Origin of the sequence: Vibrio marinisediminis (genome assembly GCF_014050145.1) — a bacterium.
Classification (GTDB): domain Bacteria; phylum Pseudomonadota; class Gammaproteobacteria; order Enterobacterales; family Vibrionaceae; genus Vibrio; species Vibrio marinisediminis.
Genome location: NZ_JACFYF010000009.1, coordinates 1 through 115343 on the forward strand (window position 1 = coordinate 1; position 115343 = coordinate 115343).

The window sequence follows — 115343 nt, forward strand, 5'->3', positions numbered from 1 at the left end:
ATTTTCGCTTGGTAATATTAGGACATTTTCGCTTTGTTATAACAAGCTCAGTGCGCATTATGTATATTATGTTAAATGCTGCGCTTTCAAATACAAGTTCCTATTGTATAGTCACTCTTCTCTATCATCAGCGCGTGCTCTCACTTAACATAACCGATTTACCATAAAATACTTAATAATCATATTTACTATCTGACGATATTAATTTGATTATTAAGAAACACTATGTAGTTTTGTTTAAAACATTACTTACGTTAGATCTATTTTGCAGTTAACTCTATGGTGTAGGTTTGCTTTGTTTTTTTATTTTCTAACGTCATTGAATGTATGTTTTGTGCGGCTAATTTCCATAGTTGATTACTCTCACTGGTTGCCTCACTACCTTGAAGAATCCAATTCATTTCCGATGTGCGAATCTCTAACATTTTTCCATTAATTGTTGCTGTGAACTGGCTCCCATTAACGTCAAAGTTACATTCTGTTTGACCTACGCAATTAACTCTAACCACCTCATTGTAAGTCATCGTTCTCCAAAAAAACGCCACGATCAGCAGTGTTAACATGATGATTATTTGAACAAAACGTCCTTTCGTTAGCTTTTGTGCTGCCATAATACTGTGTTCTCCGTGCAACAAACTTCAAAGTTTTTAAATAAAAAACCAAATCCAGACCAAGAGTAAGGTTACCTCCCTGTCATTGAAATGTTAAATGACGTATTATTTGACACTGAAAATGCCACTTTTATTAAAAATCGCCAAGATTATTTAACCGTAATAATAGGTCAAGTATTTCAAAGGAGTTTTGGGTGGCATTACGACATGAGTCGTGTTGGAAGTAAAGTGTAGTAATTAGAATTGGAAGCATGCATATATGAGCCAAGAAAAGCAGCTTGAACAAAACTACAACTATACAGTCGTCCGTCAATTTACTTTGGTGACAATCCTCTGGGGTATTGTCGGGATGGCAGTTGGTGTTTTGATCGCCGCTCAATTAGTATGGCCACAGTTAAACTTTGATACACCGTGGCTGACGTATAGTCGATTACGTCCCCTGCATACTAATGCGGTTATTTTTGCGTTTGGTACCAGTGCTCTGTTCGCAACATCCTATTATGTTGTGCAGCGTACTTGTCAGACGCGTTTATTTGGTGGCCCTTTAGTGGCATTTACATTCTGGGGCTGGCAAGCGATTATTTTAGCCGCAGCCATTACTTTACCTTTGGGTTTAACCTCCGGTAAAGAATACGCAGAATTAGAATGGCCAATCGATATCGCAATCGCTGTGGTATGGGTTTCTTACGCTGTCGTGTTCTTCGGGACATTGATTAAACGTAATACCTCCCATATTTATGTGGCGAACTGGTTCTTCGGTGCGTTTATTATCACCGTTGCCGTTCTTCATATCGTAAACAGTATGGCGATTCCTGTAAGTGCTGGTAAGTCTTATTCGATTTATTCCGGTGCCGTCGATGCCATGGTTCAGTGGTGGTACGGGCACAATGCGGTAGGTTTCCTTTTAACAGCCGGTTTCCTTGGTATGATGTACTACTTTGTACCTAAGCAAGCCGAGCGCCCTGTTTATTCTTACCGTCTATCTATCGTCCACTTCTGGGCGCTAGTTTCTCTATATATTTGGGCTGGTCCTCACCACCTACATTACACCGCTCTACCTGACTGGACACAGTCATTGGGTATGGTGATGTCGCTGGTACTGTTTGCACCATCTTGGGGTGGTATGATCAACGGTATCATGACCTTATCAGGTGCGTGGCACAAACTACGTTATGACCCTATTTTGCGTTTCTTAATCGTATCCCTATCTTTCTACGGCATGTCGACCTTTGAAGGTCCAATGATGTCGATTAAGACGGTTAACGCGCTTTCGCACTACACAGATTGGACTATCGGTCACGTTCACTCTGGTGCATTAGGTTGGGTTGCAATGGTTTCAATCGGTTCTGTGTACCACCTAGTCCCTCGCCTATTCGGTCAAGAGCGTATGTACTCTGTTGGTATGATCAATGCGCACTTCTGGCTAGCAACTATTGGTACTGTTCTGTACATCGTTGCTATGTGGATTTCAGGTGTAATGCAGGGTCTGATGTGGCGTGCAGTTAACTCTGACGGTACGTTAACTTACAGTTTTGTTGAATCAGTTCAGGCGTCTTATCCGTTCTACACCGTACGATTCATTGGTGGATTTATTTTCCTAAGCGGTATGTTCCTAATGGCGTACAACACATACAAGACAATCAATGCACCGAAACATAGCCTAAAAGCTATTGAACAACCGGCATAAGGAGATTTAAGAATGAGTTCAAATTCTAACAATCGCCATGAGATTGTCGAACGTAACGTCGGTTTACTTGCGATTTGTATTGTGTTTGCTATCAGTTTGGGAGCATTAGTAGAGATTACTCCGCTTATCTTCCAGAAGCAGACAACAGAGCCAGTAGAAAACTTACGTCCGTACACGGCGTTAGAAATGGAAGGTCGCGATGTTTACATCCGCGAAGGTTGTAATACATGTCATAGCCAAATGATCCGCCCATTCCGTTCTGAAACTGAGCGTTATGGTCACTACTCCGTAGCTGGTGAGAGTGTTTGGGAGCATCCATTCTTGTGGGGTTCTAAGCGTACAGGTCCTGATCTAGCACGTGTTGGTGGTCGTTATTCAGATGAATGGCACCGCGTACACTTAATTGATCCTCGTGAGCTAGTACCAGAATCAAACATGCCTGGGTTCCCATGGCTGGCTGAAAACGTTCTTGATGGCAAAGATACACAGAAGAAACTCGAACTGTTCCGTAATCAGTTTGGTGTTCCTTACACTGATGACCAAATTGCAAATGCGGCTAAAGATGTAGAAGGTAAGACAGAGATGGATGCCATCATTGCCTACCTACAATCACTTGGTCATGCAATGAAGTAAGGAGCAGATTATGGATATCGGTACTATTCACAGTATTTGGACCATAGTACTTTTTGTGAGCTTTATAGGTGTAGTTTGGTGGGCATACGGCAAGAGCCGTAAAGCTCGCTTTGATGAAGCTGCTAACCTTGTTTTCGCTGATGAAGAGCAAACGCCCACGAAAGATCAAGGAGTGACCAAATAATGACGACGTTTTGGAGTCTTTGGATAATCATTATCACGGTCGGCACTTTGCTTGGCTGTGCAGCTATTCTCTACTGGTGCCTAAGTGACAAAATGGGTGTAGAGGACGGCGCTGACATGGGGCACGAATACGATGGTATTCGTGAACTCAACAACCCACTACCAAAATGGTGGACTTACCTTTTTGTTAGTACATTCGTTTTTGCCGCAATTTACCTAGCGCTTTACCCAGGTTTAGGTAACTTCAAAGGTTTGTTAGGTTGGCAAAGTTCGAACCAAACGGTTCAAACTCTTGCAGAATCTAAACAAGCGATTGAAGGTGCGCAGCAAAATAAACAATTGGACCAATACGCAAAAGAGCTAGATGATGCTGACACCTACTTTGGTGAAGCATTCCGTCGTTTAGCCTACGTTGATGGTACGGATGAGCTAAAAGCGATTCCTGACATCGCCCAAGATCCTGAAGCGGTAAAAGTAGGCCAGCGTCTATTTATACAAAACTGTTCTCAGTGTCATGGTTCCGACGCACGTGGTCAAACCGGCTTCCCTAACCTAGCCGATAACGCTTGGTTATACGGCGGTGAACCACAAGCTATCGTGACCACTATAATGCAAGGTCGTATCGGTCAAATGCCAGGTTGGCAAGCTGCTCTTGGCGAGCAAGGCGTGAAAGAAGTGGTTACCTATACACTTAGCCTTTCAGGTCGTTCGGTGAACGCGAAAGAAGCTGAAGCCGGTAAAGCACGATTTGTTGTTTGTGCCGCTTGTCATGGAACGGACGGTAAAGGTAACCCTGCCGTTGGTGCGCCAGATTTAACTGATCAAACTTGGTTATTTGGTGGCAGCCGTGCAGCCGTTACTGAAACAGTAACAAATGGTCGTTCTGGTGTGATGCCTGCGTGGAAAGATATTCTGGGCGAAGACAAAGTTCAGCTTGTATCTGCGTATGTATGGAGCCTAAGTAACTCCGATAAATAGTAACATTTCTAAAACAGCCCCTTTCTAAGGGGCTGTCATTTCGTTAAATTATTCCTACTTTCATTTTCATTTGAGAACTTTTTTATGGTAAAGCCTTGGTATAAGCAGTTTTGGCCGTGGTTTCTAATCGCTCTTCCATTAACGGTTGTAGTGGCGGCATTCATAACCTTGTCTATTTCTATCGAGAACTCCCCATCCTTAGTCACCGAGGATTACTACAAAAAAGGTAAAGGGATTAATATTGATATATCAAAAGTCAACGCAGCTAATGAGCTAAAGTTAAAAGCTAGTGTTATCTCAGATGGCGCAGATATCATTATTCAGTTTGATAAAGGGAACATGCCACATTTCCCTGCTCTTTCAGCCATGTTTGCTCATCGAACACTAGCCGACCAAGATTTTAGCCAATTGATCACGTCAGATGCATTAGGTAACTATCGAATTAAACTAGAGAACTCTATTGAAGGTCCATGGTTTATTGAACTCACCCCACACGACAAATCTTGGCTTATCCAAGGTCGCGTTAATTTCCCTTCTGAGTCAGCTACTGTATTAATGGACTAAAAGTATTATGTGCAAAGCGTGTTATCACTGTGGTGAAGATGTACCAGTCAACACGGACTTTAAAGTAGAAATTCTTGGTGAATTACGAGAGATGTGCTGCCCCGGTTGTGAAACCGTGGCGCAGACCATTATCGACAGTGGTCTTGTTTCTTATTACCAGTATCGCACCGCTCCGGCAGAAAAAGCAGATCTTGTACCAGAACAGCTACAAGCACTCATCCACTATGACAACGAAGAAGTGCAAAATGAATTTGTGCGCAATAGTGATGAACTCTCTGAAGTTACATTGTCACTAGACGGTATTTCTTGTGCTGCTTGTGCCTGGCTAATTGAAAAGCAGCTATCCCACACCTCAGGGGTTGTGCAAATTCGCGTAAACACCACAACCAATCGCGCCTTACTCTCTTGGAACAATACCAAAACCAAACTTAGCGACCTTCTTGCGGCTATCCATCGCCTTGGCTATAAAGCCGCCCCATTTGAAGCAGACCAACAAGAAGCCGCTTATCATCAAGCCATGAAGCAATACTTATATCGGTTAGGTATTGCTGGCTTGGCAACCATGCAAGTAATGATGCTGGCGGTAGCTCTTTACCTAGAGGTATTTGGCGATCTTGATGTCGAATTTAGAAATTACTTTCGTTGGGTAAGTTTAATCTTCGCAACTCCAGTTATGCTCTACTCTGCTCTGCCTTTTTATATCAACGCTTGGCGCAGTATACGTAGTCGCACTCTTGGTATGGATGTTCCAGTTTCTATTGCAATGATATTCGCTTACGTAGCCAGTGTTATTGCAACGGTTACCGAGCAAGGTGAAGTATTTTTTGAATCGATTTCAATGTTCGCATTCTTTCTCTTGGTCGGGCGATTTTTGGAAATGCGCGCAAGGCGCAAAGCCGCTGCAGCAAGTGGCAACCTCCTCAAGCTTATCCCTTCAATGGCAACAACTATTGATGGTGAACAGATACCAGTAAAAACCCTAAAAATTGGTGATCAAGTTCGAGTACTGCCAGGGGAACATATTCCAGCAGATGGCATCATTATAGATGGGCGAATTCATATTGATGAATCAATGCTGACCGGCGAATCAGTGCCTGTTGTGAAACAAATCGGCGACTCGATTTTCGCTGGTACCTTAAATGGTGAGGAGTCGTTTGTACTAGAAGTTCGCTCGTCAAAAGCGGACTCAATGATCTCTAACATTGTTCGTTTACAGGACGAAGCACAGCTATCTAAGCCTAAAATCGCGGAAATTGCCGATGTTGTCGCGCGCTACTTTGTTGCAGTGATTTTAATTATTGCCGCAGGTACTTGGTTTTATTGGCAACAGAACCAGCCAGAAGATGCGTTTTGGATCATGCTCGCTGTTTTGGTGGCGACCTGCCCTTGTGCATTGTCTCTCGCAACACCGACGGCATTAACCTGCGCCACATCTCGAATGGGTAATTTTGGTATTTTGTTGCGTAAGAGCCATGTATTCGAAACCTTATGCAAAGTAAACCATCTAATCGTCGACAAAACAGGTACGCTGACCCATGGTGACATTGAAATTAGTGATGTTGCTTTACATGGTTCGCTTGATAAACAGCAAGCTCTTGAGATTGCCGCCGCGCTGGAATCTCATGCTAACCATCCATTAGCACGTGCATTTCGTCCTTTTCTCAACCCACAACTGGTTGTAGACAGTATCGAGAATGTAATTGGCTCAGGGATCTCTGGTCTCTATAGCGGTCAGACGGTTAAAATTGGCAGTGCAAACTTTGTACTTTCTGACAAGCGAGCCCAAAGTACCAATGCCATCTATCTATCATTAAACGGCGAGCATGTTGCCACATTTACTTATCAAGACCCTATTCGTAAAGAGTCCAAGCAATTTATTGAGCAATTTCGTGCAGCGGGCATCCGAGTTACGCTACTCACCGGAGATTCTGAACAAAATGCTCAGCTCGTCGCTAAGCAAATCGGAATTGACGACGTTATCTTCGATGCAAAACCGCAAGATAAATTAGACTACCTCAAATCAGGCGGTAAAAATGACATCACGATGATGATTGGTGATGGAATCAACGATGCACCGACTCTAGCAGGGGCACACTTGTCGATCGCGATGGGGGGTGGTACTGACGTTGCTAAGGCATCGGCAGACATGGTGTTACTGGGTGATAATCTAGACCGTATTCTAAAAGCACGTGAGCTAGCTCTTAAAACTCGTCGAATAATTGCAGAAAACCTCGCATGGTCACTAGGGTATAATTTATTAATCCTACCGTTAGCCGTCGCTGGTTTAGTGGCTCCCTACTTTGCGGTAGTGGGAATGTCAGCAAGTTCGATCATTGTCGTTTCGAACTCACTTAGATTGCTCAAAGAACAAGGTCAATAACCATGGAAAGCCTGTATATTCTTATCCCAATCGCGATATTGTTGGTCTGCGTTGCCGTCGCAATTTTTCTATGGGCAGTGAAAAGCGAACAATTTGAAGACCTCGAGCGTCAAGGGCACAACATCTTGTTTGACGAAGATGAACAGGACAAAGACCATAAATGAGTGCAGATTTTATCGCCGCCTTTTTCATTGGGCTGGTTGGGGCTGGTCATTGCGTTGGGATGTGCGGTGGAATCGCCTCTTTATTATCGATGGGACAAACTCGCCCTTCAGCACTTATCCCTCTATATTATAATCTTGGTCGCATTTTTAGTTATGCACTGATCGGCGGCTTGATCGGCGGTGCCGTTTCAAGCGTTGCAGACGTCGCAAATTTGAACCAAAGTTTTGCCTGGTTACGCCTAGTTGCTGCGCTCTTTATGGTTCTTCTGGCGTGCTATATTGGCAAATGGTGGCAAGGTTTATTAGTGATTGAAAAACTCGGTCAGAAGCTTTGGAAATACATTTCGCCAATGGGTAGAAACCTCCTTCCTTTAACCAATCCCTTACAAGCTGTTCCCTTTGGTTTTATATGGGGCTGGTTACCTTGCGGGCTTGTCTATTCAACTCTGACTTGGGCTGTCGTCTCAGGAAGCAGTGTTAATGGTGCTATGATCATGGCGAGTTTTGGCTTGGGCACATTGCCAGCAATGGTTGCCGTTGGCTACGGATCTCAGCATTTACACAAGTTGCAACAATCACCCGTTTTTCGAAATATTGGCGCCCTCGCAATATTGGCTTATGGTATTTATACCGCCTACGGTTCTATTAATTTACTAATGATAAGTTGATAGATTACTGTTTTTAAGCACCTTTTTTCACTACCTTTTATAGTTTAGCGGTGGTAAAATATTGATGTATATCAAATAGTGAAAGGTTGTTATGATTTCTGAAAAGCCTGCAAAACGCATTCAGTCGGGTGGTTGTGCTATACATTGTCAAGATTGTAGTATTAGCCAGCTTTGCATTCCATTTACATTAAATGAATCAGAGCTTGATCAACTTGACCAAATCATTGAGCGTAAAAAGCCAATTCAAAAAGGCCAAGAGCTATTTAAGGCTGGTGATGAGTTGAAGTCGCTATATGCGATTCGATCAGGTACGATCAAGAGCTATACCATTACCGAACAAGGTGATGAGCAGATTACAGCGTTCCACTTAGCGGGCGATTTGGTGGGCTTTGATGCTATTACAGATGATAGCCACCCTAGCTTCGCTCAAGCGCTTGAAACTTCAATGGTTTGTGAGATTCCTTACGAAATCTTAGACGATCTATCAGGTAAAATGCCTAAGCTTCGTCAACAAATCATGCGTCTAATGAGTAATGAGATTAAAGGCGATCAAGAGATGATCTTGTTGCTTTCAAAGAAAAATGCAGAAGAACGCCTAGCCGCATTTCTATACAACCTTTCAACGCGTTTTTCTCAGCGTGGTTTTAGCCCTCGTGAGTTCCGTCTAACCATGACTCGTGGTGATATTGGTAACTACTTAGGCTTAACCGTTGAAACGATTAGTCGATTACTTGGTCGTTTCCAAAAATCGGAAATTCTAAGTGTAAAAGGCAAATACATCACCATCATTGATCATGATGCATTGATGCAACTCGCTGGTGTTTCAACAGAATCTCAATAACTTCAATGATGTAGCTCTTTAATGAGCTACATCATACTTTCCCCCTCTCTATCGCATTTTTTGCTAATAAAACTCATCGAACTAAGCTAAAGTGAACATGTCGGCCCGGTTGACTTAGGTATAAGTCTCCTCTTCACTAAGGAGTTAACTATGAGTATTTATAATAACATCCTAGTCGTTGCCAATATTAATAGCGATGATCAGCCAGCGCTTGCACGCGCTATGCAATTAGCTTCTAAAAGCCGCTCACGCAGCCATGTAACGTTTTTTCTATCAATCTATGACTTCTCCTATGATATGACATCAATGCTCTCTGTCGACGAGAGAAATGCGATGCGTAAAGGTGTCATTCATCAACGTGAACAGTGGATGCGAACTGTAGCTGAGCCCTACATTAACGATTCAATAGAATTCGATGTTGTCGTGGTGTGGCATAACCGCCCTTACGAAGCTGTTATTGCTGAGGTGTATGCAGGTAATCACGATATTGTAATCAAAGGCACACGAAAACATGATGTATTAGAGTCTGTCATTTTTACCCCAACGGATTGGCATTTACTCCGTAAGTGTCCAGCACCTGTTTTGTTGGTTAAAAATTCAGATTGGCCTGAAAACGCAAGTATTTTGGCCTCTGTACATGTGGGTTCTGAAAATGAAACCCATCAAAGCCTTAACGATTCCATGGTTGAGCAACTCAACAGTCTTTCTGAGAGACTGGGGGCAAAACCTTACTTGGTCAATGCTTATCCTGTCACGCCTGCTAATATCACGATTGAGTTACCGGAGTTCGATCCGACAACTTATACCGATGCAGTAAGAGGTCATCACCTAACAGCGATGAAAGCTCTGCGTCAAAAGCATGGTTATGATGATGAACAAACCATCGTTGAGCAAGGCTTGCCGGAAGATATCATTCCAGAATCGGCTCAAAAACTGAATGCGGCAATGGTTATTATTGGCACTACAGGACGCACTGGTTTATCTGCTGTCTTCATTGGTAATACGGCAGAACACGTTATCGATAAAATAAACTGTGATGTGTTGGCTCTCAAGCCAGAGGGTTATATTAGTCCTCTCGATCCTTCTACCGCAATCTAACGCATACCATCCCCTCGATATTAGAGGGGATTTTTTTATCACTAAGATAAAAGCACTAGCATCTGATAGATTTATCCGTATTATACGCCCTTCATACTTTCCTTACGGCGATTCGTGCCATTAAAGTATGAATGTGTTTAAGATTACGATAAGACTGCGGACTAATGACTGAGCAAACTCAAGAGCTAACTAAAGCTCAACAATATAATTTCAACAAACTTCAAAAGCGTATTCGCCGCAACACTGGCCAAGCGATCCAAGATTTCAACATGATTGAAGATGGCGACCGCATTATGGTTTGTTTATCGGGCGGTAAAGACAGCTTTACTATGTTGGAAATACTAACGAGCTTGCAAAAGAGCGCTCCTATTTCTTTTTCGCTTATTGCGGTAAACCTTGACCAAAAACAGCCAGGTTTCCCTGCACACATTCTGCCTGAGTACCTTGAATCATTGGGTGTTGAGTACAAGATTGTAGAAGAAGATACCTACTCGATCGTACAAGATAAAATTCCAGAAGGGAAAACCACTTGTTCGCTATGCTCTCGTTTACGCCGTGGTATTTTGTACCGTACAGCGAAAGAGATTGGCGCAACCAAAATTGCACTTGGTCACCACCGTGATGATATTTTAGAAACCTTGTTCCTGAATATGTTCCATGGCGGTAAAATCAAAGGAATGCCACCTAAACTGGTTTCCGATAACGGTGAGCACGTCGTAATCCGTCCACTGGCGTACTGCCGTGAGAAAGACATTATCAAGTTTGCTGATATGCGTGAATACCCTATCATCCCTTGTAATTTATGCGGTTCTCAGCCAAACCTTCAACGTCAAGCTATCAAGCAAATGTTGAATGATTGGGATAAGCGATTCCCTGGTCGTATCGAAAGCATGTTCCGCGCAATGCAAAACGTAGTACCAAGCCATCTTGCCGACTACGAATTGTTTGATTTCAAATCAATCAACCGTGACTCTGGCGTTATTAACGGCGGTGACATTGGCTTTGATAAAGAAGAAATCCCAGTGCAAAACTTCGTTGATGAAGATATTGTGCAAGAGTTTGATCCAAGCTTGAAGCTTGATGTAACAAACCTATAAGCCAAATTGGAATGATTAAAAAGGGTCGCGATTGCGACCCTTTTGCTATTTGTGGATTGGCACTATTTAGCGCTAGGCAGATATGGCAACACTCGGAGTGTTTCTTGAGGCAACGTCATAAAACCGTTTTCACCAATTTCACTCAAACTCACCTGAACTTTACCATCAACGATCTGTTTTTCACTTCCATTGGAAAACGTCACTTTTGAATTAAGGTTGTTCGCAAATTCTAACGTGACCCCTTCAACAGCAGGTGTAAACCAACTCGCAAACATCCCACCCAATTCTTCAAGAATCGACTGCATTTGCGGCAGCAAAACTTCTACTTGTTGGTAACTGACTTCGCCTACAAATGGTTGTTTGGTCATTACAACCATCGAAAAATCACAACGTTGATCCATTGGTGTATCAACAAACACTAATGGATTCGCTGACTTCAAATTATCATCAAGCGGTACCATGACTTCTTGTGAGTCAGAGATAACAATTTCTTCGTAGTGTTCTTCTTTCTCCATCCATGCTTTTTCAATCTTACACAGCTTTTTTGTATCAGCATTAAGGAAAAAAAGACCTACTTTCACATCCTCATGCCCTTCTTTGGCATTTTGCTTCATATGAGAATAAAGCTTTGAGTAAGTGAACATGTATTCTTGAGCTTGGATTGGCATCGAAACAGCGCTAAAAAGCGCTGCAGATAAGAGTGTGAGCGATACTTTCTTCATTATTTTGATTGTTCGGTATAATTTGTCCAGAACTTGTCATTATGTCTTATCATCGTCTGCAAGTCCTTGACGTAAGCCTCACCGCGTTCAGAATACTTTAGTAATCCGTTGGTTAACGCAACTGCTGCTTGAGTATCAATTAAGCTTTCACCGGCGACTTTACGATCGTAGCGGATCTCACGTAAGTCAAAATAGGCCTTATTACGGTTAACATTCATATAGTAGCGATGAATCGATTCTTGAACAGAAGAGAACTTAGCCACTTCGTGCGCAGCCCCTTCGTTACGTTGTAATGGGACCATTCCGCAGCCTTCGCTATAACACCATTGACCAAAATAGTTATTCGCCTGCTTAGCAAAGCGAGAGGTACCCCAAGCCGACTCGTTCGCCGCTTGCGTCATCACAAGCGCTTCAGGCAATACGTTGACTCGATGAAGCATTTTATCAAGCCATGCTTCGGTTACGCCCTGGGTGGTCAGTTCAACATCGTACAACTTACCTAAGCGTTTGGCATAGGCATTATCTTCACCTGTTAACTTATTCGCTTTAAAGTTTCTACTTATGCGCTCTAAACGAGCTCGTTCTTTTTGAACTCGCTGGTTTTCCAACTCTACACCGGGGCGTAGATAATCAAAGAAGGCTTGCTTCTTTGTAGTCACATTTTCAATGTTGGCAAAATCAGGGGCAGCCCCGACAGCTTGACCAATAAAGGTGATCGAATCGGTCGCGACTTGTTGCTCATTTTGAGCTTGAAATTCAAAACGGTACCAACCAAAAACAGCCACTGCGATAGTGGCTGTTACGGCGAAAACATTCAATTTACGCATTAAACACCTGCGGGTTGTGGTCATCGTCATCTTTCGATTTTTCTGACGCGACAATTTTTAACTTAATACCGAACATATTTCGGTAAATAATACCTTTCACATGAAAGAAGAATGGCAATACAAAGATCAAACCAATACCGTAGAACATCGCACCAGCGATAAACATCAGCATCACCATGATGTATATGCCTGAAAGCACGAAAATCTTCTTATTAACTGCACGTAGCGACAATAGCAACGACTGCATTGGTGGCACTTTTTTCTCACAAATCAGCAAAATTGAATTGCTAAATGCCAGTGATAGATACATCGACAAAAACGGCAGTAACATACCAGCAATGCCTTGTAGCATTAGACTAAACAAAGTCGCTAAAATAACGGGGATTGTATATTGCAAACCCTTACCAATATGACGAGGTTTCGTCGTTAGCCCGGCAGAGTGGCTCATTGCCATTAAACAGATGCCCGCATAGATTGGCGCACTGATCACTTCATAACTAAAATTTGCGATGTATATCGCTTGTACAATTGTTTGGTTGAACGCTTCAGGGTTGGTCAAACCGTCAAAAATAACTGATGGGTCACCAAGCTGTAGTTTGAGCGCAATGTAAAACACACCAAGTTGGACAAACATCAAGATGATGATCGCCGGTGAAAAGGACAAGAAATTCTTGACCGTTTGCGCCCAAGCCTCCCTAAATACGTCCCCTGCTTTTAACTCGTAATTACCGGAGATTGCACGTTCGATACTTCCACCTAAGTTAAAGTCTTTTTCAATATCTTTGTTCATTTTTCAATCCGGTTTAAATTCACGTTTGTTTGCCATCTCACTATCTTTAAAAATACCGCGAATAAGCCTATGGAGGCAAACATAACGGTGTAAGTAAAATTTGCGATGTTGGTCATTATACTTAAAGCCATTCTACACACACATGGATTCTGCGCTTGTCTCTTGCTTTCTTGTTTATTTGATTAATAATTAACCCACATAGTCAAAAGGCATCAAACCTTTAGAGTGAAATTCGCTCATTTCATTTCTTCGTTTAGAAACTTGCAAGTCCCGTAAAAACAGTATGGTAAATAATGTTTACTTTTACCTGCAAAAATTTTTCTATGATGAGGAAAGAAAATGCTTTGAATTCACACTATTGGTGATTATGATGCGCGGCTCTATTTGTGTAACTACGGGTCATTGACGAATTTGAGCTCATAATGACCAATGTGGGAGAAAAACAGACGTTGAACAAACAAACAGCAGAGCAACCAGTTATCCGTCTAACTGGGATTAGTAAGAGTTTCGATGGTAAGGAAATCATCGGTAATCTTAACCTTGATGTGAACCACGGTGAATTTTTAACAATTCTAGGTCCATCAGGTTGTGGTAAAACCACCGTTCTTAGGATGATTGCAGGTTTTGAAACCGCTGATAATGGCAGCATTATCATCGATAATCAAAATGTTACCCAGGTTCCTGCTGAACAAAGGCACGTCAACACTGTATTCCAGAGTTATGCACTATTCCCTCATATGACCGTGTTCGAGAACGTGGCTTTTGGTCTGCGCATGCAGAAAGTGGCGAACGCTGAAATCGAACCGCGTGTAATGGAAGCATTACGCATGGTACGCCTAGAAAAAATGGCACAGCGCAAACCTCACCAACTTTCTGGTGGTCAGCAACAACGTATTGCGATTGCACGTGCGGTAGTAAACAAGCCTAAAGTTCTGCTTCTTGATGAATCATTGTCAGCTCTTGATTACAAACTGCGTAAGCAGATGCAAATCGAGCTGAAACAATTACAGCGTCAATTAGGCATCACTTTCATCTTTGTTACTCATGACCAAGAAGAAGCCCTATCTATGTCTGATCGCATCATTGTTATGCGTGACGGTGTGATCGAGCAAGATGGCTCTCCTCGTGAAATTTACGAAGAACCCAAAAACCTATTCGTTGCTCGCTTCATTGGTGAAATCAACGTGTTCAACACTACTATGCTTGAGCGTATCGATGAAAAGCGTATTCGCGCTGAAATCGAAGGTGTTGAATCTGTTGTTTACTATGAAAACGAAGCTAACCCAGCAGACAAGCTGCAAGTCTTACTTCGCCCTGAAGACCTTCGCATCGAAGAGATCAAAGAGTCTGAACAGCGCGGCATCGTCGGTCACGTTGTTGAGCGTACATATAAAGGTATGACTTTAGATTCGGTTATCGAACTTGAATCAGGCATGCGCGTAATGGTTAGCGAATTCTTCAATGAAGACGATCCTGATGTTGACCACTCTTTGGGTCAAAAGGTTGCTATTACTTGGGTTGAAAGCTGGGAGGTTGTACTAAATGATGAGCAAGAAGTTTAATCTTCAGAATGCTATCATCGCGCTGATCGTAGGTTGGCTAACACTCTTTGTGTTAATCCCTAACCTGATGATCATCGGTACCAGCTTTCTGACTCGTGACGAAGCAAATCTTATCGAAATGACCTTCACTTTCGATAACTACATTCGTTTAATGGACCCTCTGTACGCAAAGGTGTTAATGCACTCTTTCTACATGGCGATCATTGCGACTGTACTGTGTTTGATCCTTGGTTACCCGTTTGCTTATATCGTTGCAAAAATGCCTGAGAAATGGCGCCCTTTCATGCTGTTTTTGGTGATTGTTCCATTTTGGACTAACTCTTTGATTCGTACCTACGGTCTAAAAATCGTATTGGGTACTCAAGGCATCTTAAACAAATCGTTAATCGCAATGGAAATCATCGATAAGCCAATCCGTCTTATGTACACCGAGACCGCTGTAATGATTGGCTTGGTCTACATTTTGCTGCCATTTATGATTCTGCCACTCTACAGTGCGATTGAGAAACTTGATGGAACGTATATCGAAGCTGCAAAAGACCTTGGCGCGAACAAGTTTCAAACCTTCACTAAGGTTATCTTGCCACTGACAATGCCTGGCATCATCGGTGGTTGCTTGTTGGTTCTACTTCCTGCGCTTGGCATGTTCTACATTTCTGATTTATTGGGCGGAGCGAAGAACCTGCTGATCGGTAACGTGATTAAGAGCCAAGTACTGAATGCTCGAGACTGGCCATTTGGTGCTGCAACCAGTATTGCCCTCACCTTTGCCATGGCGGTGATGTTATACGCTTACTACAGAGCGGGTAAATTATTGAATAAGAAAGTGGAGCTAGACTGATGGGACGTACAGTTAGATTTAGCTTTATGGCGCTAGTGTATGCGTTTCTATACTTGCCGATTATCGTACTGATCGTTAACTCATTTAACGCCAATAAATTTGGTATGAAATGGGGCGGATTCACTACTAAGTGGTACGAAACTTTAGTCAACAACGACAGCTTGATGCAAGCTGCGTGGCATTCTTTAAATGTCGCTATGTTCTCGGCTACAGCTGCTACACTTATCGGTAGTTTAACCGCAGTTGCCCTATTCCGTTACTCATTCAAGGGTAAAGGTTTAGTCAACGGTATGCTTTTTGTTGTCATGATGTCTCCTGATATCGTAATGGCGATTTCGCTGCTAGCACTATTCTTAGTGATGGGTGCACAGCTTGGTTTCCTTACCCTATTGGTAGCGCATATCACTTTCTGTCTACCGTTTGTCGTGGTTTCTGTATACAGCCGTTTAAATGGTTTCGACGTGAAAATGTTGGAAGCAGCAAAAGATCTTGGTGCAAGTGAATGGGTGATTCTAAAACAAATCATTCTGCCACTGGCTAAACCTGCTGTTGCAGCGGGTTGGTTGTTAAGCTTTACGTTGTCATTGGACGATGTAATCATCAGCTCTTTTGTTACTGGTCCAACATACGAAATTCTACCATTGAAGATTTACTCAATGGTTAAAGTGGGCATCTCTCCAGAGGTGAATGCCCTTGCGACAGTCATGCTGATCGTTTCTTTAGCGCTTGTAATCACTTCACAGTTGCTTGCAAGAGAGAAAGTGAAGTAGAATCGCGGACTTTTCACGAAACAGAATGGTAACTCACCATTCTGTTTTTCTATAAACGCTTAGAAAATTCTAAGCAACGTTTGGTTTGGAGACTAACGTCAATGAAAAAATGGGCTACTCTATTAGCTGGTAGTGCATGTGCGCTCTCTCTGTTCTCTGGTTCAGTGGCAGCGGACGAAAACAAAGAATTGGTATTTATGAACTGGGGTCCTTACATTAATAGTAATATCCTAGAGCAATTTACCAAAGAGACTGGTATCAAGGTGATCTATTCGACTTACGAGTCGAACGAAACTTTGTATGCCAAGCTAAAGACTCATAACCAAGGTTATGATCTTGTTGTACCTTCTACCTATTTCGTAGCAAAAATGCGCGATGAAGGTATGCTACAAAAGATCGACAAGTCAAAACTGTCTAACTTCGATAACCTTGATACTAACTACCTAGACAAGCCTTTTGATCCAAACAACGACTACTCTATCCCACACGTAGTCGCGATCACTGGTCTAGCCGTTAATACTGACATGTACGATCCAAACGACTTCCAAAGCTGGGCTGACCTATGGAAACCAGAGCTTGAAGGTCAAGTAATGCTAATGGATGATACTCGTGAAGTATTCCACATTGCATTACGTAAGCTAGGTTACTCAGGTAACTCAACCGATCCTAAGCAGATTGATGAAGCTTACGCTGAACTACAAAAGCTAATGCCAAACGTTTTAGTATTCAACTCTGACAACCCTGGCGCGCCTTACATGTCTGGTGAAGTTGGCGTTGGTATGCTTTGGAACGGCTCAGCAGCAGCTGCGCAAAAAGAAGGTCTACCACTTAAACTTGTCTTCCCTAAAGAAGGCGGTATCGGTTGGGTAGATAACTTTGCAATCTCTTCTGGTGCGAAAAACGTAGAAGCGGCTCACAAGATGATCGACTTCCTACTACGTCCAGAAATCGCAGAGCAAATCTCTGGCGACACTGGTTACCTAACGGCAGTTAAAGCGTCTAACGACAAATTCCAAGATGTGGCTCCACTATTCCCATCTCAAGAAGATCTAGACCGCGTTGAGTGGCAAGACTCTGTAGGTGACTTGACTGTGAAGTACGAAGACTACTTCCTAAAGCTTAAAGCAGGTCAATAATCCGCTAGATAGCAATCAAAAAAGGCAGCATTCGCTGCCTTTTTTATTTTTTGGCTGATATAATTGCGCGCTGCTATTTTTCTCATATAGCAATAAACAACTTTTTATACACAATACTACTCAGAGGATATTATCTGGATTGATAATATGCTGATTTAGTAGGATAAAACGGAAATAAAATGAAAAGTAAAATCTATGCAGGCGCATTATGCGCAGCTGGTCTATTCGCTTCTACAGCGATGGCTGCTGATCAAGAACTGTATTTCTACAACTGGTCGGAATACATTCCTAACGAAGTTCTTGAAGACTTTACAAAAGAGACTGGCATCAAAGTAATCTACTCAACGTACGAATCTAACGAAAGTATGTACGCGAAGTTGAAAACTCAAGGTGCTGGCTACGATTTGGTAGTACCGTCTACTTACTTTGTATCTAAGATGCGCAAAGAAGGTATGCTCCAACAGCTAGATAAGTCGAAGCTAACTCATTTTGCAGATCTTGATCCAAATTACCTAAATAAACCTTTTGATCCAAATAACAACTACTCTATCCCATACATCTGGGGTGCGACTGGTATTGGTATCAACTCAGAAATGCTTCCAAAAGATACAGTAAAAAACTGGTCTGATTTTTGGGATAGCAAGTGGGCTGGTCAGCTAATGCTTATGGATGATTCTCGTGAAGTTTTCCACATCGCACTGACAAAGTTGGGTTACTCACCTAACACAACAAACCCAGACGAAATCAAAGCCGCTTACGAAGAGCTTAAAAAGCTGATGCCAAACGTATTAGTATTTAACTCTGACTTCCCTGCTAACCCATACCTTGCTGGCGAAGTATCACTAGGCATGTTGTGGAATGGTTCGGCTTACATGGCACGCCAAGAAGGCGCATCAATCGATATAATTTGGCCAGAAAAAGGCGCTATCTTCTGGATGGACAGCCTAGCAATCCCTTCTGGTGCGAAAAACATCGATGCAGCACACGAGATGATCAACTTCCTTCTTCGTCCTGAAAATGCTGCGAAAATTGCCCTTGAGATTGGTTACCCAACGCCAGTGAAAACTGCGCTTGAACTGTTGCCGAAAGAATTCGCAAACGATCCAAATGTATTCCCTCCACAAGAGGTAATGGACAGCGGCGAATGGCAAGATGAAGTTGGTGAAGCAAGTGTGCTTTACGACGAATACTTCCAAAAGTTAAAAGTAGATAACTAATATCTACTTAAACAACAAAAGCGGCATAATGCCGCTTTTGTTGTTTTGGAAACCAATATCAGGAATACAATTTAAGCTCGTTTTGCATGCTTAGACGCTAAAATTTCTTCAATAAGCTTTGGCACTTCAATACTTGCTTTACCGTATCGCTTCTCTTGAAACTCACTCTCAACCGCACTCGGTTCTAAGTTAATTTCAATCGTATGAGCACCGTGCATTCGTGCGTCATGAACAAAACCCGCCGCAGGGTAAACAACCCCAGAAGTACCGATTGAAACAAACAGATCGGCTTTCTCAATGGCAGCATAAATATCCCCCATCCGGAGGGGCATTTCACCAAACCAAACTATATGTGGTCGCATCTGTGCTGGCATTTGGCAACAATGACACAGTTCACCCGTATGAATATCACCCGAATGTTCAATAACTTGGTTTGATTCGCTACAGCGAGCTTTTAGTAATTCACCATGCATGTGAATGACATTATCACTGCCACCTCTCTCATGAAGATTATCTATGTTCTGCGTAATGATCGTAACCGAGCCATCAAGCTCTTGCTCTAATCGCCCTAGTGCATTGTGCGCGGTATTCGGCTGTATTGATTCATTTTGCAGTTTGCTACGACGTTGATTATAAAAATCCTGCACCAAATCTGGATTGCGTTCGAACCCTTCAGGCGTCGCCACGTCTTCAATGCGGTGATTTTCCCATAGTCCATCTTGGGTACGAAAAGTCTGAATCCCCGACTCTGCCGAGATCCCTGCGCCTGTAAGTACTACAATATTTCTATAAGGGAAATCCATAACTAATCCTTGTTGTTCTTTTACTTAAGCTTAACACTTAAGGAATAACAACAGTAGTAATATGGATTAGACCATGGTCGTAATGGTCGCTATTGAAAGCAATTTTTGAGAGGAAAGGCAATGCTGAGAATATCTCTAGTACTTGTGTTACTGACCACTTTAATGGGGTGTCAGTTAACACGTGTAGAGGGTGAGATAGATGATGTCGAAGTCAAAGTTAGTACCAAAGACAACGATAAACACCACAATGGCGACTATAAGTTCTGCCCTCCAGGACAGGCAAAAAAAGGGAATTGCTAAAAAGTTTAAAAGCGGCTTAGCGCCGCTTTAAGTTATTAATCATCGTTGGTCGAAGATATACGGTGAATGGCTAAGTCCGCTCCGTTAAACTCATCTTCTTCTGATAAACGCAGACCAAATAGTGCATTAATCACACCATAAACAATCAATGCGCCAATGACAGCAATTGAAACCCCAAGCATCGTTCCTAAAATTTGTACCGTTAGGCTCACGCCACCAAGACCACCGAAACCACTTTGGCCAAATATACCAGCGGCAACGCCACCCCAAGCACCGCAAACACCATGCAAAGGCCACACACCCAATACATCATCGATCTTGGTTTTGTTTTGTAAAAAGGTAAATAAGTAAACAAACAACACGCCAGCAATTGCACCTGTTATTAACGCGCCAATAGGATGCATTAAATCAGAACCCGCACAAATCGCGACTAGCCCTGCTAGAGGTCCATTGTGAATGAAACCTGGGTCATTTTTGCCTGCAATTAATGACGCGACAATGCCACCTGCCATCGCCATAAGCGAGTTCATCGCAACCAAACCACTAATACCTTCCAGTGTTTGAGCTGACATGACGTTGAAGCCAAACCAACCGACACAAAGAATCCATGCGCCCAACGCGAGAAATGGAATGTTTGAAGGTACAAAGTTGGTGTGCTTACCGGCACGAATACGCCCTTTTCGCATGCCTAAAAATATCACGGCGACTAACGCTATCCATCCACCAACACCGTGCACCACTACCGACCCTGCAAAATCATGGAACCCCACACCAAACTGGGCTTCAAACCAAGCCTGAATACCAAAGTTGCCATTCCAGATTATCCCCTCAAACACCGGATAAACGAGACCAACTGTAAAAAATGTTGCGATTAAAATTGGATAAAAACGCGCACGTTCAGCAATCCCTCCTGATACGATGGCTGGAATTGCAGCCGCAAATGTCAGTAAGAAAAAGAACTTCACTAGCTCATAACCATTACCTTGCGATAAGGTCTGGGCATCAGCAAAAAAGTTCGCGCCATAAGCGACCCAGTACCCAATGAAAAAGTAGGCAATCGCCGAAATACCAAAGTCAGCCAGTATTTTTACTAGTGCGTTAACCTGATTCTTTTGGCGCACCGTTCCTACTTCTAGAAACGCAAAACCCGCATGCATCAAAAAAACCATAATTGCACCAAGTAATAAAAATAATGTATCGGAACTCTGTGTTAGCGTCTGTACAGCTCCATGTACCTGGCTAGCAGTTACACTCATTGTTTACCCTCCATGTTATACAGTGCACTTATCCTGTGCATCTTTCGTTTTTCTTCACCGAAATGGTGAATTTAAATAATTGACTACTCTCACAGCAATTTGCATTCCAACTACAATACTCTCATTTAAGAATGGATTAACTCATTGTTGTTACTTCATTAATTAGGACAGCGCATATTGTTACTAAGTGACTTTATTTGCTCGAATTGCACTGATTTGGTGATGGTGCACTATGATGAAGCGTTGAGATTGAGCATCTTTATATTAGTAAATACCGCAACTTATTCGAACAGACATAAAAAAAGCCAGTCGCTATTCGCCACTGACTTCAAAGGTTCAAACAATAATAAGGTTATTTGTTATCGGAGCGAACAACCAATTCAACTCGGCGATTTTGCTTTTGTCCCTGCTCATGGAAATTGTTGGCGACGGGTGAAAACTCCCCCATACCTTTTGCGCTTAATTGTCCTTTAGGAATGTGGTGCTGATTAACCAGAGCGTTCACCACCGCTTTTGCACGTCGCTCTGATAGTGAAGTATTGTATTGCTGTGTGCCTTTGTCATCAGTATGCCCAACAACATAAAACAAAGCTTTAGGGTTTCCTTTAAGGTATTCGGTTACCACTTCTAATACTGTGCTGGCCTCTGGCAACATCTCATCACTATCATACTTAAACAACAATCCATCCAACGCAACATACCCATTTTGCTCAATACCGTTAATCAAGCCATCGAGGTCAATCTCAACACGATCATCCACCAACGTTGTTTCTTCTATGATACGGACTTCCGCCCATAACGCGCCTTTATAACCAATTACATAGACTAAACCATGAACGTTACCTTCCGCACGATCCAATGTATACAGGCGATATTTTTGGCTCTTATCATTGCCGTTGTTTACGACGGATTTGATCTTATCGACAAACTTACGTTTATTACCACATTCTATTCCTGAGCATGACGCTTGTAACTCAAACCCCAGCTTTTCGAAAGCCGCTTTATAGTTTGCGTCTACCTCATATTCTGAATAGGTTCGCGGTAATCGATAACCGATAGAGGTTATTTTCCCCTCTCGCTGTTCGACGTTTAGGCTTGCGCCAACGGCAACAGGCGTCTGTTGAAAGCCAAGCTGCTTATATTCCCAGATATAAGCACCGGGTAGGCGTTGGATCATAGGGTGATCACTCGACCCTTTTTGGTCTTTATTCAGACGGTCTTCGTGGGTGATCTGTTTAACTTCAGAATTAAGAAATGCCGGATTAATAGCGACTAAATCCAATGGTTCCTCAATGATTTCCACCACATCGAGTTGGACATTCATTCCATTTTTCCAGTTAGTCGCATAAATAGAGACATAGAGACTCTTTGCGTCACTCGTCAGCTTAGCCGTCACTAACGATGGGTTTCTTTCCGACAAGGTATTTAGTGGACCAACAATTTGCTGCAGTCTATCCCAGTTTCCACACTCTTTTTTATCGCAACGGAACAGCAACTCTGCGCCATGTTTTTCTAGTTGAGAGACGTAATTGTTAATCGCGTGCTCAGGAAGATAACTCGGAGGCAGTTTGTAATTAATTCGACGAACTTTTCCTTTTATAATTTCAGACTTAGGGGTATTGCCAGCCACATCGTTCACCAGCCAATAAGGTGAATAATTTCTTAGTAGTTTCTTCTCTACTTTGGAGTCTGGTAACTGAGTAAATAAGTTGTCGTTGGCGGTTGTTGTGTACGAACACAGCAAACCGATTGAAAAAACCATTGAGCGGCCTAATAAGGCAATCTTCTTCATCCTTGTTCCTTTATTAACTTCCCAATTGATAGCGATACGCGTGATTTTGTACACCTTGACTCGCACTGCTAGCTGTTCATTGCATAAATGACTGTTTTCTAATTATTAATAATATTTTCAATATATGGAGAAACATCTTCCGTATGGCGGTTGGTCACATTCGCTTTCTCCAAAGCGAGAGTGCTCATCTGTTGCATGATTTGATTTATTTGCTGCACATCCGCTTCCGTTAATGTCTGTTTTTCACTGATTTGAACAAACCGTGTTTCTAATACTTTTAATCTTTCATCTATGCTCTCGTTGTCGCTTTCTAACAGCTCACGTTGCTTGTCCCAGTTGCGAAGGTCTTTTAAAGGCATCTCTAAATATTGACTGAAATGCTCATCAACACACTCGTTTACTTGTTGACGATTGTGTTGATGAGAAGTGTGTTGATGTTCAATCTTACAGTTTCGCAGTATGTCGGAAAATTTCTGTGTCAGTTCCAATTCATCAACCATACTCACTTCAGACAAAGAGGCAAACCAACCGGCGTTTTTAAGCCTTTCCACTTCTAAGTCACCATATTTATTAATGGTATCTTTTGCATAGGTTGTCCATGACACACTGGTTACCACAACCCATAAAATCCATCTCATTGCGTCTCTATCCTTGGTCTTAATTTGTAACCAATAAGTATTTGTTATGTTGATAAAAAACACAATCAGACTTAAGCGTGACTTACCTAGCCAACCGACAGATTAGAATGAAATATTCATGTCACTATGATTTAGTTGAAGCAAAAAAAAAGCCAGTCATATAGTGACTGGCTTCAATTAGATCGATGTTTTTACAGGTTTGGACCTGTTGACGGTCGGTGTGGCTTGTGTCGTTTAAGTTGTTGCATACCTTGGAACATACGCATAAACCAAACAAGAATCGCTAAGATAGCAAATACGCCACCAACCACTGGAATTGCGTAAGCAATTTTATCCAGCAGTGTATTATGGAACCAGTAACGTTCGATACCCTCTAATACACCATTGGTTGTTGCTACCGTTACAATAAGCACAACGAAGAATGTGAAGTACAAGAAAAACGTACGAATTATTCCGTAGTAATGCGAGGTAACAACATCATCATCTTCGCCCTTATCCAGACGGTAACCCGCATATATAATTGCGATTACGCCTGAGATAAGGAATGTGAAAGGCGTAAAGCAGCTTAGGATGTACGCAACCCAAATACCATTATGAGGTTTGTTCATCAGCTTTTACTCCTTTTTGCACTGTTTCGCTCGGCTTTGCCTCGCCCATCGCTTCTTTGGCTTTAACTTCTTCATACCACAAGTCGTGGTGTTCTTTCGCCCAAGTCTCGTCAACTTCACCTGTTACCATACCTTCAAGTGCACCTTCCATACCGAATAGACCGATATAGATGTGGAAGATAAAGCCACAAATCAGGATCAATGCTGAGAACATGTGAACTAAGTTAGAGATTTCCATGTCGCGACGGGTTTGACCAAAGATTGGGAAATCAAGGACCAAGCCGCTTACCGCAGCGATAGCACCAAAGCCTATTAGCAACCAGTAAATCGCTTTTTCGCCACCGTTAGAGAAACCCGCAGAAGGATGCGTGCCTTTGTGCTTACCAACCATGCCACCCATTTTCATGAACCAACGAACGTCAGTCATGGTTGGGATAGACTTGCGCCACCACTTGAGCAGAACAAAAGTAAGTAAAACAAAGAACAATGGTCCTACGTAATTGTGGTATTGCTTAGCTAGCATAATCACAAAACCCCAGAACTCACTTGGTACATAAGGCTTTAAGAAATGCTTACCATAAACTAGCATTAAACCGCTGAATGCAAGCGTTAGGAATGTAAACGCCATGCTCCAGTGCAGTGCTCGGTCCCAACGTGACCAACGCTTCAGTTTCTTACCGGTGCGTGGTTTGCTCAGCATTAGCGGACCAACAAATACATACGCCATGATTACCATCGCGATACTACCGAAGATCGCTACTGCACCAGCCGGAGACATCCATTTCTCTTTTAGTACATACCAAGTCTCGCCTGGCGTACTAATCAGAACACCGTGCTCAGGGGACTTAGACGTTGTATAGCCAGACTCACCTTCACGTACTTCTTTCCAGAATTGTGTACCAGCAAGCTGCGCCATCTCTTTCTGTGCAACTGGCGTTGACTCTTGCGCTGCCGCAGGCAGCGAGAAAGCCATCACCAGTGCTGCCAATAATGGCAGCACTGCAAGAGAGAGACGTTTAAACAGATGTGTCATATCTCTCTCCAAACTTAGCTTTTAGTTGCGTCGAAAGAAAGATCTTCACCGTTTGTCCAGCCTGCGTTCTCTGCACCACGTTGAACAACACGTTGACGGAAGATATCAGAAACTTTTTCTGCATCACCCGCTAATAGCGCTTTCGTTGAACATAGAGACGCACACATAGGTAATTTACCTTCCGCGATACGGTTTGCACCGTATTTTTCTTGCTCTTCGATTGAACCTGGTTCGGTGTTAGGACCACCTGCACAGAAAGTACATTTGTCCATTTTACCGCGTTCACCAAACGAAGCTTGTTTAGGGAACTGAGGTGCACCAAATGGACAAGCGAATAGGCAGTAACCACAACCAATACACAGATCTTTATTGTGCAGTACAATGCCATCTTCAGTGTGTTCAAAACAGTCTGCTGGACAAACCGCCATACAAGGCGCGTCTGTACAATGCATACAAGCTACTGAGATTGAGTTTTCACCCGGCTCACCATCGTTAAGAGTAACAACTCGACGACGTTGAATGCCCCATTCAAGTGCCGAATCATTTGCGTTTTTACATGCGGTCACACAACCGTTACATTCGATGCAGCGTTTGGTGTCACATAGAAATTTCATTCGTGCCATTAGTCAGACTCCTTACGCTTTACGAATGTTACATAGGGTTACTTTAGTTTCCTGCATCAACGTAACAGGGTCGTAACCGTAAGTGGTCGCAGTGTTCGCTGCTTCACCGATAACGTATGGATCACTACCTTCAGGGTATTTATGACGAAGATCTTCACCTTCGAACTTACCGCCAAAGTGGAATGGAAGGAATGCCAAGCCAGGTTTCACACGACGAGTCACCATCGCTTTCACCTTGATACGGCCTTTCTCTGCACCTTCAACCCAAACATCATCACCATCTTTAAAGCCAAGGTCATTTGCGTCTTTAGGGTTCACTTCAACAAACATTTCTTGTTGTAGTTCTGCCAACCATGGGTTTGAACGAGTCTCTTCACCACCGCCTTCGTATTCAACTAAGCGACCAGAAGTTAGAATAATTGGGTATTCACCTGACTTATCTTCTTTCTGGATAGATTTGTACATCGTCGGTAAACGGAAAATTGCTTCTTTATCATCCCATGTTGGGTAATCAGCAACGAGGTCACGACGAGGTGTGTACAGTGGTTCACGGTGCAATGGTACGCGGTCTGGGAACGTCCAAACGACTGCACGCGCCTTCGCATTACCAAATGGAATACAACCGTGTTTAATTGCCACACGCTGAATACCACCAGACAAGTCAGTCTTCCAGTTTTTCCCTTCCGCAGCCGCTTTTTCTTCCGCAGTTAGGTCATTCCACCAACCAAGTTGTTTTAGCAGCTTGTCAGTAAACTCTGGGTAACCATCTTGAATTTCACAGCCTTTTGAGTAGCTATCTTCAGCAAGTAGATTGTGACCTTCAAACTCAACACCAAAACGAGTACGGAAGTTACCGCCACCTTCTGCGACAGTTTTCGACGTATCATAAAGAATGTGAGTACCAGGGTGTTTCATCTCTGGTGTACCCCAACATGGCCACGGTAGACCATAGGTTTCACCGTTTGCTGGACCACCTTCCGCTTCTAGCGAAGTTTTGTGGAACGTATGCCAGTTTTGTTGGTGCTCTTTCAAACGCTCAGGGCTTTGACCTGTGTAACCAATTGTCCACATACCCTTGTTGAATTCACGAGTAATGTCTTCAATAACAGGCTGGTTGTTTTCTACTTTAATATTTTTGAACAGTTGATCAGCAATACCTAGTTTTTGTGAAAGTAGGTACATGATCTCGTGGTCAGGTTTTGAATCAAACAGCGGTTGAATAACCTGATCACGCCACTGTAGTGAACGGTTAGATGCCGTTACACTGCCGTGTGTTTCAAACTGAGTGGTTGCAGGTAGTAAGTAAACGCCGTCTGTACGATCATTCATTACCGCAGCAACAGTTGGGTATGGGTCAACAATCACCATCATATCCAACTTCTGCATCGCTTTTTTCATCTCTGGACCACGAGTCTGAGAGTTCACAGCGTGACCCCAGTAGAACATGGCACGGATATTTTCGCGCTGGCGGATCTTATCTTTGTCTTCAAGTACACCATCAACCCAACGAGAAACAGGAATACCTGCACTGTGCATTGGTTTTTGACCGCCGTACTCATTGTTGTCGAAACGTTTTTGAACCCACTCAAAATCTAGGTCCCAAACTTTTGACCAGTGACGCCATGCACCTTCAGAAAGACCGTAGTAACCAGGAAGCGTATCAGATAGAACGCCAAGGTCAGTTGCACCCTGTACGTTATCGTGACCACGGAAAATGTTTGCACCACCGCCCGATTTACCCATGTTACCTAACGCAAGTTCAAGTACACAGTAAGCACGTGTGTTGTTGTTACCAGTAGTATGTTGAGTACCACCCATACACCACACAACACAACCAGGACGGTTTTCAGAAAGAAGTTTCGCCGTTTCATAAACGTCAGCTTCGCTAACGCCGGTAACACGTTCTACTTCTGCTGGGTTCCATTTAGCAACTTCAGTACGGATTTCATCCATACCAAATACGCGTTGTTGGATAAACTGTTTGTCTTCCCAATTATTCGCAAATACATGCCACAAAACACCCCAAATGAAGGCTACGTCAGAACCTGGGCGAAGAGAAACATAGTGGTCAGATTTAGCTGCTGTGCGCGTACGGCGTGGATCCGCTACGACAATTTTACAGTTGCTCTTTTCTTTTGCGATCAAGATATGCTGCATCGCTACTGGGTGAGCTTCTGCAGGGTTAGAGCCGATAAACAACATCGACTTACAGTTGTGCATATCGTTGAAAGAGTTGGTCATCGCACCGTAACCCCAAGTGTTTGCTACACCGGCTACAGTTGTTGAGTGACAGATACGCGCTTGGTGGTCAACGTTGTTGGTACCCCAAAGCGACGCCATTTTACGGTACAAGTACGCTTGTTCATTGTTGTGCTTTGCACTACCAAGGAAGAATACTGAATCAGGACCCGACTCTTCACGGATGTCGAGCGCTTTTTGGCTGATCTCGTTTAGCGCGTCTTCCCAAGAAAGCTTTTTCCACTTACCGTTTTCAAGCTTCATTGGGTATTTTAAACGACGTTCACCATGACCGTGTTCACGCAGCGCTGCACCTTTAGCACAGTGACCACCAGCGTTGAACGGGTGATCATACGCAGGCTCTTGACCTGTCCAAACACCATTTTGAACTTCTGCATAAACACCACAACCTACAGAACAGTGAGAACAGATAGTACGTTTCACTTCTGTTTTCGCATCTGGGTCTACAGGTTTAGCTTGTGCTTTTTTCATCATACCCGGTGCAAATAGACTTGCACCAACCACCGCGCCACCAGCAGCAAGCGATGAATTTTTCATAAATGTACGACGAGAAACACCAAGTTGGTTTTGCTCTTTGCTCACAGTGTCGGAGCGTTTAACTAGTTTCATGCGTTATGCTCCTAATTACAGTGAGTCGTAGTAATCGCGAACATGCTGAGTTTCACGATAGCCATTCTTCTTTACGTCAGGTTTAATTTCTACAGTTTCTGCAGCAGTTGCCACTTTAGTTGTCCCAGCGACAACTGCACCAGCAACGGCAGCAGTTGTTAAGCCTTTGAGGAGATCCCTACGGCTTGTATTTATTTCATTATTATCTTTCATGGTTGCTTCCTTACCCTCTTAAGGTAGTATTTTGGAGGCTTTTAGCCCCTCTTATCGACGTTATTACTCGTACTCAGTTACGTTTTTCACATCAATTTTTAAATGGGTTTTACTTTTTACATTTTTACTAAACTGCACTTGCTCAACCGTACCAAACGCACGTAATAACTGAGCAACGGCCAAATAAAATTTAGCGTTTTTTGCTTGCTCGATTTGTGTCGCTAGAGACTCAAACCAAGGCGATAAATGTTTATTAAAGAACAATTGTTGAGTGGCACTTTCTTCTTCAGTCAACATCGCCATGACTTCACAAAGTGCCGCGATATGATCTTCTGGTTCTTTTACCTCTTCAGAGCGCTCGAACCCAAGTAACTGAAGATCTTGACGAATATCTGCCAGTGGCTTCTCCATTAAAGCCCCTGCCATATGCCAAGAACCAAATAGCATCACCTCACCACGACCAATACCAATAAACAGGTTTTGATATTCATCTTCGAGTGCTTCTTGATCGCTCTCAACTGCCGCTTGTTTCAGAGCGAGCCATGCTTTTTGCATAGCACTCTCACTCTCTTCAATGTCCAGTTCAGCGACAAATGCAATCAGCTCTGGAGCTGGAGCTTGACGAAACAGTGAAGCCAACAGTAAGTAGATATCTTGGCGCAGTGTTGCTTGTTCGTTGTTATTTTCCACACCCATCTCCTAGTATTTCATTTGTTTCATTGGGTCTGCAGCCATCGCTTCAAACATATCGACTACACGGCAGTCTTCACACATTGCAATTCGGTTGATTGCAGCTTCATCAGAGAAGTGAGAATGACCGCGTAACTTAGATTGCAACATATCAATCATAGACTGTGGAGCGAATGGTTTGTGGCAACGAACACATTCCGCTGCTTTTTCTTGATGAATAACACGTGCAGATTGACGAGCTTCTTTATCCCAATTCATGCGAGGCGTTAGAGAAAGCACTTTCTCTGGGCATGCTTTGACACATAGACCACATTGAATACAGTCTTGCTCAACAAACTTAAGTGAAGGTGATTCACCATCAGTATGAAGGGCGCGTGTCGGACATACCGCGACACAACTCATACATAATGTACAGTCGCTCGATTGACACTCAACGTTTCCGTAAGGCGCAATTGTTGCAAGCTCAACCGCGTTTTCAACCGGGATACGTGAAATAGCCAATGCGTCTAAAGCGGTAAATAAACGTTGGCGTTTATTCCCTTCTAAATCGCCCAATGCGAGATCAAATGAATCTGTACATAGTGTTGGAGGACCTTCACGTAGTGATTCTAGGTATAGAATGTCGATACACTCTTTTTGAATACCCAATTGGCTTAATAGTTCTTGAGCAATAGCGACTTCGTTGTTCAAGATACGAATAATGGTTGGTGGCATAAAGCGGCTAGCGGCAAACAGAACTTGCGTCGCACCGTTAACGAGTGCAGCAAACCAAGTATCAATACCAACCGAAGGCAGTTCTTCTACCACAATTGGAATAACGTTATCTGGAAGTGCTTTCAATGCCATTACGTTGTAACTTTCATGGCGAGAGCTACAAATAAGCACGATAGGATCAAGACCGCCCGCTTTTTCATAATTCGCTAGCGTGCGTTCAATAAATTTTTGCGTATCTTGAGGATCTGGCAATGCGTAATGAATCGCTTCAGTAGGACAAGCTGTTGCACACGTCCCCACACCTTGGCAAAGGTACGGGTTAATCTCAATTCGATGACCTGTAGTGTCACTACCTTGGCTTGACAGCGCTCCTGCTGGACAAGCGTCAACACAGCGCTCACAACCTTTTACGCCACGAGAACTGTGCGCGCATAAGTCAGTATCAAGACGGAAATATTTAGGCTTATCAAATGTGCCCATTAGGGTTGGAATTTCTTCCAAAGCATCAGCCAATTTAGGATAACCACGACCGACAGGATAGTATCCCGGTACCGGTACTTCTTCAGTCATACAGCTGTTTAGACAAAGATCGAGTACCACATCAAAGCAATCATGACCGATGGCAACTTCCGCTAGATTACTGCGTAGTAGTTTATTCTCAATCTGAACTTCAAAAGCGCCAAGAAAACCAGAGACTTCAACTGAATTAGCGAAGTACAATTTTGCATGTGTGCCCTTCTCACCATCGGTAGATAGCAAGGTTAAGCTCTTCATTTGGTCTAGTTGTTGTGCCGCACTTTCAATAATTGCGGTCGGACCAACAATTAGAGTATGACCGCCACTTTCATAGCTGACTGTAGGTGGGATTAAATTTGTTAATTCAACTGTGTTCTCAAACGCGTAAAGTCTTGCTTTACCATTGTTTGATGTCGCTTCTTGTAGTAGTTGTTTAAGCATTGCTCTATTCCAGGTTGCAACCGGATATTTGACTACCCTAACAATAGCAAATGGCGTACCAACTTTTATTTAATTCAAAATCAACAAGTTACAACGAGACGAGCAATGGTGCACAGACAAAAAAACCGGATGAGACATTTTGTCCCAACCGGTAACTTATTGATATAGTCAAAATGTACCTAATTATAGTGTGGTATATTTTGTCTCATCACCTTCGACGTTATCGTCAGCAGCAGATTCAACTCCCTCATTTGAAGTCTCACCACTGATTTGATCGACATCTGAAGCCACGTCTTCATCTTGAGTTGACTGCAACGGTTGTTGCTCTTCGAGTTGCTCATCAGTGTTCGTACCTGCAACGGCTGTAGACTCAGGATCCACCTCATCTTCAGGTTTCTCTTTCACCCACTCACGAAGTGTTTCCGCAACACTCTGTGAGAGCGTCTTCAAATTACTGTAATCTTCATCGTAATCATCTAAACCATCACGAACATTGAATTCTTCAGATAGAAAGAGTTTTCTTAATGCGGCTTTCTTTACGCTTTGTTCTGCTTCCGAAGCCAATAGACTCGCTATCGACATCTCTTCTGGCTTTTCAGGCGCGCTTGAAACGGTTTCCTCTGATGTAGCGATGGCAGCATTGGAATCTACCTCATCGACAGCGTTGCTATCTAGATGGGATTGTTCATCCACAGTGTTAAGCACTTCTTCGTCAGTAACAGGCTGATTTTCTGTGTTTAATAGTTCGTGAGCTTTTTCATCAAGCTTGCGTTTAGACCAGCGGCTTATAAAACTAGTTACCATTTGAACGTCCCGCTCCTTTGCGCTTCTTACGTCTCATCTCTAATAACTCACCATGGCGACCAATATAGGCTTCCATCCAAGCTTGAACTGCGAGAGGCATATCGTCTGAAAGCACTAAATACTCGCCATCCATAAAACGAGAGGCCACGTTTTGTGAGGCTGTAAGCGTAACAATCTTGGCCTGCTCATCACCATCAAACGTATCGAGTACTAAAAAAAGCTTAGGCTGTTGGGAGCTTAAATTAAAGCGATAATCGGTGCGCTCATCTTTATGCAGTTGCAAAAGAGTAAGTTTGTCGCTTTGTTGTCCTGGTTTTAAGTTAAACCCCGTCAATTGCTGCTGAATGGTGACCCACTTTCCAGTCGAAATCTCGTTGGCAGTTAGCTCACATTCAATAGGCCAAAGCTCTTCTGTTTTCTCAAGCGTTAAAGTAGACATAGTTCACCTTGCTTTTTCATTTTGGTTATTTTAAGCAATATTCATTCCCAAACCTACCCGCTCTACGGTTTAGGAACAGTTATTGCTTATTTGATGTATGATAAATAGCATCGATTCAGCAAACTTTGCTCATAAGCATTGCTCAAACCGTTGTTGAGCTTAAACAAATAGGAACGAACGTGGTTAAACCAAATATAATCAAAACCAGTGAGAACCCTCTGCAAACTATCGAAGTCGAAGTGTACGACGAATATGGCGAAAAACTGGTTAAAGAGGTTGCTTGTGAACGTCCTCTGACCGTTATGCTTAACTGGAAAGAAGTTGTCACGCTAATGACCCTTGGCTCTCGCCCTGAATCGTTAGTTTTAGGTTACCTGAAAAACCAAAGTTTCCTCTCAGATCCTAGTGCGATTGAATCGGTAATTATTGATTGGGAAACCAGCAGCGCTGCGGTTATTACCAAAGAAAATACCGAACATATAGAGAATGCTCTGAAAAAGAAAACGGTCACTTCTGGCTGTGGACAAGGCACTATGTACGGTAATGTGATGAAACAGCTTGAAAACTATCAAGTCCCACAGACACCGATCAAGCAATCTGAAATATACACCGCCTTAGAAGCATTAACCCATTATAACGATACCTATAAAAAAGCTGGTGCCGTTCATGGTTGTGCGGTAACTAAAGGCAATCAAGTGCTGTCGTTTGTCGAAGATGTCGGTCGACATAACGCGGTAGACACTTTGGCTGGTGAAATGTGGCTCAACGAAGAGTCAGGCGCAGACAAAATTTTCTATACCACGGGTCGACTCACCTCTGAAATGGTGATCAAAGTGGCTCAAATGGGTATTCCGGTTTTGCTTTCACGATCTGGTGTGACGCAAATGGGGTTAGATCTCGCGAAGAAGTTTGGTATTACCACCATCGCTCGTGCGAAAGGATTACGTTTCCAAGTATTCACTGGCGCTGAGAAAATTACCTTTGATGTCAAAGGCGAACAAGCAGAATAGCCTTCAAGCCCCTAAATCAGTTAGGGGCTTTTATTTCCTACTTTAGTTGCAAAACCATTCCCTAGTGCTATTAGTTTAATATCCGCGACCACAAAAACTATTCAACGCGGCTTTAAACGTCAGTCTCTAGGAGAAACTATGTTTCAAAGCACCGAATCGAAATCCAGATCCGAACACCATACTCAACCCACAAACTTCTTTGATCGCTGGACTATCAAAGCCAAACTTCTCGCGATAAATGCTATTTTGCTTGTTGGTGTCATCTGCTATGGCATGTTCGAACAGTACAGTCTCAACAATATGCATGAGTTAGAGCTCGCGTCTGTTGAAAATGCCGAGGCAGAAATAGATTTGCTGACGTTAAGACGTCATGAAAAAGATTTTATTGCACGTCATGATATTAAATATCAACAACGTTTTAACCAAACTTTCTCTCAATTGACTGAAAGATTGAGGCAGCTTGAACAACGAATCAAGGAACACAATCTCGGTTTGGATGGGCGTATAAATGTCATCACCGCTACACTCGAACAATATGGCGTTAAGTTTGGGCAATTAGTCAATCAAATAGAGATCATCGATTCCAAAACAACGGGACAGTCGTTGGTAAATAAGTTGACGGATTCGAGAAAGCTATTACGTGATGAAGTAATTTCTCTTAACAACCTCGAAGCCAAGCTCAAGCTCTCAGAATTAATGGAAAAAGACTTCCAGTACCTCGCCTACCCATCTGAACGAACCGAATTGGAGCTTGCGGAATCCTTGCAGTCTTTTTATCAGCAGTTTGCCTACTTGCCGATGTTGCAGAGCTCCTTTAATAACTATCAAACCGATTTGGTCAATTTGTTTAAAGCAAATACCCAACTGGGATTAAGTCCAAGCCTTGGGATTCGCGGTGCTCTAAGGAGTACCGTTCATACAACAGAGAAAGAAATCCTATCTCTTCAAGGAGAGATCGAATCTTCCATTTTGTTAGCAGCCGACCAAGTCAAAATGCAACTGCATGTTTTTGGTGGCGTGCTGGCATTGATCCTCTCTGGGCTATTGATGCTGATCGGTCGCAATATCATAGGGCGTATCCAAATGATCAATACCATGATGCATGACATTGCAAAAGGTAATGGCGATTTGACTGTTAGAATGAACGCGACGGGTAAAGATGAGCTTGCGCAGCTTGCCGGTTCATTCGATACGTTTACGTCAAAACTACACAGTTTGATTAAAGATGTGGCTCAGGCGAAAGATGTACTCGATGAAAGCTCATCGTTGAGTGCCCTATCAGCGAACAAAAGTATGGGCAACGCAGAGCAGCAAAAAATTGAATCCGAAAGTGTAGCGACTGCCGTCAATCAGTTGGTGCACACCAGCCATGAGATCACCTCTAATATTGAGCATGCCGCCGCCAGTGCCTCAAATATGAAAGATTCCTCTCAGTTAGCGAGAGATATAACCCATAGAGCAAGTTCGAGCATGCAAACACTCTCAGTCGACATTGCCAACTCCCAAAGCTTGATCGAACAACTCGAAGAGCAAAGCCATCAAATCAACTCAGTAGTATCAACCATTCAAGGTATTGCAGAGCAAACCAACCTGCTCGCGCTTAATGCCGCAATTGAAGCTGCGCGCGCGGGAGAACATGGTCGAGGGTTTGCTGTGGTGGCTGACGAAGTGCGTGATCTTTCAATGAAGACAGATAATTCGACGCGACAAATTGAATCAACGATTAGTAACCTATCAAGCCAAATTCAAACTACAGTGTCCATTATGGCAGCAAGCCAGCAGCAAGCAGAATCGACGATGCAGAACACCTTGCAAGTAGTGGATGCGATCGATGAGGTCAATCAACAAATAGAAGATCTGTTTGGTATGAATGCTCAAATTGCAACGGCGTCAGAAGAGCAATCTATGGTCTCTAACGAAATCGATAGGAACATTACTCAGATAGCTTCGCTGGCAAGTGACACATACCAAGAAGTTCAAGAGTCTGTTCGATATAGCGAGCAAGTAAGTGAAGTCAACAGCAAACTGGATTCTCTGGTTGCTCAGTTCCGCTATTAGTACCTATCGCTAAACACACATAACAGCGAAGGCGACACAAATAGTAGGCAAAAAAAACGGGCTCATTATAAGCCCGTTTTCTCATTTAAACTTTGCAATTAGCCATCAATACCACGAGAGCGTAAGAACTCAGCGTATGTACCACGGAAATCGTTAATCTTACCGTCACGAATCTCTAATACACGCGTAGCCAAAGAGTCTACGAAGATACGGTCATGCGATACGAAGAACAGTGTACCTTTGTACTGCTCAAGAGCCGTGTTTAATGACTCAATTGATTCCATATCCATGTGGTTGGTTGGTTCATCCATCAATAGCATGTTTGGTTTATGCATCATGATCTTACCAAGCAGCATACGACCTTGCTCACCACCAGACAGTACTTTTACTGACTTTTTGATGTCATCTTGAGAGAACAGCATACGACCTAGGAAGCTACGAAGCACTTGCTCATCGTCGCCTTCTTGACGCCATTGTCCCATCCAGTCCATTAGGTTCATGTCTTCTTCAAAGTCATGAGCGTGGTCTTGGGCGTAGTAGCCGATGTTTGAGTTTTCAGACCACTTGTAGTGACCAGTACGAGCTTCTAACACACCCGCAAGCGTATTCAATAGTGTCGTTTTACCTACACCGTTCTCACCGATAATGGCAACACGCTCACCTACCTCGAAAATAGCATTAAAGTCTGAGAACAAGTCCTCTTCAAAACCTTGGCTTAGGTTTTCAACTTCTAGTGCATTACGGAATAGCTCTTTAGATTGTTCAAAACGAATGAATGGGTTTTGACGGCTAGACGCTTTTACTTCATCAAGCTTAATTTTATCGATTTGCTTAGCACGTGATGTCGCTTGCTTCGCTTTAGATGCGTTTGCAGAGAAACGTGCTACGAAGGTTTGCAGTTCAGCAATTTGCGCTTTCTTCTTCGCATTATCAGACAATAGACGTTCACGTGATTGGCTAGCAGCCGTCATGTACTCATCATAGTTACCTGGGAATAGACGTAACTCACCGTAGTCTAAGTCAGCCATGTGAGTACAAACTGAGTTTAGGAAGTGACGGTCGTGCGAAATGATGATCATTGTGCAGTTACGTTGGTTTAGCGTCTCTTCCAACCAGCGAATTGTATCCATATCCAAGTTGTTGGTTGGTTCGTCTAGTAGCATGATGTGCGGGTCTGCAAAAAGAACCTGTGCTAATAGAACACGCAGTTTCCAACCAGGAGCCACTTCACTCATTAGACCGAAGTGTTGCTCTTCAGGGATACCTACCGCGAGAAGAAGCTCGCCAGCTTTCGCTTCAGCCATGTAGCCATCCATTTCTGCGAATAGCACTTCTAGATCGGCAACTTTCATGCCGTCATCTTCACTCATCTCAGGTAGAGAGTAGATACGCTCACGTTCTTGCTTTACTTCCCACAGTTCTTTATAGCCCATGATGACAGTATCAATAACTGTGTATTGCTCATAAGCAAACTGATCCTGATTCAGCTTCGCAACACGTTCATTTGGGTCGTAGCTAACGTTACCGCCAGTTGGCTCTAGTTCACCACTAAGGATCTTCATAAACGTTGACTTACCACAGCCATTTGCGCCGATAAGACCGTAACGGTTACCTTCGCCAAATTTAACTGAGATATTTTCAAATAGTGGCTTAGCGCCAAATTGTTGCGTGATATTAGCAGTGGAGATCAAAACCTGTACCTTAGCTAGTGAATTAAAGGGGGGAAAACGGCGCAACGTTACTGATAAAGCGCCTTAACTGCAAGTTTTGTTTTTAGTTTAGCCTATTTAGCTGACGAATTATCGCGGATTCAAAACGTGTTAACAGGTCACCAATGATGGGCGTTTCCTTATGGCTTAGCTAAAAATGAAAACTCGACTTTTACGATTATTACTACTTCTACAGACCACCACCAAACTAAATGACAGCCATAGCAGCTCAGATGCATTATGACATAACTTTGACACAGATCTCACTTTTCTCAATACAATCCCTCCCCCTCATTTTATCGAGCGGAGCTATCTCTTCCGCTAAAACAACTACAATAATTCCAACATAACTATTTAAAAGAGTGATATATGCATTATTACTTGCGCGGCTTTTACTTACGAGTATTAGTCTTAGCGTGCTTGTTAGTTGCGGTTCCTAGCCTTGCTAACAATGAATATGGTTTTAAACCCCAGCCTCAGAGCTCACCTGAGGCAAATGAAATAGCACAACAGGTTTCAGCACTACCTGAACCGCTTTTTATGACGCAGAAAGACAAACGTCAGGTCAATTTATTACTGGCAAAGGTCCTGCGTATCCAAAGAGATCAAATTACGGACTTCGCCAGTCATTTAGAAGAGTTTCGCGCGAACAGCTCTGATGAAGCATGGAACAGTGTCCAAAGCAGTTACTTCTCGTTAACCAGCTTAAACCAAAGTAAGCAAATTTTGCTTGGGTTAACCAACCCTGCCAATAGAGACCGATTGACGGGTTTCGGTCCTTACGGTGTAACTCAGTTTAAGCAAGAATGGCAACTGACTAAGCATAATGCGGAATATTTGGTTTATTTCCAAATACGAAGCTTCCAGTCGTTGATAAAAGATATCTTTATCTCACCTATTCCTGTTATTTGGGCGGCGCTTAAAGTGTTGTTCATCTACTTCGGTTTAGTTTGGTGGTTGGCAAACAGTAAACGTTTGATTGATCTGTTTCGTGTCAGCCAACTGGAGAGTAAATCTAACCCTCCTCTATGGGTAAGATTGATTTGGTACACCAGTAGAGCACACCGTGCCATTGCGTGGCTTATCGCTATTACGCTCTCTTTACGGGTACTATCGCAAATCCCGAGTTTGCAGCATTTAATATTGTTAGAGATCTTCACTTGGTGGGTTCTCGGCGGATCAATTGCAATCAGCTTTATTCTCGAATTTGCCTACCGCAACAGTAGCAGTTCTTCACGTGAGGTGATTGCGCTCCGCTTATCGACTATTCGCCGCTATGTGTGGAGCATTATCATCGCGGGTGTCATCTTACAGATTTCAATTCGTACGCTCGGTAAAGGCACCATTTATAGCTGGATTTACAGCGCACTGTTTTTCTGGTTCGTTTTGGTCACCATATCCATTCTTAAACTGTGGCGGAATAAAGTATTCGAAGCGTTAAGCCATCACACAGAGCGACCTGTGTGGGTTAACTGGGCAGTTAATCGCCAAAATACCTTTTTGTTAAACATAGCCGCAACCGCGGTAGGTATTGTTTGGCTCATTATTGATGGAATTAAGCATCGTCTTATGGGCTTGCTCTCTCGCTCAACTTTGTTTAGCCAAGCACTTGCCTATCTATTTCGTATTGAAGTGGCGAAACAATCCGATATCGACAAGGGTCAGCAAAACTTGGTGCGCATAAAAGGCGAGCAGGTGTTTGACTACGTGCTTCCTGGTAGTATTGACAGCGAATTGATTCATTACGCCAATGATGAAATCAAACAGCTTTCGCGCTATTTGATGTCAGACAGCCCTGCAATTTGCGTCGTCTCTGGTGAACGCGGTATTGGGGCAACTACGCTGCTTAATAGCATGCTCAATAAAGTATCGAATGCAGAGCCGCTTTATTTAAGCTGCCCCTATTCCGGCTATGTAGAGCTGCTGTCACTGCTCGCTTTAAGTTTAGGTTTGGATGAAGATGCGAGTGAAATACAAATTCTCGCTTACCTACGTAAAAGTGATACCGCTTACCTAATTGCAATTGATAACGCTCATCGCCTTGTTAAACCCATGGTCGGTGGATTGAGTGATCTCATGCGTCTCACTAACCTGCTACGCCGCTCAAAGAAAAACCATCGCATCGTCTTCTCCATCGTTAAGTCAAGCTGGCGTTTTGTAGACCGTGCTCGTGGAGAACGCTTACTGTTTGACTTAGTTTGTTTCCTACCGCGTTGGAATGAAAAACAAATCGGTCAATTACTTGATAGCCGCATCAACAAGCAATTAGAAAAGCCGCTCTCCTTTGAAGGATTGATCGTGCCTAAGCAGTGGGACCAAGATGAAATGAGTGAAGAAGATCGCGCGAAACAAGGCTTCTACCGTATCTTATGGCATTACTCCGATGGTAACCCAACCGTCGCTCTGCGTTTCTTCCGTCTTTCTATCAACCGTAATAAAGAGACTGAGCAAGCGGTTGTAAGATTGTTCCATGTGCCGGAATCGCAAGAGTTAGAAAACATGCCTAAGCCAATGTTGGCGGTAATGCGCTCCATCATACAACTTGAAATTGCGTCACCTGAAATTCTTTCTGACTGTACTCAATTGAGTATTGCGGAAATTACCGGGATTTTGCGTTATTTCCAAAGCCGTGGGTACATTGAGTGGAGTGAAGATCAAGCACGCATCTCTGATCACTGGTTCCGTCACATAACCAACGTTCTTGACCGTCAACATCTATTGGTGAAGTAGTATGAAAAGAATTATAACCCTACTGTTTATCAGTTTGCTTGCCATGCCTTGTATGGCAACAGAAGAGATCGCCAATGTAGAGAACATCTCAAAGATCGCGAGTCTTATTCGCTGGAGCGGCGTATTCTTCTCAATGTTTGTTATTGCGGCGACTTGGCTGCTGCTTAAGTTCATGAACTCAATGGTCGAAAGCTTTGGTAGCCAATTCGTTCAATATCGAATGTTGCTGCAAAAGCTTCAATCATTTACCCAGTTCTTCATTTACATGACTACCGGTATTGTGGTGTTTATGATGAGCTTTCGTATTAACGATCAAATATTGGCGCTCATCGGCGGTACGTTAGCGGTTTCGGTTGGTTTTGCGCTCAAAGACCTTGCAGCGTCGTTTATTGCCGGGATCACCGTTATGGTAGACAGACCGTTTCAGGTAGGTGACCGCGTCACCTTTGAAGGCAATTACGGTGATATCATTGCGATTGGTTTGCGCTCTGTTCGTATGCGTACGCTCAATGATGACATCATCACTATCCCTAACAACAAGTTTCTAAACGAAGTCGTGGTCAGCGGTAACTATGGAGCTTTAGATATGCAGGTTGTGATCCCCTTCTACATCAGCATGGACGAGGACATTACTCTCGCACGCGACTTGATTCAAGAAGCCGCTTCTTCAAGCCGCTATATCCACCTACCTAAGCCGGTCACGGTACTAGTTAGGCAAACAATGGCTGATAACTACTTGGCGATTCAATTGACTTGTAAAGCGTACGTTGTCGATACCGCGTATGAAAAACTGTTTGAAACTGACATTACCCTTCGCGTAATGAAAGAATTTCGCAAGCACAGTATCAAACCACCTAAGATTGCGGTTAATGCTGGATAAACGAACGGTGGGTTGAGTTGCTATTGGTAATGTCTCTATCGTATTGAGTCCCACTGTACTCAGCCAACTCAAGCTCTAGTTAAATAAAAACCGCCATCACGGCGGTTTTTATTTAGAACACAATTACCTTTAACGAAATTAACCTTTGGTCGAAACCAACAGATGAATCTCTGCTTTCTTGGGTAACCGAATGGTAAAGCGGCTACCCTTACCCCATTCTGACTCAACCGTTAACTCGCCACCGGTTTGGCTAAGAATACTTTGTGAAACGGAAAGCCCTAGCCCTGTACCTTCTCGTTTGGTTGTATAAAATGGTGAGAAAATTCGTTTGATGTTCTCAGGTCTAATCCCTGTCCCTTGATCTTCAATGTGAATTAACGCGCCTTTCTCTTCGCCATGTTCCAACCAGTCTTCACTGGTAATGCTCAATTGTCCTTTTCCCTGCATGGCATGAATACCATTCATTTGCAGGTTGACTAATATCTGCAAGAGCTGGTGACGGTTAATTTCTACTGAGCTATGCGCTCGCAAATCGGTCACAAACTCGATATCACGCTTCTTGCTACCCGTTTTTACTAAGGTGACACTCTCTTCAACGATCGGGTTAACGTGCTGCCACGTAATTTCATCTTGCACCCCTCCCTGACGACTGTATTGCAACAAACTCCGAGTAATATTTCGAATGCGATCAATTTGAGTGTGTATCGCATCTAACTCTTCTTGAACACGATTAGCGTCTTCGCCCAATTCAAATTGAATTAACTCGACATTACCTAATATGACCGCACTTGGATTATTAATTTCGTGCGCAATACCTGCGGTTAGTTCGCCTAGCGCCGCCAGCTTTTCATGAACAACCAGCTTATCTCGAGTCTGATTGAGCAGTTGAATATGCAGCTCTAACTCGGCAGTTTTCTCTTCTAAACTCGCAGTACGCTGCTGCACTTTGCCTTCTAACTCAACCGCGGCGTATTTCAGCTCATTTTTGCGCTGTCTTAAGAGATCCAACATATTATCAAACTGTTTCGCCAACTGAGCCAACTCATGCTCATCATCCAAACCAAGGTGACCGATTCGGGTCTCTTTACCCAGTTGGATCATTTTGACCACACGGTGGATATGTTCTATTGGATTAAATAAGTCGCGTGACCCACGGTAGACCATTATTCCAGAAATAATCAGTAGGAAAATGGTGGTAAAACTAATTTCAGCAATATTGGTGACGTATGCTTTGAGGAACGGCCACATCAAGTAACCGGTATAAAGCATACCAATCACTTGATCGTTATTGTCTAGAATGGGCTGATATGCGCTGATGTACCAAGCGTCATAAACAAATGCGCGGTTGACCCATTGCTCACCATTATCAAGAACAGCGTGTCGTACTTGATCAGAGACACGAGTACCAATGGCGCGTCCTACATGATCAGTACTGTTTAATGGCACGTTAGTGCTCACACGTAGATCCCCAAGAAACAAGGTTAGTGTTCCTATTGGGCGCAAGTAATCTTGTTCACTTGGGTAAATTAGATCTCGAATTTGATCGACTAAGATCGTACTGTTATTAAGCAGTAACCCCCCATCTAAATACCCCACCAACACACCTTGGCTATCGTGAACGGGTATCACAGTACGGCTGACTAATCCGCGATTTTCAACCGCCTGTGAATCTAACATCGCCACTTCAGCGCGTGTGCCGAGGTCTTGGTCTAATTTTGTCAGCTCTTGATAAGAGAGCAAATCAAAGAAAGAGTCACGTTGAGTTAATGCCGAGTAATCAAAAGAGTCTTCATTCTGGTCAACTTGATGCAAACACAAAAAGTCGAGGTTATAACGTTGCTTTTGTTGAGACACCCATTTCTGTAGCGCAGCTTTATCAAGCCCACTCTCTAAGCGAATGCGAAAATCGTAGGACTCTGCAAAGGCATCGATATGGTTAGCTTGTTTTTGCTGAATAAGCTCAATACTGTTATTGGCAACTTCTAATCGCTCCGAGACATCAATTAAAGTGCTTTGCCATGTGTAATGTATCGACCAATAGATGGTAATCCCAATTAACGCCATCAGAGTTAATATAATCGGTGCTGACGTAAGGATCATTAATCGATAACGCACCATAGTTTTAAAGCGGTAGCGCCACTTACCAATTAACCCACTATGATCAATATTGCCATTATTCGGCATAATCAGAGCCCTCTGATTCCCACTCTTTATATTTGCGCTCTAACGTTTTACGCGCCACGCCTAAATCGCGAGAGGCGGCGGACTTGTTGCCATCATAAAAATCAACAAGCTGTTGGATGTGCGATTTTTCAACTTCTTTTAGTGTCCAAGAGTTCGGATAACCTTTACCCGCTTCACGCGTTGGCTGAGCAACATCGATTAACTGCGATCCTGTGGTCACTGTCATGGATATGTGGTTTTGAACTTGGTTAATATTGAGCTCGCGCCAATAATGCGCAGGTGGCTTGCCTAACAATATGCAACGTTCTATCAAGTTTTTTAGTTCGCGAATATTACCCGGCCAATCATACTTATTCATTGCTTCAATATCTTCATGCGCCCAGTTTGGGTCGCCAACACCTAGCTCTTCAGAGAGCATTTTGGTAAAGAATGGCACGAGTTCATTGAGATCTTTTTTGCGTTCACGCAGTGGTGCAACATCAATTTTAAGTACGTTCAAACGATAGAATAAGTCTTCACGAAAGTTCCCTTTCGCCACTTCTTCTTGCAGGTTTCGGTTGGTCGCCGCAACCACTCGAACATCAATACTGATCTCCTTTTCACTGCCAACCGGACGAATGGTTCGCTGCTCTAGCACACGCAATAAAGAAGATTGCATTGCCAAAGGCATTTCGCCGATTTCATCTAAAAATAAGGTGCCACTATTGGCCACTCTAAAAAGACCTTCTCTGCCTTTCTTAGCGCCGGTAAACGCACCAGAGGTGTGACCAAACAATTCACTTTCTAGCAGTTCTGGCGCAATTGCTCCGCAGTTAACCGGGACAAATGGGCCGTTACGACCACTGGCTTCATGTACACCTCGAGCCACAAGTTCTTTACCTGTGCCCGACTCACCCTCAATCAATACCGACGCGCGTGAAGGCGCAAACTGGCTGATCAGTTGACGCAACTGTTTGGTCTTTTCTGATCTGCCGGCAATTTCACTGATTATATGGCGCTTTACGTCTCTAGATAGCGCGTATTGCAAACGCTCATTGAGCCGCTTATCCATACAACGTTGAACCGATTGCAACATTTGGCTGAGGTTAAAAGGTTTAAGAATAAAATCAGTTGCACCCAGCTTTAACGCCGAAATCGCAGTTTCAAGATCGGCATAACCTGTCATGAAAATTACTTCTGCTCGGCGCTCATCATCATTAAACGCTTCTTCCCACTCAATACCAGAACGCCCAGGCAAATTAATGTCTAAAATTATAAGATCATAATGGTTGGCGAGGCGCAGTGTTTCTGCTTGTTCGATACTCCCAGCGGTGTCCACTTTCGAAAACCATTTGCTCAGTGCTTTTTTAAGTATCGCTTGCATCCCAGCCTCGTCGTCAACCACAAGAACGGAGAATGCTTGGTATTGGAGTGATTTACTTGCATCTAAAGATGTAGACATATCTTAAACTCGATGTTTTTCAGTTATGGGTCAGAGTGTACCAAGGTTTTGTTACTGGGATCGAGCAATAGTGAGACAATTTGTCTCAAAGCCCCTTTTTGTCCACAATTTCAAGCAGATTTGCTTGATTATCAAACGAAAAAGTTGGCATTTAGATTGCTAATGGCAACATACCATTTTTGGTTCATGCCATTTCCCTACTAGGTATTGAATTAAAAAGCCATTTTTGGCCCACACTATGGAAAACATAACAATGAAAGCTACGATTTCAATTAAAGCAACGGTTAGTTACACACTCGCTACGGCGTCTATCGCTCTATTTAGCTACTCTGCACATGCTGAAGACCAATCTCATGTGAGATTAGCGACTACTACTAGTACATACCATTCAGGTCTGCTTGATTACCTTTTACCTGAGTTTGAAAAAGATACCGGTTACAAAGTGGATGTTATTGCCGCAGGTACAGGCAAATCACTTAAGATGGGTGAAAACGGCGACGTTGATTTGGTGATGACGCACGCGCCAAAAGCTGAAGCAAACTTTGTCGAGAAAGGCTATGGCGTTCTTCCTCGTAAACTAATGTATAACGATTTTGTGCTGGTAGGCCCACAAGCTGATCCTGCAAAAATTGCCCAACAGAAAAACGTAGCAGAAGCGTTCAAACAGATCGCATCAGCTAACGCGACCTTCGTTTCTCGCGGTGATGACTCTGGTACTCACAAAAAAGAGCTAGGTATCTGGGCACAAACAAAAATGGAGCCTAACTTCACTGGTTACCGTTCTGTTGGTCAAGGTATGGGTCCAACACTGAATATGGCCTCTGAAATGCAAGGCTACACAATGACAGACCGCGGTACTTGGTTAGCCTATAATAATAAACTAGACCTTAAGATCTTAGTTCAAGGCGACAAAAACTTGTTTAACCCTTACCAAGTTATCTTAGTTAACCCTGAGCGTTACCCAACCATTAACTACAATGGTGCAAAAGTATTCAGTGATTGGTTAGTCAACACTCGTGGTCAAGAGTTGATCAATAGCTTTAAACTTAACGGCAAGCAACTATTTGTTGCTAATGCAAACGAGAAATAACCACCTATGAGCCTCTGGCAGACAACATTAGAAGCGTTAGCCTTATTGGTCGCCTTTGATCCTGATTTAATCGCTATTGTTGGGGTATCCTTCAGCGTTTCTTTAACTGCGATATCCTTGGTGTTGCTGCCAGCGATCTTGTTCTCGTTTATACTCGCCTACACGGATTTCCGTGGCAAATGGGTGTTTCTATCTTTAGTAAACACACTGCAAGCCGTGCCGACTGTGGTTATCGGCTTGCTGCTTTACATGCTGCTATCACGAGCGGGTCCTTTGGGTGATTGGCAAATGCTCTTCACCCAAAAAGCGATGGTACTCGGGCAAATATTGATTTGCTTCCCTGTGTTAGTTGCGATGATGCATGGCGCACTTCAGTCAAGTGATCGACGCGCGGTAGAAACCGCCATCACATTGGGTGCTTCTGTACCGCGTTTGGCTGCGACTATGATCTGGGAAACCCGTTTTCCACTGCTCGCCGCAACGATTACAGCTTTTTCTCGAATCGTCACAGAAGTGGGCTGTTCAATGATGGTTGGTGGTAACATCATGGGGATGACCCGTAATATCCCCACTGCTATTTCAATGGAAAGTCATAAAGGCGCTTTTGCGCAAGGTGTTGCACTTGGAATTGTATTACTCTCGTTAGCATTACTACTTAATTTTCTACTGAGTAGTATGCGTGGCCGTGGCTACTTGAGAACTTAAGGGCAAATTATGACTATAAAACTAACTGCTCAACAAGTATCAATGAGATTCAAAGACAGAGTGTTATTCCACATTCCTGAAATCTCAGTCGGTCCTAATGACGCAATTTATCTCAAAGGTGACAACGGCGTCGGTAAAACTACGCTACTAAAAATCATTTCAGGCTTGCTTAAACCAACGACCGGACGCGTCATTGCCCCCAATGACAATGTGATTCAGCGTTTGCTCCCTCGAAGCGGTCGTCGCAATGTGGTTTATCTTCACCAATCACCTTACCTTTTTGATGGCACTGTGTATCAAAATGTGGGGTATGGTATTCGTTACAGCAAAATGTCCGCGCAAGACAAACGCGCAAAAGTGATCAACGCACTACGTTTAGTCGGCTTAGAAACTCTTGCTGACGAGCATATCTCAGTATTGTCGGGCGGTGAAAAACAACGTGTCGCAATGGCTAGAGCGTGGATTCTAACCCCTTCGATTTTGTTAATGGATGAGCCCAGCGCCTCGCTAGACCAAGAGTCAATTGATAGATTGGTTATGCTTGCCAAAGATCTGCTACAAAAAGGCTCAAGCATCGTGGTGACTAGTCATCAGAAAAATGCCTTAACCGAATTATGTCGTAAACAATGGTGGATAAAAGAATCAACTCTGATAGAGTCACCGTTGTTACAAATCATTAATGATAAAGAGCAAGAGAGCACCTATGCTAAATCCAACGCAAACTAGTTGGGTCATATTGGCTGGCGGTCAAGCCAGCCGCATGGGCGGCAAAGACAAAGGTCTTATCGAACTAAATAATAAGCCGCTAATTCAGCACGTTATTGAACGCTTGTCGCCACAAACCCCACAAATACTAATTAATGCCAATCGCAATCAGTCAGAATACGCTCGGTTTGGCAGCGTATTTAGCGACCATTTCGCTGATTATCCCGGTCCAATGGGCGGTATTCATGCTGGTTTGGTTCATGCGGAAACAGATTGGGTTGGGTTTGTTCCATGTGATAGCCCGTTTATTAGCTCAGACTTGGTTGAGCGCTTCTGCTCTCAGGTCACGCCAGATAGCGATATATTGGTCGCACATGACGGTGCCTATCAACAACCCGTTTTCACCCTGTACAACAAACGCGTGTTGCCAAAACTGACTGCGTTTTTAGAACGCGGTGACCGAAAAATCATTCTACTCTACGATGAATGTAATACGTCTTACGTTGACTTCAGCGATGAGCCAAACTGCTTTGTAAACCTGAATACTCCTCAAGAGTTAGCACAATTTGGAACCTTAGAATCATGACATCACGCCACCTAGTCCCTATTCTTGGCTTTGCTGCATACTCAGGCACAGGTAAAACAACCCTGATAGAAGCTTTGCTACCAAAACTTACTGAAGCTGGCTTACGTATCGGTATGCTTAAACATGCCCATCACAATTTTGATGTCGATATGCCAGGTAAAGACAGTTATCGTCTGCGTAAAGCGGGCGCGAGCCAAATGCTTATATCATCACGAAATCGCTACGCGTTGATGACTGAGACTCCGCAGGAAGAGTCAGAATTTCACTACTTACTGACACGCTTTGACCAACAGCAGCTCGATGTCATCTTAGTTGAGGGCTGTAAAAACATCGCCTTCCCAAAAATAGAGTTACACCGTGAAGAAGTGGGTAAACCATGGCTCTACCCAAATGATGACAACATCATTGCTATTGCCGCTGACAGCCAGGTGGATGATACGCAACTTCCACAGCTGGATATCAACGATTTAGAAGCAATCAAACAATTTGTTTTGGATTTTGTTGCACGCAAAGGCGAAGCTGAAAAACAAAGCACCGGTTCATCATGCTGTGACATTTTGTCACCTGCATTCTTATCTGTAGTGCAAGGACAAGAGAAGATCTTATCGCTGGTCAATACCGTAAGCGAAACTGAAGCTTGCCCTATGCAGCAAAGCTACACTCGAGTCCTCGCGCAAGACATCATTTCACCAGTCAATGTACCTCAATACACTAACTCAGCGATGGATGGCTTCGCCATTCGTGGTGATGACTTAAAGTGCGAACACTACCAAGTGGTTGCTGAAGTATTAGCTGGTCACGCATACGAACAAGAAGTGCTAAAAGGACAAGCGGTTAAAATCATGACCGGAGCCCCAATGCCACTGGGCGCTGACACTGTTGTGATGCGAGAACAAGCAACCGAAAATGGTGACAAGGTCACATTTAATGGCGTTTGCATCAAAGTGGGACAAAATGTCCGCCAAGCCGGCGAAGATCTCGCGATCGGTAGCGATGTATTTACACAAGGTTGCCGTATTGAGTCCGCTGAAATGGGCATGCTCGCATCTCTTGGTTTTGCAAGTGCTCCTGTTTATCGTAAATTAAAAGTTGCCCTATTCTCGACTGGCGATGAAGTTCAAGCACCCGGCAGTGAGCAAAAGCCCAACACTATTTATGACTCTAATCGCTTTGCGATTATGGGGCTGCTAGAAAAACTAGGCTGTGAGATAATCGATTTCGGCATCTTAGAAGATAACGAACAAGTGATGATTGATGCCATTGAGCAAGCAAGCCAACAAGCGGATGTCGTCATTACCTCCGGCGGTGTTTCTGTTGGTGACGCGGATTACGTAAAACTGGCGTTAGATAAACTCGGTAAAATTGATTTTTGGCGTATTAACATGCGACCGGGTCGCCCGCTCGCATTTGGACAAATCAATGATAAACCTTTCTTCGGTTTGCCAGGTAACCCTGTTGCTGTGATGGTGTCATTCATTAACTTTGTTGAGCCCGCTTTGCGTAAGATGCAAGGTGAAACTAATTGGCAACCGCTCAAAGTCAATGCGATTGCTACAGAAGATTTGCGCTCTCGCCAAGGTCGTACTGAGTTTAGCCGTGGTGTCTATCAACTTGATAGTGCTGGCAGACTTACTGTACGTACAACAGGTAAACAAGGTTCAGGTATTTTACGCTCAATGAGTGAGGCAAATTGTTTGATCGAAATCTCCCCTGCTGTTGATACAGTTAAAGTTGGAGAATGCGTGACAATCATCCCACTTCAAGGCAGAATCTAACCCATTCGAGGTCAGCTTAATCGCTGACCTTTACAATTAAGACTAAGTAAGCAAATAAAGCACTATGGCTCGTACAATTCTTTATACCTACAAAGACGTTGATAAAACGTTGACGTTTTCGTACCAACAGCACCGCAATATCCATGAAGCGGTTGCCGAAGCTGAAGGCATCGATATTTCTGCTTTCCTTAAAATGGAACAGCAAATCGAACTAATTTCAGACACTAAAGCGGTACGTAACTATCGCGATAACCACTTCAAAAAGCTGGGTTTTACTAAGCTGACTCTACAGCAAAAAGAAAACCGTGGTGTGGGTAAGAAATAGTTCTTACTTGAATCGAGTTTGATACAAAAAGGGCTTCCATTGGAAGCCCTTTTTAATGCTGCATCTATGCATTATTAGTTCAACATTCTTAAAATCAAAAATTACTTAATATTCAAGAACGCTGCACCGCGAACACCGCCGGAATCGCCATGTTTCGCTTTAACAATTTTAGGGCATTTCGCCACCGATAGAAGATGCTTAGGAATGCGTTTCGGCATTTCATCGTAGATCATATCAAAGTTTGATAGACCACCACCGAGTACCACAACGTGTGGATCATTGGCGGTGAACAAGTTTGCCAAGCAAATCGCTAGCAACTCCATAAAACGTTCTATGTGCTCAACCGCTTTTGGCTCGCCTTCTGCTTGAGCATTAATGATATCAATCGCTTTTTCCTCTTCACCGTAATAGTGAGCGTAAAGCAGCTCAAAGCCTCGACCTGATAGGTAGTTATCAATACAACCTTTTTTGTCACAACCGCAGCTTAATAGCGGTGCGTTCTCACCGAGATGGAACCAAGCGTCAATTGGCAAACGCATATGCCCCATTTCACCAGCTACGTGGTTACGACCTGAGAAAATTTTACCTTCATAAATGAGACCGCCGCCAAAACCAGTACCAAGAATTAGCCCCATTACGGATGGAGAATCTTTTAGCTCTTCATCCCACGCTTCCGATAGCGCAAAACAGTTGGCATCGTTATCAATTTTTACCGTGCGACCAATCTTCGCTTCCAAATCTTTACGTAGTGGTAAACCTTTCGCCGCTGGGATATTCACCGTTAAGATAGTACCGTCGTCTGCGTCTTCCATACCCGGCAGACCTAGACCAATTTTGCCTTCACACTTGAACTCTTGGTCATATTTGCTCACCAAACTGGCTATCGCTTCAAGTAACTCTTGATAATCACTTGTTGGCGTAGGCACGCGTTCTGTCGCAACTCGCTCTAATTTCTCGTTGAATGCGCCAAACTCAATTTTAGTGCCGCCAACGTCAAAGCCGTAGTACATCTTATTCTCTCCCAGAATGTAATTCATAAAAACTAAACAATAATTGCATCATTATCCATAACGTATCCGTTCGGTTCCGTGAGCTATGATTGCTTACATTGACTATTTACAACTGATTGCAGAATAATATCAATGATCTGAATGCGTATTTTCGAGCAAGAAGCGTTTTAATTCTGGTCGAGTCAAATCAGGCTTTAAACGAGTCTTACTTAGGAGGTAAGTTTCACGAAAGACTCGAAACCACCCGTCAAGGACGTTCCCAGCTTTGGTTTCTCCCAACTGTTGCAAAACTAAAATTGCCACCTCTGCCGTGGACAGGTGCTGTTCGTTCTCCGATTTTCTCATAACATATTGAGAAATCGCTTGTGGTTGAATGGAGATAATCGGTAAACCATCAAGGTACGGCGACTTACGGAAAATACGTCGAGCCTCACGCCAACTGCCATCTAACAAAATGATCAATGGCTTTTTGTTACCGCTAAAAAATTCGTTATCTTCCGATATGACGCGAGTTTGATCATCGGCATATTCTGCAGGAAAGACCAACACAGGTTGATATTGCGGATCATTCAATAACGCCAGCATCTCTGAGTCTGGCTCGGTGCGGCTCCATTGAAATGCATAGCCTTCTTTAATCGTATCAAGGATCAAGCGCCCAGTATTACTTGGCTTAAACACCTCGTTCTCAGACATGATCAGCATCACCGCGACATCACTCTCTATATCAGGCTGATGAGCACAAACGCAGTACTTGGTCGCCACTTGGCAAAATTGACAACGCTCAACTTTACTGCCACGAGCATTAAAAACTCGGGTAGAGAGTGAAAGACGTTGTTGATATAAATGATGAAAGGCGTGGATTCTCATGCTGATTCATTGATAATAGGTTGAAGGCGACAAATTCTACTCACCTTCTGCGTCGATGCAAGATGTAAAGTCAGTAAGGACACTCCATGCAAAACCCAGATATGATTCGGTTAAGCTTTTTCCTCTCGGTACTCGTTCTTTGTGGCATTTGGGAATGGTTAACGCCACGTAAAATCTTAACTCAGAACAAATGGCAACGTTGGCTCAATAATATTGGTTTAGTTGGCTTTAATTCGGTGTGCTTAAACCTATTTATGCCCTTATTGGCAATTGAAGCGGCTATCTGGGCAGAGCAACAGGGTTATGGCGTGTTTAACTGGTTTGCCTTGCCCTCATTGATTGAAATTATTGTCGCCGTGTTTTTGCTCGACCTCGCCATCTACGCGCAGCACGTCGTCTTTCATCGTCTGCCATGGTTGTGGCGTTTACATCGTATGCATCATGCTGACCAAGACATTGATGTGACGACCGGTGCACGTTTTCATCCCATCGAAATCCTGTTATCGATGTGGATTAAAATAGCCGTCGTGATCAGCCTTGGTGTTTCGCCTATCGCGGTATTGGTGTTTGAAATTGTGTTGAATGCCAGTGCGATGTTCAATCACAGTAACGCCAAATTACCACTCAAACTCGACGCCATTTTGCGAAAAAGCATTGTCACCCCCGACATGCATCGTGTGCACCACTCTGTGATTGCCAAAGAAACCCACTCTAATTTTGGTTTCTTCCTTTCCATTTGGGACCGCGCTTTTGGTACTTATCGTTCTCAACCACAATTGGGGCACGATAAGGTCGAAATTGGCATCCCCTTGTTTCGAAAACCTCGCGAGCAGTGGCTTGATAAAATGCTCTCTCAGCCTTTTAGACAAAAATAACCAAAGCAGCATGCAAAAATAAAGGAGCCTCTGGCTCCTTTATTTATGTCTCTATATCGACCGACGGTGCTTAAACAATTCCAGCGATTAGAGCACCAAACCGCCGTCAACTTTAAGCACTTGCCCAGTAATAAAACTCGATTTATCACTGGCGAGAAACTCAACCCCATTCGCAATGTCATCTGGCGTCCCCATACGACCTAATGGCGTTTTCTCTTTCATCATATTCAGCACTTTTTCGGGTAAGTCCGCCGTCATTGGCGTTTCAACAAAACCTGGTGCCACGCAATTTGCTCTCACTTGTGCGCCTTTTCGCGCAAACTCTTTTGCCCATCCTTTGGTCATGGCAATCACGCCCCCTTTGGTGGCGGCGTAGTTTGTTTGGCCAATATTGCCATCGGTACCAACCACTGAAGACATAGTGACAATTGAGCCATAGTTATTCGCCATCATCATTGGCGCGATCGCTTGCGTGAGGTTAAAAACCCCTTTCAGGTTTACGTCCACCACCATGTCCCAGTCTTGCTCGGTCATTTTGTCGATAAGCGCATCTCGAGTAATGCCCGCATTGTTAACCAACACATCGACCTTACCGAAATCATCTTCAATTTGCTTAACCAACACTTCTATTGCTGAGCGGTCACAAATGTTAACCACTATCGGCTTGACGTTGTTTAGGTCCATAAAAGCGTTAGACAACACTTCACCATTCATATCCAAGGCATAAACCATCGTCGCGCCATTTTGAGCGAATCGTTCAACAATCGTTCGACCAATTCCTTGTGCTGCGCCTGTCACTACGCAGATTTTGTTATTAAACATACCTGTTTCCTTGTTGGGCTTTGCAGATGTAAACTAACTCGACGCTATGTTTGCGCCTTAGATAAGATTGAGTGAAAAATGCGGTTGGAATATCGATGGATCCATCACTTTTATTGACGACCCCATCACTGGAACAAACGCCATTTGATTGAGTATATCTCGCTTCAAATCGATACCCGGTGCTACCTCAATAAGCTCAAAACCTTGGCTTGATAACTCAAACACTGCTCTTTCAGTTATGTACAACACAGGTTTACCTGTCTGTAATGCTTGCGCCGCACTGAACGTAATTTGTTCAACCTGTTGGACAAATTTAACTTGGCGCCCTTCCTGAACTATCGTCAGTTGCTCATCATCGACTGTAACTTGCAAACCTTGTGCGGTGAAGGTGCCGCAAAAATAGACTCGTTTAGCATTTTGGGTAATGTTAATAAAACCACCGCAACCGGCAATTTTACTACCAAAACGCGAGACATTGATGTCTCCATGTTGATCACATTGAGCCAGACCGAGAAACGCTTGGTCAACTCCACCACCGTCATAGAAATCAAACATCTGATCCTGACTAATAATAGCCTGCGGTAAGCGGGATGCACCAAAATCTAAGCCACTTTGAGGCTCGCCCCCGACAGCACCCGGCTCAACAGTTAAGGTAAATTTATCTAAAACAGCGGCTTGCTGAGCAACACGAGCAATATATTCCGGAGCACCGATGCCCAAATTTAGAATTGAACCGGGTATAAGCTCCATCGCGGCACGGCGAGCAATAATGGTTTTTGCATCAATCAGAGGCTGCTCGGTTTGCACCTCAGTTGTAACACCGTCACGTTTTGAGTGCGAACGACCGACAAACTCCGGGTTCATCGTTGTCGCGAAAGTTTGCATGTGCTCTTTAGGATCGTCACACACCACCACAGCATCAACGAAAATTCCGGGGATTTTCACCGCATGCGGATCTAAACTTCCCGCCGCAACCACCCGTTTCACTTGAACGATCACTTTACCGCCATTGTTTCTTGCCGCTTGCGCTGCCGCTAAGCTTTCAACAATTAAACACTCATCTTCCATGGTAATATTGCCATTTTCATCGGCTGTCGTACCACGCAAGATTGAAACTGTAACGGGTAACTTGTGATAAAACAGGTACTCTTCTCCTGCCAAGCTCATCACTTCAACCCAATCTTTTTGAGTAATTGCGTTGATTCTTCCACCTTCAATTCTCGGGTCTACAAAGGTACCGAGTCCAACTTTACTCAACGTGCCCGGCTTTCCCGCGGCGGTATCACGCAGTAAGTGAGAGATAATGCCTTGCGGTAAGTTGTAGCCCTCAATTAAATTATCGACCGCTAACTGCTGCAACTTGGGGACTAATCCCCAATGACCACCAATGGCACGTGTCACTAACCCTAACTGAGCAAGATGGTTGATCGCTCTCGCTTGTCCATCACCTTGCCCTGCAGCAAACAGTAGCGTGAGATTTTGGGGAGATTGAGTATTAGCAAAGCGTTCGCCAATGGCGCGCTCTATCGCTTCGGGTACGACACTGCCAATAAAGCCCCCAAGTAAAACGGCATCACCATCTTCAATCCAATTTGCTGCTTGTTCTGGGGTTAATTTTGTTACCACACTGCACCGTCCTTGGTGATGATTGAACCTATACCACTATCTTAGGTGGTGATCTTATGATTGTTAATTGCGCATATAGAGATTGTGAATTACAAATATGAAATTATGCCGAGAGTGAATTAACCCGCTCAAAAAGGTATTGCTTAAAACTGTTACAACGCTCTGGCATGGGTGCGCGGGGTCGGTAATAGAGGTCAATATCAAATGTCGCGCATTGATAAGTGGGTAATATGTGCAGTAATTCCCCACTCTTTAATTTTTGATTAACCAGTGAATGCGGCAAATATGCAATTCCCGCATGTCCCAGCGCTAGATCAAGCAACATCTCACTATTATCACACTCCAAGGTATCGCGAATAATGACAATCTCTTGCTTACCGTTTATTTCAAAGCTCCAACGATTTCCACCCAATAACGTTTGTGCATAGAGACAACGATGCTCGCTTAGTTGATTAGGGTTCTCTGGCATACCATGCTCTGCTAAATAGTTGGGGGAAGCACAAAGGTACAATGGTTCTTGTAATAGTCGACGTCTAACAAGCAAAGAGTCCGGTTTTGGTTGGTCTTCGAAACTACCACTGGCGCGAAATGCAAAATCAATCAACAGAGGGTCAAATTCGCCCGCTTCAATAAATATACGGAAATTCACTTTGGGGTACATTTCCATATACTCAGCGACGATTTTGGTGAGATATTGGCGAGCAAACAGCGGTGTTGAAGAAAGGCGGATCTCCCCTTGCTGTTTTTCCGCTAGATTTTGTACTTCTTCACACAAATTATTGATATCAGGTAAAAGCGGCGAGAATTGGTCATAAAGTAATTGCCCAGCTTGTGTCGCCACCAGCTGCCGTGTACTTCGCTTCACTAACTCGACCGACAGGACATCTTCTAGCTCTTTAACCCAACGGCTACCTGCTGCGGGTGAAATACCTTGCTGAATTGCCGCTTCGCGAAAAGAGCCAGTTTGAATGACCGCACAAAAAAAGACCATTTTATCCAGTATTGGCTGGCGACTAGAAAGTAAGCTGTATGACATTAGTTAACCAACCCTTTTTGTAGTGCTAGTTTTACCAGTGCCGCCGTCGATGTTGCCCCCAACTTTTTCTTAATTCGTAAGCGATGTGTTTCAACGGTACGGACGCTAATGTGTAATGTATCGGCGATATCTTTATTACCAGCACCATTAACGATGGCTTTTAATACATCAGACTCTCGCTTTGATAATGTGTCGTCGTCTACTTTTGGTTGCTCGGTAATCTGTTCGAGTAACCGATCAGAAGCTTGAGGGCAAAGATACGAACGACCTTCAGCAACCTGATTGATGGCCATCACTAACTCTTCAGAGCCAACATCCTTTAATACGTAGCCTTTAGCTCCCGCTTTGACTGAACGTATTACATAGTCTCGGCTATCATGCATTGATAGCATAATCACCGCAGTCTCTGAATGACTCTTCTCCAGCTTCTCAAGTACTTCAATACCATTAAGGTTTGGCATATTAATATCAAGCAACAAAACATCTGGTTTCAACGCTAGCGTACTTTCTAACGCTTCTGTTCCTGTTCCTACGCAAGCCAATATGTCGAGGTTGTCTTCCATCTCTAGACGTGATTTGAGACCATCTTGCATTAATCGGTGATCATCAGCGAGTACTAGTCTTATCATATAAACTCCATGTTCAAACTGACACGTACTTCAGTTCCTTCCCCGGGCTCACTGGTCACAGCAAATGTGCCACCAATCGCCTGAATCCGCTCTCTCATATTTTGCAGCCCCATTTTTTCCTGTACTGGCTGCTTTTTTTGAGATGATTTCTTTGTCTTATTCAGTATGCCTTCACCATCATCACTGATGGTTAATATCAATGTATGCCCTTCGCGTTGCAGTATTACGTCAACACCTTGGGCATTGGCATGTTTTTCAACGTTATGTAGTGATTCTTGCACCACTCGGTATAACGTGGTTTCAACTTCCGGTAGAAATGCTTCACCTTCGATATCATGTTCGAAAACCAGCTCTAACTGAGTTCGCTCTCGTAATCCATTAATATAGGACTCGATTGCGGCTGCTAACCCCAGATCATCAAGCTGAGGTGGTCGTAAATCTTGTGATATTCGACGTAACTCTATAATGGCTTGTTCCATGGCAGTCTTGCTCGCATCAAGTTCAAGCGTTTTCTTTTCACCGTTTTTCTCTTTGGTGACGTTATCCAGCCGGTATTTCGCTGCGACCAGCAATTGGTTCACGCCGTCGTGAAGCTCTCGTGATACTCGCTGTCGCTCGTTTTCTTGCGAATCAATAATTTGTTGGTTTAGTTCACTCAACTGCTGATTTGCCAAGCGTCGAACATTCAGGTTGAGTGACGCTCCAAGCCCTGCAATAACGGAAACCGCGATGAACATCAATCCAAATAATGCGGTACTGGTTTTACCAATATTTTGGTCAAAGCCTGATTGCATGTGGGAAACTTGTCGTTCAATGTCATCTAAATAGACTCCGGTACCAATCATCCATTGCCATTTATCAAGAGAAACGGCATAACTCAACTTTGGTAAAGGTTCTTTGGTGGAGGGTTTTTGCCAAAGATAATCAACAAAGCCGCCCCCTTCCCGGCTGACAGAGATCAGCTCTTGCAGTAATTTCTTTCCCTGCACATCTTCTACTTCCCACCAGTTTTTTCCTATTCTCTCTTTTTGGTATGGAAGCACTAGCGCATCACCCTCCCAAGTATATGCAAAGAAGTATCCATCTTGCCCATACGTGAGCTGGCTCAATTTTTGAGCAACGACTTGCTTGGCTATTTTGGGGCTTAAGGTCTCATCTAGGTAGTAAGGCTCTATGCTTTTGACTGCCATTTCTACGTACTGTTTTAATTCTTGCTTTTTTACCGCCAATACATTGTTGCGAGTCAATTCAACTTGATCGCTAAGCAGCTGTTTCGCTTGGCTAAATAAAATTCCAGCAACAATAACCACCACTATAATCAGCGGTACTATTGAGAGCAAAATGATATTAATTGTCAGCCTTCTGTTGCTAAGAAGCCCCATAGCCCATCCACCTTCGATACGTAGTAATACTGAACAATCGTCGAATAAACTGCACTTTCTACCTATACAAATTGCGCATTTATCCCAATAGAGCGCCGACGATCCCACCACTAGACTAAAGCTAAATGTAACATTGCATTAACACTAAATGCTACGCAATGTTCACATTTCTCGATATTTACAAGGATCCAACCGATACGGAGATATCCAATGAAACTGAAAAAAGTTGCCATCGCCTCTGCGCTTGCTTTTGCTGCCGGTCTATCTGTTACCGCTCAAGCGGCTGACAAAAAAATCTTGCTCAAAACACCTATTGCATTTGGTAGCCACCTACCCGCGTTAGGCACGCCGATCCAATGGTATGCAGACCACATCACGCAAACTTCGGGTGGTACGATCAAAATGAAGATCTACGAACCGGGTAAATTGGTCAATCCTGCCGAAATTCTTGACGCAGTTTCAACGGGTAAAGTTAACTCAGGTTACGCCACTGCGGGCTACTGGCAAGGCAAATTGCCTGCTTCTGCGTTGTTCTCTGCGGTTCCTTTTGGTCCCGAAGCTGGTGAATACATGGCGTGGCTATTTTTTGGCAACGGTTTGAAGCTGTATCAAGAAATGTATGACCAAGGCGGTTACAACGTAAAAGTGATCCCTTGCGCGATTATTTCTCCTGAAACATCAGGTTGGTTCCGTAAACCAATTGAAAAGCCAGAAGATCTTGAAGGATTAAACATGCGCTTCTTTGGTTTAGGGGCATCAGTCATGGAAAAACTGGGCGTGGGCACGGTACAACTTCCTGGTGGTGAAATTTTTGGCGCGCTTGAAAAAGGCGCGATTGACGCATCAGAATTCTCTCAGCCTGCAATCGATGAGCGTCTAGGCTTCCATAAAGTTGCAAAATACAACTACTTCCCAGGTTGGCATCAACAGTCAACGGTCTTTGAACTCTTAATCAATAAAGACACTTGGGGACAAATGAGCTCTGCGCAGCAATCTGCGGTAGAGACAACCTGTATGGCAACCATGACCTACTCCATCGCCGAAGGCGAAGCATTGCAATACTCGGCTATGGAAAAAGCAAAAGACAATGGAGTAGAAATCCGCTACTGGAATGAAGAAATGCTTACTCTGTTCGAAACAACTTGGATGGAAGTGGTTGAAGAGAAGAAAAATGCTGACCCATTCTTCAACAAAGTGTGGGATGACCTAAGCGAATTCCGCAACGGGTATGCTTTGTGGGAAGCGAACGCGTTCCTACCTCGCGCGACTCGAGAGCAGTAATCCTCTGTTAATTGGAATGACCGATACTCGTTATCGGTCATTAGCTGTAAGGAGTTACCAATGAGCAAGGTGCTATATTCCGCCTCACGTTCCCCATTCTATTTTCAAATAGATAAAGCAATTACCGCTGCTAGCAAAGTGCTCGCGTGGACAAACCTTGCGCTTGTCGCGGTAATTATTATTCAAGTTGTTCTACGAAAAGTGTTTTCTAATGGTCAAATTTCCTTAGAAGAACTTCAATGGCATTTATACGCTACTGCCGTAATGTTTGGTACAGCGTATGCACAAGTGACCAACTTACATGTTCGAGTTGATTTGTTTTATCACAAGTTCTCCGCAAGGAAAAAAGCCTTCGTCGACATTATCGGTTTGGTCTTTCTCGCAATACCCTTTGTTGTCATTGTGATTCTTCACTCTTACGACTTTGCGTATGAGTCATGGCGTGTCAATGAAAGTTCAGCCTCGCCATCCGGCCTTCCATATCGTTGGTTGATCAAGAGCGTAATCCCACTGAGTTTCAGTATGTTGTTGCTATCAATGCTGGCAACCATATTGCGAAATTTCCACACACTCATTAAAGGAGCACACCATGGAAGCAAATGAGTGGATTGTCATTGCCATGTTTGGCTCTTTTATTTTACTGCTGTTTACCGGTATACCTGTCGCGTACGTGCTTGGTGGTATTGGCGTCGTGTTCGCCGCAGTTGGCTATTTTGCTGATATCTATTTAGATACCTTTACTGGGCTTGATTACACCAGTTTAGGGCTAGTGGTGAACCGTATTTATAAGATCATGGATAACTGGATCTTAGTGGCACTGCCGATGTTTATCTTTATGGGCAATATGCTTGATAAATCAGGAATTGCCGAAAAGTTAATGACGTCAATGCAAGCTCTCTTCGGTAAAGTGCACGGCGGACTAGCCATTACAGTTATGGCGATTGGTATTATCCTTGCCGCCTCTACCGGTATTATCGGAGCATCAGTCGTATTGCTTACGGTCATGTCACTGCCAAGTATGATGAAACAAGGCTACCATTTACCTCTCGCCCTCGGTACCGTTGCGTCCGCAGGTACATTAGGTATTTTATTACCGCCTTCCATCATGCTTGTCATTATGGCTGACCAACTTGGCTTGTCAGTGGGTGATTTGTTCATGGGTGCGATATTCCCTGGGTTGCTACTGGGTAGTTTATACATCACCTATATTCTGATTGTCGGTAAGATGAACCCGCACAAAGCACCCATCCCTGAGAATGTGGAACCGGTAGACTGGAAATTAATCTTACAGGTATTTAAAGCCATTACCCCAACGGTCGTGCTGATATTCTGTGTATTAGGTTCTATTTTTGCTGGTGTCGCCACACCGACAGAAGCGTCAGGTATTGGGGCTATGGGGGCAACAATGCTTGCCGCATACAACCGAAAGCTCAACTTGAAAGTGCTTAAAGAAGTATTGCTCTCTTCCTATGGCACCACCGCTTATATCTTTATGATTTTCTTAGGAGCATCATGCTTTGCTTTGGTTCTTCGTGAGCTCGGTGGCGACGAACTGATCGAGTCTTTCCTTAGTGGCTTACCATTTGGTCCTTATGGAATCATAGCCTTTATCTTGTTGATTGTTTTTCTACTCGGTTTCTTCCTTGATTGGATCGAAATTACTTTGATCGCTTTGCCACTGCTGGCACCTGTGATTGCCAGCTTGGGCATTGAGCTTGATGGTCATGGGGTGGTCGATAACCCAAGCTTAGTCTGGTTCGTTATGTTGGTTGCAATGGCGTTGCAGACCAGCTTCTTAACGCCACCAGTTGGCTTTGCGTTATTCTATCTTAAAGGGGTTTGTCCTGAAGGCGTTGCTCTGAAAGATATCTATCGTGGGGTTATACCATTTATCTTTATCCAGTTAATTGCCCTAGCGGCCTTGGTTATGTGGCCGCAACTGGTTCTGTGGTTCCCAAGCGTCGCCTACGGATAAAAGAAATGTGCCAAGAAGGATATGTTTAAGTAGAGCCTCAATTTTAGGCAAACGTGAGTGCTGTTAAACACCAAAAAGGAGCGATTAGGCTCCTTTTTTCTTACTCGCGCGGTTTTGCTTTCACTCGCCTTGATAGCTAATGCGAAACATAAGCTAGCGTGAAAGCGCATGAAGGTTTATCTTATTTCTATCAATGTCATTGTTAGGCTAATAAACAGATGATTAATCGCGACATATTAATCCGAAATGGATGTCGAGCTTGCTTGTTGTCGATCATAATCGTACTAAGTGGATGCAGTAGCCATCCGTCAAATTCGAATCTGGCGAAACGACCACTGACGGCACTCGAACAAGATCAAAGAGACGCTTTTCTTGGCTTTTATCAAAAATGGCAAGGTGTACCCTATCGTCTTGGTGGCATGTCATTCAATGGTATTGACTGTTCAGCGCTAGTGAAATTAGCCTATCAAGAAGCCGCTACGGTCAATTTGCCCAGAACCACAGCGCTACAAGCGAATATAGGAACTGAAGTGGATTATGACGCTGCGAATGTTGGCGATCTGCTTTTTTTTAAAACCTCACTGAGAACTCGCCACGTGGGAATTTATTTAGGTAATAAGCAGTTTATGCACGCATCAACGTCAAAAGGTGTGATGATTTCGCGAATTGACAACCCATATTGGGCTGATGTTTTTTGGCAAGTCAGGCGAGTCGACGCTCGCCTGTAAACACAGCAAGTAGGGATGTCGACAAATTAGTCGTACTTCGCAACCGCGGTATCAAATAGATTTTTGACTAGCGCAATGTATTCGTCAAGAAACGCGATTTGCTCGTTAGTTGCAGGTCGAGTCCAAACACCCGCCAAAACTTCTCCCAAATCCGCGACAACGGAATCCGCTTCTTTAAGCAGTTTAAAACGAACACTAGAATGCATTTCAGGGTTCTGTTCAAATATCGCCATGATGTTAGACGCAACCATATCGGTTACCACATCTTCGATACTTTCCTCGCCTGTATCGCCATCCTCTGTAGAAAATACATCGAGATTGGATGCAAGGTACTCAATTAACGCTAAGTACCCCTCTGTCTCAACAACCATTTTCTCTCCAAATTAAAAATGTTAACAACTGCTTCTATACTAAAGTATTAGAGTTACGATTAACAATCCGTTGTACTGATGAGTCGCAATTATTGTTGTATATCCGACAGTTTCAGCGATTTTCCCTCCGTAGAGCTCAAAATAGAGTTGATATTATCTAATCGCCGCTTTCAAGGGCTACTATCGCGGTATGAATCCAACAGGTTGAATATTGATTAAACCGCCTCGATAAGAAAGTTCGAAACACTGCCTCATTGACGCTGTCTCACTCATCGCTCCAGCGTCAAATAACAATGTATTAAGTGAAGCTTTCAACAAAGACACTGTTCACAAAATCACCTTTTTAATACAGCAATTAGCTCAAATGATTGAATTCTTTGCTGTGTGATTCGGAATTGCGCGTTTCTATCTCCTACAATGTGTACATACTTCGACTAAGTTAGGGGTTGATTATGTGGCAAGCCATTTCTGAACAATTGTCAGAAACATTAATGTTCTCTTTCGTTATTCAAGAAAAAACTAAACTCACGGGCGGCGATATTAGCGAAAGCTATATGATTGGTGACGGTGAGCAGCGCTACTTTGTAAAAGTAAATAGCAGGCACTTTCTACCCAATTTTGAAATTGAAGCGGAAAACATTCGCAGCCTAAGAGAAACACGAACCGTGTTTGTGCCCGAACTGGTCGATATTGGTCATTCAAAGCATAACTCTTTTCTCATCCTCAACTACCTATCAACAAAACCATTAGAAAGTGCTGATTCCAGTTATACTTTTGGCCGACAACTGGCTGAGTTACATCTCTGGGGAGAGCAAAAGGAATTTGGTTTCGACCAAGACAATTACATCGGGAACACCATTCAGCCTAATCAATGGGATAGGAAGTGGGCACGCTTTTTTGCTGAACAAAGAATTGGCTGGCAATTGCAGCTTATCAAAGAAAAAGGTGTAACCCTGGTCGACATACCCGACTTTATTGGATTGATTCGAGATCTATTGTCGAATCATCAACCTCGCCCTTCGCTATTACACGGCGATCTTTGGCATGGTAACGTAGCGAATTCCGCCTTTGGACCTATTTGTTTTGACCCTTCCTGCTATTGGGGAGATCGCGAATGTGATATTGCCATGACCGAACTATTTGGTGGATTCCAACCCGAATTCTATCAAGGCTATAAAAGCATTGCGCCGTTAGAGGTAGGTTACAGTGAACGAAAACACATCTATAACCTCTACCACGTTTTAAACCACTATAATTTATTTGGTGGGCACTATTTGGATGAAGCTCAACAATTGATAGAGCGAATACAAGCTTATTAGCCGAAGCTATTATTTAACTTAATTTACAAAGAGTTATACATATATAGCAACAGAGAAATTGTGTGTAAATTGATTGAGCTTGGCAAATTTTCGAGATCTTCATTCAAAATTTTTGCCCCCAGTCAAACTTTGTACTTAATTCACAACCATTACTAACTTACACGCATAACATTTACATAGAGCAAGATTGAAGTGACGTAATTTGGTTGTCACAGAAGTAAACTACGAGGTAAGTCTATGCGCAATTTCAAAGATAAAATGGTCTCCTGTCCACATTGTGGTCACTCCATCGGCATTACCCTCGACGCATCAAATGGTAATCAGGAGTTTTATGATGATTGCCCGGCTTGCTGCAACGCCATTCACTTTAATATGGTGGTTAACGAGCAGATGGACTCCATCGAGTTGACTATCGACGCAGACGATGAACAAATTTTCTAAACTCGTTTATCGAAGCAGGTGAAAAAGAGGACTAAAAAGAGCGCTTAGCGCTCTTTTTATCATTATAAAGCCGTCAGTTAAGCTAACAATTTAGCTGCAAGCACTCGTTCAACAGTATCGACAATCGCTTGAGTCTGAGGATCGAACTCAACGTTAATCAAGTCACCTTCCTCTCGATGTCCAAACAGTGTTCTTTGTAAGGTTTCAGGAATCAAATGGACATTGAAGCGATTGTCCTGCACTTCACCAATGGTCAATGAACAGCCATCAAGACCAATGTACCCTTTCGCGAGCACATACTTCATGGATTCTGCGGGTAGTTCAAACCAAATTGTACGGTTATTTTCAGTGCATAGAACTTGCTTGATGGTAGCTGTCACAGAAATGTGACCAGACATACTATGCCCACCAATTTCATCACCAAATTTCGCTGCCCGCTCTACGTTGACCAAATCGCCGACGTTTACTTCACCTAAATTGGTTAGCTTTAACGTCTCTTGCATCAAATCAAAGCTCACTTGGTGACCTTCAATTTTTGTCACCGTTAAACAACAACCGTTATGGGCAACCGAAGCACCGATCGCGATGTTCTCACCAAGTTCTCCAGTCAGTTCAATTGTATGTGTTTGAAAGTTCTGTTTCTTATCGATAGCAACGACTTTCGCCATGCCAGCAACAATGCCTGTAAACATCGTATCTGCCTCTAATTTCTTTGTTATTCATTAAACTAACTTAAAACAAAAGACGATTCGAATAGTTTCTGTATAATGCGCTGGCTCTCAAAGCACCACATTTAAGATTACGCTGTTCTTTACCCCCCTTTTGGAGTTTTTCCGTGCATCGTTATAAACAAGAAGCCAATACGCTGATCAAACTCGCAACCCCTGTACTTATTGCCTCTGTTGCACAAACTGGGATGAGTTTTGTTGACACTGTAATGGCTGGTGGTGTTAGCGCGACCGATATGGCAGCGGTCTCCATCGCTTCAAGCATCTGGCTACCTTCCATTCTCTTCGGTGTTGGACTATTGATGGCGTTAGTGCCAGTTGTCGCACAACTCAATGGTTCGGCTCGATATACAAAAATTCCATTTGAAGTGCAGCAAGGCATCTATATGGCGCTGTTGATCTCTATTCCAATCATTGGGGTTCTGTTTCAAACACAATTCATATTGCAGTTGATGGATATCGAAACGACAATGGCAAGTAAGACTATCGGCTATATGAATGCCGTTATGTTTGCTGTACCTGCCTATCTATTATTTCAAGCCTTACGTTGCTTTACTGACGGTCTATCTCTGACTAAACCGGCGATGTTTATCGGCTTTGTTGGTCTACTGTTCAATATTCCACTTAACTGGATCTTTGTTTACGGTAAGTTCGGTGCGCCAGCGTTAGGCGGTGTTGGTTGTGGTATTGCAACAGCCATCGTTTATTGGCTAATGCTCAGTCTGATGTTGCTGTATGTACTCACGGCTAAACGCGTTGCTTATATCAAGTTATTTGAAGTCTTCCACAAACCTGATTTTTCAGCTCAGATTCGGCTCTTTAAATTGGGCTTTCCGGTCGCTGCAGCATTGTTTTTCGAAGTCACTCTATTTGCCGTGGTAGCCCTTCTGATCGCTCCTCTAGGTCCAATGGTTGTTGCTGCACACCAAGTCGCAATTAACTTCTCATCTTTAGTCTTTATGTTGCCAATGAGTATTGGCGTAGCGACCAGTATCCGTGTCGGATATCGCTTGGGTGAGAATGACGTTGATAAAGCCAAAGTGGCTTCTCATGTGGGTTTGCTAGTGGCGTTTGGCATGGCATTATTCACTGCCTCTTTCACGATTATCATGCGTGATCATATCGCACTGCTTTATACCAACAACCCTGAAGTTATCGCAATTGCGTTACAGTTGTTGATGCTAGCAGCTATCTACCAATGTACTGATGCGATTCAAGTGGTAGCGGCGGCCGCACTTCGTGGATACAAAGATATGGCGGCGATTTTTAAGCGAACCTTCATTGCATATTGGGTGATTGGCTTACCAAGCGGATACATTCTTGGTATGACTGACTGGATCGTGGAGCCACTAGGCGTTCATGGTTTTTGGTACGGGTTCCTAACGGGTCTATCCTCTGCAGCACTGATGTTGGGCATACGCTTACATTGGATGCATAAGCAGCCTGAGGAGTTTCAGTTAAGTTCTTTGGAAAGATAACCCTCAGCTTAGCTCAAGTTAAGTCAAATTAGGTCAGCAATGCTGACCTTTTTTATTGCGTTAATACTGCCTATTAATCATAGCTGCGCTCTACTCCACGCGAGTTCGCACATAACGAGCAAATTTCGGCAAGTCTCTACTTGTAAAACCATTATGACGAAAGGTAATGGTTGCTCCAATGAGTGGCGGTTGCTTCCGCTGTTGATCGGTAAAACCACTGCCAATGTAGAACTGTTTTCCACCCCGCCATTCCACCAAGACTGCTCCCAACATCCCTTTATATTTGCCTGTCCCGACTTTGTATCCAATCACCACGGCTTCATCATCTTGATGATGCTTTAATTTGAGTAAATCAGAACTACGCCCAGCTTGGTAATGGCTTGAGATTCTTCGCAGCATAATTCCCTCACCATTGGAATTATCCACACTATCTAGATAGCCAAACAGCTCCTGTTCAGATTGAATCACACTATGTTCAATATACTGAATATGGGCTTGCTGTATTTGCTCAACGAGATAAATCAAATTGTAATAGCGTTTAGAATAGTCACCAGCGGCATGAGGCAAATCGAACAGCATAAAACGGATCTTTCGCCAAGCTTCATCAACGGGGTTATGGTCTAAAACTGTTTGCTGCACGACATGAAAGTTCCCGCGCCCTGCCCAAAGCTCACCCTCAACAGGGTATTCAGGCAAGTCCGCACTAAACCATTTCGGCACATGAATATGCCGACCATTTCGAGTTTTGAGTTGTTTTCCATCCCAAACAGCGCGAATTCCGTCTAACTTTTCACTTTGCCAATACTCTGCAACATTGATGCCCTGGTGATAGCTGTGAGCTAATACAACAGGAATAACATCGTGCTGGTTGTCTTGTATATCACCATTGGCATGTAAGGCAATCAACAAGCTACTGGCTAATACCGTCAATTTAAACTGCAAAACTTGCTCCTAAATCTAACAATCATCCCAGATGAAGATCTAAGTTATCGCAAGTAGAATGAGACAGAGTATGAATCTAACCTCGAGTCACTCTCAAAAAACCTTGTTTTTCAAATCACGTTGATAACATGATGCGTTTTATTTCGTCACCACCACTATTCACACAACTAACTGAAAAAATTGATCTATTCTTTAATATAGACAAAATCATAATTTCAGCACTGGCGTAATTTGTTACTTTTACTTTAACAAGTTTGATGTAATGATTAACACGTACGCCGCTAGATTAAGGGATTAATGCTCATGATTGACCTTGTAGATGAAGAGACCATCCAGCAGATGATTGAAGATACATCCGCAGAAGTGATGCCCATGCTAATTGATGAATACATCGAAGAAACTCAGCAGCGCGTGCAAAATATTAAACATGCGTTTTCTCAGCAAGATTATGAAGTCCTTGAATTTGAGAGCCATGCGCTTAGCAGTTCAGCATTGGCACTGGGAAATCGTGCACTTTCTTTGCTCGCTCGGAAAATCGAACATCTGTGTCTCGATGCCAAGCAAGAGGCTGCGTTAAGCTATCACGAAGAATTTGTCCTCTTAGCTAGCTCATCGCTTGAAGCCATCATCAACCGAAAATCACAAGGATTTTAGCACTATCACGGTTCTATTTGCTCATCATTTAAAGCAATAGCGAAGCATCGTTGCACAATTTCAGCAACAGAACAGACAACAACGTATTAGTTGCATTATAAAAAAAAGCATACAACGTCACTCGTAGGGAGAACATCAATGAAAGCCAAAGTACTTTTGATAGAAGACTCCAAATCACTGGCTACGCTCTATAAACAATATGTTAAAGATGAACCCTATGATTTTTATCACGTTGAGACGGGTGAAGAAGCGATGAGGTTCATCGAGCGCGAAACTCCCCAACTCATTATTCTTGACTTGAAGCTTCCCGACTTGCCAGGTGAGCAAATTCTAGACTGGCTGGTAGAGCATCAGATTCCCTCTTCCGTTATCGTTGCAACGGCGCACGGTTCAATCGATGTTGCTGTAAGCCTGTTGCAAAAAGGGGCGAAAGATTTTCTTGAGAAACCAATAAAAGCGGGACGTTTAAAAACGTCTATCAACCTGCATTTGCAACGTACAAAGCTCGAAAACCTTGTTGAAGATATTGAACAAAAATTCGACCGAAACCGATTCCATGGCTTTATTGGTAGCAGCCTCCCCATGCAAGGAGTGTACAAAATCATTGATTCCGTTGCCCCCACGTCAGCCAGTGTGTTCATTATCGGTGAAAGTGGCACAGGGAAAGAGGTGTGCGCAGAAGCGATTCACAAAGAAAGCAAACGCCATGACAAGCCTTTCATTGCAATTAACTGCGGCGCTATTCCAAAAGACCTGATGGAAAGTGAAATATTTGGTCATGTAAAAGGGGCATTTACTGGCGCAACCGCCGACAGAAAAGGAGCCGCAACCCTCGCAAACGGTGGGACATTATTCTTAGATGAGTTATGCGAAATGGAACTAGAAATGCAGAAAAAGCTTCTGCGTTTTCTACAAACCGGGACATTTTCGCCATTGGGCGCAAGCTCAGAACACAAAGTCGATGTTCGAATAATTTGTGCAACAAACCGCGATCCATTACAAGAAGTGGAAGAAGGTCGCTTTAGGGAAGACTTGTACTATCGTGTCCATGTAGTACCCGTTGAAATGCCACCACTGAGAGAACGCGGGAGTGACATTGTCACGCTAGCTAAGCACTTTTTGCTTCAGTATGCCAAAGAAGATGGTAAACAGTTTACTTCCATCAGCCATGATGCTGAATCAGCGCTGAAAAGCTATAAATGGCCTGGTAATGTTCGACAACTTCAAAACATCATACGCAACATTGTCGTACTTAATGATGAGCGAAAACTGTCACTGATTCATTTGCCCAATCAATTTAAATCAAAAGACAATACCGCTGGACAGATAAAGCAGCACAGCAACCTTGTACCATCTCAATCGAAAGAAGTTGAATCGTTAGGCACGCCATCATCACCTTCTCTACCCGCTCAAAATGAGATCAAACCTATGTGGCAAGTGGAACGAGAAGTCATCCAACAAGCGATTGAGTACTGTGACGGCAATGTACTTAATGCAGCGGTGTTACTTGAATTAAGCGCATCGACAGTTTACCGGAAGAAACAAGCATGGGAAGCCAGCAGCGACACCAATGATGATTACGTACTCAAGTAAGCTCTGTGCTGACTTTTTGCACTAATACCTTGCGCAGAAACTTAAGCACAAACTTATGCAAAATAAGTCTCAAAATGAAAATTACGTTATTTTTAGTAAGACTAAAAAGATAACCACCTGTTAAATAACAATTATTTTTTTGGCACGCATTATGAAAGTAGAGCTTTATCAGTTGCTAGATGGAGCTCTACATGCCAAATCAAACAATCAACGACATCGCATGCTATTTCGCTATTCACTCCCTATTATTCAAAAATACACTATTAGCATTCTTATCAATGAATCACTCTCTCATCATTGAGAGGATGGATAAAAAGAGCGGCGCTCACCATTACAACTTTTTAAAACTCCCCCACACTATCAATGCGTCTTCATCCTTAGTAAAAGGAGGCCGTTATGCGTGATATGATCATTATTGGTAGCCACAATGACAATTATTCCACTAGCTCTCAGCATTTAATTAAATGCTTGCGCAATATTGGGCGTGTTATATGGGTTGATATTCAACATCAAACAAAGACTCCCTACTCTGCCTCCAATCAAGTTTCGCTGGACGCCCCTGTTCAACACCGCTTGAATACCGCCCAGCGTCGGCATATTTTCCTGCAAGTGAACCAAGTTCCTTACATTCATTCGCCTAGAGACCGTCAAGATGCCATACAACGTATTTTGAATGTACTGAAACCGGTATTGAAAACACAGCAGATCTCAGCACCGATCATTTGGACTTCTGAACTGTACATTGCCGATCTCCAACCTCACCTTACTGGCTCGTCATTGGTTTATTATTGTGATGATGAATCTGACGCTCGTTCTCAACTAGCGTTTGAACAAGAGCAGACCATGGTTCGCAATGCCAACGTCATTTTTGGTTCAAACGACATTATCTGCTCTCGTTTCCCGCGCAATAAAACACTTTTATTGCCGCAAGCCGTAGACACAGAGCTTTTTTGCAAACCCGCTCTCATTGCATCTGACATGCCTAAACAAGATAAGCCTATCGCTGGTTTTTATGGCGATTTAGATAGCAAGATTGACTATCAGTTGTTGTTTTACACTGCGCTTAACTTACCAACTTGGAATTTCGTTTTTTTAGGTAAAAACACGTTTTCAAATTACCCACTACCAAAGCTAAATAACATCCATTACCTTGGACCTAAGCCTCATTATGAACTGCCGAGATACAGCCAACACTGGCAAGTCAGCTTATTGCCATACAAAAAAGATGCGATTATTCCTCGAAGAGTAGCAACGACGTTACTAGAGTACTTAGCTGTAGGTGCCCCTATAGTGACGACTTCAGCATCTTGTGTCAGTTCGTATAATAAATATATTAATGTCGTAGAAAGCGCTCATGAGATGAGTGAGGCATTAAAGCTAGCTATTTATGAACAAAGAACGCCCAGTGATCTGGTGATAAGTGAAAGTTGGCAAGTAAGAAGCCAGTTTGTTAGTCGTATTCTTGATAGCCTTTAAAAACGCGAATGTGAGTAAAGCCTCGTTTTGATACGCGAATAGAATAAAATTCAAGCAAACAGCGCACAACAGCGGCAAACGATTCAAAAACCACGAAATTACTCTTGCACCCTCAAACAACAGTGGGTAATATCCATCTCGTTCTCAAGGTATGGGTCCGTAGCTCAGTTGGTTAGAGTACTACCTTGACATGGTAGGGGTCACCAGTTCGAATCTGGTCGGACCCACCATCCCTGAAACGCATAGCTATTCAATTAGCGATGCAGAGAACAATCTGGATCCGTAGCTCAGTTGGTTAGAGTACCGCCTTGACATGGCGGGGGTCGGCGATTCGAGTTCGCCCGGATCCACCATATTCGTTCTTATGAACAAACACAAAGCCCGCTTTATGCGGGCTTTGTTGTATCTAGACGTTTTACTTTTGTACTGTCGCCCTTTATCTCAATCCATTCTTACATGCGCTGTTTTCACTTCCTCGCTCATTCTTTTACCTTATATTTTTGATTCTCAATTTGAGAAACTGCATTTAAGCCCTAACAATTACAACAATCCACCTCCCTATCTTATTGTAATTAAACAAATTATCACTTTGGCACGTTCTGTGTATGAATGATTGTGATTACTGAGGAGGATGGTTATGGAACTACATAAAATCGAAACCAATGGCACAACATTAAAGCTGGTTATTAATGGCAATTTGGATGCAGATGGTAGCCGAAGCGCTCAACCTCAAATAGACGATATAATTGCAAATCAAAGCCATAATGAAGTGGAAGTCGACTTTAGTAACGTCCGATTTCTTGATCCTTCGGGTGTTGGTGCACTAGTGTATTTATATAAGAGACTAGTTGAAAAGCAACGCAGCATGCGAATTGAACATGTCACTGGGCAACCTCTTGAAATCATCTGCCTTCTGCGTATAGATAAAGCGATTCCAGTGAACTCTTATTAATACTAATAATAAAGGATCGTCGGCATGGTTGGAGCACACAAGGAACAGGCTCTCACGAGCGAAACAAATACACGGAACGATCGAATACCATCGATTAAGTTGAGTACTTTGCATTTAATATGCTTGTTATTGTTTGCTTCAACTTTGTTCGGCTGTACTAGTTACCCACCCGAGAGTCGTGGCGGATTAGCAGAACAACATATAGATAATAGCTTCACCCCCGTTATGCCTGACGAGCCGCTTGGTCCTGAGCATGGTCTGCGATTCGACTGGCAGTTAACCAAACTTCATCTTGATTCGTTAATCCGTGAAGGCGCTCGTTGGTGCTTCCCTGCAGCCGTCGTACAAGCGCTTGAAAAGCAAAACCGTATCGCTCGCGAACTTGAAGGTGGCTTGTTACTTGATGCTGCCAATGACTTAGTTATTCAACGCAAGCGCTTAGGTGAGCTAGAACGCCAGCTAGACTATGTCACTTCGCAAGCAAACTGTGTCCCTCCTCTTAACGAAAACACTTTCCGACAACAGCTTGCGGTCATTGATCAGCTGTTTGATTTGCTCAATATCGACAACCAGTTTGCTTTCAACTCGACAGAAGTGAACCCTAAGTACATGGGTCACCTTGCTCGCGCGGCGAATATTCTACGCGAAGAGCCTAGCCTCAATTTATCAGTTACGGGACATGCCGACGCCAACGGAGGTGAGCAATACAATAAAAAGCTGGCGATGGACCGAGCTAAGCAAGTCAAACGCTACTTAATCATTTTTGGATTAGAACCAAACCGAATAGCCACTCAATCTCTTGGAGATACATTACCGCTATACGAAGGTGTTAGCGAAGGCACAAGATTGACCAATCGCCGAGTCAGTATTGAAGTCATTGCCACTCAAGAACTAGGAGAGCAAAACCGCCAAGGAGGCTACCATGCGTATGATTAATCGTTGGTTACTTATGGCACTTCTATTGACGCCCTTTGCTTTTGCTGAGACCGAAGTAACAAGAGTGCAGATTGGTGATTTAATCCAAGTTAACCTACCCGGAGAAGATACCCTAAACCAGGGGTTTCAAGTTGATAAGCGAGGACGGATAAACTTACCAGAAATAGGAACGGTCTACGTAGCGGGTTACACGGAAGAGCAACTATCGGAAACACTATTAACGGCACTTGGCTCTGTTTACCGAGATCTCTCCTCTGCAAATATTTATATTGCCGAGCAACAACTTCTAATTTCCGTCCAAGGCTATGTTGAGTCACCTGGCGAATACACACTGCCGCAAAATGCCGATATTCAAACCGCATTGCACGCAGCCGGTGGCTTGCGCGCAGGTGCGCAGCTCGACAATATGATGATCAAACGCGGCAAAGAAAAAATTCCTTTTAATTACAAAGGCTTTTTGGATAGTGGCGATGAGTCACTACTCCCTTCATTGCAATCACTTGATAGCTTATTTGTGCCTGCTTCTCCTTTAGTGGGAAACATTGAGCAGCAATTTGACGCCGCAAAGCAAGCCAATGCGGGTGACAGTGCTGACAGCCGTACCGCGGTGAAAGTTTTTGGCGAGGTAAATGCACCCGGTTCATTTTCCTTTAAACCTGGTACTAACTTGGTCGATGTATTGATGCGCGCCGGTGGTGTCACTCGCTATGCTTCAGTAGAGCAAATTCGCGTGATCAGTAACAACACACCGATACTGGTTAATCTCAAACATTATTTAGACAGTGGTGATGCCTCCCACCTACCGACACTCTCCGAAGGGACAACTATCTTCGTTCCTAAACAAGAAGAAGAAATCAAAGCTGGTGCAAACATCGTTTATATCATGGGTGAAGTCGCCAGCCCCGGCGCCTACGAAGGTAAAAGAGGCGCCTCATTCATGGATATTCTCGCCAATGCTGGCGGTCCGACACGCTTTGCTGAGTCTCGACAAATACGCCTCATCAAAGCGAATGGTAAAGTAATCAAGTTTGACCTGACCGCTTATACCGAAGGATTGACCGGGCATAAGCCACCACCCATCGCTCCGGGTGACGCTATTTTTGTGCCTGAGAAAACGGACATGAATGAAAAGTCTTGGCTGAAGATTGCACCCGATCGCGCCGTCAGCGTAATTGGTGAGGTGGTGCGTCCCGGACGTATTGAATGGTCAGATGAAATGGATCTGATGGATTTGCTCGCCCATGTAGGCGGACCGACGCTACGTGCCGATACAACCAAGATAGAAGTCGTCACCAGTAACGGTAAACTGCATACCTTCAACCTTGACGAATTTATTATCAAAGGGGCGCCAAGCTATGAACTACCGCAGATCAGTGCTGGCTCAATCGTTCGAATTCACGACCTCCCCCAAGACCCTTCAGATAACAAATCTCAATGGGTGAGGCAAAGTTCTGATGCTTCAATCTATGTATTTGGACAAGTCAACGCGCCCGGCCGCTATCGATTCACCAAGCAGATGCATTTTCTCGACATCTTATCTGCGGCAGATGGACCGACTAAAGATGCCGATATCCATAATATTCGCATTACCCATAGAGATAAAAGCTACTCCAAAGTGAGTAAGCTGAACTTATCACTTTACTTCGAAACAGGCGATGAATCATTACTGCCGAATGTCACCATGGGCGACACTATTTATATCCCTGAAAAAGACAAAATTTGGCTCGACCGTTCAAAAGAATCCACTGTGAGAATTCTTGGCGCCGTGAATAAACCCGGTCGTTATGTGTTCAACGACAACATGACCATTCTCGATATTATTGCAGAGGCAGGTGGACCGAGTGATAACGCTTATTTAGAAAAGATCTCTGTCGTGAATTTGTCTTGCTGCCAAGGACAAGCGCGCACCTTTGATTTAATTGAGTTCAGTAAAACCGCCAACATATATCAGTTACCAGTATTACGAGCCGGTGACACTATCTATGTACCCGACCGACGCGATAGCTTGCTTGAAAAAGCGCGTGTCGGCTTAGAAGACATCTTGCGATTAACCACGACCATAGTATTAATTGGAGCGCTGTGATGATCCCTGCTACACACAATGAAATAGAGCAAATCTACCTTGCCGTGGAAGCAAACGCTTCGCGGTCAATTTGTGTGACGGCTTGCCACTCAGGTGACGGCGTCACATCAATTGCAACCGCACTTACAGAGCGTCTATTATTGGCAGGATACGCCACCCTGTTGGTTGACTTAAACCTATTCAAATCTGGGTTTGAGGCTATATCATTTGATCAAGTTAATACTGAATCTGAGGTGCATTGGCTACAACCTATCAATACTCACCGCTTATTTACCGGCGTAGCCCTACCGCAGCACCCCAGTGTGATTGTTAACTATCGAAGCCCACAATTCCTTACTCAGCAAATCCATTCTTGGCTACAAGAATTTGATCGTGTCGTCATCGACACATCGCCACTGCTGCAAGTTAATCGCGGCAATATTCCCGCGCAAAGTGTCTCCAGTGCGTGCGAGCACACTCTTATGGTCGTGCTGGGCGGGAAAACGACCGAGTCTCAGTTAGAGCAAGCACATGAACTGCTATTGAGAAACCATTCTAATAACATTGGCATGGTATTGAATAACATGCGTCAAGCAACATTGGGTGAAGAAATGGTGCGTGAGCTTAACCGTTTCAAACTCTTACCCGCCAGATTACGTAACGCATTGAGCCAACAAATTCTTAAAAATCAGTGGTTATCCACTATCGCCTAGTCTGTTCCCATCCACCATTTAAAGAGTAATGAATTTGGTGATTAACCGTAGCCATAAACAGGATGAAAACCAGAATTAAAGTCGGAATTACAATTTGGATGAATTATGAAAAACCATCGCGGGAATGAAGTTTGGCTAATTATTGATAGCCGCCAATTTGGTGGAATAGAAACTCATGTTTTGCAGCTTGCCGCTGGTCTGTTAACACACAACCAACCCGTAAAAGTTTGGTTGATCACTCAATACGATGTGCCCTCACCTCTTTGTGAAAAGCTCGAAACACTTGGGGTTCCGTATCAATATCTTGGTAGCAACACCTGCCGAGCGATTCAAAACCTGATTCAATTTGTCCAAACCCAATTGCCAATTGCTCTACACGCCCATGGTTATAAGGCAAACCTCGTGGCAAAAATTGCCAAACTAATCACCGGTACCAAGCTCATTTCGACTTATCATGCTGGCGAAACGCCTAAAGGCCGCGTTCGTCTTTATGACTGGTTAGATAGAGTCTCCGCTGGCATTGCAAACCATGCACTGACTGTTAGCCGTGCTATTGGTAAAAAAGTGCCCACACAGACACATTACTTAGAGAACTTCATTGATGTCGACAAGCTAGGTTTATCTCATGGTGAGAACATTGCGTTTGTCGGTCGATTAAGCGCTGAAAAAGCACCAGAGCGTTTTGTACAGCTCGCAAAGCAATTCCCCAAGCAACTATTTCATGTATACGGCACAGGTAATCTCGCCCACTCTCTTCAAGAAACCGCCACAGGCAATGTTCACTTTCACGGTCACCAAGCTGACATGTCGACCGTTTGGCCAAACATATCATTACTGATGATCTGTTCCCATTATGAAGGCTTACCGATGGTCGCATTGGAGGCGATGTCCCGCGGTATTGTGGTCATTTCAACGGCTGTAGGTGAAATGCCACAACTTATTGACCACCAGCACAATGGTTTTATCGCCCAAAACGAACAGCAACTTAAGGAGTGTCTAACGTTATGGTTTTCGTTGTCTGCAAACGAACAGCAATTTATTAGAGGTAATGCGCTAAAGAGCATACACCAGCACTACTCACAGCAAGCCATCATTCCCAAATTGCTATCACTCTATGAGCCAAGCAACTGTTAAATTGATTCTCAAATTGAGATCAATCCCATCTGCATACCCAAAGATTTAATATATAACCTTTAAAAACAAACAGTTAAATCCGCGCCGCTATTTGGCACTAGGTTTGCAATTGTCTCTGATGTTCAATCATTCTGTCAGAGGGCTCGCTAGTGAAAGATAATAAAAAAATACTGTTTGTCCATTATGGTGACAACTGGATCCGCGGAAGCGAACGCTGCCTACTGGATCTCATTTCTCATTTGGATACCACTCAATTTGAGCCGATAGTCTGGACAAATAACGCAGAACTCGCACTGCAGCTTAAGCAGCAGAAAATCGAATGCTACCAAGATGATTTTCCGCTGCTGTTGGGCTGGCATAAACCTCAGCTTGATGTCATTAGTTGGATAAACCTTGTCGCTAAAGGCAGGCAAATCATACGACGCAAAGAGATTGCCCTTATTCATGTCAATAGCGCCGCACCATGCCAGTGGATGACATTGGTAGCCAGAATATGCTCATGCCCTTTGGTCACCCACTTACATAGCGAATACCTTAGCCGTGATCGTGCCACATTAGGGCTTCATCTTTCACCCAACATCATCACAGCCAGTAATGCGATTACTCATAATTTACGCCAAGATGGTTATCCAAATGATCAGCTCACTATCGTGCACAACGGAATTGATGTTGAGCAGTTGAGTAAGCAGCCAGAAGTAAATGTTATTCAGCGGTTGCATCTCGATAAGGATGCGGTTGTCTACGCCACCGTCGGTTCGTTGATCCATCGTAAAGGCGTCGATCGCATCCTCACGGCCTTGCGCTACTTGTTATTGGAGTACCCAAATAGCCACCTCGTTGTCATAGGCGACGGTGAAAAAAGAGGAGAACTGATCGAACTCACTCGTTCACTACACCTTGAGCATTACGTTCATTTCGTTGGTGAGCAAACCAACGTTATTGGTTGGTTAAAAGGTTGCGATGCCTTTGTCAGTGCAGCTCGAGAAGAGGCATTTGGTTTAGTTATTGCAGAAGCCGCCATCGCTAATTTGCCCATTATCGCACCGTATGAAGGTGGTATACCTGAAATAGTCCAGCATGGTGAGACAGCTCTGCTCTACCCAAACTGTGGTTATGCTCCGTTGCTCGATATGATGCGCTGCGTCCGTAATCATCCACAAGAATGTGGTGAAATTGCACAAAGAGCGAAAGAACATATCACTAACCAGTTCAATATCGAACGTTATGTTAGCCAAATAGAACAGCGGTATACACGCTTAATCAATGAACCTTGCGCGGCATTCCCACCGTTATACGCCTGCTTCAAACCGCTAAAAACCGCGTTTGCGAACCAGCAAAAAAATGGAGGTGATTATGATGCGCCAGCACAATATCATATTTGATCCTATCCCTTTTAAAGGCGGGTCTAAAATAGCAACCAGTGAGGCTCTAGCTTTATGCAATCAGAGTAAGGTTCGTTTTACCGTCATCACAATTGATAAAGCCTTCTGGCTCAATAGCCAACTCGCTCAACAACATAGTGTTAGAATTATATCTATCAAAGCGGTGCCATGGTTGAGCCGGCAAGTTCAAGGTTTATTCTTCTGGTTAAACCAATTCTATTTCACCCTCGTACTGCTATTTTGCTTATCTTTTTTAGCCAAAGCGCATCGCGTAATTGGCGCCTCGGGACCCGGGGTTGATATGGCTATTTATTTGATACAACGGATATTCAAAGTTCCAGTTGTTCAATTTATTCACGGCAACGTCGCCTGTTCAAGATCGATTGGTTGGTGTTTAACTCAAGCTCAGCACGTGTTTTACCTGCCCTCAACAAAACAAAGTCTTTTGGATTCGCTGCAACGCTTTTATGCACACCACTATGATATTGAGAACGATAATGCTAAGAACGACAATACTAAGCACAGTGATGTTGAGGCTCATTGTGTCGAAAAGAGTACGCTTGAGGCTAACCAATATTTTCAACAAGCCCAATTCATCCCATTTATTAACGGTATCTCTGAGCAAAATTGGCCAAGTCGCAGCCAAACTATTTTGCCACGCTGCCTTTGGGCTGCTTCCCTTTTAAAATGGAAGGGATTAGAGCAATTTATCGAAGCATTGCGTACCGCCCATCAACAAGAACCTGTGTTTAGTACCATTTGTTTTATCAAGCCTGCCCAAACTAATTTGTCAGTCTCTACGGCACCTGTACCACTGCGTTATACCGATTGGTATCGCGACCCATGCGAATTTGACCAAATTCGTCGCCAATGCAATATTTTTGTCTCGACCAGCGAAAACGAGCCTTTTGGGCTATCGATTCTAGAAGCATTAGCGGCAGGTATGTGCGTTATCATTCCACAAGATGGCAGTTACTGGGACACAGTGCTGACCGACGGTGTCAACTGCCTAAAATATCCAGCAAAAGATCATAACGTGTTGAGTCGAGTGATCTTGCAACTGCATCACAACCAGCAAAAGTTAGTGGCGATTCAAACAAAAGCTCATTGCTTTTCTCAGCAATATCGTGCTGAACAAACCTATCTCAACATAGTCAACACGGTAAGTGCTGACGTTGCAGACGCTGATTCTTGCTCCGTACTCAATAGTGCTAAGAAGGATTTATGAGTAAAGGTGGTGCAATACGTGAAATGCTACTGTACGGCGTGGCGTTGCTTTTACTAAAAGGGGCATCGCTCATTACGCTGCCAGTAATGACACATTTTTTAAGCGTAGAGCAAATTGGTCAATTGGAACTTATTGCGGTAACACAGGTATTTTTTGCTCTGCTTGTTTCACTGTCTATGCATGAAAACTTATATCGATTTATTGCGGTAGCCAAAGATAAGTTTGAGCGCAAATTGATGACCAATCAGCTCTATTGTAGCGCCATCTTACTCTCAATATGTTTGCTCATTTTACTCACGATGGTGTATGGATTCATCGATAGGGTTTTACAGCTAAGCATGCCATCATCCTACTTTACTCAAAGCCAAATCCTGTTGATGGTCAGTGTGTTAGCTATTCAAGCGGCATTGGAAATTAGCCTCGCTTGGTTGCGGCTACAAGACAAAGCCGAAGTTTTTTTTAAACTCAGCCTGTTTTGTACCTTTTTACAAGTCAGTTTGGTACTGATCGTGGTCAATACCATTCCAAGCGTTACTGCTGTATTGGCGGTGGGCGTGTTCTGTGCCTTCGTACAGCTGATGATCTTGCATCATTACAACCAATTCAATTGGCAGCTATTAAGTATCAATCAGCTTAAGTTGTATCTGCGCTATTGCTTGCCGATTATGTGTTCGGCATTGATTGCTTTTGGCTTAAATGGTGGCGAGCGTTGGATATTAGTACAAACAGGCAGCATTGAACTACTTGCTCAATACGCTATCGCCCTAAAGTTTGCTTTGGCTGTGGGTATATTGCTGCAACCATTCCACATGTGGTGGATGCCGAAACGCTTTGAGTATTGGCAAAACAGAGGAGCTCGGCTCACGGCGAGTATCAGCCAGATAGGGATGGTTTACGCAGCGCTTTTAACCATACTCGTCGTATGGGGTGGAAAACTCTTTATCACGCTCTATCTGCCCGATCAGTATCTGCTGGCAGCCAAAATGGTCACTATCGCCACCGTCGCAATGCTGTTTAAAGAATTAACTGAGCTTTGCAACATTGGGCTACTCAAAACACATCAGACCAAAAAACTGCTCACCATCAACCTTACTGTGACCCTACTGGCATTAACCATGGTCGCCATCGCTGTTCAACTCTACCCACACTATTCAATTTGGCTGGTTGGTTGTGGTATCGCCTTCGCTCAAATCGTTCGCTGCACTGTCATCCTTTTCTATAGCCAACGTTTGGCACATTTGCCTTATCATGGAAGTGGGATGGTACTGTTTTTAGTACTTACTCTGATATTTGTCGCGACAACTTGGACAATAAATTCACCAATAATGAGTCTACTCTTTGCCGCAGGTCAAATAGCCCTATTGCTGACTTTTGCCCATAACTACAAACTGATTGATTTTCCCTATCAACAGGTACGCAAAGTGCTACAAAGGCTAAGCGTATGAGACAAGCCACACCAAGCTTTCACCTTTTTATTATCCTTTCTGTCAGCGTACTGATAGCCGCCGGATGGCTATTCTCACCAAATCCAAGATTCATTTTCATGCTAAGCATTGTGCCTTTGGGCGCACTGTTCGTAATTAATCAAACTTTCTGGATGGTGAGTTTGTTCGTTATGTTCTCATTTTTCCGCATTCATGAAGCTCTGCCTGTCTTATACAATTTGAGAATTCCACTACTGCTGTCTTTAGGTTCATTAAGCGCGCTGTGTTGGCATCTGTTGATCTCCAAACAACTGAAACCTTATTGGCACCCTGCTCTTTCTTGGATGAGTCTCTTTTGGTTAATCGTGATTTTAGGGGTTCTATTTGCTTCAAATCGAGGTATTGCGCTTGAGTATGTCAAATCAACGTATTGGAAAATAATGTTGATGTCGTTGATCATCCCTTGGTTGGTCAACACCTCAATCAACTTAAAACGACTCTCTCTCCTCATCGTTTGGTCTGGGTTAATCGTGGCTTTTGTTGCTCTCAACAATTCAGTTAATGGTATTGGGCTAGTCGAGGGAAGCAGAGTGACCATTGGTCGCGAATTTGGCTCTATGCTGGGTGACCCTAACGATCTCTCGTTAGTATTGATGTTCCCCCTCGCTTTTTCATTTAGTTTTATGATGACCAAGTCATTAGGTATCGTTCGAATTCTTGGGCTAATTTGTACTATCGCCGCTTTCTTAGCGGTGATCGAAACACAAAGCCGCGGGGGCTTATTAGGTTGTGTGGCGGTTTTAGGCATGTTTGGGCTGAAATACATCCGTTCAAAAACCTTATTATTCTTAATTGGAATCGTCGCCACCATCGTGTTGTTTGCGGTGGCGGGGGTGTCTGATAGACAATCTGGTGGCGCCGCCGAAGAAGGCATTGATGCTTCAGCAATGGGGCGACTCTATGCATGGGAAGCCGCATTCAAGATGGCACTAGAACGCCCGCTAACCGGTGTCGGTATCGATAATTTCTATGCTAATTACTTCTACTACACCCCTCATTGGGATGGATTAAATCATGCGGTACACAGTACGTGGTTTGGTGTACTGGCAGAAACAGGATTTGTCGGATTAGCTATATTCTCCTGCTTTATTGTTTGTTTGCTGCGCACCTGCCGCAAAAGCATACAATTACTTGAAACGTCACCAACAACATTCTCCCCTTACATGCACGCCATTACCTACGCCGTTTTCGCTGGTCTAGTTGGGACGATTGTTTCTAGCACCTTCTTAACCCAAGGTTTCAATTGGCCTATTTACATTTTGGCAGCCCTCACTATTGCGTGTCATCACGTCATCCAAATTGATTCTCAAAATAAAAATCATCATCAAACATGATCACAAGACCATGTAAGTAACTGTTTTAGTAAATAAATATAATTGGCACATAAAATGAAGTAATCCTAGCAATCCCATACATATCGAGGGTTACTATGTCAGTTGCTACTCTGAAGATTTGGTTGCAAAACCACCCCAACCCACGCTATCGCAGTTTATTTCACTGGCTAAAGCGTACACGTGCTCAAGGTATCCCCACACCACGCTGGTTTAACGTGGGATTGGGCTATTTGTATCAAAGCAGCACCACGCTTTGGCAAACACTGTTGCGCTTGCTTATCCATACGCCCGTGTTTAAAGGGCGTTTAATGCAGTGTGGTAAGCGGCTATATCTCTATGGTGGTGTGCCTTATATCGCCGGTCCACTAACTATCGTTGTTGGTGACGATTGCCGTATTTCAGGGCAAACCACTTTTACCGGTCGAACTCAGTCGGCATCACCGTGTTTAGAAATCGGTAACAATGTCGATGTAGGCTGGCAGAGCACTTTTGCTATTGGTCAGCGAATTGTATTGCAAGATAACGTTCGAATTGCTGGTCGTGCGTTTCTATTTGGTTATTCAGGGCATTCGCTTGATGCTGAGCAGCGTGCAATCGGAGCGCCCGATGACGATAGCGACGTTGGCGATATCATCATTAAACGCAATGCGTGGTTAGGAACCAATGTTACCGTCTGTCCGAATGTCACCATAGGTGAAGGCACTGTGGTTGGTTCTGGTAGCGTTGTCACTCGAGATCTTCCTGATTTTGTGGTTGCCGTTGGTAATCCAGCTCGTGTGGTCCGTAATCTAAAGGAGCAGCCTGATGCGTGATATGATTGTTTTTGGCGAAGATTTCGGCGGGCTGCCATCAAGTACGCAGCATTTGGTCAAACATTTACCCAACATACGCAAAGTGATTTGGGTAAACTCGATTGGTTTGCGCCAACCACGCTTAACCAAACATGATTGCACTCGTGCGATAAACAAATTACTCGGTGGTACACAACCGATATTCAATGCCGCCAAGTCTCAACCTAGCCATATTCATGTTGTGAATTTACGCACAATTCCAGCACCGAGCAGCCAATTAAGCCGCAATGTAGCGCGTGCTATGATGCTTCATCAACTGCAGCCTATACTACGTGAGCATCAAATCGAAGAGCCCATCTTATGGTGTTCTCTTCCTACTGCTGCCGATCTTTGTGGCTATCTCAATGAATCTGGCGTTGTTTACTACTGCGGTGACGATTTCTCCGCGCTTGCAGGTGTAGATCATCATACCGTGGTCACCCATGAAGAAAAATTGGTCAAAAAAGCCAATGTTATTTTTGCCGCTAGCGAAGCCATTGCAAGTAAATTCCCCAATTGCAAGACCCTGCATCTGCCACACGGTGTTGATACCACACTGTTTAATACGCCAACCCCACGCGCAACCGACATGCCAAATAATGGCAAACCCGTTGCTGGTTTTTATGGCAGCTTGTCGAGCTGGCTTGATTATGACCTTATCAATCATGTTGCCAGCCATTTACCTCATTGGGACTTTGTGTTTATTGGACCGAACGAGCTTTCTTATCAGCCGTTCGCGCAGCTCAGCAACATTCACTATTTAGGCGCCAAGCCTCACCATACATTAGCGAGCTACAGCCAACATTGGCAGGCCAGTCTATTACCTTTTAAACTTAATCAACAGATTCAAGCCTGCAACCCTCTCAAGTTGCGCGAGTATTTAGCTGTCGGCTCGCCCATCGTTGCCACACCATTTCCTGCGCTATCTCCATACCGACGTTACATCAATGTCGTGAACAACGCAGAAGAAATGTGTAAGGCACTTGAACTCTCTGCCACCGAACAGCGCCTGCCTCGTGGCATCGTAAATGATGAAAGCTGGCAGTCGCGTAGTCAATGGGTTCGCCAAATCATGGAGCTGATATGAGCAATTTTCCGTTAAGGATGATCCAAATATTGAATGCGGCATGGCGTCAGCGTTATATCATTGCCATACCGACGCTGCTCTTCCCCTTTGTGGGCTTATTGGTCGCCAACCTAGCACCAACGGTGTATGTCTCTCATACCAGTATGCTGATTCAAGAGACGGCGAAAATGAATCCGTTTCTTGAAGATATCGCGGTTTCTACCATGCTAAAAGAGCGCTTAACTGACTTAAGTACCCTACTGAAAAGTCGCCATATTTTACATTCTGTCGCCAAAGATCAAGGGTTGATCAACGACAACATGCCAACAGAACAACGTGAACAAATTATCCACCAGCTATCGAGTAATCTTTCGGTTAGTCAGCAAGGGAAAGACTTTTTAATCATCGAGTTAAAAGCTCCCAAAGCTGCAGGGTTAGAGCCTTTGCTCGGCTCAATCAGTGAGCATTTTATCGAGCTGCTACTCGCACCAGAGCGCTCTTCTATTCGCGATTCAAGCGAGTTTCTTACCATTCACATAGAAAAACGACGTCAAGAACTCGAACAGGCTGAAAATGCTCTGGCTGAGTTTCGCAATCGACATTTAGCTGTTACTCCAGAAATGCAGCAACAAAGCCTTACGCAACTGGCAATACTCAAGCAAACATTAGCAGAAAAAGAAGCGGAGTTAGCGGGTGTAACCAAGAGCTTGGGTTCTCTCGATCAGCAACTTTCCAAAACCAACCCTGTTATTGGCAAAATAGAAGATCAGATCATTGAGATTCGCTCTCAACTAACCCTGCTTCAAGCCAAATACAAAGATAACCACAGCTCTGTACAAGCGAAAAAAAGAGAACTTACTCGGTTAGAAAACGAGCGAAATCGGTTACTCACTATCGAGCAACCCAACATCAGCAGTGATCAGTTATGGGATATTGCCAGTAGCACCAGCTACTCCAAACTCAATGACGTGCAACCGTTATTGGTGACTCAACTGCATAGTTTGCAGCTTGTTCGTGGGCGATATGAGTCTTTATCTGAAGAGACAAAGAGCTTACAGGCAATGATTAAAGAAATTACCCAACAAGCACAAAGCTTTGGTAATACCGCCAAAACCATGCGCAGATTAGAGCGTGATGCTACGTTGAAACGTCAGCTATATGACGAATTGCTACAACGTTTTGAAATGGCGCAGTTAACCGGATCATTAGGCATCTTTGAACAAAACAAACGCGTTAAAATCATTGATCTACCCTACACACCAAGTACACCAGCAAACCTACCCTCTTATATATTCATCATCGCAGGGTTATTTGGAGGATTGGCATTAGGCATTGGCTTTGCGTTCATGTTCGAACTATGTAATTCATCAATCCGCTCATCAGGGCAAATTACCGCGATTACCCACCAACATGTCATCACAACCATCCCAAACGTATCAAACCGATTCTCAAATTAGGAAACACGTAAATTCCAACCTAGAAAGCAAGGTAACACATTGATTTTTAAACTTAAAATAACTGGCACACTTGATGCAAAACCTCTATAAGCTATCGGAGGTCATTTATGTATTCAGTCATCAATCATCATTGTGATAATAGTCATCACCAGCAGGTACATCCTCGGCTTACCGTGCATGTAGTACAACACCTCTATCCTGGTGGTATTGAATCCCTCGTACTAGAGATTTTGCGTCATTCAGACCAAGCCAACAAAGCCCTGGTTATCAGCCTTGAAGGTAAAAAATCCAGCGCCACATCAGCTTGGACGAAGTTAAGTGAGTTCAATCGCCAACTCATATTCCTTAATAAACCAAGTGGTGCTGACCTGAACACGATCAGGAAACTAAGCCGAATATTTAAGAGGTTACAGCCCGACGTTGTTCATACACATCATATTGGTCCACTTCTGTATGCGGGCAGTGCGTCACGATTGGCGAAGGTAAAATGTTTAATTCATACCGAACATGACTGCTGGCATTTAGATAATCCCAAGCATGCTCGTCTACAACGCCTGGCACTGGCGGTATTTAAACCACGCTTAGTTGCCGATGCCGATTTTGTCGGGCGCCAATTGAACAATAAATTTGCTTATGATGATATTTCTGTCATAAAAAACGGCATCGATTGCCAACGTTTTAAACCCGCGTCACAAGCACTAGCTCGACGCAGGCTTGGGCTACCTCTAAATGGAACCATTATTGGTTGCGCTGGCAGGCTTGAACACGTTAAAGGACAAGATATTTTACTCAAAGCCTTAACGATATTACCTGAACACGTTTCACTAGCGGTCGCCGGACAAGGAAGCCAACTCAAAGCCCTGCAAGAACTGAGCGTCGAATTGGGCATGGAACAACGCGTATTTTGGTTAGGATTAATTGATGATATGCCACGTTTTTATCAATCACTTGACCTATTCTGTTTGCCTTCTCGCCACGAAGGTTTTCCATTATCCACCCTAGAAGCGCAAGCCTGTGATGTTATCTCGGTCGCGACAGATGTTGGCGCAGTAAAAGAAACACTTTGTCCTGAAAGTGGTATTTGTGTTGAGCCAAGCAATGCAAACGCACTTGCTAGCGCATTGCTTCACGCTCTTGCAGAAGGTAAACGACACAGCCCAAGGCGTTTTGTGCTTGAACACAATGACTTAGAAAAAATGATTCAAACCTACCAAAACCTGGCCATGGAGGTGCGTTGATATGCTGGATATATTTCTTGCAGGATTGTTTTTTACCTCAGCGACGCTCGTGGTTTACCACCATGTTGGGTATCCGATTTTATTGAAATGGGTCTGTCGCACAAGACCCATCAATGACGGAGCACAAACCGAACGACGATACCAAGCGTGTAAAGCGGATCGCGCCAGACCCAGTATTACCATCCTTGTTCCTGCGTATAACGAACAGCTATGGATAGCTGAAAAAATCCGTAACCTCTCATGCTTGGATTACCCTCGGGATAGCTACAAAGTCATCATCGCCTGTGATGGGTGTACAGACAACACCGTGGAGATAGCCGAAGCGACGATTCAAGAAGCGATCTGTAGCGAAACTTACTTTGAAATTGTTAACTTTGCCAACAATCGCGGTAAAACAGCACTAATCAATCATATGATGGCGATAATCGATAGCGACATCACGGCACTCAGTGATGTCTCTGCCCTTATCTCTGTGGACGCGTTGTTACTTGCCGAACAACATTTTCGCGCCCCTAATGTCGGCGTAGTCAATAGCCACTACCAGATGCTGGACAGCGTGAATCAAGGCGAACTGAAATACTGGCATTATCAAGCTATGGTGCAGCAAGGTGAAGCCACTTTGGGTGCGAATATTGGCGCGCATGGTGCACTTTTCTTCTTCCGCACCCACCTTTTCCAGCCATTATCGAGCAACACAATTAATGATGATTTCATCATTCCAATGACGATAGTGCGAGCGGGACATGATGCTGTTTACGAGCCAAACGTAAACGCACTGGAACTTGAAGCATGCAGCCAAGCAAATGACTTTAAACGACGTTTACGAATTTCGGCGGGGAACATGCAACAGACAATACTGCTAGCAGAGCTACTCTTGCCCCGCTACAAAGCGGTCGCATTTACATTCGCTTCTGGAAAAACGTTACGCCTAATTACCCCTTATTTAATGCTGATTTGCTTTTTTTCTTCACTACTTTTAAGCACGCAACCTCTGTTTTTTACATTGCTACTTATTCAGATCACCACCTATTTGGTTGCTGTACTGGGTTTGGTTTTACCCACCATTTTTTCACACCGATATATTCAATTTCTAAGCTACTTCATCACAGGGCATAGTGCCAATCTCTATGGTGGCTTACGCTACATTTTTGGTCGAGAAAACAACCATTGGAAACGGATTTAAGGAGAACACCATGCCACACGTCATCGCTAACTACCCAATCTGGGTTGCCAAACGTTTTATTGACCTATTCGGTGCCAGTTTGGCGTTACTATTATTGCTGCCGCTTTTCCCACTCATCGCGATTGCAATAAAACTCAGCTCTAAAGGTCCAGTGTTCTACAAACAACAACGCGTGGGTAAATCAACACCCCGCCAGATGGAGTTTTTCGATATCATCAAATTCCGCACTATGTACCAAGATGCAGAGAGCCGTTCTGGTGCGGTATGGGCAAGCAAAAACGACCCACGAATCACCCCTGTCGGTCGATTTCTAAGGAAAACACGACTTGATGAGCTGCCTCAACTCATCAATGTTTTGCAAGGTGATATGTCATTAATTGGTCCACGCCCTGAGCGCCCAACGTTCTATCAAAAATTGGAATCAGAGATCCCTTATTTCGCCGACCGCACTTATGGCGTTATGCCCGGCATTACAGGGCTGGCTCAAGTCAATCAAGGTTATGATACCTGTATTGATGATGTGCGCAGTAAAGTGGGATTTGATCACAGCTACGCACTGTCATTACGCTCGACCAAGTCCTGGTTAATAATGGATATGAATATCATTCTAATGACAGTATTGGTGATGTTTAATGGCAGAGGTCAATAATTTCGTACGTATGCCGGTACTGACGGACTCTATCAAACACTGGGTTTTATACGTTAGTTTGGTTTTTCCAGCTCGAGTAATTTTTTTGCAAAATGGCTGTCAACGCCTAGGAAAAACAAAAAAAGCCCACTTCCAAGAAAGTGGGCAAGGATTAGAACTTAGGACAAGCCTAACATTATTATTATATATATATAAATGCACACTTTGCTTTTATATAAGGAGGAAGACAATCAATGTATGAATAATTTAGAACAGAGCTCTTAACTCAAGTAGCCAAACTACAGTAACAATAGTAATTGCATGATATTAAACTTTCAATTTAATATCTGCTCAATAAATTGAAGATTATGTTATTTTCAACACGAAAGCATTTAAATTATCCCCGCTATCTCCAACGCGATTCTATTAAACGAAAACATCCCTTCGTGCTAGCCGCCATAAACTAAGACATAAAAAAAGCCCATCAGCACAAACTGATGGGCAACAGACTATAAATAATATTTATCTTAACAAAGGACATTCTAAGCTTGTGTTAGTAAAAATGAAATCTTGATTACAAATCACCTCATCCAAACAACGAGTTCATTTTACATTAATAAATACAATGCGCTAGATAATATTAGCTCATTAAATTTCACTTTATGACCAATAAATACGAAGTAAAATAAATATTAATATATAGGTAATACGCTGCTTATTTAGTTCCTACTTGACACGAATAATAGAAAAAACTGAGCGCATTCTTAAATGTAGTGACTTGCATAAAATAAGGGCGATGAATTAGCATACCCTCACTTTGAATTTTGGTTACTCAATTCACCAAAGTTCACCAGCTTAACTCTATGTATTTCCATCTCTTCATATATAACCAGCCGTTTAGAATCCCAATAACGCGGGATATTTCTGGTTTGTAACCCATCACTCGTAACTTAATTACGTCCCTATTCATCGCATTACTGGAGGACCAATGCCACAAGGTCTAATGCTCACCGACTTAGCCATTGCCGGCTTTCTATTACTGATTGCGAAAATTCTTCGTGTTCACCTGCCATTACTACAACGCATGTACCTACCTTCCGCTGTTTTAGCAGGTTTAATCGGACTGCTTCTTGGTCCTGCTCTCGCTAATTTTCTGCCATGGACCAACACTTTTACAGCAAATGCCGGTATTCTTACCGCTGCCTTGTTCTCTTCATTAGGGCTTGCCACTGACTTACCCTCGCCACGAATCGTAGCCAAACGGGCTGGTTCGTTATGGGCGTTTAATCAAATCGCTTCTGTATCCCAATGGCTTTTTGCTGCAATGTTTGGTTTATTTATTACAACCTGCTTTTGGCCAGCTTTAAATCCAGCAATCGGGGTGACACTGTCTGCTGGCTTTATGGGTGGACATGGTTCCGCAACGGTTGTTGGTGATATTTTAACAGGGCTAGGATGGGAAGATGGTTTCACCTTAGGTTTAACTTTCGCCACCATTGGTATATTCGTCTCTATCTCAGTAGGTATGTTGATCCTTCAATTTGCGTTGAGAATGGGTTGGATTGATACATTTACGACTTTTGCAAGCATGGATAAACATCAGCGCAAAGGTCTAATTAAACCCTCGGAACAACCGTCCGTTATGAAAGACACCATGTCTTCGCTTTCCGTCGATTCATTTGCGATTCATGCCGCTTTGGTTGTACTCGTTACCGCCTTTTCATTTGTTTCAGCCAATTACTTATCTTCATTTTCTGAGAATGTACAAATACCAACATTCGTCACTGGCTTTCTAGCTGGCATGTTTGTACGCATCATTGCAAAACGCACCAATGCAAACCTGTACTTATGTGATGAGGCTTTCAACCATGCCGCGGGCATAAGCACTGATTACCTAATTATATTTGGTATTTCTGCCATCAAGATCACCGTGCTCGCCCACTACCTTCTCCCTATGGTTATTTTGGCAACTGGTGGCATCATTTTCACGTTATGGTTAATACTCTGGGTTGCGCCCCGCATGCTCGGCAAAGATTGGTTTGAAAAAGGGTTGTTTACATGGGGATGGCTGACAGGCACGGTTGCAATGGGTATAGCACTGCTGCGAATTGTCGACCCTAATATGCGCAGCAAAGTTTTAGATGACTATGTGATTGCCTATGTTCCCGGCTCCATTACCGACATTTTCATTATTTCTCTGATGCCAATAGCAATGTACAACGGTATGCATTGGCAAGCGGTTGGGGTTGGATTGAGTTATATCGCCATAGTACTATTTGTTTGGCGCTTCGTGCTAAACCGCAATGCTTGGGTCAATCAACAAGAAAACACATAACCGCTAAAGAATTTTTAACTGCTGACCTAACAAATATTTAGGTCGGCAACTTAAGAGTAATGTGGAAAATTTAGCCTAGTGCAACTCACTAGAAGAGATGATCTCTGTTCGATTACGGATAGAAATTTGAGGGATGAAAGTAAACAAAGCGTGCTCTTTGACTTAAATAAAGTGAGCGGATAGCTAAATGACAACCTACGCTTCATTTGGTAAAATGCTTGAGTCAGCAAGGCACAAATCTTTTGGATGCATTGCCATCAGCCTATTGTTCAATACAACTTCATCTAGCTGCTTTCGTTCGACCTAAATCATATAATTTCTATTCGATTTTTGTGAAGAAAAATCAACAACTACATAAGATTTCACGCTTGCTAAAACAAGATGGAACAGCACTTACATTGGTAGTAATCAACTGCGTTTAAACGACCGATCCTTCTTGTTGTTTGGCGAGAACTTTTGTTGATTACTGCATACATTTAACCTGAAGCATTTGCTTCTCTATTACCATATAGTCATAGAGCATGTATTTTCATAAAGTTACAACAAACAGTGTCAATCTTCAGCCCTTCAGGACGAAGCAGGTCTTTTTGATCAGAGCAGATGGTTATAGTGGTAGCGCTTTCATTAATGGGTCTAAAATCGCCAATTTTGACCAGTCTTTATTGGTAATTCCTGCTGAGTCATTAATCCAGTGTGACATTCAAAAAGACCGTTCTGATGGGGTTCTCGAACTATTCACAATCAACAAGCGAGACAAAGCTGCTCTCAAAGAAAAGCTGTTGCTCATTAATGATTTTATATTAGATAGAAAAAATAATGCTGATTACATACTAGCGAAAGGCGATGATCTTGCTAGTATATTTGCCTTAAATCATTCTTTAGTTTCTTGCCATTTAGGACGAGAGGTTAAAAACCTAACTCTAAAACAATCGGTTCTCCATCTATTACTTATCTTATATACCCAAGGGTATGATATTAGCCTGTTATTCCATCAAGCATGTCATCTATCAGTATCAGAGCGCTTAACTAGATTATTTCTAGACGAGCCAATGTATAAATGGACACTTGAGAATGCGGCTAAAAGGATTTTCACAAGCAACTCCACATTGCGAAGAAACTTATCTAGGGAGAACACATCTTTTTCAAAACTACTGAACAGCGTCAGACTCGGATTAGCAATAAATTATTTAACATTCACCAACTTTAACATATTTAAAGTTAGTGAACTAAGTGGATTCAACAGTTCAGCTTACTTTTGCACCATATTTAAAAAGAAATACGGCATGACGCCACAAAAGTTCCGACAAACGTCAAAAGAAACAAACTCGTTAAATTGAAAACTCTTAATTAATACAAACCGGAAGCAAGTCTATGCTTCACTTTCTGCTTGATCAAGTTCATCTTGAGTTACTAGGTCATCTTGTTGGAAAATTGCCAAAAACTTAAGACAACTCCATCGCTCCAGACATTGAAAACATTTAAAGCTTAGCACTACCTTCCCTTTATCTCTGTTTTATACTTAAATCTAATTTAAGTATATTTGTAATGGTTTTTAGTAAAAATAATCCCAGTGGTACTAGTTTTGATTTTATGACTCCTTACACACTGTTTATTTTAACTAAATGGCACTTATTCGGCATTATAATTTCTGGTCAACTTATTACAATTTAAGCCGTAAAATTCTGTATAAACATTCTTATTTGTAATAAAAAACTCGCCTTATATCAGCGAGTTTTTACAATTTACATCAGTGAAACCACTGCTTCTATAGCAACTATTCTGACTTCAAACCATAAGATTTGAATTTCTCAAGAACCACCTGCATCTCTTGCGCAGGCAATGTCGGTATTTCACTTTGTACTGCAGCAATCTTCAAATAGAGATTGGCTAATACTTCCACTTCGTTGGCTAACCACAGTGCTTTTTCTAAGTTCACTTCCATCGCAATCATGCCGTGGTGCTGCATCAATATCGCTTTGCTTTCACGAATACCATTAGCGACACTATCAGCGAGTGGCTGACTGCCAAAGGTTGAATAAGGCAAACACGGTACATGGTCGGTTCCAGTGACCGCCACCATATAATGCAAAGCAGGAATATTGCGATTCAAAATGGACACAGCTGTGGAATGTACTGCATGGTTGTGCACCACAGCATTTAACTCAGGTCTTGCAGCAAAGCACGACAAGTGAAAATGCCACTCACTAGACGGCACCTTACCCGCTTCATAATTGCCCTCTTTATCAACATAGACAATCATGTCTGGGGTCAGTTTTTTATAAGGAATGCCACTAGGCGTTATTAACATGCCCTCTTTGTAGCGGGCGCTGACATTTCCCGATGTTCCTTGATTGAGCCCTAGTGCGTTCATTTCTAGACAAGTATCGATGATCTCTTGGGCAAGTTGTTCTCGATTCATAATGTGATCCTATTGAGTGGAGCCAAATGACTCCACCATTATTCTTAACAGCACTAAACCAATTCAGGTCGTTTAAGATCGGCAAACATCTCGTCGAGCGCTTGCTCTGTCGCGGCGCAGACGCCACGCTCAGTAATCAACCCTGTCACATATTTAGCCGGTGTCACATCAAAGGCATAGTTGCCACACTCGGTACCAGCAGGAGCCGTGTTCACCCAGCTACGCTTACCCGTTGGGTCAATGCCGTAGACATGAGACTGTTCATCCCCTGAACGTTGCTCGATAGGGATCTCTTTAACGCCATCATAAACAGTCCAATCAATCGTTGGGGATGGCAAGGCAACATAGAAAGGAACGTTATTGTCATAGGCCGCTAGCGCTTTCAAATAAGTACCAATCTTATTACACACATCCCCTTTGGCTGTGGTTCTGTCTGTCCCGACGATGCACAAGTCAACGTCGCCATGCTGCATTAAATGACCACCAACATTATCCGCAATCAAAGTGTGCGGTACCCCATGAGAACCCAGTTCAAATGCAGTCAACAAACCTTGGTTACGTGGGCGTGTTTCATCTACCCAAACATGAACCTTAATACCCGCTTCATGCGCTTTATAGATAGGTGAAATTGCGGTCCCCCAGTCAACCGTTGCCAACCAACCTGCATTACAGTGTGTGAGCACATTAACGGTGCTGCCTGCTGGCTTTTTCGCGGCAATCTGTTTGATGATTTCTAAACCATGTTCACCAATGCTTTCACACAACTGCACGTCTTCATCGGCAATTTCCGCAGCTAACTGATACGCCACAGCTTTTCTCTGTTCACTTGCCACATTTTTAAGTTTCGCGAAGGTACGGTCCAGCGCCCACTTTAAGTTGATTGCCGTCGGGCGCGTTTCTATCAAAACGTCGTAACACGTTTGCAGATGTTCATCACTGGTATCTTCTGTCATGCCTAATGCCATACCATAGGCAGCAACTGCACCGATTAAAGGCGCGCCTCGCACCCACATCTCTCGAATGGCGGTCGCAGCTAACTTCATTGAGTCAAGTTGTATGACTTCAATCTCAAACGGGAGTTTGGTTTGATCTAATATCTCTACCGTCCATCCATCTTTTGCCACCCATACTGTACGTTGGTGTTTTCCATTAATTTTCATAGCAACCTCTTAGCAACTTTGTGCAAACTGACCAATAGTGGCAATTTCTTTGTATTCTTTTGCATTTACGATGAGCTCACGAGCCAGTTTTAGTGCTCGACGCTCACAGCTTGCGCGTAACTCAGCATTTTCAATTTCTTTAAAGTCAGCCACTCCGGCAAACCCAATGATGCGGCGGTTCATCTCTAATCCCGCATTCACCAACGTTTCTTCTAACAGGGTTTGGAAGAATTCGCTTTGCGCGCGTTGCAGTACTTTTTCACCCAAACCTTGTTGATAGATTTCGACGGGATAGGCATCACCCTGCTGCTTGTCATTCCAAAGCTGGGTAAAGTGGGTCACAAACACATGCCAAGTTGAGGTGATTTGTTCAAGAAGATAGCGTTGGTATTCATCGCATTTCGCTTCGTCACTCTCCCAACCAGGACGAGAGAAATATGCCATAAGTAAATTGCCAACATAGTTGCCAATATCAAACGCCATCGGTCCCATGAAGCCAAATTCAGGGTCTATCACTTTGGTTTCTGACTCAGTAACCATGATCGATCCTGAATGCAAATCACCGTGTAGCAATGCTTGACTCTCTGTCATAAATTTATACTTGTAACGCATTGCCACTTGAATCATCTCTTCGTCTTGCCAGACTTTATGCACATCGGCATCAAGCTGAGGAGATGTCCAGTTATTACGCTCGGCGTCAAAATAAGGTTCAGAGAAAATCAAATCCTCGGTGATCTTGCAAAGCTCATGGTTCACAGCAAATTTTGACACCAGAGCTTTTTTCTCTTCAGCATTCATGCCGATGTCAGAGGTGTGGAATAGCGTTTGCGCTAAGAAAACACCCACATCCTCAGCCAAGCAAGCGAAGGTTTTACCTGCGATCAACTCTTTACGTAAAATCACGTGTGGTGATAAAAATTCCATGGCAAAAATGGCCATATCTTGATCATAGAAATAAACTTGCGGTACCAATCTATGCCCAGCAAACTTCGCTTCTATATTAAGTACGTTGTACTCAAAATAAGCGCGCGTTAAAGAAAGTTTCCAACTCTCACCCGCCGCACGTACGTAGGGTAATGCTTGTTTTACAACAATCGTTTTCTCTAATCCTTCAACAATAAACACTAAGTTCAAGTTGCCATCACCGACTTCTTTTACTGTCCACTCTTTGGGCTCACCACCCAAGACCAAATCACTCGGTAATTTCTTGCTAAGGTATGAAGGTAAAGATTCACTGGTTAAAGGCGCGTAGCCAGCTGGAACGGTATTCGACATAACGACCATCCTTAATATTGTAATGCGGAACTAGGGCGAGCTTTCTCGCCCTTAAATACGGAACTTGTTGGTAAACTAAATTAGTTAACCGTTGGCATTGGCATCCAATCAGTCACCAATACGGTTGAAGATGAGAACGAAGGAATCTTGCTTACCAAGTCGTCCATATTTTTAATGTCTTGTTGGTTAAGCATCTCTTGCGTGATCAGTACTGGTGGAACAGTTACCTGCTTTTCAACCTTGTCACCGTTCATTAGCATCGCCAACGCTCGAACACTCACCTCACCCATGATTGATGGGTTGGTTGCCACGGTTGCTACCCATGCACTATTTGGCTCACGCATAGCTTGGATATCAGAATTAGAAATATCAGCACTGTAAATCTTAACCTTGCTTGCTAAGCCAGCTTCATCAACCGCAATTTTTATCCCTTTGGCAAACTCATCATAAGGTGAAAACGCAACAGAAATGTCTGGATTTGCACGGAATACTGCCGCTGCTTGGTCCGCAACTTGGTTAGGAATTGGGTTGTTCATGGTGCCAAAACGCGCGATCTCTTCAATATTTGGATAGGTTGTTTTGAATTCAGCAAACACTTCGTCACGGCGATCAAGTGGTGGAATACCCGGAACGTAGACATAAGCCGCTTTCCAAGCTTCACCGTTATCTTTTACTGCTTGTTCTAGTGACATACGAGCAATCAAATGATCGTCTTGGTTGATCTGTGGAATGGCTGGGTTATCTGCGTTTACGTCAAAAGCGACCACTTTAATGCCATTTTGAACCGCTAGATCCGCCAAATCTTTAATTGAATCCGTAAAGCCATGTTGCAATACGATACCGTCATAGCCTTTCATGATCGCTTGCTCTAGCTGGTTGCGCTGTAGCGAGGCGTCTTGACGCGCGTCATATACATCTAATTTAAAACCAAGTGCTTCAGATTGGCGTTTTACGCCTTTAAGGTACAACTCTGGAAAATCACCCTGTGACAGATAACGTACGTGGGCAATTCTCAACTCTTTTCCTTCAAATGGAGATTGAGTGTCAGCTACCACACTGCCTGTCACCATTACACCAGCGATGGAAGCGCAAAGAGTGAGTGTTTTTAAGGTCTTCATTGTTATTTCCTTATATTTATGCACGTTTATTGGATAAGCCAAAGGTAAACATTAGTGCTGCTACCAGTACTAAGCCTTTAATAAAGTCTTGTGTGTAATAGGGAGTATTCATCATGGTGAGTCCGTTTAGCAGTACGCCGACAAACAGCGCGCCAATAGCCGAACCTTGAGCATTAGGTCTTGCCGCACCAAGCACGGCGAAACCAATTAACGCCCCTGCGACACCATCCATCAGCAGGGAGTTGCCAGAACTTACGTCACCTCGCCCAATTCGGGCAGCCAGCAAAATGCCACCAATTGAGGCATAAACGCCAGACATCACATAAGCGACATAACGGTAGAACTTGATGCGTGCACCAGCTAATTTAGCCGCTTGTTCATTCGAGCCAATGGCATACATCACTCGACCATGGCGCGTTCGCTCCAAGAAGAAATAAGTGATCACTGCCAGTATCAACATGATGACAACCGGTACAGGAATGATGTCAAAAATGCGCGCTCGACCTAGGAACAAAAAGCTTTCAGAAAAAGTGCCCGTCGCCGTTTCACCATTTGCTAGAGACATACCCGTTGAAATTGAACGACCTTGAGTCGGGATAAGTTGTAAACCCAATAACAAAAACATCATGCCTAAGGTAGTAAGCAGATCTGGCACTTTCATTTGCACAGTCATAAAACCGTTAACCAAGCCAACCAACACGCCGACCGTAATGGCGGCAAAGATGGCCATGCCGGTTCCACCATCAAACACCACCATTACGTAGCTGGCTGTCATCATTGAAAACGCCGCCGTTGAACCAATCGACAAATCAAAACCATCAACTGCCAAGGTTGCCGTCACGCCAAGGGCTAAAATGGCAACAATCGACACTGACTGGAGGATGATCATCATATTAATGGTGCTAAGAAACGCCGGTTCCGCGACTGAAAATAGAATCAGCATCAGAGCAAGTAAAATTAGCAAGCCATATTTAATGGCAAATTCACGCATATCTTTCATCAGTGACATCCTCTGTATTCGTTATCTTGTCGTTTGATTTTTCTGGAGCAGCCGCTATTTGATTGATCAGTGTTGGCATATGAATTTGATCTATTCGGTGCACGCCAACTAGGTTGTTGTGATTAAACACGATGATTCGGTCGGCAATCTCTAACGCCTCTTCAACATCGGTACAAACCGCAATTGTGACACGGTCACTTGCAGTTTTACGCAAAAGCTCGCCTATTTGACGGCGGGAAGAAATATCGACACCTTGGAATGGTTCATTGAGCAATAACACATGGCATGATTCCATCATCCATCGAGCCACCATGGCTTTTTGTTGATTCCCCCCAGATAAGGTCGTCATTAAATCTTCTTGATCGGTGTACTTTACTTTGGTGGTTTGAATTGCCGCCGTGACGTGCTCTTTTTCACGCTTTGTATCGATAAAACCAAACGACGAAAAATGCTTTAAAAAAGGTAAGCTTACGTTTTGTTCTATCGAAAAATCAGGGATCAAAGCGTTATTGCCACGGTCTTCTTGCACCATAAAGATACCGCTATTAATCGCATGGGTTGGTGTGCTCGGTGTCCAATCGTATCCCTCTAGGGTGATGCGCCCAGAAGCAAATTTAGCCATGCCAAAGATGCCTTCAACCACTGAAGTGCACCCTGATGATAGAAGACCTGTAAGCACGACTATCTCACCTGCTCTAAACGTCAGATCAAATGGCGCCGAATGGGGCTTCAACCGAACATCTAAGATCTCCAAAATAGTATGGTCACCCTCTCGATACTGGTGGCTCACAGCCCCCACGGCATGACCAAGCATTGAATCAACGGCCGCATCGTAATCTAATGGGGGTTCGAACATCCCCACGATACGACCTTCACGCAACGCGGCAATTTTATCGGCAAGGGTACGAATGTCTGACATCCGGTGTGAGATATAAACCACCGCCACACCTTCGCTTCGCATGGTTTGCACTGCCTCAAACAGCTTGACCGATTCAGTGTCGGAAAGTGAGGATGTTGGCTCATCAAGAATAAGTAGCTTAGGTTTATCGGAAATAGCACGCGCTATCGCGACCAGTTGTTTGTCCGCTTGTGACAATTCAGATACTTGAGTATCTAAAGGCAAGGTTAAACCAATTTTATCTGCGATTGGTTGCGCTTGTTTTTGTAGCTCTTTTTTTGTAATGAAAGTGCTAAACCGTCCGTCACACAACTTATCGAGTAATAGGTTCTCAGCAATGTTCAAGTCTTGAACCACACCATCGTTAATGATTTGGTGGACGGTGATAATGCCGGCATCACGTGCAGACTGAGGGGTCGAAACGTCAACGGGTTGATCGTTTATAAAAATGGCGCCTTCATCTGCAGAATAAACGCCACTTAATATCTTCACCAACGTTGACTTACCTGCGCCATTCGCACCCATCAACGCTAGGACACTCCCACCTTCGATGCTCAGGCTAATATCATGTAAGACCGTATTACTACCGAAGGCCTTTTTGATGGATCGTATCTCAATAGTATTTGTGACTTCTGACATGAACACTCCATTGATCATCCAAGTGATTTACAAAAGTAATACTAGATGATCAATTGTTAAGCATTCTGTGATTAAGATAGCAGTTTAAAAAATGAACAGCATTTCCCGCCTCGATTTGTACTGATTTATGACATCAGTCAAATATCACACCCTTTTGCAATATCATGCAAGCATATGGGCGCATATCATTGGTACTTATCACCAACTGACACCCGCGAGTCGCGGTATAAAACTCTTGCCTATCCATCAACTCTGTTGAATATTTCGCTTCCTCTGAGTTTCGTTTAACTTCGAAAAAATCCGACGCAGCATCAGTAGGTTGTGCACTTCCATCTTCTGCCATTATCCACATCGGTGTCTCAGTAAACGCATCGAGTGGAAAATGCTTGAGTACACTACTCAGCACTTGTGACGCGTTAACTCCTGGAAGAGAAATATGGCAAAACTGAGCATGTGAGCGAGCAGGGAAATTGGCATCAACAATGGCTAAACGGTCACCGTGCCCCATATTTTGTAAAGCAAATAACAATTCAGCATTCAATAGTGGGTCTATATGTTTCAACATTAGAATTTACCTTTGTATTTACATTCATACAAAAGTCTATTACATTTTTTTATGTCAGCAAGACCACAAAACTTTTATAATTGTCAAAACATGAGAATACTTACAGAATTCAAATAATAATCATAAGGATGGCAATCGATGACCGATGCTGTGCTACGAAACGTCAGCGCATTCAATAGTGATCCAGTGCTTCATGCAACTTGGCTTTACTACCAAGAAGGACTTAGCCAAACAGAAGTAGCTAAGTTGATGGGTATTTCACGAGTAACGGTAGTGAAGTATTTGCAAACCGCACGAGAAAAAGGATTGGTGCAGATAAGTCTCGATTTAAATACCTTTTCCTCTATTGAAACCTCGTTACTGATCAAAGATAAGTTCAACCTCGAACGCGTCATCATCGTTCCCGATGGCGAACATGCAGATCAGCGTGAAGACTCAAAGCTAATGCGTGAACGTCTTGCTCGTGCTGGAGGGATGTATTTAAATCAAGTGGTCGAAGATAGTGACGTGCTTGGTGTTGCTTGGGGGCGAACCATCCATCAGATGAGTCACCTAATGACACCGAAGAGTTGTAAAGACGTCACCGTCATGCAAATGCTCGGTTCAATGCCAGCTCAACCCGACTTCACTACCATTGAATCCTCTTCTCAATTAGCACACCGCCTCTCTGGTCGCGTAATTTCCCTGCATGTTCCAGCAGTGGTTTCGAGCTCGCGTCTTGCGATGGAACTACAAGCTGAACCCATCATCCGTGCCAATTTTGATGCACTGACTCGCTGCAACAAAGCACTGTTTGTGGTTGGTAATGCACTCGAAGAGAACCCGTTGATTCGTGTTGGCGTGCTTTCAAAAAAAGAGATGCAAAACTACCGAGAACTAGGCGCTGTCGGTGTCATTTGTGGGCGTTTTTACGACAAGTTTGGGCAACCGGTCGTCGCTGAGATCGATTTGAGAATATTGGGCATTAGCCTCGCACAGCTTCGCCAAGTCGAAAGGCGCATTTTCCTCGCGGGTGGCAAGCGTAATTATGAAGCAACGCTTGGCGCTATTTTGGGAGGGTATGTTTCAGATTTGATTATTGATGAAGGTACTGCCGAATTTTTAGCAACTGTCGACGTTCCAAAGTAAAACCACTCCAGTTACAGTAATGCCGCAACGCGGCATTGCTCGTTACAACCAAATAATTTAAAACCAATCAATTAATATCCATCAAACACACCTGCATTATAGTCTTCAACTGCCTGATTAATCTCTTCCATGCTGTTCATCACAAATGGACCATAATGAACCACCGGCTCATCGATTGGTTGTCCACTAAACACCAGCACGCCACTAACCTCTTCGGCGTGAAGCTCAGCATATTCAGCATGACTTAATAGTGCCATCTGCCCTTGATGTACGGCACTTCCCTGAACACTGATCTCACCACGGTAGACATACAGCATCATGTTGTGATGTTCTGGGACTTGTAGATGAAGAAGATTGCCCTGCTCTGCTCGCCAATCGGCCACACTGGCTGGCACTCCTGTTGTCATTAATGGTGCAAATACAGCGTCACCGTTAATAATAAGTTCACCAGAAATGAGCCGCACTAAACCTGCCTCTTTTGAGCGATGTTCGGTTATCGTTTCTGGTTGAAAATCATGGTATTGCGCTGGCTTCATTTTGTCGCGCGCGGGTTGGTTTATCCAAATTTGAAAGCCGTGCAACTCACCGTCTTGCATAATTGGCATCTCACTGTGAATGACGCCTCTACCGGCTGCCATCCATTGCGCTCCGCCACTTCGCAATTGACCGACATTACCCATGTGGTCTTCATGCTGAAAATGCCCTTGCAGCATATAGGTTAATGTTTCAATACCGCGATGTGGATGGGGAGGAAACCCACCAACGTAGTCTTGTCGTTGATCGGTTTTTAGTTCATCAACCATTAGGAAGGGGGAAAAACTCGCGTTATTAAAACCTGCAATACGACGTATTTTAACGCCATCTCCATCGGCAGTCGGAGTCGCATTAATGATTTTCAGGATTGCTCTTTGCTGGTGGGCTGTTTTTGCTTCACTCATAACAACTGTTCCTACTTTTTTGCTTTAAGAACAGTATAAAAACTAAGATAAAAAACAAACTCAGGAGAAATTGCTCTACTCATTCGATAAATTCGAACAAGTAGAGACTAACCATGTCTGCACTGAATATAATGGGCAACCGCACCGACTAGATTGGCGTCATTACCGAACTTTGAAGCCACAACTTGCGGTGTAATATGACAAAATGGCATGGCTTGAGTGTAATGAGCAAACTTTTGTTCGATCAATGGGATAAGTTTAGCTTGCTGGCTAATTGCACCACCCAAGACAATATATTCAGGATCGAGTGTATACTGAAGGTTGAATAATGTGGTCGCCAAATACCCCACCCACTTATCAACGACATCAGCGATATCGGCATCACCACTTTGGTATAACTCAAATACCTTCTTTCCATCCAACGTTTGGCGAGGAACATTCAGTCGTTTCGCGGCTTGTACGATTAGCCCTTGAGTTGATGCTAGTTCAGAAACAACTTGTGGGCACCCATTACTAAAGCCGAGGATCGCATAGCCAAACTCACCACCGTATAAATGGTGTCCTTTACACAACTTGCCATCAACAATCAGTGCCCCACCCACCCCTGAGCCGATAACCACTAAACAAATATTATTTGAGTCACACTGATTACCTATCCAACTTTCCGCAAGTGCTGCACAACACGCATCATTTTCAATTTCCACCGGTAGATGATAACGCTGGCTAAAAAGCGTTTTCACATCCACACCGTGAATATAATGAAGAGAACTGGCACCATAGACTAAGCCCTTGTTGGTCTCAACAGCGCCACAAGCACTGATCGCAATCCCTTGTATGCGATAGTTTTCTTGCAACTGCATAAACACTGGGTCAAAAAGAGCAAACCAATCCTCAAAGCTCTTCACCCGACTCGGTAATGAAAACTTCTCAAAGATGTTTGCTTGCGCATCCATTATTGCGCCTTTTACTGCGCTGCCACCAAAATCCAGTGCGAGATAAACCATTAGCCTTAACTCTTAACCTTAAGTGCTAGTCACTTTGATGCATACAAATTCTGGATTCAAGTCAGTTTAAGCAAACTGTGATTGCTACATGAGATTTATGTCTCATCATGCTCGACGATGCGAGGACATTCATCTATTGGTCACACTGCTCCTAGTTGTAAGGAAACGCCTAGAATGATCCAGTAAGCATTTGCTTTCATTAAAAATTCAACACAAAAATGCATAAAACAACAATAGGCGTGATGAATGTAACGTTATTACTAACATTATGTAGCCTGAGACTTACTAATATGAAAGTTTATAGAACGCTTATCATTTTTGCGACTTAGCTTAGGTCGCCTGTCTCAATTGAGAGAATTAAAGTGTTCAAAAGGAGTGAACATTTATCATGAATGCGCTGACGGATAGGAAGCTACTCAACATTATCAAAACGCTGCCTTTTTTCCTTATTGTGATTTTTGTCAGCGTATTATTGATGATTGTCGTCAGCGACAGCCATAAGCGTGCCAATCAACTTGAACGGAACTTAATTGCGAGCAATCTAGAGCGCCAAAAAGAAATCATTGCTCAACGTGTAAAAAGCTCATACAACCAAATTCGCTATGAGCGACGCCAAGTTGCTTCATTACTCAAATCACAAGTAAAATATCACGTCGACATCGCTCATCAAGTCGCCAGTACTATTTACCAAGCCAACCGCGACAAACCCGAAATCGAAGTAAAACAGATGATCGCCGATGCGCTCAGAAAACTTCGCTATAACGATGATCGCGGCTACTTCTTCATCTATAGCATGGATGGCACAAACATCATGCTTGCCACGACTCCTGAAACGGAAGGAACGCAACGTCTTGAAATGAGAGACACCAGAGGTGTGCAATTCCTAAAAGAATACATTGAAATCCTAAAACAATCAGAAGATGGTGCGGCTTACCATCGCTGGTGGTTCACAAAACCTCAAAGTCAAAACGAGTACGAAAAAATTGGTTATGGTCGCCACTTTGTGCCGTATGACTGGATAATTGGTTCCGGAGAGTATGTCGAAGATGTCGAAAAACAAATCCAACAAAATATATTGCGTTGGATATCCAACTATCGGTTTGGTGAAAATGGCTACCTATTTGTACTTGATGAACAAGGGCAAGTTCTCGCGCACAAAGACCCTCTGTTTGTTGATTCCAATTTTACAAAACTGGTGACAGAAGCCAGCAGAACGTTTGATGAAGACAACAAAAACGCTGGGTATGTTCAGTATCAATCACCCTATCATCCTGATGGATTGCTTAATTCCAATAAAGTTAGCTATATCAAATTTGATCCCGAGTGGGGCTGGCTAATAGGTTCAGGAATCTACGTCGAAGAAGTAGAGCGTCGCATTGCACCACAAATATTTAAGTTACGTGAACAGGTTCGTTCAGAGCTATTTAAGGTTTTACTTTTATGCCTATCTCTTGCGCTGATCCTGACCTTGTTGTCTATATTGCTCAGCAACTACCTCGGTCGTCGATTTAGCAAGTTTCAAAATCGCATTGAAGCTGATTTTTCCAAATTAGAAAAACGCAAAGAGCAGTTACGCCAATTAGCTCAATATGACCCGCTAACCCAGCTACCTAATCGACTATTGCTCGAAGACAAAGTAAAACAAGGCATTTCTGAGAGTAAGAAACATCAATTGCTGCTGGCAGTATTGTTCGTTGACATAGATAAGTTTAAACGCGTCAATGATAAATATGGTCACGATGCTGGGGATGTCCTACTCACTCAAATAGCTAAACGTTTTTCACGTTTAGTGGCGGATAAAGGAAGCGTAGCGCGATTTGGAGGAGATGAATTTGTATTTTGTTTGCCAAAGCTGAATGATGAACAACAAGCAAGGAAAATGGTCAGTCAAATCCAGTCTTGTTTACTCCGTCCGTTCTTAGTTCATGGTATCAGTATTGAGTTGAGTTCTTCGATTGGCGTCTCTCTGTATCCCAATGACGCACTCGAACCACGCGCTTTGATGTCCAAGGCAAATATTGTTTTATCTCGTTCGAAGAAGCAAGGTAAAGGGAATGTCACTTTCTTTGATCAAAAAATCAGTGAAGAGTTAACCAATAAATTCCTACTTGAAGATGAGTTCAAAGATGCTTTGCAACGTGGTGAGCTTGATGTTTATTACCAACCTCAAATTGATTCCGTAACAGGCACGATGAAAGGCATTGAGGCATTATGCCGTTGGATAAGCCCCACTTTGGGTGTTATTTCACCCGTTGTTTTTATTGATATGGCGGAAAAAAACAACGCTATTTTAGATTTAGGCAAATTCGTGTTCGATAAAGCATGCAAAGATGCTCATGAGCTAAACCTCACTCTTTCACAGCCTATCTCTGTTTCAATTAATATTTCTCCTACGCAATTACTCCATCCTCACTTTACCGAGATGGTTGTGACCACCGCGAAACGTCATGATATGCCAACTGAATTGATTATTTTGGAATTGACTGAAAACGTTTTTATCGAGGATATAAAAGCAATTCAGCCAACTTTGGAGAAATTAAGAACACTTGGATTTGGCATTTCTTTAGACGATTTTGGAACCGGATTTTCGTCGCTAAGCTATCTCAATTTAATGCCGATTACTGAAATAAAAATTGATCGTTCATTTATTACCAGAATGCAAAACAGTCAGTCGAATCTCAATATCGTCAAAACTATTGTCGCCATTGCTCACTCCAACGACTTGAACATTGTCGCCGAGGGGGTTGAACAAATAGAGCAACAAAACTTATTGCATGATATGAAGTGCTACACCATTCAAGGCTATCTCTACTCTAAACCGGTCCCGATTGGAGATATACACCACCACTCAAGAATGACTGTCTGTCACTAGTATTCTGGCAACCGATGATGGGTGATGATTATCAAACATTCTCATAATTCAGACATTGTTTCTGTGTACTATTAACCTTAATTATTTGAAACCAAACTAAAACCAAATTTTCATTCTAAAGTTTTATTCCTCCGGTTTGGTTATTGTGCACACAAGGATATTAGGTGTTGAGTACCAACGCATTTGCCAAGCTCTTTTTCGGCACTGCTGGAATCCAATTCTTCAGTAGAGGTATTTCAGTAGTTGCGGGCGTCATATTCGCCCGTTTTCTCGGCGCAGAACAATACGGTCTCTATACTTACGTTCTTTCTATAGTCAATATTGCCGCCTTGCCCGTTCTTGCTGGGCTACCCAACTTAATGGTTCGAGAGATTGCCAGTTTTCACTATGAAAAAAACTGGAGCAACCTGCAGGGGATGCTTTTATGGTCACGCTTTTACGTGTTTGGTCTCTCTCTGATCATATTTTCTATCATGATAGGGTTGGTACACTTCGGCTATTTCGAACCGCATGTAGCAACACTAATCTATGTCGCCGTGTGGGTGATTCCTTTAAGAGGGATAGCAACCCAACAAGATTCGGTATTAAATGGGTTCGGTAAGCCAATTTTGGCCCAACTCCCTTCAAAGCTATTGGCGCCGGTAATCACTCTGTCGATATTGTTATATTTTGTCGTAACAGGTACGCCGCTTTCATCAATGACTCTGGTCTTCATTTCCGTACTGGCTTTGGTGTTTACCTGCGTACTGAGTTTCTTTCTCGTTCGCTATGTTGTCAGGAAAAATGCCCAAACGGCCAAGCCCACTTTTTCAAGTAAACCCTGGTTTAAGTCTTTATTGCCTTTCGCCATGATCACCTTTGTTTTTACTCTAAATACCGAATTGGCCATTGTCTTATTGGGGTGGATGACTAACCTCGAATCCATTGCTTACTTTCGGGTTGCCACTCAAGCGGTCATGCTGATCACCATACTTCGCTCTTCTATCGACGCGGTCATTATGCCTAAAATTGCTCGTTTCTATCGTAGTGAAGCGTTCGATGAGATCCAAATACTGCTTACCCGCTCTGTCAGGCTAACCATGTTTACCTCTTCGATTATATTCGTTATTTTGATCTTTGGAGGTCAAACACTGATCAATGTTTTATTTGGTCATGAATATGAAGCGGCTTATCTGCCATTAATCATTCTATGTGTTGGGCAATTCATCAGTATTTTCCTTGGTTCATCAGCCGCGGTACTCAATATGACCAACAATGAACAGAAAACCATGAAGACTTTAATGTTGTCATTGGTCATCAATGTCGGCTTAATGTTGTTATTAGTGCCACTGTATCAAGAAGTTGGTGCTGCTATCGCTGTCTCAATCTCCTTAGTATTAAGCCACTTATTGATGAGCCGTGAAGTGTTCAAAATCACCCGTTTACACACCAGTTTATGCTTTGCCAAGTCGGTTAAAGAAGCAAAAAAACCATCGTTTGAATTAAAATAATCACAATAATCTAGGGGGCGCGCATAATATATAGCCCCTTTGTTTAAACTGCCTGCCCCACCATTCCGAGTCTATAGAGTAACATCAGCATCATTTCGTTTAATTGTATAGATCACTCTAAGCGCAGCATTGCATTAACAAATATGTGAAGTGTGTTAACAGTTGCTATTGACGCTATTTCATAAAAGCATAGTATGGACAACTTATTATCTCGTTCATTATGGAACCAAGGGCTACTTTTTATGGATCTCGACATATTTAATCCCTCCCAGCACTTGAGGCGAGCCGTTTTATTTTGGTTAAGTATGTTTTTGACGGGTGCCGCTCTGATCATCACTTATCTCACAATAAGCGATGCACAATCATCCAAATTCCCCGTTATTGAGCTGATGTTTGGTCTTTTTTCGGCTTACGTATGCTACCAAACCTATCGAGATCAAGGTTCAGAGTGGCTACGTAAAAGCTATGTATGGTCATTTATGGTGACAGTGTGTTGGACCGTAACTCATAATCCAATCACCTATGGTGTTTATGTATGGGCAAATTTAATTCCGATTATGTGCTATCTCATTCTCGGTAAAAAATCAGCCAAAATTGTGACTCCCTGCGGTCTGTTTGCCATAACCGTACTAATAGCCGTTCAGATGAACCAACAAGCTGAATTTCACATTCAATTATTATTCAATTTTGTATTGAGTTATTTGAGTATCTGGGCGACCACCCATATTTTGGAAGTGAAACGAACCAATTCAGAAAGCTCGCTGGGTAAGCTCGCATCGCGAGATGCATTGACCGGAGTTTATAATCGTCACGCATTGGTCCATAGTTTTGAGCGTTACCGACAAGAAAGCCAAAAACTGCCACTGTCATTGCTCATCTTAGATCTCGACTATTTTAAACGTATAAACGATGCTCATGGTCATGATGTTGGTGACAGGGTCTTGGTACAAACCGCCTCATTACTAGATTCGTTAAGCGATGAGCATTTGGTGTACCGAATTGGTGGTGAGGAGTTTTGTATTGCTTTACATAATACATCTAGCCAACAAGCCAAAATGAAGGCGGAATACATTCGGTTTTCAATCGAAAACCATTCCTTTCAAGTCGATGAACAGAACATTACTCTGACCGTAAGTATTGGAGTGTACCAATGCCACCACTTTAATAGCCTAGAGAGTGTTCTGCGTAAGGCTGATATTGAGTTGTATCGAGCGAAAAGAAGTGGACGAAACCAAGTGATGATGTCTCGCAATGACGAAGGCATCACCGACGCGATCTAGTACTGCTACCTACTCAAAAACAACATTGTAGTTTTCTGTATAAGTACAGTGAGGTTGACGGCTACAAGTGAAGAAACGACGTCCTTTATGATCACCATGAGCTGCGGTTTTAATAGTCATTGGGCTACCACAACGCTTACAAAAACGCACTTCTTTGTCCGCTTCAATAAGATCAATATGAGCAGCTAACAAACGGCGCAGCTTACCTACTTGATAACTGTGCTTAACCGTTGCCCCAATTAATGGAATTCCCGAGGATTTACAGGCATGCATTAATAGCTTTTGTCGCTCAACTTTGCCTTTATTTAGCGGCGTGCCATCATCTAACTCAATCACCACTCTCACTTCTAAGCTACGTGGGTCACATACAACAAAATCAAAATAGCTTTTTGCGATTCGATTGTTGGCAATAAACCAGCTTTTCTTATCGGTCGTTTTTGGCGTAAGCACTTTACTCATTGCAACTTTAGACAAAATCACGCCTTGTTGCCCAACCGCACTAATCAATGCGTTATAAAATGCCGACTCTTTACTGTTGAGCAAAGGACCTTTCTTTTTATAGTCACTGTCTTTTAGCTCATCTTGTTTGAGGTAGCGCTGATGAACGAAAAGATAAAAAGCGACAAAAAGAACGACTAAAATAGCAACGTATTCCATTGCGAATAACACACCTTAAAGTAAAAGAGTAAAATGAATAACTAACGGCTAATCTTACCCTTAATTACATAAGTGACAAAGCGTAATCACGAGACAAATATATTCAGTTGAACTTGGCTCTAATTAAACAACCCGCTGACTGCGCGTTTATAGCTTCGCTCTGGGCGTCCGACAGTGCCATAGTGCACATCAGCCACAAGCTCTCCAGTGCTGATAAGATACTCTAGATAGCGCCTTGCTGTTGTCCTACTCGCACCTATTTTAGTACCTGCATCTTCAGCAGTTAAGCTAATCGGCTGGCTAAAAAGCGCTCTTATTTTATCTAGGGTTACGCTATCAATCCCCTTGGGTAAACGGGGCGTTGGAGCCTCATTACCAACAGATTGTAGCATTCTGTCCACTAAGCCCTGATCTAAGTCATTCAACTTATCGAGTTGCAGTTTCTGTTCGCTATATTTTTTTAACGCCATTTCTAAGCGGCTAAATATAACAGGCTTAAGTAAGTAGTCCACGACACCGCCACGCATCGCTTGCTGTAAGGTCTCAACATCACGAGCAGCGGTGACTAAAATAGCATCACAGCTCTGTTTCTCGCTGCGTAACAGCGCCAAAATATCTAGCCCACTACCATCTGGTAGATACACATCAAGGATCACTAAGTGCGGTTGCAAGATTTCAATTTGCAACAGTGCATCCGCCTTAGTGGTGGCAATTCCAACAACCTCAAACCCTTCCAACTGTTCAATGTATCGTTGGTGTAGCTGTGCAATTTTAATATCATCTTCAATTATCATTACTTCAACGGCAGAAGTCATTACAGCTTATCCTTTGGTAAATACACCGTGACTCTCGCGCCTGAGCCATCATTATTAACAAGTTCTATTTGTCCATTGTAGCGTGTAACCAACTGTTTTATTAAGTAAAGCCCTACGCCCCTTCCTTCGCTCGCTTTGCTTGAAACCCCCATTTCAACCAACAACTCAGATGACACCCCTTCAGGTAAGCCAATCCCTTGGTCGACGACTTCAAAAATTATCTCATTGCCATAATCCGTGAGTGATACGTCTATTTTTCTTCGTTGTGGGTCGACTGATACTTGATTGACCATCGCACTTCTAATCGAATCAAAAGCGTTATCAATCATATTACCAAGGATAGTCACGCCATCTTCCGCATTGATACGAGCAGGTAATGACAACAACCTCGAACCTGGCTCCAACTGCAAACTTAAGCCCAATTCCCGAGCGCGTTCTGTTTTACCGAGCAACAATCCCGCGATCAAAGGTTCATTGATCGTTTCACGTAAACTCTCCATCAAACTTTGGTAATGAGCCGATTCTTGCCCAATAAACGTCTGCACCGCTTCTAATTCACCAAGCTGCACCATTCCACTGATTGTACTGAGCTTATTTCGATGTTCATGAGTTTGAGAACGCAGCATTTCTGCGTACTCTTTGGTTTTAGCAAGCTGTTCTGTTAATTCTGTGATTTCATCTCTTAAACGAAAACTGGATACCGCGCCAACCACTTCTCCATCGACTACGATGGCACTTCGATTCGCAATTAACCTTTGTCCATTGAGATACAAATTGATGTCTTGATCAACTCTAGGATTTGCTAGCAATTCTTGTAATTGGCTATCAGGTAGCACCTCACTGAGTGGACGATTTAGATACTGCTCTTTGCTAATGCCCAAAATTCGGCAAGCGCTTTTATTGATAGAGCGTAATCTGCCATGGGAATCAATACTTATAATGCCCTCTTTTAAGGTCTCAAGCGTGACATCCAATTCAACATACAATCGGGCTATTTCCTCTGGTTCAAAGCCCAGAATTGCTTTTTGAAACCGGCGCGAAGCGTAGCTGGAGATAAGCGCATTGGCTGCTAACACGATCACAGTCATCGCTAACAGGTAAGCTAAGTAAGGTTCAATTCGATCTTGTAATCGGTCGATCAGATAACCAACCGAAACCACGCCGACAATATTGCCGCGCTCATCAAATATTGCCGTTTTACCTCGAACAGAATAGCCGAGAGATCCCTCAGCAAATGAAACGTACGACTCGCCATCAATCAAGGCTTTATTGTTGTCGCCTCCTTTCATTGGCTTACCTATGCGCGCATCGATTGGGTGCACGATACGAATACCATTCTTATCACCAATCACAATAAATGCAGCACCAATCAGTTGACTGAGGTTGCGATATTTCAATTGTTCATCGCTACGACCTTGTTTGGCAATTTGGATAACATCTGGTGACTGAGCAAGAAAAGACGCGACTCCCAGGGCTTTAAGCCCGACTTCTTGCTGTTGTGTATGCTTGATATAGAGAAACCCCGCAGCAACCAGAACCAAAAGTTCTATTAGCCCAGTTAATGTCATTATCACGAGCATTCGCTTACGAAAACTAATACCACTCCAATTCATTCCATTTCCCTAACAACTTAATGAGGGCAGCAAACACAAACCACCAACCCCATAAATAATAACATTTATTTAACACCCATTCTGTCACCCTTCGTCACATTTATGCCCTGCACACAATAAGCACGACCTTGCCGCTACTAATGTTGGAAAAACGACCAAAGTCGTTACAAATCCCTCACTTAGATGATCTGAAATTGCTAATCATGTGCATTGATTGAAATAAGTTGCTATGGTGTTCAAAACAATAACAATACAAAGTCACTTTGAAAGAACAAAAGCCGATAATTGAATTTAACGAACTCAACAAATGGTATGGCGAGTTCCACGCATTAAAGAATATTAATCTCTCAGTTGAACCCGGTGAGATAGTGGTGGTTTGTGGCCCATCAGGCTCAGGAAAATCAACATTAATCCGCTGTATCAATCACTTGGAAGATTTTCATCAAGGTGAACTCACTGTCTTTACCCATCCTGTAGGCAGTAAACACATTCTTCCAGGCAAAGTAGGTATGGTGTTCCAGCACTTTCACTTATTTCCCCATCTCACTGTATTAGAAAACCTCACTCTCGCGCCCATAAAAACGTTAAAGCTCTCCAAAGCGCAAGCCAAGGAACGAGCGATAAAATACCTAGAGCGAGTCAATATTGCCGAGCAGGCCAATAAGTACCCAATCCAGCTATCTGGTGGTCAGCAACAACGTGTCGCGATTGCTCGCTCTCTTTGTATGGAACCCGATATTTTATTGTTTGATGAACCAACATCCGCGCTCGACCCCGAAATGATCAACGAAGTATTAGATGTCATGGTTGAACTGGCAAAATCAGGCATGACCATGGTCTGTGTCACCCACGAAATGGGCTTCGCAAAAAAGGTTGCTAACCGAGTGGTGTTTATGGATGAAGGTGAAATTGTTGAAATCGGAACTCCGACCGCTCTGTTTGAGTCACCAACTCACCACCGCACTCAAACATTCTTAAATCAGATATTGAGCTACTGATGATGTACCGAATCATGAAGCCCACTCTTCAGGCCATTTTGCAAATCATTGTGATGATTATTGCTATCGGCTGGGTGCTGGATTCCGGAGCAAAGGCCATGAATTACCAATGGCAGTGGCACCGTATGCCTGACTACATTATGTTCTATGAAGATGGCGAGTGGTGGCCAGCAGAGTTACTCGAAGGGCTACTTGTCACCATTAAAATTTCAGCATTAAGCCTTATATTTACCTTGGCTTTGGGTTTAGCCACCGCTTTGTTGAAAATGAGCCAGTCACGTGTGGGGCGTTTTTTAGCGACCAGCTATATAGAAATCATCCGTAACACACCGCTATTAGTGCAAATCTATCTTCTCTATTTCGTTTTTGGTCCTGTGATTGGTCTCGATAGATTCAGTACCGCGGTACTTGCCTTGGCTTTATTTCAAGGAGCGTATACGGCTGAGATCTTACGAGGGGGGCTGCAAAGTATCCCGACCGGTCAATTTGAAGCCGCTAAAACGTTGGGGCTTTCACCATGGCACAGTTATAAAGATGTCATCTTGCCACAAGTCATACAACGCACTATTCCACCACTGACCAACGAAGTTGTGTCACTCATAAAAAACTCTTCCATTGTCAGTGTGATGGCCATTTTTGATCTCACCACTGAAGCTCGCAATATTGTTTCGGAAACTGCTATGCCGTTTGAAGTTTGGTTTTCAGTGGCGGCGATTTACCTCATATTAACCCTATCACTCTCTGCCCTATCCGCATGGCTGGAGCATAGACTTGGAGCCAGTTGGCGCAAATTATAAGGAGATAACATGAAATTATTCAAAGCGACCATCACCGCGGCACTCGGACTTATACTTGCTTTTCCGTCCGCTGCGAATACCAAAACTACTACGCCCAATCTTGAGGCAATCAATGACCGAGGAACACTACGAGTGGGTATGTCGACCTTCGTTCCTTGGGCAATGCGCAACAAACAAGGCGAGCTGATCGGTTTTGAAATTGATGTTGCCAAACGACTGGCGGCAGATGCCGGCTGGAAGGTTGAATTTGTTCCTACCGCTTGGGATGGCATCATTCCGGCCCTGCTGGCGAAAAAGTTTGACGTGATTATAGGTGGAATGTCGATCACTCCTGAACGTTCGAAAAGTGTTCTTTTTTCTTTACCCTATTCACATTCTGGTGTTCAAGTCGCGGCAAGCAAAGAACTCGTTGAAGGGTTTAGCAAATTATCAGATTTCGACTCCCGCCGAGTGAAAATTGCGGCTCGCCGTGGTGCATATACGGTACAAATTGCTCGTGAAACATTCCCGAAAGCAAAAATACTTCAGTTTGATGATGAGTCTCAAGCCTTTCAAGAAGTGCTCAATGGCAATGCACATGCGGTCATTGCTTCAAGTCCGAAACCAGAGCATGAAGCCATCAAACACGCAAACAAGCTATTTTTGCCATTTGACCAACGCCTATCGCAAGGTAATGAAGCGTTTGCCGTTCGTCTTGATGAACAAGATAAAAAAGCATTTTTCGACCAGTGGATCGAACAACGCACAGAAGATGGCTGGCTAAAAGAGCGCTATGAATATTGGTTCTCTACCTTAGATTGGCAGAATCAAATCGCACAAAGTCAGTAGCCTTCTTCACACACGAAAGCTTCTAGCAACACCAGTGCCAAGCAAGTTATTTAGGATTAGATAGTGGCAGAGAAAAACCCAACGCATCGTATTAACAGCAACACCAATACGAACAATAGTGTAAAGCGATTTGTCCCATTAGACGCGTTGCTATTACTGCTATGTGCAATATTTGCCTTATGGCTTTACTACCGTTCATCTGCGGGAGTGAACTACATCTGGCATTGGGGCGACGCTCTGTCATTACTATTCACACCCAGAGCGGATGGTAGCTTACCCTACTTTTTCCAAGGTTTGTTCTCGACACTGCGCCTCAGCATTTGGGGGATCAGCTTTGCTTTAATTGTGGGAACACTACTCGGGCTAGCCAAATTCTCATCATCGGCTTGGTTAAACAGACCTGCCAATGTGTTTATTCAACTCGTCCGCAATATTCCGCCATTAGTATTTGTGTTCATTTTCTATTTCTTCATCTCCAATCAATTGATCCCATTGCTGGGTTTAGATGGTGTACTACGAAACTACCCCGCCCAGACTAACGCAGTTCAGCAGATGCTGTTTGGTCCTTCAAACCTCTGGGAAAATCTACTCTCCGGTGTTTTATGTGTTGGCTTATTATCTTCGGCTTATGTTGCAGAGGTTGTTCGCGCAGGCTTGCAAAGTATTGATACCGGTCAGTGGGAAGCAGCAGATTCGTTAGGAATGTCGGCTTGGGTTAAGTACCGCTATGTTATTGCACCGCAAGTACTTAAATCCATTACACCGGCACTCGCTGGGCAAACAATTTCTTTGGTAAAAGATACCTCTATCGTCTCACTGATTTCAATCCAAGAGATGACTTTCGTCGGGACAGAGATTGCCAACTCTTCGGGCTATATTTTTGAAATTTGGCTTATTATTGGCTTGGTTTACTTTGTAATCTGTTTTGGACTCTCTACGTTTTTCCGTT

Annotated in this window: 105 protein-coding genes and 2 tRNA genes (1 of these 107 running past the window's edge); 65 read left to right on the forward strand and 42 right to left on the reverse strand. The window is 43.4% G+C overall.

Annotated features, from left to right (window positions below; all coding sequences use genetic code 11):
- Nucleotides 1–260 precede the first annotated feature (260 nt).
- Nucleotides 261–611, reverse strand: a complete 351-nt coding sequence (locus tag H2O73_RS13985; protein WP_182109622.1) for a hypothetical protein — start codon at nucleotides 609–611, stop codon at nucleotides 261–263.
- A 259-nt stretch (nucleotides 612–870) separates the two neighbouring features.
- On the opposite strand from H2O73_RS13985, the gene ccoN reads away from it, so the two are divergent.
- The 11 genes from ccoN (at nucleotide 871) to ttcA (ending at nucleotide 10904) form a co-directional block, all read left to right on the forward strand.
- Complete coding sequence (ccoN, locus tag H2O73_RS13990; protein ID WP_182109485.1) at nucleotides 871–2298, forward strand: cytochrome-c oxidase, cbb3-type subunit I; 1428 nt, start codon at nucleotides 871–873, stop codon at nucleotides 2296–2298.
- A 12-nt stretch (nucleotides 2299–2310) separates the two neighbouring features.
- Nucleotides 2311–2931, forward strand: coding sequence for a cytochrome-c oxidase, cbb3-type subunit II (gene ccoO, locus H2O73_RS13995; RefSeq protein ID WP_182109486.1), 621 nt, complete (start codon nucleotides 2311–2313; stop codon nucleotides 2929–2931).
- Nucleotides 2932–2941: 10 nt separating this feature from the next.
- A complete protein-coding gene (locus H2O73_RS14000; protein ID WP_182109487.1) occupies nucleotides 2942–3115 on the forward strand; it encodes a cbb3-type cytochrome oxidase subunit 3 in 174 nt (57 codons plus the stop codon).
- Nucleotides 3115–4092 carry a cytochrome-c oxidase, cbb3-type subunit III gene (ccoP, locus tag H2O73_RS14005; RefSeq protein ID WP_182109488.1) on the forward strand — a complete coding sequence of 326 codons (978 nt, stop codon included), beginning with the start codon at nucleotides 3115–3117 and terminating at the stop codon, nucleotides 4090–4092. Before H2O73_RS14000 ends, ccoP begins: the two co-directional genes overlap by 1 nt.
- A gap of 84 nt (nucleotides 4093–4176) precedes the next feature.
- Entirely contained in the window at nucleotides 4177–4656 is a 480-nt protein-coding gene (locus H2O73_RS14010; protein ID WP_182109489.1) for a FixH family protein, read from the forward strand.
- Nucleotides 4657–4663: 7 nt separating this feature from the next.
- Nucleotides 4664–7036, forward strand: coding sequence for a heavy metal translocating P-type ATPase (locus H2O73_RS14015; protein ID WP_182109490.1), 2373 nt, complete (start codon nucleotides 4664–4666; stop codon nucleotides 7034–7036).
- A 2-nt stretch (nucleotides 7037–7038) separates the two neighbouring features.
- Nucleotides 7039–7200, forward strand: a complete 162-nt coding sequence (gene ccoS, locus H2O73_RS14020) for a cbb3-type cytochrome oxidase assembly protein CcoS (RefSeq protein ID WP_182109491.1) — start codon at nucleotides 7039–7041, stop codon at nucleotides 7198–7200.
- Nucleotides 7197–7868 carry a sulfite exporter TauE/SafE family protein gene (locus tag H2O73_RS14025; protein WP_182109492.1) on the forward strand — a complete coding sequence of 224 codons (672 nt, stop codon included), beginning with the start codon at nucleotides 7197–7199 and terminating at the stop codon, nucleotides 7866–7868. Before ccoS ends, H2O73_RS14025 begins: the two co-directional genes overlap by 4 nt.
- A gap of 91 nt (nucleotides 7869–7959) precedes the next feature.
- Nucleotides 7960–8709, forward strand: coding sequence for a fumarate/nitrate reduction transcriptional regulator Fnr (gene fnr / locus H2O73_RS14030; protein WP_075709575.1), 750 nt, complete (start codon nucleotides 7960–7962; stop codon nucleotides 8707–8709).
- Between the two features lie 150 nt (nucleotides 8710–8859).
- Nucleotides 8860–9807 carry a universal stress protein UspE gene (gene uspE / locus H2O73_RS14035; protein ID WP_182109493.1) on the forward strand — a complete coding sequence of 316 codons (948 nt, stop codon included), beginning with the start codon at nucleotides 8860–8862 and terminating at the stop codon, nucleotides 9805–9807.
- 164 nt (nucleotides 9808–9971) lie between these two features.
- Nucleotides 9972–10904 carry a tRNA 2-thiocytidine(32) synthetase TtcA gene (ttcA, locus tag H2O73_RS14040; protein WP_182109494.1) on the forward strand — a complete coding sequence of 311 codons (933 nt, stop codon included), beginning with the start codon at nucleotides 9972–9974 and terminating at the stop codon, nucleotides 10902–10904.
- 62 nt (nucleotides 10905–10966) lie between these two features.
- Here the strand turns inward: ttcA and H2O73_RS14045 are convergent, their stop codons facing one another.
- From H2O73_RS14045 to H2O73_RS14055, 3 genes are read right to left on the reverse strand one after another with little or no spacing between them, the layout of a single operon-like run.
- On the reverse strand, nucleotides 10967–11626 hold the full coding sequence (locus H2O73_RS14045; RefSeq protein ID WP_182109495.1) for a DUF2987 domain-containing protein: 660 nt from the start codon (nucleotides 11624–11626) through the stop codon (nucleotides 10967–10969).
- Entirely contained in the window at nucleotides 11626–12453 is an 828-nt protein-coding gene (locus H2O73_RS14050; RefSeq protein ID WP_182109496.1) for a glucosaminidase domain-containing protein, read from the reverse strand. The genes H2O73_RS14045 and H2O73_RS14050 overlap by 1 nt, the downstream gene beginning before the upstream one ends.
- Nucleotides 12446–13243: a DUF2189 domain-containing protein gene (locus tag H2O73_RS14055; RefSeq protein WP_182109497.1), complete on the reverse strand. Its 798-nt coding sequence runs from the start codon at nucleotides 13241–13243 to the stop codon at nucleotides 12446–12448. Before H2O73_RS14055 ends, H2O73_RS14050 begins: the two co-directional genes overlap by 8 nt.
- 431 nt (nucleotides 13244–13674) lie before the next feature.
- Here H2O73_RS14055 and potA point away from each other — a divergent pair, with 431 nt between their 5' ends.
- The 5 genes from potA (at nucleotide 13675) to H2O73_RS14080 (ending at nucleotide 18769) form a co-directional block, all read left to right on the forward strand.
- On the forward strand, nucleotides 13675–14805 hold the full coding sequence (gene potA / locus H2O73_RS14060) for a spermidine/putrescine ABC transporter ATP-binding protein PotA (protein ID WP_182109615.1): 1131 nt from the start codon (nucleotides 13675–13677) through the stop codon (nucleotides 14803–14805).
- On the forward strand, nucleotides 14789–15646 hold the full coding sequence (gene potB, locus H2O73_RS14065; RefSeq protein WP_182109616.1) for a spermidine/putrescine ABC transporter permease PotB: 858 nt from the start codon (nucleotides 14789–14791) through the stop codon (nucleotides 15644–15646). Before potA ends, potB begins: the two co-directional genes overlap by 17 nt.
- Nucleotides 15646–16416 (forward strand): spermidine/putrescine ABC transporter permease PotC, encoded by a 771-nt coding sequence (potC, locus tag H2O73_RS14070; RefSeq protein ID WP_182109498.1) that lies wholly within the window; start codon nucleotides 15646–15648, stop codon nucleotides 16414–16416. Before potB ends, potC begins: the two co-directional genes overlap by 1 nt.
- A gap of 101 nt (nucleotides 16417–16517) precedes the next feature.
- Nucleotides 16518–17552 (forward strand): extracellular solute-binding protein, encoded by a 1035-nt coding sequence (locus H2O73_RS14075; RefSeq protein ID WP_182109499.1) that lies wholly within the window; start codon nucleotides 16518–16520, stop codon nucleotides 17550–17552.
- 179 nt (nucleotides 17553–17731) lie between these two features.
- Nucleotides 17732–18769, forward strand: coding sequence for an extracellular solute-binding protein (locus H2O73_RS14080; RefSeq protein ID WP_182109500.1), 1038 nt, complete (start codon nucleotides 17732–17734; stop codon nucleotides 18767–18769).
- A 71-nt stretch (nucleotides 18770–18840) separates the two neighbouring features.
- Here H2O73_RS14080 and cobB read toward each other — a convergent pair whose 3' ends face one another.
- Nucleotides 18841–19572, reverse strand: coding sequence for a Sir2 family NAD+-dependent deacetylase (gene cobB / locus H2O73_RS14085; protein WP_182109501.1), 732 nt, complete (start codon nucleotides 19570–19572; stop codon nucleotides 18841–18843).
- A gap of 120 nt (nucleotides 19573–19692) precedes the next feature.
- Here cobB and H2O73_RS14090 point away from each other — a divergent pair, with 120 nt between their 5' ends.
- Entirely contained in the window at nucleotides 19693–19872 is a 180-nt protein-coding gene (locus H2O73_RS14090) for a hypothetical protein (RefSeq protein ID WP_182109502.1), read from the forward strand.
- Nucleotides 19873–19907: 35 nt separating this feature from the next.
- Here H2O73_RS14090 and H2O73_RS14095 read toward each other — a convergent pair whose 3' ends face one another.
- The 12 genes from H2O73_RS14095 to H2O73_RS14150 all read right to left on the reverse strand — a co-directional run bounded on the left by H2O73_RS14095 (nucleotide 19908) and on the right by H2O73_RS14150 (nucleotide 32507).
- Nucleotides 19908–21128 (reverse strand): ammonium transporter, encoded by a 1221-nt coding sequence (locus tag H2O73_RS14095; RefSeq protein WP_182109503.1) that lies wholly within the window; start codon nucleotides 21126–21128, stop codon nucleotides 19908–19910.
- A 352-nt stretch (nucleotides 21129–21480) separates the two neighbouring features.
- The gene (locus H2O73_RS14100; RefSeq protein ID WP_182109504.1) at nucleotides 21481–22920 is read right to left on the reverse strand and encodes an OmpA family protein; all 1440 of its coding nucleotides are present in this window, start codon (nucleotides 22918–22920) and stop codon (nucleotides 21481–21483) included.
- 98 nt (nucleotides 22921–23018) lie between these two features.
- Nucleotides 23019–23558 carry a hypothetical protein gene (locus H2O73_RS14105; protein ID WP_182109505.1) on the reverse strand — a complete coding sequence of 180 codons (540 nt, stop codon included), beginning with the start codon at nucleotides 23556–23558 and terminating at the stop codon, nucleotides 23019–23021.
- Between the two features lie 191 nt (nucleotides 23559–23749).
- On the reverse strand, nucleotides 23750–24166 hold the full coding sequence (locus H2O73_RS14110; RefSeq protein ID WP_182109506.1) for a hypothetical protein: 417 nt from the start codon (nucleotides 24164–24166) through the stop codon (nucleotides 23750–23752).
- A complete protein-coding gene (locus tag H2O73_RS14115) occupies nucleotides 24150–25199 on the reverse strand; it encodes a formate dehydrogenase subunit gamma (RefSeq protein WP_182109507.1) in 1050 nt (349 codons plus the stop codon). The genes H2O73_RS14110 and H2O73_RS14115 overlap by 17 nt, the downstream gene beginning before the upstream one ends.
- 14 nt (nucleotides 25200–25213) lie before the next feature.
- Nucleotides 25214–25822 carry a formate dehydrogenase FDH3 subunit beta gene (fdh3B, locus tag H2O73_RS14120; protein WP_182109508.1) on the reverse strand — a complete coding sequence of 203 codons (609 nt, stop codon included), beginning with the start codon at nucleotides 25820–25822 and terminating at the stop codon, nucleotides 25214–25216.
- A gap of 12 nt (nucleotides 25823–25834) precedes the next feature.
- Nucleotides 25835–28690: a formate dehydrogenase subunit alpha gene (locus tag H2O73_RS14125; RefSeq protein WP_182109509.1), complete on the reverse strand. Its 2856-nt coding sequence runs from the start codon at nucleotides 28688–28690 to the stop codon at nucleotides 25835–25837.
- A gap of 15 nt (nucleotides 28691–28705) precedes the next feature.
- Complete coding sequence (locus H2O73_RS14130; protein ID WP_182109510.1) at nucleotides 28706–28903, reverse strand: twin-arginine translocation signal domain-containing protein; 198 nt, start codon at nucleotides 28901–28903, stop codon at nucleotides 28706–28708.
- Between the two features lie 63 nt (nucleotides 28904–28966).
- The gene (locus tag H2O73_RS14135) at nucleotides 28967–29593 is read right to left on the reverse strand and encodes a TorD/DmsD family molecular chaperone (RefSeq protein ID WP_368737164.1); all 627 of its coding nucleotides are present in this window, start codon (nucleotides 29591–29593) and stop codon (nucleotides 28967–28969) included.
- A 9-nt stretch (nucleotides 29594–29602) separates the two neighbouring features.
- Nucleotides 29603–31264, reverse strand: a complete 1662-nt coding sequence (locus H2O73_RS14140; protein ID WP_182109512.1) for a 4Fe-4S dicluster domain-containing protein — start codon at nucleotides 31262–31264, stop codon at nucleotides 29603–29605.
- A 183-nt stretch (nucleotides 31265–31447) separates the two neighbouring features.
- On the reverse strand, nucleotides 31448–32068 hold the full coding sequence (locus tag H2O73_RS14145; protein WP_182109513.1) for a DUF3306 domain-containing protein: 621 nt from the start codon (nucleotides 32066–32068) through the stop codon (nucleotides 31448–31450).
- Nucleotides 32058–32507, reverse strand: coding sequence for a DUF3305 domain-containing protein (locus tag H2O73_RS14150; protein WP_182109514.1), 450 nt, complete (start codon nucleotides 32505–32507; stop codon nucleotides 32058–32060). Before H2O73_RS14150 ends, H2O73_RS14145 begins: the two co-directional genes overlap by 11 nt.
- Nucleotides 32508–32686: 179 nt before the next feature.
- Here H2O73_RS14150 and H2O73_RS14155 point away from each other — a divergent pair, with 179 nt between their 5' ends.
- Nucleotides 32687–33517, forward strand: coding sequence for a formate dehydrogenase accessory sulfurtransferase FdhD (locus H2O73_RS14155; RefSeq protein WP_182109515.1), 831 nt, complete (start codon nucleotides 32687–32689; stop codon nucleotides 33515–33517).
- Between the two features lie 138 nt (nucleotides 33518–33655).
- Entirely contained in the window at nucleotides 33656–35575 is a 1920-nt protein-coding gene (locus H2O73_RS14160; RefSeq protein ID WP_182109516.1) for a methyl-accepting chemotaxis protein, read from the forward strand.
- A gap of 98 nt (nucleotides 35576–35673) precedes the next feature.
- Here the strand turns inward: H2O73_RS14160 and H2O73_RS14165 are convergent, their stop codons facing one another.
- Nucleotides 35674–37266: an ABC-F family ATPase gene (locus H2O73_RS14165; RefSeq protein WP_182109517.1), complete on the reverse strand. Its 1593-nt coding sequence runs from the start codon at nucleotides 37264–37266 to the stop codon at nucleotides 35674–35676.
- Between the two features lie 387 nt (nucleotides 37267–37653).
- Here H2O73_RS14165 and H2O73_RS14170 point away from each other — a divergent pair, with 387 nt between their 5' ends.
- Nucleotides 37654–40014 (forward strand): AAA family ATPase, encoded by a 2361-nt coding sequence (locus H2O73_RS14170; RefSeq protein ID WP_182109518.1) that lies wholly within the window; start codon nucleotides 37654–37656, stop codon nucleotides 40012–40014.
- Nucleotide 40015: 1 nt separating this feature from the next.
- Nucleotides 40016–40894, forward strand: a complete 879-nt coding sequence (locus H2O73_RS14175; protein ID WP_182109519.1) for a mechanosensitive ion channel family protein — start codon at nucleotides 40016–40018, stop codon at nucleotides 40892–40894.
- 138 nt (nucleotides 40895–41032) lie between these two features.
- On the opposite strand, the gene H2O73_RS14180 is transcribed toward H2O73_RS14175, so the two are convergent.
- Together H2O73_RS14180 and H2O73_RS14185 are read right to left on the reverse strand one after the other, a co-directional pair.
- Nucleotides 41033–43078, reverse strand: a complete 2046-nt coding sequence (locus H2O73_RS14180; RefSeq protein ID WP_182109520.1) for a sensor histidine kinase — start codon at nucleotides 43076–43078, stop codon at nucleotides 41033–41035.
- Nucleotides 43068–44519, reverse strand: coding sequence for a sigma-54-dependent transcriptional regulator (locus H2O73_RS14185; RefSeq protein ID WP_182109521.1), 1452 nt, complete (start codon nucleotides 44517–44519; stop codon nucleotides 43068–43070). Before H2O73_RS14185 ends, H2O73_RS14180 begins: the two co-directional genes overlap by 11 nt.
- Before the next feature lie 253 nt (nucleotides 44520–44772).
- Here H2O73_RS14185 and H2O73_RS14190 point away from each other — a divergent pair, with 253 nt between their 5' ends.
- The 6 genes from H2O73_RS14190 (at nucleotide 44773) to H2O73_RS14215 (ending at nucleotide 49705) form a co-directional block, all read left to right on the forward strand.
- Entirely contained in the window at nucleotides 44773–45609 is an 837-nt protein-coding gene (locus H2O73_RS14190; RefSeq protein ID WP_182109522.1) for an ABC transporter substrate-binding protein, read from the forward strand.
- A 6-nt stretch (nucleotides 45610–45615) separates the two neighbouring features.
- Nucleotides 45616–46314 (forward strand): ABC transporter permease, encoded by a 699-nt coding sequence (locus H2O73_RS14195; RefSeq protein ID WP_182109523.1) that lies wholly within the window; start codon nucleotides 45616–45618, stop codon nucleotides 46312–46314.
- 9 nt (nucleotides 46315–46323) lie between these two features.
- Complete coding sequence (locus H2O73_RS14200; protein WP_182109524.1) at nucleotides 46324–47040, forward strand: energy-coupling factor ABC transporter ATP-binding protein; 717 nt, start codon at nucleotides 46324–46326, stop codon at nucleotides 47038–47040.
- Nucleotides 47018–47605, forward strand: a complete 588-nt coding sequence (gene mobA / locus H2O73_RS14205; protein ID WP_182109525.1) for a molybdenum cofactor guanylyltransferase MobA — start codon at nucleotides 47018–47020, stop codon at nucleotides 47603–47605. Before H2O73_RS14200 ends, mobA begins: the two co-directional genes overlap by 23 nt.
- Nucleotides 47602–49380, forward strand: a complete 1779-nt coding sequence (locus H2O73_RS14210) for a bifunctional molybdopterin-guanine dinucleotide biosynthesis adaptor protein MobB/molybdopterin molybdotransferase MoeA (protein WP_182109526.1) — start codon at nucleotides 47602–47604, stop codon at nucleotides 49378–49380. Before mobA ends, H2O73_RS14210 begins: the two co-directional genes overlap by 4 nt.
- 64 nt (nucleotides 49381–49444) lie before the next feature.
- A complete protein-coding gene (locus tag H2O73_RS14215; RefSeq protein WP_182109527.1) occupies nucleotides 49445–49705 on the forward strand; it encodes a DUF2960 family protein in 261 nt (86 codons plus the stop codon).
- Between the two features lie 101 nt (nucleotides 49706–49806).
- Here the strand turns inward: H2O73_RS14215 and nagK are convergent, their stop codons facing one another.
- Complete coding sequence (gene nagK / locus H2O73_RS14220; RefSeq protein ID WP_182109617.1) at nucleotides 49807–50715, reverse strand: N-acetylglucosamine kinase; 909 nt, start codon at nucleotides 50713–50715, stop codon at nucleotides 49807–49809.
- Between the two features lie 129 nt (nucleotides 50716–50844).
- Nucleotides 50845–51582, reverse strand: a complete 738-nt coding sequence (locus tag H2O73_RS14225) for a tRNA-uridine aminocarboxypropyltransferase (protein ID WP_182109528.1) — start codon at nucleotides 51580–51582, stop codon at nucleotides 50845–50847.
- 86 nt (nucleotides 51583–51668) lie between these two features.
- Between H2O73_RS14225 and H2O73_RS14230 the strand changes: the two genes are divergently transcribed.
- Nucleotides 51669–52457, forward strand: coding sequence for a sterol desaturase family protein (locus H2O73_RS14230; protein ID WP_182109529.1), 789 nt, complete (start codon nucleotides 51669–51671; stop codon nucleotides 52455–52457).
- A gap of 87 nt (nucleotides 52458–52544) precedes the next feature.
- On the opposite strand, the gene H2O73_RS14235 is transcribed toward H2O73_RS14230, so the two are convergent.
- The 5 genes from H2O73_RS14235 to H2O73_RS14255 all read right to left on the reverse strand — a co-directional run bounded on the left by H2O73_RS14235 (nucleotide 52545) and on the right by H2O73_RS14255 (nucleotide 57952).
- Nucleotides 52545–53279, reverse strand: a complete 735-nt coding sequence (locus H2O73_RS14235) for a beta-ketoacyl-ACP reductase (RefSeq protein ID WP_182109530.1) — start codon at nucleotides 53277–53279, stop codon at nucleotides 52545–52547.
- 57 nt (nucleotides 53280–53336) lie between these two features.
- The gene (locus H2O73_RS14240; protein ID WP_182109531.1) at nucleotides 53337–54905 is read right to left on the reverse strand and encodes an acyl CoA:acetate/3-ketoacid CoA transferase; all 1569 of its coding nucleotides are present in this window, start codon (nucleotides 54903–54905) and stop codon (nucleotides 53337–53339) included.
- 103 nt (nucleotides 54906–55008) lie between these two features.
- Nucleotides 55009–55941 carry a LysR family transcriptional regulator gene (locus H2O73_RS14245; protein ID WP_182109532.1) on the reverse strand — a complete coding sequence of 311 codons (933 nt, stop codon included), beginning with the start codon at nucleotides 55939–55941 and terminating at the stop codon, nucleotides 55009–55011.
- Nucleotides 55941–56570, reverse strand: coding sequence for a response regulator (locus H2O73_RS14250; RefSeq protein WP_182109533.1), 630 nt, complete (start codon nucleotides 56568–56570; stop codon nucleotides 55941–55943). The genes H2O73_RS14245 and H2O73_RS14250 overlap by 1 nt, the downstream gene beginning before the upstream one ends.
- Nucleotides 56567–57952, reverse strand: a complete 1386-nt coding sequence (locus tag H2O73_RS14255) for a cache domain-containing protein (RefSeq protein WP_182109534.1) — start codon at nucleotides 57950–57952, stop codon at nucleotides 56567–56569. Before H2O73_RS14255 ends, H2O73_RS14250 begins: the two co-directional genes overlap by 4 nt.
- A 210-nt stretch (nucleotides 57953–58162) precedes the next feature.
- On the opposite strand from H2O73_RS14255, the gene H2O73_RS14260 reads away from it, so the two are divergent.
- The 4 genes from H2O73_RS14260 (at nucleotide 58163) to H2O73_RS14275 (ending at nucleotide 61936) form a co-directional block, all read left to right on the forward strand.
- Nucleotides 58163–59233 carry a TRAP transporter substrate-binding protein gene (locus H2O73_RS14260; protein ID WP_182109535.1) on the forward strand — a complete coding sequence of 357 codons (1071 nt, stop codon included), beginning with the start codon at nucleotides 58163–58165 and terminating at the stop codon, nucleotides 59231–59233.
- A 60-nt stretch (nucleotides 59234–59293) separates the two neighbouring features.
- The gene (locus H2O73_RS14265; RefSeq protein WP_182109536.1) at nucleotides 59294–59836 is read left to right on the forward strand and encodes a TRAP transporter small permease subunit; all 543 of its coding nucleotides are present in this window, start codon (nucleotides 59294–59296) and stop codon (nucleotides 59834–59836) included.
- Nucleotides 59823–61208, forward strand: a complete 1386-nt coding sequence (locus H2O73_RS14270; RefSeq protein ID WP_182109537.1) for a TRAP transporter large permease — start codon at nucleotides 59823–59825, stop codon at nucleotides 61206–61208. Before H2O73_RS14265 ends, H2O73_RS14270 begins: the two co-directional genes overlap by 14 nt.
- A 218-nt stretch (nucleotides 61209–61426) precedes the next feature.
- A complete protein-coding gene (locus H2O73_RS14275) occupies nucleotides 61427–61936 on the forward strand; it encodes a C40 family peptidase (protein WP_182109538.1) in 510 nt (169 codons plus the stop codon).
- A 26-nt stretch (nucleotides 61937–61962) separates the two neighbouring features.
- On the opposite strand, the gene H2O73_RS14280 is transcribed toward H2O73_RS14275, so the two are convergent.
- Nucleotides 61963–62307: a DUF3802 family protein gene (locus H2O73_RS14280; RefSeq protein WP_182109539.1), complete on the reverse strand. Its 345-nt coding sequence runs from the start codon at nucleotides 62305–62307 to the stop codon at nucleotides 61963–61965.
- A gap of 452 nt (nucleotides 62308–62759) precedes the next feature.
- On the opposite strand from H2O73_RS14280, the gene H2O73_RS14285 reads away from it, so the two are divergent.
- Both H2O73_RS14285 and H2O73_RS14290 read left to right on the forward strand, forming a co-directional pair.
- On the forward strand, nucleotides 62760–63626 hold the full coding sequence (locus H2O73_RS14285) for a fructosamine kinase family protein (protein ID WP_182109540.1): 867 nt from the start codon (nucleotides 62760–62762) through the stop codon (nucleotides 63624–63626).
- Nucleotides 63627–63863: 237 nt separating this feature from the next.
- Nucleotides 63864–64067, forward strand: coding sequence for a CPXCG motif-containing cysteine-rich protein (locus H2O73_RS14290; protein WP_182109541.1), 204 nt, complete (start codon nucleotides 63864–63866; stop codon nucleotides 64065–64067).
- Nucleotides 64068–64144: 77 nt separating this feature from the next.
- Here the strand turns inward: H2O73_RS14290 and H2O73_RS14295 are convergent, their stop codons facing one another.
- Nucleotides 64145–64759: a riboflavin synthase subunit alpha gene (locus H2O73_RS14295; protein WP_182109542.1), complete on the reverse strand. Its 615-nt coding sequence runs from the start codon at nucleotides 64757–64759 to the stop codon at nucleotides 64145–64147.
- A 143-nt stretch (nucleotides 64760–64902) separates the two neighbouring features.
- Here H2O73_RS14295 and H2O73_RS14300 point away from each other — a divergent pair, with 143 nt between their 5' ends.
- Entirely contained in the window at nucleotides 64903–66273 is a 1371-nt protein-coding gene (locus H2O73_RS14300; protein WP_182109543.1) for an MATE family efflux transporter, read from the forward strand.
- Between the two features lie 90 nt (nucleotides 66274–66363).
- On the opposite strand, the gene H2O73_RS14305 is transcribed toward H2O73_RS14300, so the two are convergent.
- Nucleotides 66364–67215 (reverse strand): DNA ligase, encoded by an 852-nt coding sequence (locus tag H2O73_RS14305; RefSeq protein ID WP_182109544.1) that lies wholly within the window; start codon nucleotides 67213–67215, stop codon nucleotides 66364–66366.
- A gap of 303 nt (nucleotides 67216–67518) precedes the next feature.
- On the opposite strand from H2O73_RS14305, the gene H2O73_RS14310 reads away from it, so the two are divergent.
- The 22 genes from H2O73_RS14310 to H2O73_RS14415 all read left to right on the forward strand — a co-directional run bounded on the left by H2O73_RS14310 (nucleotide 67519) and on the right by H2O73_RS14415 (nucleotide 92237).
- On the forward strand, nucleotides 67519–67869 hold the full coding sequence (locus tag H2O73_RS14310; RefSeq protein WP_246335926.1) for an Hpt domain-containing protein: 351 nt from the start codon (nucleotides 67519–67521) through the stop codon (nucleotides 67867–67869).
- 138 nt (nucleotides 67870–68007) lie between these two features.
- Entirely contained in the window at nucleotides 68008–69462 is a 1455-nt protein-coding gene (locus H2O73_RS14315; protein WP_182109546.1) for a sigma-54-dependent transcriptional regulator, read from the forward strand.
- Nucleotides 69463–69858: 396 nt separating this feature from the next.
- A complete protein-coding gene (locus H2O73_RS14320) occupies nucleotides 69859–70938 on the forward strand; it encodes a glycosyltransferase family protein (RefSeq protein WP_182109547.1) in 1080 nt (359 codons plus the stop codon).
- 153 nt (nucleotides 70939–71091) lie between these two features.
- A tRNA-Val gene (locus H2O73_RS14325) sits at nucleotides 71092–71168 on the forward strand.
- A gap of 46 nt (nucleotides 71169–71214) precedes the next feature.
- Nucleotides 71215–71291: transfer RNA gene (locus tag H2O73_RS14330), tRNA-Val, on the forward strand.
- A 284-nt stretch (nucleotides 71292–71575) separates the two neighbouring features.
- Entirely contained in the window at nucleotides 71576–71890 is a 315-nt protein-coding gene (locus tag H2O73_RS14335) for an STAS domain-containing protein (RefSeq protein WP_182109548.1), read from the forward strand.
- Between the two features lie 108 nt (nucleotides 71891–71998).
- Complete coding sequence (locus H2O73_RS14340) at nucleotides 71999–72826, forward strand: OmpA family protein (RefSeq protein WP_246335928.1); 828 nt, start codon at nucleotides 71999–72001, stop codon at nucleotides 72824–72826.
- A gap of 13 nt (nucleotides 72827–72839) precedes the next feature.
- The gene (locus H2O73_RS14345; protein WP_438696070.1) at nucleotides 72840–74909 is read left to right on the forward strand and encodes an SLBB domain-containing protein; all 2070 of its coding nucleotides are present in this window, start codon (nucleotides 72840–72842) and stop codon (nucleotides 74907–74909) included.
- Nucleotides 74909–75601: a P-loop NTPase family protein gene (locus H2O73_RS14350; RefSeq protein WP_182109551.1), complete on the forward strand. Its 693-nt coding sequence runs from the start codon at nucleotides 74909–74911 to the stop codon at nucleotides 75599–75601. Before H2O73_RS14345 ends, H2O73_RS14350 begins: the two co-directional genes overlap by 1 nt.
- A gap of 105 nt (nucleotides 75602–75706) precedes the next feature.
- A complete protein-coding gene (locus tag H2O73_RS14355) occupies nucleotides 75707–76735 on the forward strand; it encodes a glycosyltransferase family 4 protein (RefSeq protein ID WP_182109552.1) in 1029 nt (342 codons plus the stop codon).
- A gap of 149 nt (nucleotides 76736–76884) precedes the next feature.
- The gene (locus H2O73_RS14360; RefSeq protein WP_182109553.1) at nucleotides 76885–78117 is read left to right on the forward strand and encodes a glycosyltransferase; all 1233 of its coding nucleotides are present in this window, start codon (nucleotides 76885–76887) and stop codon (nucleotides 78115–78117) included.
- Nucleotides 78089–79345 (forward strand): glycosyltransferase, encoded by a 1257-nt coding sequence (locus H2O73_RS14365; RefSeq protein WP_182109554.1) that lies wholly within the window; start codon nucleotides 78089–78091, stop codon nucleotides 79343–79345. Before H2O73_RS14360 ends, H2O73_RS14365 begins: the two co-directional genes overlap by 29 nt.
- On the forward strand, nucleotides 79342–80790 hold the full coding sequence (locus H2O73_RS14370; protein ID WP_182109555.1) for a lipopolysaccharide biosynthesis protein: 1449 nt from the start codon (nucleotides 79342–79344) through the stop codon (nucleotides 80788–80790). The genes H2O73_RS14365 and H2O73_RS14370 overlap by 4 nt, the downstream gene beginning before the upstream one ends.
- Nucleotides 80787–82163, forward strand: a complete 1377-nt coding sequence (locus tag H2O73_RS14375; protein WP_182109556.1) for an O-antigen ligase family protein — start codon at nucleotides 80787–80789, stop codon at nucleotides 82161–82163. Before H2O73_RS14370 ends, H2O73_RS14375 begins: the two co-directional genes overlap by 4 nt.
- A 95-nt stretch (nucleotides 82164–82258) precedes the next feature.
- Nucleotides 82259–82975, forward strand: coding sequence for an acyltransferase (locus H2O73_RS14380; protein WP_182109557.1), 717 nt, complete (start codon nucleotides 82259–82261; stop codon nucleotides 82973–82975).
- Nucleotides 82968–84080: a glycosyltransferase family protein gene (locus H2O73_RS14385; protein WP_182109558.1), complete on the forward strand. Its 1113-nt coding sequence runs from the start codon at nucleotides 82968–82970 to the stop codon at nucleotides 84078–84080. The genes H2O73_RS14380 and H2O73_RS14385 overlap by 8 nt, the downstream gene beginning before the upstream one ends.
- Nucleotides 84077–85516, forward strand: coding sequence for a GumC family protein (locus H2O73_RS14390; protein WP_182109559.1), 1440 nt, complete (start codon nucleotides 84077–84079; stop codon nucleotides 85514–85516). The genes H2O73_RS14385 and H2O73_RS14390 overlap by 4 nt, the downstream gene beginning before the upstream one ends.
- Nucleotides 85517–85623: 107 nt before the next feature.
- Nucleotides 85624–86754: a glycosyltransferase gene (locus H2O73_RS14395; RefSeq protein WP_182109560.1), complete on the forward strand. Its 1131-nt coding sequence runs from the start codon at nucleotides 85624–85626 to the stop codon at nucleotides 86752–86754.
- A gap of 1 nt (nucleotide 86755) precedes the next feature.
- Complete coding sequence (locus H2O73_RS14400; protein WP_182109561.1) at nucleotides 86756–87937, forward strand: glycosyltransferase family 2 protein; 1182 nt, start codon at nucleotides 86756–86758, stop codon at nucleotides 87935–87937.
- Between the two features lie 10 nt (nucleotides 87938–87947).
- The gene (locus H2O73_RS14405) at nucleotides 87948–88586 is read left to right on the forward strand and encodes a sugar transferase (RefSeq protein WP_182109562.1); all 639 of its coding nucleotides are present in this window, start codon (nucleotides 87948–87950) and stop codon (nucleotides 88584–88586) included.
- A 967-nt stretch (nucleotides 88587–89553) separates the two neighbouring features.
- Complete coding sequence (locus H2O73_RS14410; RefSeq protein WP_182109563.1) at nucleotides 89554–90900, forward strand: sodium/glutamate symporter; 1347 nt, start codon at nucleotides 89554–89556, stop codon at nucleotides 90898–90900.
- A gap of 587 nt (nucleotides 90901–91487) precedes the next feature.
- Complete coding sequence (locus H2O73_RS14415) at nucleotides 91488–92237, forward strand: helix-turn-helix domain-containing protein (RefSeq protein ID WP_246335930.1); 750 nt, start codon at nucleotides 91488–91490, stop codon at nucleotides 92235–92237.
- Nucleotides 92238–92674: 437 nt separating this feature from the next.
- Here H2O73_RS14415 and H2O73_RS14420 read toward each other — a convergent pair whose 3' ends face one another.
- The 7 genes from H2O73_RS14420 to H2O73_RS14450 form a co-directional block, all read right to left on the reverse strand.
- A complete protein-coding gene (locus H2O73_RS14420) occupies nucleotides 92675–93319 on the reverse strand; it encodes an L-fuculose-phosphate aldolase (protein WP_182109565.1) in 645 nt (214 codons plus the stop codon).
- Between the two features lie 53 nt (nucleotides 93320–93372).
- Nucleotides 93373–94479, reverse strand: a complete 1107-nt coding sequence (gene mtnA / locus H2O73_RS14425) for an S-methyl-5-thioribose-1-phosphate isomerase (RefSeq protein ID WP_182109566.1) — start codon at nucleotides 94477–94479, stop codon at nucleotides 93373–93375.
- Between the two features lie 9 nt (nucleotides 94480–94488).
- The gene (mtnK, locus tag H2O73_RS14430; RefSeq protein WP_182109567.1) at nucleotides 94489–95754 is read right to left on the reverse strand and encodes an S-methyl-5-thioribose kinase; all 1266 of its coding nucleotides are present in this window, start codon (nucleotides 95752–95754) and stop codon (nucleotides 94489–94491) included.
- Nucleotides 95755–95834: 80 nt separating this feature from the next.
- On the reverse strand, nucleotides 95835–96872 hold the full coding sequence (locus tag H2O73_RS14435) for a substrate-binding domain-containing protein (protein WP_182109568.1): 1038 nt from the start codon (nucleotides 96870–96872) through the stop codon (nucleotides 95835–95837).
- A gap of 16 nt (nucleotides 96873–96888) precedes the next feature.
- A complete protein-coding gene (locus H2O73_RS14440; RefSeq protein WP_220457603.1) occupies nucleotides 96889–97872 on the reverse strand; it encodes an ABC transporter permease in 984 nt (327 codons plus the stop codon).
- Nucleotides 97856–99409 carry a sugar ABC transporter ATP-binding protein gene (locus tag H2O73_RS14445; RefSeq protein WP_182109570.1) on the reverse strand — a complete coding sequence of 518 codons (1554 nt, stop codon included), beginning with the start codon at nucleotides 99407–99409 and terminating at the stop codon, nucleotides 97856–97858. Before H2O73_RS14445 ends, H2O73_RS14440 begins: the two co-directional genes overlap by 17 nt.
- Nucleotides 99410–99542: 133 nt before the next feature.
- Nucleotides 99543–99974: an RbsD/FucU family protein gene (locus H2O73_RS14450; RefSeq protein WP_182109571.1), complete on the reverse strand. Its 432-nt coding sequence runs from the start codon at nucleotides 99972–99974 to the stop codon at nucleotides 99543–99545.
- Between the two features lie 138 nt (nucleotides 99975–100112).
- Here H2O73_RS14450 and H2O73_RS14455 point away from each other — a divergent pair, with 138 nt between their 5' ends.
- Nucleotides 100113–101102, forward strand: coding sequence for a sugar-binding transcriptional regulator (locus H2O73_RS14455; RefSeq protein WP_182109572.1), 990 nt, complete (start codon nucleotides 100113–100115; stop codon nucleotides 101100–101102).
- Between the two features lie 71 nt (nucleotides 101103–101173).
- Here the strand turns inward: H2O73_RS14455 and H2O73_RS14460 are convergent, their stop codons facing one another.
- The gene (locus tag H2O73_RS14460) at nucleotides 101174–102040 is read right to left on the reverse strand and encodes a pirin family protein (protein WP_182109573.1); all 867 of its coding nucleotides are present in this window, start codon (nucleotides 102038–102040) and stop codon (nucleotides 101174–101176) included.
- Between the two features lie 107 nt (nucleotides 102041–102147).
- Nucleotides 102148–103044, reverse strand: coding sequence for an ROK family protein (locus H2O73_RS14465; protein ID WP_182109574.1), 897 nt, complete (start codon nucleotides 103042–103044; stop codon nucleotides 102148–102150).
- A gap of 388 nt (nucleotides 103045–103432) precedes the next feature.
- On the opposite strand from H2O73_RS14465, the gene H2O73_RS14470 reads away from it, so the two are divergent.
- The 3 genes from H2O73_RS14470 to H2O73_RS14480 all read left to right on the forward strand — a co-directional run bounded on the left by H2O73_RS14470 (nucleotide 103433) and on the right by H2O73_RS14480 (nucleotide 108686).
- Nucleotides 103433–105916 carry a bifunctional diguanylate cyclase/phosphodiesterase gene (locus H2O73_RS14470; RefSeq protein ID WP_182109575.1) on the forward strand — a complete coding sequence of 828 codons (2484 nt, stop codon included), beginning with the start codon at nucleotides 103433–103435 and terminating at the stop codon, nucleotides 105914–105916.
- 164 nt (nucleotides 105917–106080) lie between these two features.
- Nucleotides 106081–107406, forward strand: a complete 1326-nt coding sequence (locus H2O73_RS14475; protein WP_368737165.1) for a flippase — start codon at nucleotides 106081–106083, stop codon at nucleotides 107404–107406.
- 242 nt (nucleotides 107407–107648) lie between these two features.
- Nucleotides 107649–108686 carry a GGDEF domain-containing protein gene (locus H2O73_RS14480; protein WP_182109619.1) on the forward strand — a complete coding sequence of 346 codons (1038 nt, stop codon included), beginning with the start codon at nucleotides 107649–107651 and terminating at the stop codon, nucleotides 108684–108686.
- A 9-nt stretch (nucleotides 108687–108695) separates the two neighbouring features.
- Here H2O73_RS14480 and H2O73_RS14485 read toward each other — a convergent pair whose 3' ends face one another.
- The 3 genes from H2O73_RS14485 to H2O73_RS14495 all read right to left on the reverse strand — a co-directional run bounded on the left by H2O73_RS14485 (nucleotide 108696) and on the right by H2O73_RS14495 (nucleotide 111771).
- Entirely contained in the window at nucleotides 108696–109343 is a 648-nt protein-coding gene (locus H2O73_RS14485) for a DUF2726 domain-containing protein (protein WP_182109576.1), read from the reverse strand.
- A 119-nt stretch (nucleotides 109344–109462) separates the two neighbouring features.
- Nucleotides 109463–110158 (reverse strand): response regulator, encoded by a 696-nt coding sequence (locus H2O73_RS14490; protein WP_182109577.1) that lies wholly within the window; start codon nucleotides 110156–110158, stop codon nucleotides 109463–109465.
- Complete coding sequence (locus H2O73_RS14495; RefSeq protein WP_182109578.1) at nucleotides 110158–111771, reverse strand: ATP-binding protein; 1614 nt, start codon at nucleotides 111769–111771, stop codon at nucleotides 110158–110160. Before H2O73_RS14495 ends, H2O73_RS14490 begins: the two co-directional genes overlap by 1 nt.
- A 263-nt stretch (nucleotides 111772–112034) precedes the next feature.
- On the opposite strand from H2O73_RS14495, the gene H2O73_RS14500 reads away from it, so the two are divergent.
- The 4 genes from H2O73_RS14500 to H2O73_RS14515 form a co-directional block, all read left to right on the forward strand.
- The gene (locus tag H2O73_RS14500) at nucleotides 112035–112769 is read left to right on the forward strand and encodes an amino acid ABC transporter ATP-binding protein (protein WP_220457604.1); all 735 of its coding nucleotides are present in this window, start codon (nucleotides 112035–112037) and stop codon (nucleotides 112767–112769) included.
- Entirely contained in the window at nucleotides 112769–113566 is a 798-nt protein-coding gene (locus tag H2O73_RS14505) for an amino acid ABC transporter permease (protein ID WP_182109579.1), read from the forward strand. The genes H2O73_RS14500 and H2O73_RS14505 overlap by 1 nt, the downstream gene beginning before the upstream one ends.
- A gap of 9 nt (nucleotides 113567–113575) precedes the next feature.
- The gene (locus H2O73_RS14510; RefSeq protein ID WP_182109580.1) at nucleotides 113576–114394 is read left to right on the forward strand and encodes a transporter substrate-binding domain-containing protein; all 819 of its coding nucleotides are present in this window, start codon (nucleotides 113576–113578) and stop codon (nucleotides 114392–114394) included.
- Between the two features lie 90 nt (nucleotides 114395–114484).
- On the forward strand, nucleotides 114485–115343 hold the 5' portion of the coding sequence (locus tag H2O73_RS14515) for an amino acid ABC transporter permease (protein ID WP_368737167.1). The gene runs 26 nt beyond the window's last position; only the first 859 of its 885 coding nucleotides appear in the window; its start codon is at nucleotides 114485–114487; its stop codon lies off the right edge, out of view.

Coding starts and splice junctions, on each gene's coding strand:
- H2O73_RS13985 (WP_182109622.1), bottom strand. CDS start 611: ATGGCAGCACAAAAGCTAACGAAAGGACGTTTTGTTCAAATAATCATC.
- ccoN (WP_182109485.1), top strand. CDS start 871: ATGAGCCAAGAAAAGCAGCTTGAACAAAACTACAACTATACAGTCGTC.
- ccoO (WP_182109486.1), top strand. CDS start 2,311: ATGAGTTCAAATTCTAACAATCGCCATGAGATTGTCGAACGTAACGTC.
- H2O73_RS14000 (WP_182109487.1), top strand. CDS start 2,942: ATGGATATCGGTACTATTCACAGTATTTGGACCATAGTACTTTTTGTG.
- ccoP (WP_182109488.1), top strand. CDS start 3,115: ATGACGACGTTTTGGAGTCTTTGGATAATCATTATCACGGTCGGCACT.
- H2O73_RS14010 (WP_182109489.1), top strand. CDS start 4,177: ATGGTAAAGCCTTGGTATAAGCAGTTTTGGCCGTGGTTTCTAATCGCT.
- H2O73_RS14015 (WP_182109490.1), top strand. CDS start 4,664: ATGTGCAAAGCGTGTTATCACTGTGGTGAAGATGTACCAGTCAACACG.
- ccoS (WP_182109491.1), top strand. CDS start 7,039: ATGGAAAGCCTGTATATTCTTATCCCAATCGCGATATTGTTGGTCTGC.
- H2O73_RS14025 (WP_182109492.1), top strand. CDS start 7,197: ATGAGTGCAGATTTTATCGCCGCCTTTTTCATTGGGCTGGTTGGGGCT.
- fnr (WP_075709575.1), top strand. CDS start 7,960: ATGATTTCTGAAAAGCCTGCAAAACGCATTCAGTCGGGTGGTTGTGCT.
- uspE (WP_182109493.1), top strand. CDS start 8,860: ATGAGTATTTATAATAACATCCTAGTCGTTGCCAATATTAATAGCGAT.
- ttcA (WP_182109494.1), top strand. CDS start 9,972: ATGACTGAGCAAACTCAAGAGCTAACTAAAGCTCAACAATATAATTTC.
- H2O73_RS14045 (WP_182109495.1), bottom strand. CDS start 11,626: ATGAAGAAAGTATCGCTCACACTCTTATCTGCAGCGCTTTTTAGCGCT.
- H2O73_RS14050 (WP_182109496.1), bottom strand. CDS start 12,453: ATGCGTAAATTGAATGTTTTCGCCGTAACAGCCACTATCGCAGTGGCT.
- H2O73_RS14055 (WP_182109497.1), bottom strand. CDS start 13,243: ATGAACAAAGATATTGAAAAAGACTTTAACTTAGGTGGAAGTATCGAA.
- potB (WP_182109616.1), top strand. CDS start 14,789: ATGAGCAAGAAGTTTAATCTTCAGAATGCTATCATCGCGCTGATCGTA.
- potC (WP_182109498.1), top strand. CDS start 15,646: ATGGGACGTACAGTTAGATTTAGCTTTATGGCGCTAGTGTATGCGTTT.
- H2O73_RS14075 (WP_182109499.1), top strand. CDS start 16,518: ATGAAAAAATGGGCTACTCTATTAGCTGGTAGTGCATGTGCGCTCTCT.
- H2O73_RS14080 (WP_182109500.1), top strand. CDS start 17,732: ATGAAAAGTAAAATCTATGCAGGCGCATTATGCGCAGCTGGTCTATTC.
- cobB (WP_182109501.1), bottom strand. CDS start 19,572: ATGGATTTCCCTTATAGAAATATTGTAGTACTTACAGGCGCAGGGATC.
- H2O73_RS14090 (WP_182109502.1), top strand. CDS start 19,693: ATGCTGAGAATATCTCTAGTACTTGTGTTACTGACCACTTTAATGGGG.
- H2O73_RS14095 (WP_182109503.1), bottom strand. CDS start 21,128: ATGAGTGTAACTGCTAGCCAGGTACATGGAGCTGTACAGACGCTAACA.
- H2O73_RS14100 (WP_182109504.1), bottom strand. CDS start 22,920: ATGAAGAAGATTGCCTTATTAGGCCGCTCAATGGTTTTTTCAATCGGT.
- H2O73_RS14105 (WP_182109505.1), bottom strand. CDS start 23,558: ATGAGATGGATTTTATGGGTTGTGGTAACCAGTGTGTCATGGACAACC.
- H2O73_RS14110 (WP_182109506.1), bottom strand. CDS start 24,166: ATGAACAAACCTCATAATGGTATTTGGGTTGCGTACATCCTAAGCTGC.
- H2O73_RS14115 (WP_182109507.1), bottom strand. CDS start 25,199: ATGACACATCTGTTTAAACGTCTCTCTCTTGCAGTGCTGCCATTATTG.
- fdh3B (WP_182109508.1), bottom strand. CDS start 25,822: ATGGCACGAATGAAATTTCTATGTGACACCAAACGCTGCATCGAATGT.
- H2O73_RS14125 (WP_182109509.1), bottom strand. CDS start 28,690: ATGAAACTAGTTAAACGCTCCGACACTGTGAGCAAAGAGCAAAACCAA.
- H2O73_RS14130 (WP_182109510.1), bottom strand. CDS start 28,903: ATGAAAGATAATAATGAAATAAATACAAGCCGTAGGGATCTCCTCAAA.
- H2O73_RS14140 (WP_182109512.1), bottom strand. CDS start 31,264: ATGCTTAAACAACTACTACAAGAAGCGACATCAAACAATGGTAAAGCA.
- H2O73_RS14145 (WP_182109513.1), bottom strand. CDS start 32,068: ATGGTAACTAGTTTTATAAGCCGCTGGTCTAAACGCAAGCTTGATGAA.
- H2O73_RS14150 (WP_182109514.1), bottom strand. CDS start 32,507: ATGTCTACTTTAACGCTTGAGAAAACAGAAGAGCTTTGGCCTATTGAA.
- H2O73_RS14160 (WP_182109516.1), top strand. CDS start 33,656: ATGTTTCAAAGCACCGAATCGAAATCCAGATCCGAACACCATACTCAA.
- H2O73_RS14170 (WP_182109518.1), top strand. CDS start 37,654: ATGCATTATTACTTGCGCGGCTTTTACTTACGAGTATTAGTCTTAGCG.
- H2O73_RS14175 (WP_182109519.1), top strand. CDS start 40,016: ATGAAAAGAATTATAACCCTACTGTTTATCAGTTTGCTTGCCATGCCT.
- H2O73_RS14180 (WP_182109520.1), bottom strand. CDS start 43,078: ATGCCGAATAATGGCAATATTGATCATAGTGGGTTAATTGGTAAGTGG.
- H2O73_RS14185 (WP_182109521.1), bottom strand. CDS start 44,519: ATGTCTACATCTTTAGATGCAAGTAAATCACTCCAATACCAAGCATTC.
- H2O73_RS14190 (WP_182109522.1), top strand. CDS start 44,773: ATGAAAGCTACGATTTCAATTAAAGCAACGGTTAGTTACACACTCGCT.
- H2O73_RS14195 (WP_182109523.1), top strand. CDS start 45,616: ATGAGCCTCTGGCAGACAACATTAGAAGCGTTAGCCTTATTGGTCGCC.
- H2O73_RS14200 (WP_182109524.1), top strand. CDS start 46,324: ATGACTATAAAACTAACTGCTCAACAAGTATCAATGAGATTCAAAGAC.
- mobA (WP_182109525.1), top strand. CDS start 47,018: ATGCTAAATCCAACGCAAACTAGTTGGGTCATATTGGCTGGCGGTCAA.
- H2O73_RS14210 (WP_182109526.1), top strand. CDS start 47,602: ATGACATCACGCCACCTAGTCCCTATTCTTGGCTTTGCTGCATACTCA.
- H2O73_RS14215 (WP_182109527.1), top strand. CDS start 49,445: ATGGCTCGTACAATTCTTTATACCTACAAAGACGTTGATAAAACGTTG.
- nagK (WP_182109617.1), bottom strand. CDS start 50,715: ATGTACTACGGCTTTGACGTTGGCGGCACTAAAATTGAGTTTGGCGCA.
- H2O73_RS14225 (WP_182109528.1), bottom strand. CDS start 51,582: ATGAGAATCCACGCCTTTCATCATTTATATCAACAACGTCTTTCACTC.
- H2O73_RS14230 (WP_182109529.1), top strand. CDS start 51,669: ATGCAAAACCCAGATATGATTCGGTTAAGCTTTTTCCTCTCGGTACTC.
- H2O73_RS14235 (WP_182109530.1), bottom strand. CDS start 53,279: ATGTTTAATAACAAAATCTGCGTAGTGACAGGCGCAGCACAAGGAATT.
- H2O73_RS14245 (WP_182109532.1), bottom strand. CDS start 55,941: ATGTCATACAGCTTACTTTCTAGTCGCCAGCCAATACTGGATAAAATG.
- H2O73_RS14250 (WP_182109533.1), bottom strand. CDS start 56,570: ATGATAAGACTAGTACTCGCTGATGATCACCGATTAATGCAAGATGGT.
- H2O73_RS14255 (WP_182109534.1), bottom strand. CDS start 57,952: ATGGGGCTTCTTAGCAACAGAAGGCTGACAATTAATATCATTTTGCTC.
- H2O73_RS14260 (WP_182109535.1), top strand. CDS start 58,163: ATGAAACTGAAAAAAGTTGCCATCGCCTCTGCGCTTGCTTTTGCTGCC.
- H2O73_RS14265 (WP_182109536.1), top strand. CDS start 59,294: ATGAGCAAGGTGCTATATTCCGCCTCACGTTCCCCATTCTATTTTCAA.
- H2O73_RS14270 (WP_182109537.1), top strand. CDS start 59,823: ATGGAAGCAAATGAGTGGATTGTCATTGCCATGTTTGGCTCTTTTATT.
- H2O73_RS14275 (WP_182109538.1), top strand. CDS start 61,427: ATGATTAATCGCGACATATTAATCCGAAATGGATGTCGAGCTTGCTTG.
- H2O73_RS14280 (WP_182109539.1), bottom strand. CDS start 62,307: ATGGTTGTTGAGACAGAGGGGTACTTAGCGTTAATTGAGTACCTTGCA.
- H2O73_RS14285 (WP_182109540.1), top strand. CDS start 62,760: ATGTGGCAAGCCATTTCTGAACAATTGTCAGAAACATTAATGTTCTCT.
- H2O73_RS14290 (WP_182109541.1), top strand. CDS start 63,864: ATGCGCAATTTCAAAGATAAAATGGTCTCCTGTCCACATTGTGGTCAC.
- H2O73_RS14295 (WP_182109542.1), bottom strand. CDS start 64,759: ATGTTTACAGGCATTGTTGCTGGCATGGCGAAAGTCGTTGCTATCGAT.
- H2O73_RS14310 (WP_246335926.1), top strand. CDS start 67,519: ATGATTGACCTTGTAGATGAAGAGACCATCCAGCAGATGATTGAAGAT.
- H2O73_RS14315 (WP_182109546.1), top strand. CDS start 68,008: ATGAAAGCCAAAGTACTTTTGATAGAAGACTCCAAATCACTGGCTACG.
- H2O73_RS14320 (WP_182109547.1), top strand. CDS start 69,859: ATGCGTGATATGATCATTATTGGTAGCCACAATGACAATTATTCCACT.
- H2O73_RS14335 (WP_182109548.1), top strand. CDS start 71,576: ATGGAACTACATAAAATCGAAACCAATGGCACAACATTAAAGCTGGTT.
- H2O73_RS14345 (WP_438696070.1), top strand. CDS start 72,840: ATGGCACTTCTATTGACGCCCTTTGCTTTTGCTGAGACCGAAGTAACA.
- H2O73_RS14350 (WP_182109551.1), top strand. CDS start 74,909: ATGATCCCTGCTACACACAATGAAATAGAGCAAATCTACCTTGCCGTG.
- H2O73_RS14355 (WP_182109552.1), top strand. CDS start 75,707: ATGAAAAACCATCGCGGGAATGAAGTTTGGCTAATTATTGATAGCCGC.
- H2O73_RS14365 (WP_182109554.1), top strand. CDS start 78,089: ATGATGCGCCAGCACAATATCATATTTGATCCTATCCCTTTTAAAGGC.
- H2O73_RS14370 (WP_182109555.1), top strand. CDS start 79,342: ATGAGTAAAGGTGGTGCAATACGTGAAATGCTACTGTACGGCGTGGCG.
- H2O73_RS14375 (WP_182109556.1), top strand. CDS start 80,787: ATGAGACAAGCCACACCAAGCTTTCACCTTTTTATTATCCTTTCTGTC.
- H2O73_RS14380 (WP_182109557.1), top strand. CDS start 82,259: ATGTCAGTTGCTACTCTGAAGATTTGGTTGCAAAACCACCCCAACCCA.
- H2O73_RS14385 (WP_182109558.1), top strand. CDS start 82,968: ATGCGTGATATGATTGTTTTTGGCGAAGATTTCGGCGGGCTGCCATCA.
- H2O73_RS14390 (WP_182109559.1), top strand. CDS start 84,077: ATGAGCAATTTTCCGTTAAGGATGATCCAAATATTGAATGCGGCATGG.
- H2O73_RS14395 (WP_182109560.1), top strand. CDS start 85,624: ATGTATTCAGTCATCAATCATCATTGTGATAATAGTCATCACCAGCAG.
- H2O73_RS14400 (WP_182109561.1), top strand. CDS start 86,756: ATGCTGGATATATTTCTTGCAGGATTGTTTTTTACCTCAGCGACGCTC.
- H2O73_RS14405 (WP_182109562.1), top strand. CDS start 87,948: ATGCCACACGTCATCGCTAACTACCCAATCTGGGTTGCCAAACGTTTT.
- H2O73_RS14410 (WP_182109563.1), top strand. CDS start 89,554: ATGCCACAAGGTCTAATGCTCACCGACTTAGCCATTGCCGGCTTTCTA.
- H2O73_RS14420 (WP_182109565.1), bottom strand. CDS start 93,319: ATGAATCGAGAACAACTTGCCCAAGAGATCATCGATACTTGTCTAGAA.
- mtnA (WP_182109566.1), bottom strand. CDS start 94,479: ATGAAAATTAATGGAAAACACCAACGTACAGTATGGGTGGCAAAAGAT.
- mtnK (WP_182109567.1), bottom strand. CDS start 95,754: ATGTCGAATACCGTTCCAGCTGGCTACGCGCCTTTAACCAGTGAATCT.
- H2O73_RS14435 (WP_182109568.1), bottom strand. CDS start 96,872: ATGAAGACCTTAAAAACACTCACTCTTTGCGCTTCCATCGCTGGTGTA.
- H2O73_RS14440 (WP_220457603.1), bottom strand. CDS start 97,872: ATGAAAGATATGCGTGAATTTGCCATTAAATATGGCTTGCTAATTTTA.
- H2O73_RS14445 (WP_182109570.1), bottom strand. CDS start 99,409: ATGTCAGAAGTCACAAATACTATTGAGATACGATCCATCAAAAAGGCC.
- H2O73_RS14450 (WP_182109571.1), bottom strand. CDS start 99,974: ATGTTGAAACATATAGACCCACTATTGAATGCTGAATTGTTATTTGCT.
- H2O73_RS14455 (WP_182109572.1), top strand. CDS start 100,113: ATGACCGATGCTGTGCTACGAAACGTCAGCGCATTCAATAGTGATCCA.
- H2O73_RS14460 (WP_182109573.1), bottom strand. CDS start 102,040: ATGAGTGAAGCAAAAACAGCCCACCAGCAAAGAGCAATCCTGAAAATC.
- H2O73_RS14465 (WP_182109574.1), bottom strand. CDS start 103,044: ATGGTTTATCTCGCACTGGATTTTGGTGGCAGCGCAGTAAAAGGCGCA.
- H2O73_RS14470 (WP_182109575.1), top strand. CDS start 103,433: ATGAATGCGCTGACGGATAGGAAGCTACTCAACATTATCAAAACGCTG.
- H2O73_RS14480 (WP_182109619.1), top strand. CDS start 107,649: ATGGATCTCGACATATTTAATCCCTCCCAGCACTTGAGGCGAGCCGTT.
- H2O73_RS14485 (WP_182109576.1), bottom strand. CDS start 109,343: ATGGAATACGTTGCTATTTTAGTCGTTCTTTTTGTCGCTTTTTATCTT.
- H2O73_RS14490 (WP_182109577.1), bottom strand. CDS start 110,158: ATGACTTCTGCCGTTGAAGTAATGATAATTGAAGATGATATTAAAATT.
- H2O73_RS14495 (WP_182109578.1), bottom strand. CDS start 111,771: ATGAATTGGAGTGGTATTAGTTTTCGTAAGCGAATGCTCGTGATAATG.
- H2O73_RS14505 (WP_182109579.1), top strand. CDS start 112,769: ATGATGTACCGAATCATGAAGCCCACTCTTCAGGCCATTTTGCAAATC.
- H2O73_RS14510 (WP_182109580.1), top strand. CDS start 113,576: ATGAAATTATTCAAAGCGACCATCACCGCGGCACTCGGACTTATACTT.